Raw genomic sequence first — 115,343 nt, 5'->3', positions numbered from 1 at the left:
TGAGTATAAATGGTCAGAAAACGCCAATATTGGTTACTATGCGCAAGACCATGCTGACGAATTTGAAAAAGATCTGGATCTTTTCCAATGGATGGAACAGTGGCAACAGCCAGGCGATGATGAGCAAGTCGTACGCGGCTTCCTTGGCCGTATGCTGTTCTCTCAAAACGACATCAAAAAGTCAGTTAAGGTGATCTCAGGTGGTGAACAAGGCCGTATGCTATTTGGTAAAATCATGATGCATAAGCCAAATATCCTACTAATGGACGAACCAACGAACCACATGGATATGGAATCAATCGAGTCTCTCAACTTGGCACTTGAACAATACGAAGGCACGTTATTCTTCGTATCGCACGACCGCCAGTTTGTCTCATCACTTGCAACGCGCATTTGGGAAATTAAAGACGGTAAGATCACCGACTTCCATGGTACGTACGACGAATACCTCGCGAAGAAAGCGGCTGAAGCTGTATAAGATTAGACTGTAAAGGGCCAAATTGGCCCTTTGTATTTTCTCAAGCACATCGGATCTTTACCCCCTAATAAACCAGCACAAAAAATAGACAAACCCGCAATTTTACTGTTAGGATTGTTCTCGCAAAAATTGGAATAATAAAAGGGTCGGCTATGGAACGTTTACAGAATATGTATTCGATAATGTTGCTGTCTAAGCTGAAAGCAAGCTTTCCAGAATCGTGCGATATCAATCACCACACTTTTTCACTCCCGCATGTGGATCAACAACTACTCGAAGATGTTGTAACCACTCACCTCAATGAAGGGCTTATCCAAGCGGATGGCCGTGATCAGTATAGTTTAACGACAAAAGCGATTGCACTGTTTGGCGAAGACGAATAACGAAAACAATAACTTAATAACGAAGAAATAAGCGCACCGAAGTGCGCTTCCAAGTTATTAACCTGAGATCAGGTTAACTAGGGACTGTGATGCTATCGTTAGCATCTGCAACCAAAGTGATTTGGTTACCTATGAAATCTACGTCTAAATCCGAAAATACCAGCCAGCAACATAAGGCCGGCAAACATTGAACCGCCAGATGAATCAGAGTCAGTTGAAGGCTTATCAGGCACTTGATCAATCAAGGTATTTGCTTTTGGGCTTAAGCCCTGAGCTGATTTGGGGTCATCATCCAGCACAGTAACTGCGTTTATGGTCACAAAGTTAGCTGCCCCCGGCTCACTATTGCTATCTTTACACTGTTCATCAGTGAAGTTAACTAATGGCACATTACCACAACGAGGAATTTTTGCTATCGCTTCTAATATTTCCATGCCATCACCAGTCACTTGACCAAAAACTGTGAAGCCACCATTGTCAACGTCCAAATTTTTACTGTTGTCTACCAAATTAAAGAACCATTGGCTTGTCGCACTGTCAGGTCTATTTGCTACCTTTGCCATTGCAATAGTGCCTTTTACGTTAGACCACTCAGGTTCATTTTTTACAGCATCGTAAGTAGCGATGGCGTCAAGAGGCACGTCTCCTTCATATTTGAAGCCGCCGCCTTGCACAACAAAATCTGGAATAACGCGGTGAATAACCGTATCAGAATAACGCCCGTTATCTACGTATTTCAAAAAGTTTTCCACGGTTTTAGGCGTGCTTTCATCAAATAGATTGACCTGAAAGCTACCATGAGAAGTTTGAAATTCGACAATCGTTGCATTAGCAGCGAAGCTTCCCAACAAAGTTGAAGCGAGCAATAGAGAGTTTAGCTTGAACATACTTTTCCACTTGGTTATTTTAATTCTCTTTGCAAACTAGAATAAAAATTTATTTATAAGTCGGCTAGCAATTCATTGCCAGTGGTAACAATTAAGAACATTTGCAGACTTAGATTTACAAAAACTGGTTAGGAACCCACCACACATTGAGCAAGTTTTAGCCAAACAAACGAATTTCACCGCATAACTCCTCGGAGTAGACGGTTTATACATGCAACACTTCGTCATTTTTTATATGATGCGCCCGATTATAATTCTAAATCCAGGACAACAAGTATATGAGTAATTCCTCTGAAGCGACGATGGAGATGAATACCATCAGCGATGGGCGCTGGACCCAACACGACACCCATTGGGTGTTAAGTTTATTTGGCACTGCGGTCGGCGCAGGTATTTTATTCTTGCCAATTAACATTGGTATTGGTGGTTTTTGGCCACTACTAATCATGACCGTGCTTGCCTTCCCTATGACCTTTTTAGCACACCGAGGATTGGCCCGGTTCGTCCTTTCATCAAAGCAAAAAGATGCCGATTTTACGGATGTAGTAGAAGAGCACTTCGGCGCAGGTGCTGGCCGTTTAATTTCCTTACTTTACTTTTTCTCTATTTTTCCTATTTTGCTTATTTATGGTGTTGGCCTAACCAATACCGTCGACAGCTTTATCGTCAATCAACTTGGCTTTGAGTCACCGTCTCGTATTTTACTCTCTGGCGTGCTCGTTGCCGGGATGATTGCCATTATGCTAGGCGGCGAAAAGCTGCTACTGCGTGCTTTTGCTATTTTGGTTTACCCGCTGGTTGGGGTATTACTGTTTTTGTCACTCTATTTAGTGCCTAACTGGCAAATGCCAGTGGTAAGCACGCCTGATGTTGCGAGCTTAACCGAATTGCTTTGGCTATCCGTTCCTATCGTAGTATTTTCATTTAGCCATGCAGCCGCCATTTCTAGCTTTGCTAACGTGCAGCGTCGTCACTACAAAAGTGAGGCAGTTCAAAAATCAGAAGCGATTCTTCGTACGACTTCTATTATGTTGATAGTGTTTGTTTTGCTATTCGTATTCTCCTGCGTATTCTCTTTAACACCAGAGCAAATGGAAGAAGCAAAATCGGCGAACGTGTCTGTTTTATCCTATTTAGCTAACGTGTATAACAATCCATTTATTGAAATGCTTGGCCCTCTTGTGGCATTTATCGCGATTACTTCGTCTTTCCTAGGCCACTTCCTTGGTGCACGTGAAAGCTTTAACGGCCTTGCAACCAAGCAAACAAGCATGAGCTATAAGCTTGCTGACAAGCTAGGCGTGGTATTTATGTTTGTTGCTATTTGGGTATGCGCCGTATTAAACCCAAGTATTTTGGACATGATGGGGGCTATCTCAGGCCCGATTATTGCGATGATCTTGTTTATCATGCCAACCATTGCCGTGTTTAAAGTACCGGCACTACAAAAATACAAAAGCCACATTGGCACTTATTTTGTACTTTTAGTCGGCTTGCTGGCGGTTTCTGCATTACTCTATAACATGCTAGGCTAACCAAAAGGGAGGCATCGCCTCCCTTACCTCTCTTTTTCTTGTTGCTTATCTTCATGGCAGTTCAGACTAAATATAGTACTAGTTTTCAGAGTATTGAATGAACCACCATGACCAAAAAATGAGCTTTGACTTTGTTTATCTTCATGGCAGTTCAACCTATATTATGGTAGTTTTCAGTGTCTTAAATTGAATACTACAACCAAACGATGAATTTTGACTTTCCACCAGCAATTAACGAAGAAATCACAGCGCTAATCAATCAAGTGCATAACCTACCTGTGCACGAGCAAATGCTGTTGAGTGTGTTGGCGGTAGTCTATAAACCAGTTTCAGCAATCAAACTCAAACGCCTAGTTCAAGCACTCGTGGCAAAAGAGATCATCCCTGAAAATGACTTTGAACAAGGTGTAAGTCATAGCCAGATTATGAAATGGCGCTCAGACGGGTTGGTGACTTTTAACGAAGATGGAGTGCAAATAAACCTAAAGCTCGCGACCAGTTTAAGCCATCGAGTCATGGCTGATGGCCAGTTTTTAGCAATCCTTAACGCTGCTGAAGAGTTTATCCCTGTACTGAATGCTTATGAATGGGAGCGCCAATTTGCCGATGAACAGCGACTCATTCGAGACTTTTTATTTATCAATCAACTACCAAAAGCCCGCAATCATTTAGGACTGGCGAAAGACCCACAGGCGGTGTGTCATAAGACCAACCAAGTGTTATTACCACTGTATTTTTATCCTTTTTCAGTTGAAGGATTTTCGGCGCTTGCTGATGACTTGCAATATCAAGCTTTTGCAACTTTGCTCTATACCTTACTACAAAGTGGTCACAGCATTAGCTATGCAGTTGAAATACTCACACAGATTCAAGCCAAGACACAGAGCCCACTACTGACCTGTTTATTAGCAGAATATCAAATCTATACCCTGCAATTGGATAAGGCTCAGGCGTTGGTAGCCAATATCCAAACCGCTTATAGTGCACAAATTATGGCAAGCATTGCTTTTTTACAACAACACGACAACCTTATTGTTTGTTTTGAACAAGCACTAAAAGCAAAAGACAAAATCACCAAACGTAAAAAACAGTACCTAGGTAGAACACTGGGTTTGTTTCATAAGTTGGCGCTATTGCAGCAAGCCAATAGCCATGATGCCGCATTATTTGACACACTCTCTCAACAGCTTGAGTTTGAAAGCCAAGACAGCAAAGCGCTTTATAACAACTTCTTTGCCAATAACGTGTTGTTATACTGCGCAGAGAGTTTGTCGCAAAACAGCAGCTACAGCAGCGCCCATTTAAATTATTCAAGTCTGAAGAAATCTCATGTTTTTGACTATTACTTAGGTCGCTTACTCGACTGCTTTGCACACTTCTGGTGTAATCAAAGTTTAGATGCCAAAGCGCTTGCGAGTCTTGATGACTGCATCGCAACGTTTGAGTGCCTCTCTTTACCTCTGTTTACCGGGCTTGCAAAGCAGTTGATGCTAGCGCAGCACGGTGAGCAATATCCGCTTGCGTTTAATCCCGAGCTTAATGTTAGCCATCTCGTTGCCAAAAAGACGGCATGGGATCTGGCACTGGACAAGCTTATTGCGCTAAACCCGAACGCAAATACCAGCCAAGAAGTTGACGAACAATTTCGCCTGATTTGGCAAATTAGGCAAGGTCGCTTTGATATTGAGTTTTTAGCACGCGAGCAAAAACGGGGTAAAACAGGCTGGGGAAAAGGTAAGCCGATTTCCTGCAAACAACTGAAACAACACCCGGAACAATTTAGTTATATCAGCCAGTCTGATAAAAAGCTGATCGATGCCATCGCACCACAGTCAGGTTATGGCTACAATAGTCGTGCGGACTACGCCCTTGCGGGAATTCCCGCGTTAAAAGCCGCAGTCGGTGCCACCAACCTATACCATGAAGAAGACTTAAAACAAGCCATTACCATTGCCGAGAAATCTCCCGAGTTACACATCCGTCAACATGGCGACGATCTGCTACTCTCTATTCCAAATTTACCCAGCTATTTTGGTCAACCGCAAACCTACTCATTTATTCAGCAAGCTGAGCATCACTACGAGTTTATTGTGTTTAACCAATCACATATACAGGTCGCTGAGATTATTGGTGAATCCGGATTAACTGTGCCTGCCAGTGCAAAACAAAAAGTGCTGTCGAGTATTAAAGCCATCGCACCTTATCTCAATGTACAGTCTGATTTAGCTGATATAGATACTGGACTGGATAGTATCGAGGCGCAATCGGCGCTTGTTATTAACATTCAACCTTATCATCAAGGCCTCGATTTTCACTGTGTGGTCATGCCCTTTGGCGAAAAAGGGCCGATTTTTCATCCAGGACACGGTATTGCCACTGTCAGCGCCGAAATCGATGGTAAGCGCTTATCCACCACCCGAAACTTGTTACTTGAGCAGCAAAGATTAGATGAGTTAGATACGCACTGCCCGCTATTTTTGGAGATGACGGATAATCGCTTAAGTTTAGCTGAAATGGATGAAGCGCTAGAGGTGCTGCAAGAACTTGAGCTGGTGATTAATCAAGAGCCTTGCCCTATGGCGCTAAAACTCAGATGGCCTAAAGGCAAAAAGGTTAAGCTCAGTAGCAAGCTCGAAAGCCAACATTTGCAACTTGCCATGAGCAAGAAAAATGAATGGTTCGACATGACCGGCGAGCTACAAGTAAGTAATGACCAAGTTATCGAACTTAAACAGCTTCTGAAAATGGTTGCCACCAGCAATGGCCGCTTTATTGCGCTGGACGGTGAGCAAGTACTCGCCCTTTCAAGTGACTTAAAAGCGCAACTTGACCAGCTCAATAACGCAACCGAGGGCGGAAAGTTTCACCCGCTAGCCACACCTTTAATTACTGAAGCCACCACAGGAATGCGGATGAAAACCTTGCCGGCCTGGGAAGAGCAAAACGAAAAAATGCAGCAAGCCGTCGCATTGACTCCAACGCTTCCATCAACATTACAAGCCGAGCTGCGCGACTACCAGCAGGCGGGATTTGACTGGGCAATGCGACTGGCCCATTGGGGTGCAGGTGCGTGCCTTGCCGATGATATGGGATTGGGTAAAACCATCCAAGCGCTGGCGATGATATTGGCCCGTGCCAATGTCGGCCCGACGCTTGTCATCGCGCCAACGTCGGTCTGCTTCAACTGGCAACAAGAAATCCAAAAGTTTGCTCCAACCTTGTCGGTGAAACTCTTTTCTGACTATCCACATTCTGATGCCAGAGCTGAGATGCTGAGCAACTTGCAACCACTGGATTGTGTGATATTAAGTTATGGTCTACTACAGCGCGAAGTTGATATCTTAAAACCTATCGCTTTTGAAACTATTGTCGCCGATGAAGCCCAAGCACTAAAAAATCCTTTAGCAAAACGTACTCAAGCCGCGTGCGCGCTCAAAGGCAAGTTTAAGCTGATCACCACTGGGACCCCAATAGAAAATAACCTCACCGAGCTTTGGTCACTCTTTCGTTTTGTAAACCCTGGGTTGCTCGGTAACCTCAAACGCTTTAGCGAAAAGTTTTCCGCTCCCATTGAAAACGCCAATGAAGATAAGCTCGCAGCACACCGTGCCCGTAAAGGCCTCAAACACCTGATCCAGCCTTTTATTCTGCGCCGTATGAAGCATCAGGTATTAACCGAATTGCCACCACGCACTGAGATCAATGTACCAATTCAATTGAGCCAAGAAGAACAAACCTTTTACGAAGCGCTGCGCCAAAATGCCATTGACGAAATTTCACAGTCAACACAGCAAGACAGTGCCAATGAACAGCGCTTTAAAATGCTGGCAGCACTAACCCGCTTGCGCCAAGCCTGTTGTCATCCAAAACTGTTAATGGCAGAAAGTCAGATAACCAGCTCGAAATTAGCGGCATTGGATGAGCTTCTGACTGAGCTGCAAGAAAACAATCACAAGGCGCTTATATTCAGTCAGTTTGTAGGCCACTTGCAACTCATTAAAGCTCGCTTGGAAAAACGCGGGATCCAGTTTCAGTATTTAGATGGCAGCACGCCAAGCAAAGCTCGTCAGCAGGCCGTGAATGCCTTTCAAAAAGGTGAAGGCGAGGTATTTTTAATTAGCCTCAAAGCCGGCGGCTCAGGTTTGAACCTTACCGCTGCAGATTATGTTATTCACATGGATCCTTGGTGGAATCCTGCGGTTGAAGAGCAAGCGTCAGACCGCGCACATAGAATGGGACAAACACGCCCCGTTACTATTTATCGCTTAATTGCCAAAGGCACGATTGAAGAACAAATTGTCGAGCTCCATCACCATAAAAAAGACCTCGCGGATCAATTGCTCGCGAACACCGATAAAGTGATGAAGCTAGACGTAAACGATGTGCTATCCATGCTCAAGGAGACGCTGTAATACAAATCTCTGGCGCGCGATAAGGTAAATCTAACAGCGAAAAGTAGTTTTGACCTAAGGCGATCCGGCGAAAGGCATTGTCGTCAAGTTCGGCGAAAATTCGGCTATTGATATCGACTTCTTCTAAATAATCGAAAAAGCGTTTACTTTTACTGGCGACGAAATCACTGCCTGGCAAAAAGCGCTCAGCATGGGCATTAATAAATTCAACATACTGTGCCTGAATTTTCGGGTCGCTAAAATAATAGTCGTACAAAATCCGCCATGACAGATCGGCCTTTAAGTTTTTATATTGGGAGAATAACCGCTCCATGGTGTTTATGTGCAGCTCAGGGTCAATTTGGCTTAACTCTTTTGAGACTCCCATGTGCATCCAAATAATATCATTATCAGGATAGCGTTTTAACACTTCCTCAAGCAAAGGTAAGTATTTGAGTGGCGCGTTGTTATCGCCTAGGTCAGCGTGCAGAGCAAGCGGAATACGCTTTTCTTTTAGCACAGCCATAAATGGCTGCCACTTGGCGATAGTCTCTTTATCTACCGCTTGATGACCATTACCAAAATGCGCCGCTTTGACTAAATTCACTTCTCCCATCCAACGAAATAAGTCACCAAACTCGTCTTCGAGTAGTGCCATTTTTGGCAAAATAGTCTCTGGTTTATGCAAGTCAGCAAAGGTCATAGACAAGGTAATATGCACGTTATCTGCGCCATATTTAAGATAATTGCTCGCATTTTTAAAGTCATTTTGAATGCTGGGTGAAATCAACTGGCTGTAGCACCCACGCTCACCAAAGCAATCAGGCTTTCGCTCGTAGGTTTGACCAATGCCATAAACGTTGATAAACACCACTCCCACACGCTCTGCCCAAGTAACGAGCTTATCAAACGGGACCGCATCTCCCCGAAATGGCTGAAAATGGTGATGGGAATCAACGGCAAAATAACTAGATTGCGCCTTGCGGTCGTAGCACTGGGTATTATCTACACTAAAAGTTGCTAGCGTGCGTGTGCCAGTGGCCGACACACTTTGGCAACCAGCCAGTAAAACGGCACAACTCATGGCAATAACACTTTGTTTTACATTCATTTTTATTATCTACTGAGTCTCCTTTACCAAGGTACTTTACCACGGATAATATCCTTGTACATGACCCAGTCACCCATCAAGCTATACAGCGGATATTGAAATGTCGCAGGCTTATTTTTCTCAAAAAAGAAATGCCCTACCCAAGCAAAACCATAACCCGCGATTGGCAGCAGCCATAATAAAGACCAATGTGCAAAAACCAACGCAAAGAGCAAAATCAAGAGCACTAAGGTTGAGCCGATAAAATGCAAGCGACGGCAGGTTTTGTTTTTGTGCTCCGCGAGATAATAAGGGTAAAACGATGCAAAAGAATTGAACTCTTTGTTATTATTTTTGGTCATGAGAGTATGCGATTCGTTATTCGACTGTAATACTCAGCATAGTGCAAAGTATTTACGTTGAAAATAAAAAAGGAATGAGCGTGGCAACAGGCTCAAAAACAGTATGTTGAAACCCCTAATGATGATCACCGCTGCGATGCTGCTCCAAGCTTGCAACGACACCGCCCCAACCACCAAATCAGAGGCAACGATGAATACACAGAGTAACATTCAATGCAGTGTGAGTAAGGGTTCCGACTCAGGTATGACCTACCCCATTAATTTCACTTTTACCAACGCAGGCCATAATGATGAAAAGTTTCTAATTTGGCATACCCCTTTTGAAGGCTGGTGGAGCCAATTTTTAGAGGTAACACAAAATGGTAAGTCGCTTAATTATCAAGGACCCATGGCGAAACGACTCGCGCCCTCAGCCAATGAATTTATGACCCTAAATGCTGGGCAAAGTAAAAGCGTAGAATTAGATTTAGCACTGGCTTATGAGATAAACACCGCCCAGCCCATTACCATCACCTATCACAATCAGCTCAGTCATACCGATGCATTAAAAGCGTCATGCAGTGCGGTATTAGAATAAAACCGATATCAGCACCGTGTCTCGGCTCGTAGGTCGGCTTGTAGGTCGGCTTGTAGGTCGGCTTTTAAGCCGACAACTTAACCCAACAACCCACAACCCACAACCCACAACCCAACTAATCCACAACCAACTACAAAAACCCCAACCCCAACCCCAACATCAAGGTCTTGAAATTTGGATCACGACTCGACGGTTCTTACCGCGACCAATGGCGTTATCGTTGGTATCAATATGGCGTTTTTCGCCAAAGCCGTCAGTCATAATCTTATTCTCTTCAACCCCTAAGCTCGCCATATAGGATTTAATCGCCTCGGCACGTTTCTTTGACAATCTCAGGTTGGTATCACGGCCGCCGTAACTATCGCTATAGGCCGAAATATAAATTTGCTCAATTTTCGGGTCATTTTTAAGATATTCGCCGATCATATCCAAGCGTTTGCGTGACGACTTTGTCAGCTCGCTGGAATTTTTCTTGTAATTCATCACCGTAAAAGCGATGTCTTCAAAGCTGTATGGCAACAGGTTATCGCGACATTGTAAGAACGCCCAATATGCCTGTTTAAAGTTCACTGATGACAAAGAAACTGAAATTTTATCTACGTCGTTGTGCCAATCTTTATAATAAAAAGTGGGAAAGTAACCCTTTTCAAGCTCAGTCAGCAACTGCCACGCGACGTTATTTTCAAGTTCACCGTCAAATTTTTTCAGTAATTTCATTTGGCCGATGTTTCTTGCCGGTTTGCCGGCTCGCCAAAGCGGAGGCACCGATTCAAGTCCTGCAAAATCGTAACTTTCAGGACGTACCATCATATCTAGGTTAAAGGTTAAGTCTTTATTTTTACTGGCATTACTTGAAAATATAGCTTCACCGTAATACGGGACTTCATGATTAAGCGCACAACTCAAACGATTGTTTTGGTCAACATTCCAATGTGATGAATCAGCTTCGGCAGCGTATTGCCGCATTGCAGCCTCGCTATTAAAAGTAATGGCGCATAACGATATACCAACCCAACCTACTGATTTATATAACTTGATCACCCCACACCTCACAACATCAACCATTAATTTACACGCGCTCAGCACGCCGAAAACTAGAGCTTGTCTCTACCAATTCGCGCTATTTAGAGTTAAGCAATAAATGTACCATACTAAGCGCTCTCAAGCTGCTCGCTTCTTGTCGAGGTATCAGTATAATAGGCCGCTAAATTTCACAAACCAAGAAGATTATGTCTGATACCGAGCAAACGCTATTTTCAAAACGCTTTCGCGGCTTCTTTCCTGTAGTTATCGACGTGGAAACCGCTGGCTTTAATAAAGATACTGACGCCCTACTAGAAATTGCCGTTAGTATGTTAAAAATGGACGATGACGGGGTATTAAGCTTAGATCAGACAGTACACTTTCATGTTGCGCCTTTTGAAGGCGCAAATATTGAGCAAGCTGCGATTGACTTTAATGGCATTGATCCATTTTCACCACTCAGAGGCGCAGTTGCAGAAGATGAAGTGCTGAAAGAAATTTGCAAAGCCGTGCGTAAAGCCCAAAAAGCCGCGGGCTGTCAGCGCTCAGTTGTCGTCGCCCATAATGCCGCTTTTGATCACGGCTTTTTAAATGCAGCGATTGAGCGTAACAAGATAAAGCGTACGCCTTTTCACCCATTTGTCAGCTTTGATACCACATCACTTGCCGGGCTCGCTTTAGGGCAAACGGTGCTTGCAAAGGCATGTCGTGCTGCGGGTATCGAGTTCGATAACAGCCAAGCACACAGCGCACTTTACGACACAGAGCGCACCGCAGAGCTATTTTGCTACATAGTCAACAAGTGGCAAGCACTAGGTGGCTGGCCATTACCAGAGCCTGAAGCCGAGTCAGAATCTGAGTCAACAACCGAAACCGACACCGACACCGAATAATAAAAATGCCAGCAAATTCAGCTGGCATTTTTATAAGTGCTCGTTTTTACGCTATTTCTGCGGTTTTGGCAGTCGTAAACTGTTGCATGATCTTACCTTCATGCAATTTAACGAAATTAGGCGGGTAAATTCGCGAAAACAGCTTAGTGTCTTTCGCTATTTTTACTTCGGTTCCGGGGTGCATTAGCTCATTGACCGTGACTCGACTCAAGCGTGCTAATCGATGTATTTTTTGCTGTATTAAACCGATGTTACGCTGATTACGGCCATAATGTTTATTTATCTGCGCTTCGCTGTGCTGCAACTTGGCAAGATATGCATCTCGTTTTTGGGATTGCGGCGACGCCTGTGCTTTATTCATGGCTTGTTTAATATCGATGACTTTGGACGCCAGCACCTTTTCCAGCTCCACTAATTCGCGGTGCTTATCGTGCAAACTATCCCAGTCTTGGGCTAGTGAAATACGTGTTCTTGTGCCTGAAGGTGCCCCAAGTTCACCCGTTTCTATACGCATGGCATCCAATACATTTCCGCCAATCAGTTTGCCTCTAGGGGTTTCACCTTTACCTACTTTGATTAAACGCTTGGAAGCCAAGTCACAATGCAAAGCTTGACGTTCAATGAGAATATCTTGTTCGCTTTCAATTCGGCAGTACTGCGCATAGCCTAACGAAACACTGCGCTTTGCTTTAATTGAACATGAAAAAGGTTCACCTTCAGTGCGCTTACGGCCAATTGTGCCAAGCATTATCGTAACAGCGCTACCACTTTCAAGAATAGCCGACTCCACAAAGCCAATCACAGTAATATCGCCCGAAGCCTTAACACGCATTCCATCTTTAATATCACCGCTCACAATCACGCTGCCATCAAACTCAACATGCCCTGTCGTCACATCAATGTTTTCATAGCACAGCACATCGTCAACGCGCATACCTCGAGGAATGGCTACTGGCACACCTTTTGAATCGGCAATAAGCAGGTTTTTATCGTTGGGGTCGAGCTTGGTGCCTTCTGACACCTCAAGTGGTGCGTCTTTGCCTGGTTTTGGATCAATCACATCACCAAACACGGTATAACCCGGCTCGCCTTCTGTTGGCGGAACTTTTTTCATTAATGGGCTGCCCGGCTTTACGGTGATGATAGCACCTAAATTACGCATATCGACCTTACCGCCGCTCGATTCTTGTGGACTGAGTACTCTGTCCTGCGCTGTCATACACAGGCGCACAAACCGTGCGTCGTTGCCATCTTTGGCTCGTTGACCATGCGCAACAATCCCATTGTACGTGTGTCCGGGAGGGAGTTCTAACTGCTGACCGAGAAGATTATCGAGGGCTTTGCCACTGACGCCTTTTTTAATACCCGCTTGTTTTAATGCTTGTTTGGCCTTGTTCATACAAACCAGCTTACCACCACGGGCTGTGGTCACTCTCGCTTCAGCAAGCATGTTGCCTTCTTCAATACGCACAGAAATAGACGCGTCGATAGCGCGAGCCACAATCAGCGAGTCCTGCTCGGGCGCCTCACTTGCGGTAAATAATTGGCCGATATTGGCATGAATGATTTCAAAATCCGCATATGGCGACCCCTCTATCATCTCAACTAGCTGAGACGAGCTCGCCGGAAATCCGGATTCCACAGGATGAGAGAGTAAGTAGACATAGCCCTCATCCTCATCAAAACGAAATAATGACATTCATCAACCCTGAAAAGTATGCACGATCTTATTGTTATGTTGTTATTTTTAATGCAGCGAACTCATTTGAGCATAACTTCGCCAAATTGTTAAGCTTAACATCACCTGAACTGCTACAAATTATAAATGAATGTAAATCAATCTGTGCATTTAAAAGACAACTTATTATTTTCTTTAGATTTATCGGCTTTACAGTGCAAAACTTTAGACAAACGTTGGGATTTCACGCCAAATGGCAGCAAATTCATAACTAAGTATTACTCTGTTTTACACTTGCCGCTTTATAGCGGTAATTTCATCTTTCATGAAGGACATAACTTTTTAGGGACAGCCATGACAAAGCACGTACACCTTAGTTTTATCGACACTAACTTTATTAACACGCTTACGCCTGTACTCGACCACAATATCGACTCCGATGAAATACTCTATTTAATAGAATCTCAACAACAACAAAACCTTGAAGATATTAAAAGAGTGTTGGGGCCAAGAGGGGTAAAAGTACATCACGCCTTTATTCCCACCAGCCGAGATAGTGACACCTTAATCGACAGCTTCCACCAGCTCATTGATACCCTAATTAGTGAACAACCAGATACTCAATTTGTGTTTAATGCCAGTTGCGGTGACCGCCAACACTTACTTGCAATGTATGAGGTGATCCGCGCCTATCCAATAGAATGTTTTATCATTGAACCCGAACGCGACGAACTTCACTGGCTTGTACCAACAGAGCGAGTCAACACCATCCTTGCCGATAAATTAAAGATACGCGATTTTTTTAACCTCATCGACGGCGATATCACCGAAATTGCAAATGAGGGTATCGTTGATATTCGCTATCGTCAGCTCGGTGCCAAATGGGCAACCAGTCAAACAGATTTTAGCCATGCCCTCGCCCAGCTCAACTACCTCGCAGCCAGCAGCGAAGATAATGCACTTATTAGTGAGCCTTTGAGTCGCAGCCAAATGAACAGCCCAAGTTTACAAACACTCATTGACGATTTAGAAGATGCTAACATCGCCACCAGGCAAGACGACAAATTAAAGTTTGCTAATGAAGGCGCTCGCTTTTTTGCCAACGGTGGCTGGCTAGAAGAATATGTTTACGCCACCCTCCTCAGCCTAAAAAAAGAACTCACTATTTTACAAGATGTCGCCCAAGGCGTTGCGATTAAACGTCGCGTGGGGCAAGGCTATGTCAATAACGAGCTAGATATTGTGGCGCTCGCCAACAATAAGCTTCACCTCATTGAATGCAAAACCAAAAAGTTTAGTAAAGGGGAAGGCAACCAAGTGATTTATAAACTTGATTCCCTCAGCGAGCTATTTGGCGGCGTACAAGCAAGAGGCCTACTGGTGAGCTATCAAGGCATTAGAACTTCGGAAAGACTGCGCGCCAAAGCGCTAGAAATTGGCCTGATCTGCGAAGACGACCTTAGCCAACTTAAAGATAGACTACGCAACTGGTTGCGCGGAGCGTAAACACAAAAGGTAACAAACACACAAAAGCGGTAGCGAGTGCGCCGCTTTCTGTCGTCCATATCGAGATAATGAAAATGCCCACAATGGCTGGGAACCTTAATCTTGTTGAGCCACTTTTGGGCATAAACCTTGCTGAAGTTGTTATACATATTTCAGAAGGATTTGCTAAATGAAAGTTCAACACCAAGCAATGCTATATAATCAGGCTCAGGTGCGACGCGCGCAATCAATCGAAAATGAAGCGAAGGGAAGCGTTTTGCCAGCGTCAGAGGCAACAACTAGCCACATCAAAGAGGCACAATTCGACTTTACCCATATCACCATGAAAGAACTGGCTGTGGCATCTAAAGCACTATATGACGAAGGAATATTGGATTTAGGGCAACATGCTTCGCTTTCTTTACATTATTTTGCTGTTGAGCAAGGCCTAAATCGGGGGAGTGGAATCCCCTCTCCTGCCGATATTTCACGAGCCGAGAATGAAAAAATCGACGTTATCGCCATGCAAAAGGCCAACTTAAGAGAGGCACGCCAGAGTGGCCGTTCAGAGACAGAAATTCAATTTTCTGAAAAGCTGCTCAATACTTTAGAGAACTATCAATATGGTGGTAAAGGACGATTCTTTGCAAGTGCCTAGTCGCACAAATCAAAAGCCAACCCGTTATACATATAATCAACGCTTACGGTCTTGTTCAGCAATCGGCGAGTAATTAATCAAACACGCCTCTGCTTCGTTAAATCATCAGCAAATGGCATGATAAGCCATTGTAATGACATTAATCCTATGTATAATGCGAGACATAGTTAGTTGTTAGATGTATAAACACTAACAGTACTGAATTTATTCAGGGGCTGATTAGGATTCGACGGGATTCAAGAAGCCTAAGGTGCATGTCGAGGTGCGGCTGGCCTCGTAAAAAAGCCGTATTTAAAGTAATCGCAAACGACGATAACTACGCTCTAGCGGCATAATAGCCCGCTAGCACTCCTCCATGATATTCTTGTGGATCTGGTTCTGGAGTGTCACCCTACACAAGATCGCTACGGAAACCCTGGCCGGGGTTGAAGGGCTAAAACTAAGCGGCCTCGCCTTTACTTATCGTGTTCGTCCGAGATTTAAAGGTTAACCAAAAGACGATACTAAACATGTAGGACCGAAGGTCGACGCTTTCCGGACGGGGGTTCAAATCCCCCCAGCTCCACCAAATTTTAGCGTTTTAAAACAGCCAGTTAGAGCAACATGCTTTGACTGGCTTTTTTACGCCTGAAGCAAATTGTCCACATCGTGACCACATTTTTTGAAAATTCAAAAAGTGTTCCTATTCGCGGCCAGCATGAAGACGTAGACCCATTTAAGCCAAAAGAGACTGAAGCAATTTTAAATGCTTGCAGAAACTAGCCCGAACGCCATTTACTCAGTGTACTGTTTTACACAGGTATTAGGCCGTCAGAGGTAGCAGCACTGCAATGGATTTATGTTGACTTGATCAACGAAGAAATCAAAGTGTGTGAAGCTGTGATTTGGGAATCCACCAATAAAAAGGCCATTACCAAAGGTACTAAGACATCATCAGGTAATCTCGTTATTGAACCATGCAGCAGAAAACAGTTAACCTGTTCAGCACAACTGCGCAAAAATATTTGGATCCCCGTACTTAAGAAAAGCGGCCTTCGTTACCGCCACCCTTACCAAGCAAGACCCACTTTCGCCACCATGCTAATCAGTAAAGGACGCAACTTATGGTGGGCTGCTGACCAAATGGGACACGATGGACCCGAAATGCTCTTTAGGCATTATGGTAATTACATTAAAGAGCATGATTTGAAATTGACAGGAAAATGCCATTAACTAGCTTTCCATACTCAAGCTAATTAATGGAGGTAGCTGTAATAAATCTCTAATACTGTTTATGTTGGTCAAAAATTGTAAACTATTAAACACATCCCAATTATCAATAAATACATCAAAGCTACCACCTATTCCAGTTACAGCATCAACCCTTTTTCCAAGATCATGAAAACTCTCAGCGTCAGAGAAAACCTTTACAATGTCTTCGTAAGAAATATTAAATGCTCGATGAAGTTCTTGAGCAAACGGAAAGTGCATTATCTTAGATATTATTAGATTTTCCCGCTGCTTTTCTCTTTCCTTTTCAATAAGATCCTCTGCTGAATTTGGACTGACCTTAGAAACCACCTCTTCAAGGTACGTCTGTAATGAGTGATTAATTCCTGCTAGCTCTTCAACTTTCTCAGAGAGATTGTAATTGCCTATTGGAGCCTCTGCGCTTTATAAGCTCCCTAAATAAACCAGCCCACTGCTCTTTTAACCACAATTCGATATCCGTATGTTTTTCAAATTGGTGTAACGGATTGTTTCGGCGTTTCGATATTATTTCATCAAGAAATAAAAAGACATTAATTGAATCTACATGAGCATATTCAACCGTCACATTCTCTCTATTTTTCAAAAAGGTCTCGTATTCGGCAAACACAGCCTTTTCGACAAGAATAAAAGTCGGAATATCGTTAGAGCGTGCAGCTTCAAACTCTTTTTTAGTTACGCTTTCATATCGCTTATAAAATTCGTTTGTTTCGAGTCTCTTTTCTCCACTCACCTGTGAGCCGTAGCGGCCACCGACAATCAAAACAAAAATTTCTGATTCAGATGCAGAGCGATAACAAGACTCATCCAATGGAATATCTGGATCATACGCAATTCGCCCTTTATCTGATAAGATGGCTGTATATCCAAGATTTTCTATAAACCCCTCTAGTGAAGCCCTAATGTGCTTTAAATCATAATAGGTGGAACTAACAAAAACTTGAGGCTTAGCCATAATGTCCCTTTAAAACGTGGCAAACTGAACGGACTTACTTTATAAAAAAGAGCCTAATTTGTCACGGCAAATGCCCCGAAACAGAGTGAAACTCGTAATTATTAGTGAGATGATGTAATTACATCAATTCTCGCGTACTTTCAAATCTCCCCCAGCTCCACCAATAAATAAGCCTCCGCATTTGCGGGGGCTTTTTTGCAAATAAAATAGCGAATGAATTCCTATAAACAGCGGACACTAACTTTAGCTAAAAACCAATTATGCTACAGAGATATCGGAAGTACTTGCTAAGTTGCTCACTGCTCTTTCTACACCTTGAAAATAAAGTGTTATTTTGTTTGAGTTAACCTAGAATGCGAACTGCTCATTTTAGGCTCAAGGATTGCAAATAACGTGGATGAACATCAGGTACTAATTCTTACTTTGTATCAAGGAAGGTGGATTGATAAGACAAAAAATATCAAATCTCTTGAACCTTACCGTGGCGGCTTCAAAGTCGAGTTTGAAAATGGGACATATCGGTATGGTCACTCAAAAATAAAAGTGTTCCGCAACCCCGTCGAGGTAGATACCAGTGGAAGTGAGATTTTCGTTTATAACATGCCTCTGAGTGCGGGCACATATGAGGTTTTGAGGTTCTCTGAGCACTTTTGCATATTTGAAAATGGCAAGAAAAAGTATTACCCGATAGGAGCAGTTTCCTTCGTGAAAAATATCCTTCAGTCGCCCAATGCTTTGGGAATTGTTGATTACTATTCAAAGCTTGCAGAGCTTAAGCAAGAAGAAAAAGAATCTAAACACTTACATTATTACTATTCAAAAAAGCTTCGTTTGATCTCCGATGAATCAATAGCGGCAAGATTTATAGACAACTCCACACCAGCTACTATAGAGCACAATGAGACACTGATTTTTCCATTCGGCGTTAACCTCTCTCAACGCACAGCATTAAAGAGAGCTTTAAGTTCGCAACTGAGTTTAATCCAGGGGCCTCCAGGTACGGGCAAAACGCAGACTATTCTGAACCTGATAGCCAATTTAGTTATGCAAGGTAAGTCTGTAGCAGTCGCAGCAGGAAATAACTCCGCCGTAGCAAATGTTTTCGAGAAGCTAGAAAAGTCAAATCTTGGTTTTTTGGCAGCTACACTTGGGAGCAAGAAAAATGTCACGTCATTCTTTAGTAATCTGCCCAATAAGCCAGATATGTCTGACTGGCAATTATTGCCCTCTGAGCAAGCTTCTACAACACAATCATTAGTCAAGCTGGATATGCGGATAACACAGCTTTTAGAGAGCAAAAACCAGCTTGCAAAAGAGAAGTCGTACTTAGATAAGTTGGCATTAGAAAAGCGGTATTTCAATAAGAGTTTTGACACTACGCCTTTCGAGTTAGATAGGCTATCGATATTTCAAAGATGGCAGACTCCTGAAGTACTTAAATTTATGGCAGACTTTGAATACCACTCACAACTAGGATCTCTGACTTGGAAGACCAAACTAAAGTGGCTATTCAAGTATCGAATATACAAGTTTGAGGAGCTCAGTGAGTTTGACCTAAGTGTATTCAGGCGTCTTGTAAGTACCTTTTATCAAACGAAAATTGAAGAGACTGAACAGGTAATAAGGGTATTGCAACAGCAGCTTGATAGCGAGGGATTTGATACGCTGTTAGAAAGGCAAACTGACCTGTCCATGAAGTTATTCAAGTCTTTTGTCGCTGAAAAGTACTCAGATACAGAATTTAAAGAAACCAATGCTAGTAGTTACAATAAACGTGACTACCAAGATTTTGTGACCCAATTCCCTGTTACTTTGAGTACGACTGATTCATTAATGTCAAATAAGCCTGACGCCGTTTTGTTTGACGTCTTGATCGTCGATGAAGCCTCACAAGTGAATTTACTGTCAGGCTTTTTAGCTATGTGCTGTGCTAAGAACATGGTTGTTGTAGGTGATACAAAGCAGCTTCCTCATATCGCAAAAGAAAAGCGACAAGTTGATATTGAGCATTTGTATGGAGAAACATCACCATACAATTACAAACGAAACAGTTTGTTAGCAAGCCTGATTAAATTGTTTCCATTAAGCCCGACAACACTGCTTAAAGAGCACTATCGCTGTCATCCTAGAATTATCGAGTTTTGTAACCAAAAATTTTATAACGGTGAACTCATTGTTATGACTGATGGTATCACTGAACCATTTCAAATCGTCAAAACAGAAAAAGGAAACCATGCTGCACCTGTTTTAAACAGTAAAGGCTTAATAAACCAAAGAGAAATTGACGTTATAGAGCAAGAGGTTTTGCCCGTTGAGCTGGCACATACATCTTCAGAGAATATTGGCGTTATCACCCCCTACCGTCCGCAGGCTAACAAATGCAACGATCATTTTGGGCAAAGAGGCATAGATGCTGACACCGTTCACAAATTTCAAGGCCGTGAGAAAGACACTATCATTTTCAGCACTACCGCCAACAAAATAAATAAGCATATTGATCAACCTGAATTAATCAATGTCACTGTGTCGAGAGCAAAAAACCGACTGACCTTCGTTTCATCGCAGAGCCTTGTTAAAGAGAGTGGCACAAATATTGGTGACTTGATGCGTTACATCGAATATCAATCGGAATCACAAGTTATCTACGAAAGTTCTGTTGTTTCAATATTCGATTGCCTATACCGCGAGTACTCAGAAAAGCTCAACGCATTTATGACCCGTGTAAGGAGAAGCTCGGAGTTTTTATCCCAAGATTTAATGTCAGCATTGATAGACGAGTTACTCAATACGGGTGATTATTCGTGCTTAGCGTATAAAAAAGACTATCCGCTGTCTTTTTTGTTCAGCAAGTTCGAGCACTTTACAAACCGAGAGGCTGAGTTCATCCAGCACCCTTCCAGTCATGTCGACTTTATCGTCTACAACACCATGGACATGCTGCCAGTGTTAGCGATAGAAGTTGATGGATATACCTTTCACGACTTAAATCCGCTTCAGCTTGACAGAGACGCAATTAAAAACAGTATTTTTAACAAGACTCAGCTACCTCTGTTCAGGTTCTCGACCAAAGGCAGTTCAGAAAAAGACAGGCTGAAAGCGTTACTAGTCCCATGGAAAGCTCGAGCTAATTAAAAAGTAATCAGACATGTTAATTTAGCCTTTCCATTTTCGATGAATGGCAATAGAAGAAACCTATCTGCTGCAATTTGTGCTGATACAATTTATCTTATACATGTACTTTCTTGATACACAGTAAACTGCTTTTTACGAACTTCCTCGTATTCGCTCACAAGCAGTCGCTTGGCTTTTCGGAACTCATGAATAGCTCTCGTAAATTCTCCATATATGTTCTGATTCAAACCTTGCCGCTGATTAACTCCTTCATCCAAAATACAAAAGCCTCTTTCAATAACTTGAGCAACGCTAAGTGGTCGTAAAAGCAAATGATCTGGGATGTGCGTCGCTGGAATGCCTAGTTTTAAAACCTCACGCAAATCAAACACTGCATAATTCATTGTTATCGATATTGCATCAGTGAAAGAGATTATCGAACGCATGTACTCATCTAAATCTGAATCATTAAGTCGCTCTAAATACTTGTTAGAACCGGGAACAATAGAGAGCAAATTAGACAAATGAGTTCCGCCTTTCGCTTGCGCTATATTAGGGGGAAGTAGTAACGGCTCCTCAACGGTTTCCATAAATTTAGACATGTGATTTTCAAGTTTATCTGCTAGAGCTTTTAGCGCATACTGCCTACTTTGCTCTTCTAAAATTTCTCTTTGTAGTTTCAGATTATCGCTGTGAATAGCCTTTGTTTCACTCAGCTCACTACGGGTGAGTTCTAACTCTCTTGCTTGCAAACGGATGGAGTATACCAAGATAACAATCGTTAAAAATGACAATATCGGATTTAAAATACCGCCAAAATAGTCACCAAAAGCGCCAAATGTTCCCTGATCTTTTACACCGTCGTAAAAATTTAGAAAGTAGAATACAAATAATGTAGCGATTGCCGTAGGTGCAATTTTGGTCACGACAAAATCTATCTTCTGTAAAGTAGCGCGTTCATTTACTGTCGTTGAGTGTACTTTTTGTAGCATCTGTCAATCCTTTCATACAATAAGGCGGCTAGTATGCACTAGGCAGTTCTCCTTATTCAATCTCCTTAAAACGATCTATTCTGAGATATCACAAAATTATGTTTATGAAGACCAAAGGCAAAAAGAACCGTGCAGTGCAAATCACTCAAGCACTTTATGATGAAATACCCAAAAAATCAGGGCCACTATTTGCAGATTGTCGAAAGGCATTCGAACGAGCAGTAAATAATACAGACATTATTTTGCCAGCGGGACAGTGTAGCCATGTACTAAGACACACATTCGCCAGTCATTTTATGATGAATGGAGGGAATATATTGGTATTACAACAGATACTAGGCCATGCTAAGATTGAGCAAACCATGGTTTACTCTCACTTTAGTCCAAGCCATTTAGATGACGCAATAAGATTAACCCCCTTAAACTAGATACAAATTTCTACGCAGTACTAAAGGAAGACAATGAAGATAAATTACTTTACCTATCAATTAAATGATGAACAAACAGGAGAGTATCTCTATGCAAATGTTTATGATTTATTAAACGATTTTTGCGATGAGAACACAGATATTGCAGATAGAAGAAAAGAAAACACAGAAAATGGCAAGCAATTATTTTTAGCAGCTTCAGAAAAGGCTGGAGTATTTTATTTGCTGTGTCCTGCTCTAGTGAAAGATTTTAAATCAATATCTAAAAAAGATGGAAAAGTTAGTAATATCAGTGCCGTGTTGTCTGACCACTCATTAGAAAAAGTTAGCTATATCTATGTGAGCGATTCTGATAATTTTATTGGAATTACAAACCCTTTAGGAGGCGCTCGATATACAGATTTACAATACTACCTAAATAAATTGATAAAAGATCGAGTGATAGATAGACAATTAAAGTTAAAAATGGTGCCATTGCATAGCGAAATAACTAAGTCACAAGTAAAAAAACTGGTCCATATTTCTAAAGCCGATATAGAGATGAATGATAAGTCAGCTATCGCAAAATTTTTCGGAGCAAGTAAAGAAGATGCCTTCGAAGAGCTCGAAATCACTATCAGTTTTAAAAGAAAAAATGGAAAGAAAAATTCTATAAGTAACCTATTAAACCCAGTACTCAATACAATTGAAAATGATGAAGAAAAAAAGTTAGGGGCTATACACTTAAGAGGCAGGGTTAACAGCACTACGGAAAATATAAAAGATATCTACTTAGATCAAAGTAACATACTCTATGAGATGATTTACAATGATAGTCAAGTAGAGGAACAAATTGTGAAAAAATCATTCGGAAACCAAAATATTGTGGACTCACTAGAAAGGTTTCTTGATGAGTATGGAGATACCTTAGAACATGGCGAAATTTCAAAATGAATAATCTCTGGTACTAAACATGCAGTTAAGCAATAGTGACATAAGGACGCTTAGAGTTCTCTGTTGGTGTTTGGCTACCGGAATTCCGATACTTTTGACTGGTTTGATCTATATAACGGTTGGAAATAGTATTTTTGAAGTAAGCGAATCAAGATTAGTAGCTATAACAACAATCACCTCAACATATGGCTTTACAATGACAGGCTTCGTAGCTGCTATCGGAGCATATCTTTTATCTCTTGGGTCAAAAGTTTCTTTCAATTTTTGGAAGAATGGAGGTAACCTTAAGGTTTTTTTCCATCTTTATGCCGCTGCTCTGTTTCTTCTTTTCGCATGCTTCATATCGTCTTTACTGCTGCTAGCTGTTTTTAACAACGCTTTACTCTATGTAGCAATGTGGTCAGCGCTAATTACATCAATACTGTACTTGGCAGCTTTAGTTTTTGTAGCTATCAAACAAACACTGTAAACATTCACATTTCATCCACCTAGGCTAGATTCAAAAAGCTTTCAGGGGGTTACATAAGAATATAACTCACTGATTTTAATGCAAACTATTGATTTTAAGGAAGTATAAAACAGTCGACGCTTTCCGGACCGGGGTTCCCCAGCTCCACCAAATTTTAGCGTTTTAAAACAGCCAGTTAGAGCAATAAGCTCTGACTGGCTTTTTTTTCGGGGCAAACATCCACATTTCATCCTAAAAAGTGGCCACATTTATATAAAGCCCAAAATCCGCATATGTACTTTAGCTTTTAAGGCTACGGGACTGAGCCAGCCTCAATCTATAATTTATCCAAATAACAATTCATAATATGTCTTTCATGAGCCAATTTTGGCATAAATTCAGCGTTGTCACTTCACCGCAATCACTATCAATTCAATGCTATCTGGACTAACATATTGGTTAGATTTAAAGCGTAAGGAATATAGCGTGTCGTTAGCGAATGCTCACACAGTTCGCCAGAGCCGATTTTTGCCACTTGTTGCTGCACTACTCGTGTTAGTTGGCAGTATGCTTTATGGGCTGGTGTTATATGAGCAAGAAAAGGAGCATCATGCTGAAAAGGTAGCGGCGGCACTTGCCTCACGGCTTGACCATGTGACTGAGGGTGTGAACGAGCGTGTTACGCTGTATTGGTACGGTATTTTGGGGCTTCGCACTGCAATTTATGCGAATCAACAACACAGCTTTGACTATCAAGCGATGCAGCGTTATATCAGGTCGTTTGACTTCCAAGCGGAATATTCTGGGGCTCGTGGCGTGGGGATCATCAAATATGTCCCCGTCGATAACGTAAGCAGCTTTGTGCAACAAGCACAAGCTGAGCGTACTGACAGAACGTTCTCCATAAAAACGCTAAACCCACATAACACCAGCAAATTTGTTATCCAGTATATTGAGCCTGAAGTAAATAATGACCAAGCCGTCGGGTTGGACATTGGCTCTGAAGACAGTCGTCGAACAGCGGCGATAGAAGCTGCTACTGCCAATGAACCGAGACTTACCGCTCCAATTACCTTAGTACAAGCCGACAATAAAATTAAATATGGCTTTTTGATCCTCGCCCCAATTTATACCTCTATTGGTATGGCGGAAAATGAAGAAAATCGCTTAGAAAACTTAGTTGGTTGGACTTATTCCCCATTACTTATCGATGAGATCCTGTCGACCTTGCTGTCTTTTCGACAAGATGTCTCGATTCAAATTTCCGATGTAACCAATAACGATGAAAACACGCCATTTTATCAGGTGCTAAAAGAAGATGTTAAAGAGTTGGATAACTCAGTGGCTAAACAGGTCAACTTGTTTGGTCGCACTTGGGAAGTAAAAATTTGGCCAACTCCGCAGTTTATCCGTTCACTCAATCTCGTCTCTCCTAATACCATTTTACAGGTCGCGTTGCTGGTCTCTACGCTATTGGCAATCATCACTTATATTTTGCTTTTAAGCTTTACCCGTCAGCGTCTAGCTGAAAAGGAAAAGTTAGCCGCAGAAGAAGAAAAAGCACAGTCCCTTGCTAAACTGAACTCGTCATTAGAACAGGAAGTAAAAGCACGAACTAAAGAAATCGTAAAATACAGCCAACTTCATACCAGCATTGTTGAAGGTTCGGGTTATGCCATTGTTGCCACCGATCCTGACGGTATCATTACCCAGTTTAACCCTGCAGCCGAGCGTTTACTGGGGTACAAAAAAGATGAACTCATTGGTAAATCATCCCCTGCCATTTTCCATCTCGAGGAAGAGGTCGTAGCAAGAGCAAAAGCGTTAACGGAAGAGCTTGGCAGAGTCATTGAACCTGGATTTGAAGTCTTTGTCGCCAAAGCCAAGCAAGGTGTGGTAGATACTAGCCGATGGACTTACGTCACTAAGCAAAACCAATACGTGCAAATTAAGCTGAACGTAACGACATTAACCGACGAACGCGGCAATGTTGATGGCTTTTTAGGTATTGCATTAGATCTCACAGAGCAGCTTAAGCACGAACGAGAACTCTCGCACGCCAAAGAAGCTGCTGAGCAAGCAGCCAAAGCAAAAGCCGTCTTTTTGGCTAATATGAGTCATGAAATACGAACCCCCATGAACGGCTTATATGGCACATTACAACTCTTAAAGTCGGAGCCACTTAACAGCACCGCCACTAATCTGCTTGAGAAGGCCACCTACTCAGTTAAGGCGCTTAACACCATCATCAACGATATTTTGGATTTCTCTAAAATTGAAGCCGGTAGAATTGAGCTTGAAGAACGGCCATTTAATATTGAGGTGCTGGTTGAACATCTGCGCTCAGATTTTTTGGTATTGGCAAAAAACAAGGGATTAAAGCTTAAGATCCACGTTGAACTTGAGCATAAGTTTTGGCTTGGAGATGAAGTCAGAGTCAGGCAAGTGTTGCTTAACCTCTTGTCAAACTCCATTAAGTTTACTGAAACTGGCAGTATTATTACCCATATAAAACCGCTTCAAAATGATTCAGGTATGCTTATTACCGTAGCCGACACTGGCATTGGGATGACAGAAGCCACAATCAACAAACTCTTTTCACGATTTGAGCAGGCAGATAAGTCCACCACTAGAAAATTTGGTGGTACGGGACTTGGTCTTTCTATCACTCGCTCTCTAATTGACCTGATGGGCGGTACGATTAAAGTAGAGAGTACCGTTGGAAAAGGCAGTCTATTTAGCATCGAGTTGCCTATGCAAAAGTCTGAGATAACCTCAGAGCAACCAACAACCGACCAGCTGACCGCAGCTGACTTGAGCGGCACATCCATATTGCTGGCTGAGGATAACCCAGTAAATCAGCTAGTAGTGCGCTCTATGATCAGTAAAGCCAATGGTGATATTGCGATTGCGAATAATGGCAAAGAGTCTATTGAACAATTTGAGCTAAACAAACCCGACTTAATACTTATGGACATCCAAATGCCAGAGATGGATGGCGTTGAGGCTTGTAAACGTCTTAAGAGTAAAGATCCTAATATCCCCATCATCGCATTAACTGCAAATGCCTTTGCGGAAGACAAAGCCTTGTATGAGCGCGTCGGATTTGATGGTTATGTTGCCAAACCCATAGAGCAGCTTGAGCTTATCAATACCATCGCGACCGTACTCGCACATAGCCGAAATATGCAGTAATTTTTACAGATATGAGAACACTCTGCGGTTAGCGGTTACAAACTTAATCGTTTAACAAAGCTCGTGTGCCTTTTTTGATTTACTGATAAAATAATCACCTCTACTCATCTGCAAGGATCGATCACCATGAAATACGCTAGATCGTTTTTACTCAGTTTATTCATCGCGTTTTTAGCGTTCGAAGCGTCGGCCAAATGCGATAAAACTTTGCGTGTAGGAATGAACGAAACGCAGTGGCCTCCCTATATTTCTCGCAGCGGAGGTAATGTCTCTGGTATAGAAATTAATGCGCTAAATACCTTGTTTAACGATTCATCTTATTGCTTGAAATATGTATTTTATCCCACCTCATCAAGAATGCTAACGGAGCTAAAAACAGGCAAAGTAGATTTAGTGGTGGCCGCGACCAAAACCGCAACGAGAGCTAAGTTTGCGCACTTCACTACACCTTACCGCCAAGAAGTCATGGCATTATTCCAACATAAAGACAAACCAAAAATTGGCGGCGAAGTCGAGTCATTGATCCTTGCAGGAAACACATTTGCACTGAATGCTGGCAGCTACTACGGTATGGCCTTTGAAAAACTGATCCAAGACCTTTATAACGATCAGCTGGTTCACCTGCCCAATGCCGCTCGTCGCTTTAAAATGTTGAGTAAACAGCGAGTTGACTATGTTGTTGAAGATAAGCTCGCGGGCGAACACTTTATTCAAACCAAAGAGTATACCGATGTTATCTATTCAGGTATCGACGCGAATAAAACACCTGTTAGCTATATGCTTAGCAAAGTCAGTTTAACTACTGAAGATCTTGAAAACATCAATCGGCTAATTGACTTGCACCAAAGCGAACTCAGCAATTTGTTTTCTTTTCATCAAGTTCCCGCTCCCTATTCATAACTAAAGAGGCGACCTCTACATTGTTGCTTATCTTTGTATAATGCTGTTTATCGTAATTGATTTGGAACTATTTGTTACTGCCGACTACAGTTAATAGATGCGCCAAAATGTGGTTGGGGTTTGCTTGGTTCGGTTTTTACTCTTTGTAACTTGTACATTTTATTTTTGCCAACACGCGTTGGCGAAAGACTTTTCATATTTTGAAAGTAAGCTAGACGAGGCCAGCGACTATTTAACGGTTAACCCTGCACAATCACTGATTATTCTCGACGGTTTAGATCAATTGCAAGATGTACCTGTACCTTTATTTATTCAGTGGCACTTGCTGAGCGCTCGTGCCTCTGTACCAACAAATAAAGTAGATAGGCTCTATACCTCAATAAACGCGACCTTTTTGTATCCAGATGACATGTTTTTTAAAGCAAACCTCCCTACCATTTTAAGTGCACTTGGGATTTGGTTACGCCGACAGGAGTACCTTGATGACGCTGATATTAGCCTCAAGTGTGCCTACAAATATGCAGAAAATGACCGCCAGCGGCTTACGCTGACTAACAGTATGGCATTAGTTGCCCGCAACCAAGATGACTATCAAAAAGCGAGAACTTTGTATGCCAAGGCACGCAAATTGGCTGAGGAGTTAAAGCAAACCCCAGTCCTTGCAATGATCGAAAGCAACTTGGGTAGCCTCGCGCTTGATCAAGGCCGAATATTTGAAGCCGAGCAGTATTTTCGTCATGCCCTGCTGGGTTATCAAGCAGTTGATAAACGCTCGGGTCAAATCTCAGCGGGCATTAACTTGATGTTTGTCTTTCTTATTCAAAAGCAAATCGTCAACTACGAACGTTTACAAGGGCCCACATCTACCCTAACCACAGCCTTTCCAAACGAATCAAAACAAGCTTGGCTACAATGGCTTGAGGCGCGCTATAAGCAGCTCGAAGGGGACATGCCCAACCAAAACACTAAGCAAGCGTTACAACTGGCATATACCCAGTTAGAAAGCGATAAAGTAAAACTGCTAGTACATAGATATTTAGCAAAAGAGTTAGGCGTCGAAGTCACTGCCCCCCTCCCCATCACAGCTAAATCTTTTTCCAGTCCGTGGTTTGATAAAGTGAAACAGTGTAGTTGGTAAGCGAATACACTTGTTCCTAAACGCAAAAAAGCCGCTCAATGAGCGGCTTTTTCAAATTGGATTTGCTTATTCAGCAGCCTTAGACACCATAACCATCGCAGGGCGTAATAGACGGCCGTTTAAGGTATAACCTTTCTGCATCACAGCAAGCACTGTATTTGGTGATACATCATTGCTCGGCTGAATTGACATTGCCTGGTGTAACTCTGGGTTAAATGTTTCACCCTGTGGGTTTACCGCTTCAACACCAAATTTAGCAAGGGCATCGGCAAATGTCTTGATAGTCATATCAATACCTTCAAGCACAGGCTTTAGCGTTTCGTTTTCTTTGTCAGAAAACTCAATCGCACGCTCTAGGTTATCGATTACAGGTAGCAATTCGTTTGAGAACTTTTCTAGCGCAAATTTGTGTGCTTTTTCAACGTCCTGCGCTGCACGGCGACGAACATTTTCAAGCTCAGCGGCGGCGCGAACAACGCTATCTTTTTGTGAGTCGATAGTTTGCTTAGCAGTTTCTAGCTCAGCGTACAGACCAGCGATTTCTTCTTCTGGGCTCAACTCACCCGCACTTTCGGCCTGCTCTTCCTGAGTTTGTTGCTCTGCTTGTGCTTCTACAACTTCTGCTTCCGCTTGTGTTTGTTCAAGCTCTTGCTCTGGGGCTTTTGTCTGCTCAGACATGTGGTGATTCTCCGATTCTTTACAACTGCGGTAATTATGGGGATTGAAATGAGAGTTTCAACCCTTTATTGCGGCAATTTTTTGAATTCTGACAAGATGGCCTCGATCTTTGAATCCGCAGGGCAAATGACGCAAAAGCGACTTTGATATTCTCCTTTGGAGAAATACGGCACACTGAGCACCACTACGCGATGTAAACCGAGCATGCTTAGCTCTTCGCCAAGTAACACGGATACGCCGTCTTTAAACGCTAAGCGGTCTTCAACTTGGTCTAAAAATCCGACGCCAAGATTAATCTCTCTATCCAACTCCAAACGGTTATATAAGTAGCGCTCGCCGACAACAATTGCATTATCTGAGCCTAATTGCTGACTTAACTGCTTAGTCCACTGGGCCAAAATATGATGACAACTCGGCGGTGCACTGTGCGCCATGGCGCGCATTCGGTGCAACCCTTCAACTAAAGTTTGTTGACTGAATACGGTATTCATCCAAGCCGCAAACTGGTAACGCAACGCGTCGGAATCATCAACGGGTTTATCAATACAAATATTGTGCGACTGCCCCGCTCTGTCTAACAGCAGAACCAGCCAATTTTTACGATCAAAATCGAGCACTTCCACACGGAACATTTGTTTGCTGCTAACTTGTGGTAATCCCACGCAGCAACAGACCTGAAAGTTTTGGCTCAATAAATGTGCAAAAGAGACTATTGCGGATTGATCAGGTTGCCAATGAACAGCAACATCAGCCAGAGGAAAAAACTCCTGTAGCCAGAATTTTACACCTTGGTCGGTGGGCACGCGGCCAGCTGACGTGTGCGGCGAATACAATAAGCCTTGATTTTCAAGTCTTGCCATTGCATTGCGTACGGTTGCAGAACAAATAGCAAGGCCGTCCTGCTTTGCTATTTTGCTGGATGCAACAGGCTGTCCTTCACCATTACAATAATGGCGCATGACCGCACACAGAATTTGTTCATCTCTGGGATTTAGTTTCATAATTATTTTAATATGGGTGTCAATTGCCAGTTTCAAGCACTACGCTTTTAATATAATCTTGCAACAAAGATACCAAGGACAAATGACTGAATGACGACCACGTTTAACACCATCGGCTTAATTGGCAAACCCAACCACGAAGGCGCGGGGACGACCTTACAACGACTCTACACATTTTTGCAAGCATTAGGATATGAAGTACTCGTAGAAGATCGCGTTGCGGAGCAAATAAAGTCGTTAGACGAAGACGCTGTTGTCGAGTTAGTTGAACTAGGTAAACGTTGCGATCTTGCTATTGTTGTTGGTGGTGACGGTAACATGCTTGGCGCAGCAAGAGTACTGGCTCGTTTTGATGTCGCCGTTATCGGAGTTAACCGCGGTAACTTAGGCTTTTTGACAGATTTGAACCCCGAAGGCTTCGAAGCGCAGCTAGAAGCGGTGTTGAGCGGCCAATTTATTGAAGAGTCAAGATTTCTGTTGGAGGTGGCAGTATACCGACATCACCAACTTAAAAGCGCAAATTTAGCAATGAACGAAGCCGTATTACACGCTGATAAAGTTGCGCATATGATTGAATTTGAGGCTTTTATCGATGACGACTTTGTATTTTCTCAGCGCTCAGACGGTTTAATTGTCTCGACGCCAACGGGGTCAACCGCTTACTCGCTTTCGGGTGGTGGGCCTATTTTAACCCCCGAACTCGACGCTATTTCACTGGTGCCTATGTTTCCGCATACTTTATCTAGCAGGCCTCTGGTAGTGGACGCAGAAAAGGAAGTCAAACTCAAGTTAAGTCTAGAAAACACCGACAGCTTACAAGTAAGTTGTGACAGTCATGTTGTACTGGCAGTGCTACCTGGTGACGAAGTTATCATCAAAAAAGCGGAGAAAAGACTAAGATTGATCCATCCCAAATGCTACTCCTACTACAATGTTCTTAGACAGAAATTAAATTGGGGCAGTAGGCTTTACTAAGCACGCAAAGTTACGCAAAATAACCTTGGTTAAATTTTCTAATTTAGGTAAATAACAATAAAATGGCTTACGTTGTATTTTTCACATTGGCGCTGCTTATCACTATACTTTCAGTGTATTTAGTGATTGAAAATAATAGAAGAAAAGCCCGTGAAGCGGAAAAAAAAGCCTTTAACGATCGTTTAAAAGTGATTAGTAGCAACTTTAAACTTAAAGTTGCTGAATTCGTTGAAGCGAAGATTTTAAGGCCAAAATACGCACCGCAGATCAATGCAATTGTTGGCAACTTTTTTGTTGTTCAAGCGCACTCGGAAGAGAACTTGGCGCAACTGGAAAAAGTGTCTGAGTTATTTATCTATTCAGTGACAAACGAGCTCAATAAGTGTCGCTCAAATGGCAATATGGATTTGCTTGCTGAGCAATTACAATATTTTGTTGCTGAATTACCCACGGCGGGCATTGCCTATAATCGTGACTTCTATCGCGAGATGCTTCCAGCTCTCATTGCACGCATTCAAACACCTGATACACCAGCAATACAGCAAGATGAAGATGTGCTGGATTCGCAAGAGCTAGGTGATTCAGAGCCATCCAACCAACAAATGCAAGCAGCCTTAGTAAAAGAGCACGCCATCGGTTAATCTTGCTATTATTTTTAGTAAAATTTTTTGATTTGAGTTGCTAAACAATAAAATACTGTATAAATTAACAGTAATTCTCTGTTAGGGTGTACAGTATGCTTTTAGCTTTAAATGTTCAAAATTTTGCTATTGTTAGTGCGCTAAATATTGACTGGCATTGCGGCATGACCGCAATTACAGGTGAAACAGGCGCGGGTAAGTCCATTGCAATTGATGCGCTTTCTTTATGTCTCGGTGAGCGTGCTGATCCTTCTGCTATTCGTCCAGGCACCGACAAAGCGGATATCTCTGCTCAGTTTGATGTTTCAAATCTCCCTGCTGCCAAACGCTTTCTAACGGAGCATATGCTAGATAACGAAGAGAATGAATGTATCCTTCGTCGTGTTATTAGTAAAAGTGGGCGTAGTAAAAGCTACATCAATGGCTCCCCTGTTACTGCTGGCCAACAAAAGGAGCTTGGGCAACACCTTATTGCTATTCATGGGCAACACGCCCATCAGCTACTGCTAAAACCAGAATATCAACTGCACTTGCTTGATGCTTACGCAAACCACACGACTTTGTTACAAGCAGTTAAGGGCCAATATAATCACTACCATAAGCTGCAAAAAGAATATGCCGAACTACAAAAGTCACAACAGACACAAGCCGCAAAAAAACAACTTCTTGAGTACCAAGTAGCAGAGCTTGACGAGTTTGCCCTACAAGAAGGCGAATATGAAGATATTGAGACCGAACACTCGCGCCTAAGCCATAGCCAGACCATTTTAGAACAATGCCATCGTGAGCTTTCTCGCCTTTATGAAAATGACGAGCAGACTGTGCTATCGCAACTACAACAAAGTGCACAAGTGTTCTCTGAACTCACCAGTTTTGACAAAACTCTTGAGAATATTGCGCAAGTGCTTGAAGAAGCTGCAGTACAAGTGGAAGAAGCAAGTAGAGAGATCCGCAGTTATTCCGATTCAGTCGAACAAGATCCAATGAGACTACAAGAGCTAGAAGATAGACTCTCTCAAGCTCTGGATTTAGCTAGAAAGCATCAAGTTCAACCTGAATTGCTACATCAGCACCATCAAGCACTGCAACACGAGCTTGAGTCTATTAACTCTGATTCTGCACGATTGGATGCACTAGAAGAAGAAATTGCTGAAGCCATCAACGCCTACAATCAAGCGGCGCTTGGATTAAGTCAAAGCCGCCAGCAAGCCAGTGCATCTCTTAACGAGCGTATTTCTGCAAGTATGAAAGAGCTTGCGATGGGTGATGGTCAATTTGAGATCCAGTTAACGCCTAATCTTGGCGCAAAACCGAGCCCTTTTGGGTATGACCACATTGAATTTTACGTCTCGACTAACCCAGGACAACCTTTACAGCCTATGGGTAAAGTTGCCTCGGGTGGTGAGCTATCTCGGATAAGCTTAGCCATTCAAGTGATTATCGCAACACGTGTTACGACACCCACTTTGATTTTCGATGAAGTTGATGTGGGGATCTCAGGTCCAACTGCTGCAACCGTAGGTAAATTGCTACGCCAACTTGGTCAGTCCACGCAAGTTATTTGTGTTACTCACTTACCGCAAGTGGCATGCAGTGGTCACAATCAGTTCTTTGTCGCAAAACGGGTAGAACATGGCGAAACCTTTACCAAAATGACCCCAATGGCACAAAGCCAACGCATTGATGAAATAGCAAGGTTAATTGGTGGGGATAAAATAAGTGACACGACAAGAGCGAGTGCAAAGGAATTATTACAAGTGCAAAGTGCGTAAAACATTGAGTACCTGTCATCAGTCCTGACTGGCTATGTTTGTAGGCAACCTATAAACATAGCCTGTTAGCAAATACGAAAGGCAATTTTGTGTGATGTAACATGATTAACGGTAAACGTGGTTATGCCACTCTGTATGTAAAAACTCTGCCGTACATCCAGCCAAGGCGTTTTCAAGACTCAATGGTGACTCGCTTTGGGCTATCGCCTCTAAATAACTTTGCCTTTGAGATATTGCGGTTAAAATCGGTTCCGTACCAGAAATTGGATTACCATGAGAGAGCAGTAAAGTGAGACCGGCATACTTTTTTAATTTTTCTAGGGAATTAAAATGTGCTCGAGCTCCACTAATATGGACCGCAGGCAGAAGCGCCTCTCCCTCGTTTGATGTCATGATATCATCAGCTACATGAATATATTTATCGTTAATGATGGTGTATAAACCACATTCTACATGTCCAGTAATCAACTCAAATTTAAACTCGAACTCACCGAAATGTAGCACAGAGTTTTCATGCAGCTCATTAAGCCCCTCAAAATAGTGATGCTTCTCTTTAGCAGTATACTTATCTAATGTGTTTTTATAATGATGATTTCCAAACAGTTTTGGTCCTGCAAGCGCTGGCAACCCAGAGATATGATCCGGATGAAAGTGTGAAAATAAAACTTGTATTATGGTGATATCGAGACTGTTTAGATCTTCGCGAACAGCTTGTCCATGCGCTTCAAAGCCAGTATCAAGCAGCATGGCGGTATTGTTGTGAATAAATGCATAGATATTGTAGCCAACATGATCCCCAGCAAAAGGAGGAAATTGATAGAGATATAAATTCGTCGTTATTTTGATTTTGTGCATTCTTTATTTTTCATTCCTTTTTATTTTTCTTTTATCGAGCTTAATGCGAACGCCACAAGGACGCCACATTGAAACCCTGAAGCTTTGCCACCAAACTTTGAGCCAACTTTACCCAAAGCGGTTGCATGAATGCTACATTAAATCAGACCGTTTTACGTTTTATTTTTCAAGGTTGAATTGAATTGCTGCACGGATCAATGTACAAAAATGGGCTTCATTGATGGTGTCCTGCTGTTTAATATCAATCGCCCGTCTAGTGTTACCAGCAAACCCTGTATTGAATAACTGGTGCTCATCTTCAAACTTTGCGCCATATGCAAAGGTAAGTTTGACCTTATCTTTGTATACTTCGCCCGTGCAGATCATGCCAGCTTTTGACCATACGGGCACTCCTGTTGGGTTGCTTGGCTTACGCCATTTGATATCTTCCTCTACATCTTTATCAACACTTAGGATCAGACTTCTGATCTGCTGCAATACCGCCGCACGCCAATCGTTTACACTCGCTATCTTTGCAGTGACCGCATCAGCGCCTGAGTTTATCGTTTCATTCATGATCTTTCCTTAATATTATTGATAAATACATGTTAAGTGAAATTAAGTTAGCGGCTAACAAGGGTCTGTTGACCTTTGCTGTTTGATTTTTGTTCTTCAGAGTGCGTTTTGGTCGCGACGCTCGACTTGCCGCCTAGTAATCTAGGTAAAAGTTGAGCAACAATGAACAAAGCACACTCAGGTGAACCCAAAGGGCAGCGCTTGATTGGCATTTCTACTGTGTTCTCGCCTGACTCACATAGAACAACTATGCTACGCAGACTCTGCCTTGTATAAACACCAATCAAACTGCTGCAAAAACAAACTTAAAAGATAAACAGTCCCTACGCAAAATTCAAATAAAAAACCCCAGCTACAACGAATGTAGTTGGGGTTTGTGAACGACAAAAGCGTTAAACTTCTAAATAGTCCAAAATGCCTTCAGCGGCGTTGCGGCCTTCAAAAATCGCCGTTACCACTAAATCAGAACCTCGTACGGCGTCACCACCAGCAAAGATTTTCGGATTACTTGTTTGATGTGTAAATGCGCCTTTTTCTGGTGCAACAATACCGCCCCAGTGATTTATTGCGACATCGTATTGTGCTAACCAGTCAAGGTTGTGCGGCTTAAAACCAAATGCCATAATCACCGCATCGGCTTCTAGTGTATGCTCAGAGCCTTCCACGGTTTCAGCACTACGGCGACCATTTTTGTCGGGTTCACCTAATTGTGTTTTCACCATTTTAACGCCCGTGACTTTGCCTGAGCTGTCAATTTCAATACCAACCGGCTGTAAATTGAATCTAAATTCAACCCCTTCTTCTTTGGCATTTTTAACTTCTCGAACGGAACCTGGCATGTTTTCTTCATCACGACGATAAGCACAGATCACGGATTGCGCATTTTGTCTGACTGACGTTCTAACACAGTCCATCGCAGTGTCCCCGCCACCAAGTACCACCACGCGCTTACCCGCCATGTTCACATAGCTATGCTGACTTTCGTCATAGCCCATAACTCGGTTGGTGTTACCAATCAAAAATGGTAGCGCATCATAAACACCATCGGCATCTTCATTTTCAAGATTGCCTTTCATGCTTTGGTACGTCCCCACACCCAAGAATACGGCGTCGTATTGCGACAATAGCTCGTCCATTGAAACATCACGACCAACCTCGGTATTGAGATTAAACTCAACGCCCATTTCGGTGAAAATCTCGCGACGGTTTTCCATTACCGATTTTTCTAATTTGAATGACGGGATCCCAAAGGTCAGCAAACCGCCAATTTCAGGGTTGCGGTCATACACCACTGGACGCACGCCGTTTCGCACTAGAATATCCGCACAGCCAAGCCCCGCCGGGCCCGCACCTATGATTGCGACTTTCTTATCGGTCCAAGTAACGTAAGAAAGATCAGGCTTCCAGCCCTGTGCAAACGCCGTATCGGTAATATATTTTTCAATATTTCCTATAGTCACTGCACCAAACTCTTCGTTCAGCGTACACGACCCCTCACAAAGCCTATCTTGCGGACATACTCGCCCACACACTTCAGGCAAACTATTGGTACGGTGAGACAGTTCCGCTGCCTCAATGATTCTGCCCGTACGAATAAGTTTGAGCCATTGCGGAATATAGTTGTGAACTGGACACTTCCATTCACAGTACGGGTTACCACAATCTAAACAACGGTCGGACTGTGAATGAACTTGCTGCTCAGAAAAAGGCTCATAAATTTCAACAAAAGATTGCTTACGCGTAGAAATAGGCTTTTTGCGCGGATCTACACGTTGTACATCGATAAATTGGTAAACGTTCTCGCTCATTGCTCTCTCCTACTGCGCCTGAATTCTTAACTCAGCGCTACTACGCGCTCGGTGGCCAAGTAAACTGTTTAAATCGCTCGACTTTGGCTTTACCAATTTAAACATTGGCAAATACAACTCAAAGTTAGCTAAGATCTGCTCAGCTCGAGTTGAGCTCGTTAAATCTAGATGCTCTGCAATTAAACCGCGTAAATGTTCTTGGTGCGATGCAAGCGCTTTGAGGTCTACCAGCTCGACCAACTCAGGGTTGATCCGCTTATCAAAATCACTCTCTTCATCAAGTACATAGGCAAAACCACCGGTCATGCCTGCGCCAAAGTTAACGCCAACTTGACCAAGCACACACACTACGCCTCCCGTCATGTATTCGCAACCATTATCACCAAGCCCTTCAACAACCGCTTGTACACCCGAGTTACGCACAGCAAAGCGCTCCCCAGCTCGACCTGCCGCAAACAACTTGCCGCCGGTCGCGCCATATAAACAGGTGTTACCAATGATAGCCGCCTGATGAGAAGCAAAGCTTGAGCCGACAGGAGGACGCACGACTAGCTTTCCACCAGCCATCCCTTTACCAACATAATCGTTAGCATCACCGACTAATGTCATTTCAAGGCCACCTGCATTCCACACCCCAAAAGATTGCCCTGCTGTACCATGTAACTCAAGTGCGATTGGATCCGCTGCCATACCTTGGTTACCATGCTTGCTCGCGATATAACCAGACAACATTGCACCGATAGAGCGATCCGTATTGGATATACGGCTCACCAGCGAGATACCGGTCATTTCGTCGATTGCCGTCTTCGCTTTCGCAAGTAAGCTTTCGTTCAACGCACCACTGTAATGTGACGGATTAGTATGGGTGCAATACAGCGCTTCATTTGACGGATTGTTCGGCTTCGCTAGAAGCGGACTTAAGTCGAGCTTTTTCTGCTTCGCAGTATTACCTTCAATAGCTTCAAGTAAATCCGTTCTACCAATCAAATCGGTGAGTTTTGTGACTCCCAAAGCCGCCATCAGTTCACGAGCCTCTTGTGCAATAAACTTAAAGTAGTTCATCGCCATTTCTGGCAATCCATGATAATGCTTTTGACGCAACGTATCATCTTGTGTAGCAACACCTGTTGCACAGTTATTAAGGTGACAGATCCGCAGGTACTTACAGCCAAGCGCTACCATAGGGCCGGTACCAAAACCAAAGCTCTCAGCCCCCAAAATTGCTGCTTTAATAATGTCTAATCCGGTTTTTAAGCCGCCATCTGTTTGCAACCTAATGCGGTGGCGTAGACCATTTTCAACCAGCGCCTGTTGCGTTTCAGCAAGGCCAAGCTCCCAAGGGCTACCTGCATACTTTACCGATGTCAGCGGACTCGCCCCAGTCCCACCGTCATAACCGGCAATGGTAATGAGATCGGCATACGCTTTAGCAACACCAGTCGCAATCGTGCCGACACCTGGTTCTGAAACCAGTTTGACCGAGATCATCGCTTCAGGGTTGACCTGTTTGAGGTCAAAAATAAGCTGGGCTAAGTCTTCAATCGAATAAATATCGTGATGCGGCGGCGGCGAAATCAAAGTAACACCAGGAACCGAATAGCGTAACTTCGCGATATAAGGGGTGACTTTTTCACCTGGAAGCTGACCACCCTCGCCCGGCTTTGCCCCTTGCGCAACTTTGATTTGAATAACGTCAGCTGAACGTAAATAGTGTGGTGTCACACCGAATCGGCCAGAAGCAACTTGCTTAATACGCGAATTCTTTTCTGTACCAAAACGTAGCTTATCCTCACCACCCTCACCAGAGTTAGAGCAACCGCCGAGGCGATTCATCGCAATCGCTAACGCCTCATGTGCCTCCGGTGATAAAGCCCCGATACTCATTGCGGCTGAGTCAAAACGTTTGTATAGCTCAGTCGCAGGCTCAACGTCGTTGATGTCGATTGCTTGTTGCGCCGTATTAAGCTTAAGCATATCTCGCAAATTCGTAATTGGACGGTTATTTACCAGCTCCGCATATTTAACGTAGTCTTGATAGTTACCCGAACGAACTGCGGTCTGCAAAGTTTGCACGACATCAGGGTTATAAGCATGGTATTCACCACCATGCACATACTTTAATAATCCACCGTGTGATAGTAGTTTACGCTTGCTAAATGCCAATTTATTGAGTTGTTGTTGCTCCAAGGCAAAGTCGTCAAAACACGCACCTTTAATACGGTTTGCAACTCCTTTGAAGCACAGTTCAACAACCTCATCGGATAAACCGACGGCTTCAAACAACATCGAACAACGATAGGAAGCAATGGTGCTGATCCCCATCTTCGACATGATCTTGTATAAACCTTTGTTAATCGCGCCGCGATAAGACAGAGTCACCTCGCGGTAAGACTTTTTAATGATCTTCTTATCACACATTGCAACAAGGGTTTCGTAGGCTAGATAAGGATAAATCGCTGTTGCGCCAAAACCTAACAGAACAGCAAACTGGTGCGGATCTCTCACGCTACCTGTTTCAACCAAAATATTAGTATCGCAACGCTGGTTGCCATCCACCAGTCGCCTTTGTACTGCCCCCACGGCCATCGCCGCTGGGATAACTTGCTTGCCTGCAGCAATTTCTCGGTCACTGAGCACTAACATCACGCACCCGGAGCCTGCTTTTGCAACAGCCTCATCACAAATACGCTTGATTGCATCTTGCAAAGACTCTTCAATCTCGTAAATCAATGAAATTTTACACGCACAGTAATGGTCATCATCGGCGGTTAATAGCTGCTGCATATCAGAATAAGTCAGTACCGGCGAGGCAAACTGTAAACGTTTAGCATGACCTGTAGTTTCGTTGAAAACGTTTTGCTCGCGACCAATACAAGTCGCCAGTGACATTACATGATTTTCTCGTAACGGATCGATTGGCGGGTTCGTGACCTGAGCAAACTTCTGGCGGAAGTAGTCAAATATCGAACGGTGTCCTTCAGATAGCACTGCAAATGGCGTATCGTCACCCATTGAACCAGTTGCTTCTTGGCCATTTTCACCCATCACGCGAATAACTTGGTCGAGCTCTTCGTTGGTATAACCAAACTGTTTCTGATAGGTCAACAAGGTTTCATCGTCAAGATCGCGCTTGCCAGCCGCTTTTTCATCTAGTGCTTCAAATGGCGTTAAACGCTTAACGTTTTGCTCAAGCCAAGTTTTGTATGGATGTCTGGATTTCAAATCTTGATCGATTTCATCGGACTGCCAAATCTTGCCATGTAAGGTATCAACCACCAGTAATTCACCTGGACCCACGCGACCTTTTTCTATAACTTCATCTGGCGCGTAATCCCAAATGCCCACTTCCGAGGCAAGCGTAATAAAGCCGTCTTGCGTGATCACATAGCGGGCAGGACGAAGACCGTTACGGTCCAAATTACAGGCAGCAAAGCGTCCATCAGACATCACGATGCCAGCTGGGCCATCCCAAGGTTCCATATGCATGGAGTTAAAGTCATAGAATGCGCGTAAGTCTTCATCCATGGCACGATTTTTCTGCCATGCAGGTGGCACTAACATACGCATAGCGCGGAATAAGTCCATGCCACCAGCTAAAAATAGCTCTAGCATGTTATCTAAACTAGACGAGTCAGAACCCGTTTCATTGACAAACGGTGCCGCATTTTGTAAGTCTGGTAATAACGGCGACGCGAACTTGTAAGCACGCGCTCTCGCCCACTGACGGTTACCTTCAATAGTATTGATTTCACCATTGTGAGCTAAATAACGGAATGGCTGCGCCAACGGCCATCGAGGCTGTGTATTGGTTGAAAAGCGTTGATGGAATACACAAATCGCACTGGTCATCCGCATATCAGCAAGATCCGTATAAAAATTCGGTAGATCCGCTGGCATCATTAAGCCTTTGTAGATAGTCACTAAACCGGACAAACTACAAATATAAAACTGCTCATCTTGCTCTAAACGCTTTTCAATGCGTCGTCTTGCTATATATAGACGACGCTCTAAATCTTTAGGACGCCACCCTTCAGGAGCACCGACAAAAACCTGTTTAAACTGCGGTAATTGTGCTTTAGCGATAGGGCCAAGCATAGATGGATCGGTGGGTACTTCACGCCAACCAATGAGCGTCAGTGTTTCTTTTTCTAATTCTTCACTGATCACTTTCTCAGCCGCAGCTGCAAGCTCATGGTCCTGATTTAAAAATAGCATACCTACCGCATAGTTTTTGCCTACATGCCAATCGTTTTCAGCTGCGACGGCACGGAAAAAACTATCCGGTTTTTGTAATAACAGTCCGCAACCATCACCGGTTTTGCCATCTGCAGAAATACCACCTCGGTGCTGCATGCGGTCCAAACCTGTGATTGCTGTACGGATCAGTTTGTGACTTGGCTGACCGCTTACATGCGCAATCAAGCCAAATCCACAGTTATCTTTTTCTAATTTTGAGTCGTATAACATAGACTCCTCCCCTTGCTACAACGGCCAGCCCATGACGGTACGACGAAATGCTGGCAGATATTCAAAATTAGCCTTGATTGAAAGTAGAGTCAACACAAATATGAATACATATTCACAAACTTGAATATTTCTCATTGGTAAGACAAGTTAGCCAAAATCGTAATAAATTTGCCACTTTGAAAATAGTGAATATAAATTTGTAAAATGACACCGGTATCACATCAATAAAAATGCAACAAGACATAACCAATAGCAAACGTTTACGTAAACGTAAACCAAGGTAAAAGTGAATAATTATTCACTTTTTGGATTTTATAGAACTCAATACTGAAGCACGTTCTATTACACTGTTTATATAGGTATGCAAAACAGAGAGCGTTTTCAGCTTGACGCTAACGTCAACTTGAGTTGATAAAAATAAGTGAGTAGCTCTGAGTTAGATAAACGCGGATAGCGTTAATGAAAGTGTAAATATCTTAAATTCAATGAACTTGCAGGTTTTCAACCAAACATCAGACAAAAAGACTTGCTAAGAAAAGTAGGTAGGAAGATATTAGAAGATTTTTTAAAAAATAAAGCATGGCAGAGTATCGACTCTGCCATAAGCGGTTAGCTTATTCCGCTGCTGCTTCGTCTTTCTTATATTTAGCTGCTGTTTCAGCAATAAGAGGTTGAAGCTCACCCTTTTGGAACATCTCAATGATGATGTCACAACCACCGATTAACTCGCCTTCTACCCAAAGCTGAGGGAAAGTTGGCCAGTTCGCATAATGCGGTAGTTCAGCACGAATATCTGGATTTAATAAAATGTCAACATAAGCAAACTGCTCACCACACGCCATCAAAGCCTGAGATGCCTGCGAAGAGAAACCACAGTTAGGGAGTTTTGGCGACCCTTTCATATATAGGATGATTGGATTTTCTTCGATCTGCTGTTTAATCTTGTCAATAGTTTCCATTAGTTACCTCAAAATGACGTTTCGTCCAATGCTTATCAATATTTAGTTTAGCATCGGCGTTTTAGCTTGCTACTCACTTTAACAACACCTGTTGCATTCATAATACCAAGCTTTAAGCAGCGGTAGAATCTCGGGATACATGGCTAAAATAAGCATGACCGCCTGTCATGATGTTCTACACTTTGACTGCTATTCGGCATATGTTCACAAAGAATGTGTATTATAAGTCATTAAGTCACTGGCACGCATTGCTGTTTGCCAAAACTTGAGTAAAATAGTCAGGAATTATAGTATCACTATATAGGCCAATGGTATAGAAAAGTGGGCTGATGTTAGCTACCTTTCGTATGCGTTATTGGCAAATCAACCAAAAAATGGAGATTAATATGGCATTTGAACTACCGTCACTACCTTATGCACTAAATGCTCTTGAGCCGCACGTTTCTCAAGAGACGCTAGAATTCCACCACGGTAAGCACCACAACACATACGTTGTAAAGCTTAACGGTCTTATCGAAGGTACTGACTTTGAAGGTAAATCACTAGAAGAGATCGTATGTAGCTCTGAAGGTGGTGTTTTCAACAATGCTGCTCAAATCTGGAACCACACTTTCTACTGGCACAGCCTTGCGCCAAATGCAGGTGGCGAACCAACAGGTAAAGTTGCTGAACTAATTAATGCAAAATGGGGCTCATTCGCAGCATTCCAAGAAGCTTTCAACGACAAAGCAGTTAACAACTTTGGCTCAAGCTGGACTTGGTTAGTACAACTAGCTGACGGCTCTCTAGATATCGTTAACACTTCAAATGCAGCGACTCCGCTGACTGAAGAAGGTGTTACCCCTATCATCACAGTTGACCTGTGGGAACACGCTTACTACATCGATTACCGTAATGTTCGTCCTGATTACCTTAAAGGTTTCTGGGCACTTGTTAACTGGGATTTCGCTAACAGCAACCTAGCTTAACATCAACTATCAGTATTGATGCAACAATGGGGCGCAAAAGCGCCCTTTTTCATGCCTGTAACTCAACATTAATACATAAAAAATCTAGTTTTTTTTGGGTATTCTTCATATCACGACTAAGCTTTAAGTAACCTTTCCAAATCTGTGATCCGCAAACCACACCAAGTAGCTTATTGGAGGTCGTTATGACAATATTTGAACATTATCAGGCCAGATATGAAGCCGCGCAAGAAGAAGAGTACACCATCGCGGAATTTCTTGAAATTTGTAAAAATGACAAATCAGCCTATGCCAGCGCACCTGAGCGACTTCTGATGGCAATAGGCGAACCAGAAATGATCGATACGTCGAAAGATGCCAGACTTAGCAGGCTGTTTTCGAATAGAGTAATAGCTCGATACCCTGCCTTCAATGAGTTTTACGGTATGGAGGATGCCATTGAACAAATCGTATCGTATCTCAAACATGCCGCACAGGGGCTCGAAGAGTGCAAACAAGTACTCTATTTACTCGGCCCGGTAGGTGGTGGTAAATCGTCTATCGCAGAAAAGCTCAAGTATTTGATGCAAAAGGTGCCGGTTTATTCTTTAAAAGGCTCACCCGTTAATGACCACCCGCTTTGCTTGTTTAGCCCTCAAGAAGATGCCGACCTACTTGAAAAAGAGTACGGCATTCCTGGGCGCTATATTAAAACGATAATGTCTCCGTGGGCGACCAAACGCTTACATGAGTACAATGGAGATATTACACAATTTAAGGTCGTAAAACGTTACCCTTCCATTCTTGATCAAGTTGCTATCGCGAAAACAGAGCCAGGGGATGAGAACAACCAAGATATCTCAGCACTGGTGGGTAAAGTCGATATTCGTAAACTTGAGCATTTCGCTCAAAATGACCCTGATGCTTATGCGTATTCTGGCGCGCTATGTCTTGCGAACCAAGGTTTGATGGAATTTGTCGAGATGTTTAAAGCACCCATTAAGGTGCTACACCCGCTGCTAACTGCAACCCAAGAAGGCAATTACAATGGTACCGAGGGTATTTCCGCCCTACCATTTAGCGGCCTAATACTCGCTCACTCTAACGAGTCTGAATGGCAAACCTTTAAGAACAATAAAAACAACGAGGCATTTTTAGACCGTGTTTACATCGTCAAAGTGCCTTATTGTTTGCGCGTGTCTGAAGAAGTCAAAATTTACGAGAAGCTTATTGAAAATAGTGAGCTCAGAGAGGCTCCCTGTGCGCCTGGCACATTAGAAACTTTAGCGAAGTTTTCAGCCCTGTCTCGAATTAAGGAGCCAGAGAACTCCAGTATCTATTCAAAAATGCGGGTTTACGATGGTGAAAGCTTAAAAGACACAGATCCAAAAGCTAAATCCTATCAAGAATACAGAGATTATGCAGGCGTTGACGAAGGCATGAACGGCCTTTCAACTCGCTTTGCCTTTAAGATCCTCTCTCGTGTGTTTAACTTTGACCATAGTGAAGTCGCAGCAAACCCTGTTCATTTGTTCTATGTACTTGAGCAGCAAATTGAGCGCGAACAATTTAACGCTGAAGTACAAGAGCGCTACCTAAGCCATCTAAAAGGGTATCTAATCCCACAATATGTCGAATTTATCGGTAAAGAACTACAAACAGCTTACCTTGAGTCGTACTCTGAGTACGGCCAAAATATTTTCGACCGCTATGTTACCTATGCAGACTTTTGGATCCAAGATCAGGAATATCGTGACCCAGATACTGGTCAACTGTTTGATAGAGCCGCACTTAACGGCGAGCTGGAAAAGATTGAAAAGCCAGCCGGTATTTCCAATCCAAAAGATTTCCGTAACGAGATAGTCAACTTTGTTTTAAGAGCAAGAGCCCATCACAATGGTGACAATCCAGTATGGACCAGCTATGAAAAACTAAGAACGGTTATCGAGAAGAAAATGTTCTCTAATACCGAAGACTTACTCCCTGTAATTTCATTTAATGCAAAAACCTCTGCCGAAGATCAGAAGAAGCACGAGGACTTTGTCAATCGTATGGTTGATAAAGGCTATACCCAAAAACAAGTTCGCCTACTTTCAGAATGGTATTTAAGAGTTAGAAAGTCACAGTAACTTGTTAGTATGAAGAGGGTGTTATATGGCGCATTTTATTGACCGCCGTCTTAACGGCAAAAATAAGAGCACTCTGAACCGCCAACGTTTTATCCGCCGCTACAAGAAGCAGATAAAGAAAGCGGTTTCAGAGGCCATCAACAAACGTAGTGTGACTGATATCTCCAGTGGCGAAAGCATTTCTATCCCACAACGAGATATCAGCGAGCCCACTTTCCATCAGGGTAAAGGGGGAGACAGAGAGCTCATTCACCCAGGTAACGATCAATTTTCAACGGGCGATCGGATCCAGCGCCCTCCTTCTGGGCAAGGTGGTGGATCAGGTGATGGCGAGGCAAGTAACCAAGGTGAAGGGCAAGACGATTTTGTATTCTCTATTTCAAAAGACGAATACTTAGACCTATTGTTTGAAGACTTGGAGTTACCCAACTTACAACAAAGCCAGTTAGATAAATTAATGCAAATGAAAACGCATCGAGCTGGTTTTTGTAATGATGGTATGCCTAGCAACTTAGATATTGTACGCAGTTTAAAAGGCTCAATGGCACGCCGTATTGCGATGACCTCAAGTAAACGCCGAGAGTTAAGGGAGTTGGAAGAAGAGCTGGCGAATATGCTTGCTGAACCGGTTCCTCCTCAACAGAAAATCAATGATATAGAACTGCGGATCCAAGTGCTAAAAGAGCAAATAGCCGCGGTGCCTTTCATCGATAATTACGATTTACGCTTTCGTAATTACGAAAAGCGTCCACACCCCACCAGCAAAGCGGTTATGTTTTGCTTGATGGATGTGTCTGGCTCAATGGATCAAGCTACAAAAGACATGGCAAAACGTTTTTATATTTTGCTCTATCAGTTCTTAACCCGCACTTATAAAGATATTGAGGTAGTCTATATCCGCCACCATACCCAAGCAAAAGAAGTAGACGAGCAAGAGTTTTTCTACTCGCAAGAGACTGGTGGCACAATTGTCTCAAGTGCGCTGAAATTAATGGATGAAATCATTCAAGAGCGTTATGCCCAAGGCGATTGGAATATTTACGCCGCACAAGCCTCTGACGGTGATAACTGGGCAGATGATTCTCCACAATGCACCCAGATACTCTCTAACAAACTACTTAAAATTGTCCGCTACTATGCGTATATAGAGATAACGACCCGTGCACACCAAAGTCTGTGGCGGGAGTATCAAGGAGTAGCCAACTCATTTGACAACTTTGCTATGCAGCACATTCGAGGTGTAGAAGATATTTATCCTATCTTTAGAGAATTGTTCAAGAAGAACAAAAATAAGCAAAGTGCGGCATAATTTTTGGGAGGTTGCGCGATGACATATCAGCCAATTGACGATGGTCCAGATTGGACCTTTGATTTACTTGATACTTATCATCAGGAAATTGCTCGTGTAGCTGAGCATTACAGACTTGACACTTACCCAAATCAAATTGAGGTGATCACAGCTGAGCAGATGATGGATGCCTACTCAAGTGTGGGCATGCCAATTGGTTATGCACATTGGTCGTACGGTAAAAAATTTATCCAGACTGAGCAAACCTACAAACGAGGTCAAATGGGTCTTGCCTACGAGATTGTGATTAACTCTAATCCTTGTATTGCGTACTTAATGGAAGAAAATACCATGCCTATGCAGGCACTGGTAATGGCGCATGCGTGCTATGGTCATAATTCTTTCTTCAAGGGTAACTATCTATTTAAAACCTGGACAGACGCATCATCTATCATTGATTACTTGGTATTTGCTAAAAATTATGTCGCCAAATGTGAAGAAAAGTACGGTATTGATGAGGTAGAAAACCTGATTGACTCTTGTCATGCGTTAATGAATTACGGGGTTGATCGATATAAAAGGCCGCAACGGATCTCTATGTTTGAAGAGCAAAAACGGCAAAAAGAACGGGAAGATTATTTGCAGTCCCAAGTTAATGAATTATGGCGAACCATTCCTAAAGGTGAAGATGAAGAAACCGACAACCGTGCTCGTTTCCCATCGGAACCTCAGGAAAATATACTGTATTTCATCGAGAAAAATGCCCCATTGTTGGAGTCTTGGCAACGCGAGATTATTCGTATTGTGCGTAAAGTATCACAGTACTTCTACCCGCAAAGACAAACTCAAGTCATGAATGAAGGCTGGGCTACATTTTGGCATTACACTATTTTGAACCACTTATATGACGAGGGAAAACTAAGTGATTCCTTTATGTTGGAGTTTTTACAAAGCCATACCAATGTTGTGTATCAACCGCCATACAATAGTAAATTTTATTCAGGGATAAACCCCTATGCGCTCGGCTTTAATATGATGGTCGATATTCGCCGTATATGCGAAAACCCAACGGAAGAAGACAAACAGTGGTTCCCGGAATTTGCGGGGAGCAACTGGCTAGATACACTGCATTTTGCGATGCAAAATTTTAAAGACGAGAGCTTTATCAGCCAATTTTTATCTCCAAAACTCATGCGCGACTTTAAGCTTTTTACGATTGTCGACAAACAAAAATCTCCGCACTTAGAAGTTGGCCCTATTCACGACGAAATGGGTTATCAACAACTTCGCAGTGCCCTTTCAGCGCAGTACAACTTGAGTAACCATGAGCCTAATATTCAAGTTTATGACGTCGATGTACGGGGAGATCGTTCACTTACGCTAAGGTATGTACCGCAAGGCGGGATCCCACTTGCCGCTTCAAAGCAAGAAGTGATAAAGCACCTCTACCGCTTATGGGGATTTAAAGTGAAACTTGAACAAGTAGATGAAAATGGCAATATTGAGCAGATAGCTCAATGCCCTGAAGAGGAAAGTGAATCGTAGCCCTGTAAGTGTAAATTAGGAGTAGGCAAACAGCTTGGGCTGCTATGTTTGCCTAGGCTCCTTTCTCATGCTCAGAAGCCTTAAATTAGCTCCTGCCTCTATTTATAATGCCGCTGTGAGGTGTATTGTTAAACTCAATACAGCAAACCAGAACAATACAAACAGCAGATTCTCCGCTATTCAAAGTGCCGGTTACTTAAAAAAATTGAAGCTAAGTGGATAAATCCATACTTCCCCATTATTGGCTTTCATCGCAGCAATGATGGCAAATATAATATTAAGAATAGCTAACACAACGAACCCTAAAATACCAACCGCGACAAAAACTAAAATACCGCAAATTATGGAATAGATGATTAAGCTAATTAACCAGTTAATAGTGGCTTTTCCGTGTTGGTCGATTGTTTCGCTTTTATCCTTATTGGTTGCCCACATAACCACCGGTAATACAAGCCCTAGTCCCGGAGCAACAAAGCTCGCCAGTTGGCTCAAATGTAATAACATACAGTATGTATTTAGCGGCATCCCCCAGTATTCATCATTATCGTTCATTTTTCATTCCCTTTTATTGTTGTAAGTGATTACGCATTTCAAGCAAGTGTTTCATATTGACTGAAGTCCATGGAATTCTTCCTAATGAGTTAAAATCATTTAAGGAACTACTATTCACCTGCCTCATCTTAAAATAAATGGCTAAAGACCTCTAATGAAAACTCAACTCCCCACACCTCCATTAAAGCTAGATAAGCCATGATTTACAAGTCTTTTGATATCAAGAGCATGAGCGTAGACATAACAACTCTGGTTAACCGCTGTAGTTTAAAGACAAGGGTTATTCAATTTTCACCAAGTAAATAATGTCTATTCAGACTAAGACTTTACCAATTTTGGGTATAGATTTAAGATGAACCATGGGACTCCAATCCAGACGTAAAACCAATGGATCAATACAAAACCAAATTTGTTGTTGTTTATCTGATTGCCGCAATAATTACTGCTGCATGTCTTTTAATGAATGGACCGATGCGTCCAGGCTTGCCTCTTGATAACACGGTAATAATGCGTATGGAGTTTATTGCCAAAAACTTAGTATTGTGGCAGTGGTCTTGGATAGCTTGGATGTTCTCTGCACTAGGTCTGTTAGTATTTAGTGTTATTTTAGCAGATGAGCTCAAAGCAGACTTTAGAAAGCATGTTGGCCTGCTATTAGTCGCATTGGGTGTGGCCCCAGATCTAATTGCTGAAGTGATTTATGCCTTTGTTTTACCAAAAGTAGTTCACTTAGCCATGGGCGAATCTGTATTTTTACTGTTTGAGCATATTGCAACCCATCTAACCGGTTACTTAGGTAATGGCCTTTATAATTTAGGAGGGCTTACGTTAACCTGTCTAGCCATTAAGCAAGGTATATTTAAAACATGGGTGTCAGTCTTGGGGATCACCGCTTGGATTTTAGGTTTATTGCTGTCTGTATCTATCGCTGCTGGTCAACTTAAAGCTGCTGAGATATTTACTGCATCAAGCATGACTCTTAGTACACTTTGGATGATTATCTTTGCACATCAAGTTTTGAGGCCTAGATGGAATACGCAATCTTAAAATTAGTGCACATAGGCGCCTTGATTTTTTGGCTCGGCCCAGCTCTTGGTGCTTGGTTTGTGTTAAAAGCAATAGAAAATGAAAATATAGGACCGGTGACCGCTAAGGTGGGTCATGTATTCTTTCTCATGGTCACACTGGAACATGTGGCATTTATAGTTCTCTTATTAACAGGCTTTTCTATGGCTTTTTTAGCTGGATGGTTTACATCTCCATGGCTCCAACAAAAGCTACTGGTGGTCGGTCTCGTGATTATCCCATTAGAAATTGTCGATATTTTCTTGGGAAATTGGTTAGCAGCAAAGGCATCTAAAAGTGTCCACTTGGGCATTGCAAGCGCTCAGCAACGGCGTTGGTTAGCGCTCTATCACGGCTCTTTTACTAAACTTGCACTCTTAACCATACCGGCTTCAGTTGTTATTGTGATGTATTTAGCGGTAAGTAAGACGCCACTTTTACCACTTTAATTCGCAGAAATAACCGAACAATACGGCTGATTTGTCTAACAGACCGCTGTTCATTCCGCACTGATACTAAAAAGTTAGTGGGGTAAAAATTATAAAGTGGCAATATGAATAGACCCGCATCGCGCTAAAGTCACCATATAAAGATAAATTTACTCGCTGGCCATGTCTTCAGAGTATACAGTTACCCGATTTCTTCCGCCCTCTTTAGAAACATACAAAGCGCTGTCCGCGGCTTCAATCCATTGCTCATGTTTTTCAAAAGACTCTTCGTACACGGCAACACCAAGGCTAACCGTAATCTTTATTTGTTGTTCATCGTAGTAAATAGATGAGTTTTCTATTAACGAGCGCAGTCTTTCGGCGAAAGTGATTGCACCCTTTACGTCTGTGTCGAGCAAAGTCACTGCAAACTCTTCACCGCCGTAGCGGCCTGCAGTGTCCGTTTCGCGTAGTGTTTTGCGTAGTAAGTCAGAGATATGGCGGATTGCCTCATCTCCACCACTGTGACCGTATTCGTCATTGATACGCTTAAAGTGGTCAATATCAAACATAAGCAATGCACTTTGGCCTTGATTACGTTTCAAGCGTTTAAACTCTTGCTTTAGGCTTTCTTCCCAAAAGCCGCGATTATGCAACTGGGTTAAGCTGTCTGTTCGGCTAATTTTTTCTAATTGTTTATTCAACGACTCAAGCTCTAACTTGTTGATTGCTTCGTCGGTTACATCGTATATGATCACACAAATATGCCCTACATCCCCCGTCACTGTGGTCAATGGGATGAAAGTTGCATTCTGATACATATAATCCGCTTTGCCTGTGATAGGTCGATAATTTTTGAATCGGAAAATATACGGCTGCTGCTCCCAAATGGTAAACGACCGATTTTTTAGCACGAATACAGGCTCAGCTTTTGATCTAAACCATTGCTCATCAATACTTGGGAACAAATCAAAAATGTCTTTATCTTTAACCGCACTCGGTAACAAACCAGAATGATTTTCCATAAAACCATTCCATATACATACCTTGTAGTCGCGATCGAGTACCACCAAGCCAACATCTACGGTGTTAAACATATCCATTAACCAATGGATTTCATTCATATCAAAATCGGCTGCAGGCATAGTTAATCATCCAATAAATAGGCTACTTTGTATTTTAATGTTTTAAGTGAGTCTTCTGTGAATAACAGCATAAGGTCACAGTTAATGTTGTGATGCTCAATGCCATAGCTAATCTCTATAGCGAGCGTTCTTTGCCATCTCGCCTTGTTGGCTTTCACAAGCTCAGCAACATCACAATGTTGACCAAGCACCACGGGGTGGCCTTGACTGAAAGACATATCGAGCTGCTTAGATAGTCCCGTTAAAATTGCGCCAATCAAGATATTGCTAATATCCATTAAGAGCTCAAGCTCAACTTTGGTATTAAGATCGCCATGATAATTCATCAAAGACGCGATCTCTTTGAAACTAGAATCATTAAGCAGTAGCAGCGCTTCTCCGGAAACGCCGCCACCAATAAAACCTTGGCAAACGCCCGACGTAGTTGCGCTCGCATCAATCGCTTGCAGTGCCATATGCAGCTCGTTGACTTCGAGTACATTAACGTTTGGAATAGGTAATTCGACGAATACGTTTAGCAATCGCGCCAACAAATCCCCCGCCTGCCCCATAGCAACGTTTGTAAGCTCTTGATAGATATCACGGATCTCAGGGTCTAGCTGCTCACCAAGTTTATGAACCAAGCTTTCTCTGATTGCTTTGTCTTTTATTCCATGATGCTCAATAATTTCAGCAAGTTTAGCAGCGTCACAGGGCTTACGGATAAAATCAATAGCGCCGAGCTCTATCACTCGTTGGTGCGCATTAGGTTGAATGTCGCCAGAAACAACGACAGTAAGCACGGATAAATCTTGCTCGCTGATGGCTTGCAGTACTTCGTAGCCATCCATCTGCGGCATATTTAGATCAAGGAATAGAATCTCTGGAGAAAGTGCTTTGATTTGTTTAATACAGTCGAGTCCATTCTCTGCAAATTCTACTTTAATGTCCCAGTCGTCTGGCAATGAACGCGCCAGCTGCCGACGGGCAAGTTTTGAATCGTCACAAATTAGGACTAGTGTTGACATACAAGCTCTCTTTCTGTTTCCCATGCGTATCGGCACGATGTCGGGAAGTTTTAGTTATAATTATGAGATTAAAGCTTAAAATTGCGACATATGTTAATAAAATGACGCCATCTTGACAATCTAAATGTCACTTAAGCTTGGTTAGTTACTGTCAGTATAATACACTCAAATCAATTAAGTTAACTTCAAAAGGAATACTTTATGCTGAAAGCGTTAGTTTTAGCGAGTGGTCTGTTTAGTGCGATATCATTGGCTTATGATTTACCTGAAAACTCGGTAGATATGGGCAAGGTAAAAGCGCAAGGTAAAGCGGTGGTATTGCTTGGTAATGGTGTAAAGCAAGGTCAGGCTGCACCGGATTTTAAGGTTGCCGATGCTGACTTCAGCCCTGTTACCCTGAAAGACTTTGAAAGTCGTGCAATTTTAATTAGTGTCGTACCGAGCCTAGACACTGGTACTTGTAGCCTACAAACAAAACATTTTAATGAGAAAGTAGCAAGCCAATTTCCAGATGTTGCCATGTTGACGATTAGTGCGGACTTGCCGTTTGCGCAAAAGCGCTTTTGCAAAGCAGAAAATATCGACAAGGTTAAAACATTATCAGACGCCGTATGGCATTCTTTTGGTGAAAACTATGGTTTGTTGATTAAAGATATGGGCCTGCTCAGTCGCGCGATTTTTGTGCTAGATAAGGAACACAAACTTGTTTACAAGCAGCTGGTAGAAAATTTAGCAAAAGAGCCAAACTACGAAGAAGTCGTTGGCGCACTGAAGAGTCTATAGCCTCACCATATACTCTCATCAATAAACACAAAAAAGCCGGTCACTTAACAATGACCGGCTTTTTCAATTCGTTATACTAATTTATTACTTAATTAATTTTACTTTTGTAGATCTAGCATTAGCTTGTTAAGACGGCTTACAAAGCCCGCTGGATCTTTCAGGCTACCACGCTCTGCAAGCATTGCTTGGTCTAGTAGTACTTCTGCCCATTGTCCAAACTTGTCTTCGTCTTGTTCGTTATTCAAATGCTTAACCAATTGGTGCTCTGGGTTAAGTTCAAATACCGGCTTAGACTCAGGCACGGCTTGACCCACCTGCTCCATTAGCTTTTGCATTTGTGAGCTCATATCATGATCATCTGCGACCACACACGCTGGAGAATCTGTTAAGCGGTGCGTAAAGCGTACTTCTTTCACTTTATCGCCAAGTGCTGTTTTCACACGCTCAACTAGACCTTCAACTTCCTTCTCACTTTCTTCGTGTGCTTTCTTCGTTTCTTCATCATCCATATCACCCAAGTCAAGATCACCACGCGTGATTGACTGAAGTGGCTTCTCGTTGAATTCAGTGAGGTGGCTCATCATCCACTCATCAACGCGATCTGACAATAGTAAAACTTCAATACCTTTCTTACGGAAGATTTCAAGATGCGGAGAGCTCTTTGCTGCTTCAAAGCTATCAGCCACAACATAGTAAATCTTATCTTGGCCTTCTTTCATGCGCTCAATGTACTGCTCAAGCGATACGTTTTGCGTTTTCTCGTCAGTATGTGTAGAGCTAAAACGCAATAGTTTTGCAATAGCATCTTTGTTTGCGAAATCTTCAGCAGGACCTTCTTTGATCACATTACCAAACTCATTCCAGAATGCTTGGTAATCTTCTGGTTTGTTTTTGCCCATGCGCTCAAGCATTTTAAGTACACGAGATGTACAGCCTTTACGAATAGCTTGAGTGATCTTGTTGTCTTGTAGGATCTCACGAGATACGTTAAGCGGTAAATCGTTAGAATCTAGTAAGCCTTTAACAAAGCGCAGGTAGCTTGGCATAAACTGCTCGGCGTCATCCATGATGAACACGCGTTGTACATAAAGCTTAAGGCCAGCTTGACGCTCACGATTGTATAAATCGAAAGGTGCCTTTTTAGGGATATAAAGTAGGCTGGTGTATTCAGTTTTACCTTCTACTTTATTGTGTGCCCAAGTGAGTGGCTCTTCCCAATCATGACCAACATGCTTATAAAACTCTTTATATTCTTCGTCGCTGATCTCAGATTTATCGCGAGTCCAAAGTGCTGTGGCTTTGTTGATCGCTTCCCACTCGCCAGGTTGCGCTTCAATTTTCTCGCCATCTGGGCCCTCAGATTCAGGAACTGGGTCTTTATAAAGTTCAACAGGAATTGAAATGTGATCTGAGTATTTAGTCACAATACCGCGAAGGCGATAAGTTTCAAGGAACTCACTTTCTTCTTCACGAAGATGCAGTGTGATCTCTGTACCACGCTCTGCTTTTTCGATTTCAGCAATCGTGAAGTCGCCTTCACCTTGCGATTCCCATTCAACCGCTTCTGACTCACCCGCTTTACGCGTACGAACAGTTACTTTATCAGCAACAATGAATGCGGAATAGAAACCAACACCGAACTGACCAATCAGCTGTGAATCTTTCGCTTGGTCACCAGTTAGGTTTTTAAAGAAATCAGCTGTACCAGATTTTGCGATGGTACCTAATGAGCTGATCACTTCGTCACGCGTCATACCAATACCATTGTCAGAAATGGTGATGGTTTTTGCATCTTTGTTTACGCTTAAGCGGACACGTAGCTCTGCGTCACCTTCGTAAAGGTCACCATTTTGCAAAGCTAAATAACGTAGTTTGTCAGCCGCGTCTGAAGCGTTAGATACTAATTCGCGTAAAAAGATCTCTTTGTTTGAGTACAAAGAGTGGATCATTAGGTTTAATAATTGTTTGACTTCTGTTTGAAAGCCTAATGTTTCTTTTTGAGCTGCGGACATTGTTCTCTCCAATATAAGCAATTAATGCAGTGTTCTTTATCAATATGCTAGGTATATGGGGGAGGAGAAAAAACTTTCAAGAGACTGAACAAAATTTTTAACAAATCGCCCTATTTTTTAGATTCAATTGCTCAAAAAACAGGGCTTTTAGTAAGAAACGTTAAGATTAGAGCTTCTTGCGCCCGCTAAACGCATGCATTAACGTCATACCGTCTACCAGGTCAAGCTCACCGCCAACAGGCATGCCATGAGCAATACGCGACGCTTCAACTTGATATTTATGACATAACTCAGAAATATAGTGTGCCGTCGCCTCGCCTTCTACCGTTGGGTTTGTCGCTAAAATAACTTCGTTAATATTGCCAGCACTTAGCTTACGCTCAAGAACATCAAGGCCGATTTCATTAGGGCCAATTCCATCCAGAGGCGATAAATGCCCCATCAGCACAAAATACAAGCCATTAAATTGGCCCGTTTGCTCTATCGCCAAAACGTCCGTTGGTGATTCAACCACACAAAGCAGCCCTGTGTCTTGGCGCTTGATACTTTGACAAATATCACACACCTCAACCTCACTAAATGTTCGGCAGCTTGAGCAATGACCAATGGCTTGCATCGCATGCGTCAGGCTTTGTCCCAGCTGGCTGCCGCCCTCTCTGTCTCGCTCTAATAAATGAAAGGCAATACGCTGCGCAGACTTAGGTCCAATGCCAGGTAAACAACGCAGCGCTTCAATAAGCGCCGTTAAACTTGGTGATAATTGCATAAATTCGTTTCTTGTGGCCCATGCAGTGCAAAAAACACTGATAACAATGCCGAAATGATAAGGGATATTGTTGTTGATTTAAAGCTTGATCCTATTTCATACCCTTCTACTTATTTTACAGTTTGAAAATACATTCATCGCGAATTTCCCAACAATTCGACTCAAATGCTTGCAGCAAAAGCGTATTCACTCGACAATGGTTCCATTCCCGATAGTAAGTACAATAATACAACTGTCGGGCCCACTTCTCGAACCAAATAGAGACTACATAATGAAAAAAACGATAATAGCAAGTGCACTTACAGCCATCATGCTGACAGCTTGCTCTGAGCCACAAGTCACAACAAGTGAAACCAAACAAGCAGAAAATGCGGCAGTAGCAACAGGTAAAGCAGAACTAGGTAGTTTTGGTGTTGACCTCAGTGCACGCGATGAAAGTGTAAAACCAGGCGATGATTTCTTTATGTACGCCAGCGGCACTTGGTACAAAAACTACGAAATGCCAGCAGACAAAACACGTTTTGGTGCATTCTCTGCGCTTGCTGAACGCAGTGAAGAGCAAGTAAAAACCATTATAGAAGAGATTGCTAACGGTAAAAACCTAAACGCCGAAGAGCAGCTAATTGCCGATTTTTACAATGCTTATATGGATGTTGAAACCCTAAATAAGCTTGGCATTAAACCTATTCAACCACTACTTGCTGACATTGACGCCATTAACAACACTGACGGCCTCACCAAAGCATTTGGACAATCTTGGTTAACTGGCGTCAATGCGCCGATCGGCGGCGGTATGTGGTTTAACCGTCTAGACCCAAATAAATACGAAATGTCGATGGGTGCTGGTGGACTTGGACTACCAGATCGCTCTTACTATTTAGAAGAAGCTGAGCGTTTTGTTAAAACTCGCGAAGCATACGTTACGCATATTGCCGATATGCTTAAATTTGCGGGTAAAGACAAGCCGACTGAGCGCGCAGAGGCCATTCTTGCACTTGAAACTAAAATTGCTGAGGGCCACTGGCCACGTGAAAAGCGCAGAAATCGCGACCTGACATTAAATCAAGTCAAACGTGACGAGCTAGCAACACAGTACCCAGGCTTTAATTGGGATTTATATTTTGCTGAAACGGGCTACAAAGTGCCTCAGCTAAATATATCTCAGCCAGAGCCGATTAAAGCGATGATTGCGCTTATCAACTCTGAAGACTTGGCCGTTTGGAAAGACTACTTAACTTATCACGCTATTAGCGGCAATGCGTCGCTGCTGTCTGAAGATATCTTCAATACTAACTTTGAATTTTATGGTAAACATTTAAGTGGTCAGCAAGAGCCACGTGCTCGTTGGAAACGCGCGATCAGCGAAATGTCTGGCACTACTTCGCTTGGATTTGCAATTGGTAAAGTTTACGTTGCCCGTTATTTCCCTGAGTCTTCTAAAAAACAAATGTCAGAATTGGTTGAAAACCTACGCACCGCGCTTGGTGAAAGGATTGAAGGCTTAGACTGGATGGGTGAAGAAACAAAAGTAAATGCTCAGGCAAAACTTGCCGCATTTACTCCTAAGATTGGCTACCCTGATAAATGGCAATCATTTGATGGGTTAACCTTAACCCGCGATAACTTAATGACGAATGTGAAAAACCTTCGTGAGTTTTTCCGCAATGACAGCATCGCCAAAGAGCTTGAAAAAACCGACCGTAACCGCTGGGGTATGACACCGCAACGCGTTAACGCCTACTACAACAGCTCGTTTAATGAAATCGTTTTCCCTGCGGCAATTTTACAACCGCCATTCTTCGACCCAAATGCGGATCCTGCAGTAAACTACGGCGGTATTGGCGCGGTGATAGGCCACGAAATGGGCCACGGCTTTGACGACCAAGGCTCAAAATCCGATGCCAATGGTATTCAGCGTAACTGGTGGACCGATGCCGACCGCGCTGCTTTCGAAGAAAAAGCAGACAAACTCGCGGCACAATACAACAAATATGAGCCTATTGAAGGTAACTTCGTAAACGGTCGTAACAGCCTTGGCGAGAACATCGGTGACGTAGGCGGCCTTGCAATGGCTTATCATGCATATAAACTGAGCCTAAACGGCAAAGAAGCACCGGTGATTGATGGCTTGACTGGCGATCAACGTTTCTTCCTTGCTTGGGCACAAGTATGGAAAGAAAAGCGTACAGAGCAAAGCATGCTAAACCAGCTACGCGCAGGTACACACGCACCGGGGCAATTTAGAGCGCTTGCACCTCGCAACCATGATGCATGGTATAAAGCGTTTGACGTTAAACCGGGTGACAAACTGTACCTAGCACCTGAAGAGCGCGTGCGTATTTGGTAATAACTTAAATCCCAAAGCATGACCTGCCGTCACTGGTAGGTTATGCTACTTTAGCGCCGAGCAATACGCTTTTGCTTGGTTAAGTATGCCCCGCATAATCCGCTTAAAAACCCAAAAATATGGCTTGAACTACTCGTCTGCGCCGAAAAATCAAATAATGTCGCTAAAAAGCTAATATTGGCATAGTAAGTCAATACCAGCAGAGCTACAAAACTAACAATGCCAAGCACATCGCGATTGAATAGCGCAGCACCCAGCAGTAAGCCAAAGTAACCCATTACAATGCCTGATGCACCAATGTGATTTGCATGTCCAGCAAACAGCCACACCAACAGTCCTGTAGCAACCACAATAAAAAAAGTTGCTCGCTTAAACCTCGGTAATCGGGCTGCCAAATAGCCACTAATACTTAAGCCGAGCAAATTACTCAGCAAATGTCCCCAGCTACCATGTATAAAAGGCGCGGTTAATACACCACTCAAATGATGTACATTATGCGGTACAATCCCAAAACGGTAGACGGGTAAGCCAAAAATCCACCCCAACACCTGTACGAGACACATCACCGCCATCGCGTACAAAACCAACTTAAAATTGGGCGGAAAAACCAGTGCACGTTTACTCATCTTACTTCCATATACAGACAAAAATAGCGCCTTATTAAGCGCTATTTCGAATAGATTTGCAAACTCAGCCCACGTGAGCTTTACATACTTAGTGTTGTAGTTACGATCCGTCCACTTTCATAAGATTAAGACGCGACCTTTGGGAGAAATGAAATGTCCACATGGTATTTGCTCGGGTTTCCTTCTTCAATTAACACCGTTATCTCTTCTCGGTCTATGTGATTGGTTGGATCAAACCATATATTATCACTATTAAAAATATGCAATTGCGATGTTGATGGGTTTCTCCATTGTGCACAAATTTGGTAAGGGTTTTTGCCGTTAAACTCTATTCTACGGTTAACTTCAACACTCTGAAACTTAGCCACCACTGGTGTCCCTTTTTCCTTTAGATACTTCACTTTCTTATTTTTTGACGCGCCAAATAAGATAATTGAAAGTCCAATAAGGAAAAATACAGAGCCTATTCCAGCTAAGATCATAACCCCGCCCCAAAGCGAGAAAGTATCGTTAATTTCAGCTTTTTCGATTGAATCTTCTAGATAAACGACGCTTACAACCTCTCCTATTGAATATCTGTTAGGACCGCCCCCAGTAGAGGACACAAACTCCGCTATTTCGCCATTTTTGGTGCGGAATTTAACGAAAGGAGCATAGGTATCCGAGTCTTCAGACTGGGAACGAATAAGGTCTACCACTGTGCCTTCGGTAATGATTGCACGGTCTAGGAAGTCTTGGGTACTGTTGTACATAAAAAGCGATCCGATTAACAGTGCGGACCCAATCAGAGTGAAAATGTATTTAACTATCACGAGCAACTCCTTTTTGCTGGAATGATTTTATAAATTATATATGCGTAGTATGCATAACGCGTTGTTGGATCAGACTAAACTAGTTCGACCTAGAATGTAGACGTTATTTAAGCGGCGAGAGAAAATTAAGGCGAGCGACTTCACTTGCGTTGATTTACAAGCTATATCGTTACAGCTGCGCTCATTCCCTGACCTAACATCGTATCCTTTATGGCCTATTAGACCGTTTTTCATCATCTATTTCAACTTTCTTGATGCTCAGTTCGATCATACTCGTGAACTTCACTTCGATATCTGTAACTGATCCCGCCATGTTATGCAGCTCGCTAGTAAAATTATGCGGTCTCAAGATAACCCAAAACATTTAGGTTAAAGGGAGCCTGCTTAACACCTGTCACATAGTTCAGGGCTTACTTTTGCGGTCTAAATGTAGCTACTCAACATTGCTGTAATAGCGCGTAACTTAGTGTAATTACCACCTTGAAAAATTAACTATAAAATTACATTTAATTTCTGACTGTATGAGAGTGCTAGCCAGAACTTGTAGCTACTTAATAGCGTTATCTAGATAATTTTCAAAGGAAACTTTATGAAAAAGCGTAATATAATCCCATGTTTCGCAGCTGCCTTATTGATTTCGGCGTGCTCGAGTTCAACAAATAACAGCGATGATAAACCAAAAGACGAAGATGTTAGCGCTAAGGTCAGTCTTTTTTTCGGTGGCAATATTATCACTGTTGCTAGCAAAAAACCCTTCTCTTTAGGAGCAGATGAAAATCCCGCGGTGTTGGTCGAAAATGGTGTGATTACATTCGTCGGTTCAGTCGACGACGCAAAGGAGAAGCTAGCAACAATTAGAAACCATGCTCCAAAAACCAAGATATCTTACTTCAATTTAAATGGCAGAACCTTAATGCCAGGATTCATAGAACCTCATGCCCATTTACAATCAACGGCGCAAATGAGTGGAGTAAAGAATTTAATGCCTTGTCTGCCAGACAAATATCAAGAAAAGCTCTCTAAAGATTACGGCTGGATTTACTATCCGAATAAGAACGCTTCAAGTGCGAAAGATGGACAGGGGCACTGCTTTATATACCTAGATGAAGCAATAGCAAAAGTAACAACAAGTCCGCCATTTGTAATTGACCATGTTAATAAAGTTGGATGGTACATTGGAAATGGGCTTGATCCGTCACGAATGGTCCAAGAAGAGTATGCCAAGAGGCCGTTCGATCAGCGTATAAACGAAAATCGAGAATTTTTTGCATACCCAATGAAAGCTATTGACGAAATTGACAACCAAAAATTAAAAACGGCACAAAGTAACAAAGCTATATTTATGACTGACCAATCAGGGCATTTAGCGTACGCCAATATGTCTGCATTTGAGCAAGTGGGCTTGTGCAATACAGTGGTCAAAAAAGCACAGATAGACATGATTTCTCAAGCAAAAGTCGATGAGTTTGAAAAAGAGAACCCTGACTTTAAACTCCCCGTCGAGGATTACACATTGACTTGTGAAGGTACAGAACAAGACGTAAAAACCAGTCAGTTTATCGTGAAAACCTTATGCTTCAGCGATGGCGACTTAGATATAGTGAATAATGCTGAGTACAAAGAGATTGACTCGCAAAAGTGGCAGTACTCTGGCCTCATCAAAGAACCAAGTGCGTATATGCTGTTTATTAATTCCATTTTAAGAGCAAAAGGCACAAGTAGCAAAGACATTTCGGCACTCGTACACCATACACCAAATACGCCCCCTGCAACCAGCTGCCCGCTAGATACAGCGCAACCGGAGCTAGCTAAATATGATAAAGATGAAAATGAAGAGGTTTTGATGAAAATGAAGTACTTGCTCAATACTTCATCGCAACAGGGGGTAACCATGTTAGTAGACGGTGGTTCAACAACAGAAATGAAAGACGATTTCATCAATCTAGTTCTCATGGAGCAACTGCAACCGGCCGCAAGAGTTCGCTCTGTGTACGATTGGCGCAACTATCAAGACGAGGCAACAGCCGCTCGCGCTCAATGTGTGTATGATCCTAAAAACCCCAGTGAATGTGATTATATTCCTTTTGAAAGTAAAGCTTTTAACGGTATGTACTCAGCGCAAGGCATTAAGCTACTCTCAGATGGCTCTACCCAAGGCTGTAGCGCAAATTTAAGTACTGATTACTCTGAAGCAGGACTTTGTGACACGTTTGGCAAGGGTCATGTTGATTATACCAAAAACGAAATTGTCCAAAATCTCTCTAGATTTTTACCCACCTGTGACAGCAGCGTACATCAGCCTTGGTACTTTAATCTTCACGCAAATGGTGATCAAGCTATATCAGATTCACTTAATGCGCTAACTCAAATGGCAGGTGATGCAAAACGTCACACCTCAACATGTAAAGAGAAACAGGTCGCTCAGACGTTTACTGATCTAGCTCACACAATTATTCATTCCACAGTGAATGATATAGATGAAAGTACAAAAGAAAATAAAACAATTTATAAATACCTCAAAGCTCGCGAAACGTTTCCGAATTTGACACCCAGTCATTTAATCGCCCATGTGGCCTACTGGGGAGCATCAATGAGAAATGAATTAGGAGATCTACGAGGCAATAGGATCGACCCTATGGAAGAGGAGCTCGCCGCAGGGATCCCCTTCTCGTTACATAGCGATTTGAGTATCAGCCCGTTATTCCCACTATGGTTTATTGAACAAGCCATGACTCGCCACACTTGGGAATATCCATTCTTAGCATCCAGAGGAAAGTATTTAGGTACAAATACAGATGGAAAAAGTAACTTATCAATACAAGACGCCATAAAGGCCGTCACTATTGTTCCTGCAATGCAACATAACCTCTCCCATAAGCTAGGTTCAATTGAAGTTGGCAAAATAGCTGACTTGATAGTTTTAGATAAAAACTTAATGGATTTTCAAACCACACCTGAGAGCATCCACTCCATCAATGTGGAATGTGCATTTATAAATGGTGACGAGGTGACATGGGTCGATCTCGAAGATTTAGGCAAAGCTAAAAACCTTACAGACTACACGCCTAAAACCTTAGCTTCTAAATGTCGCAATAGCAGCACATTGAATTAAAAGGGCTTTACGCTGCAATTCAGTAATCAATAGGGTCGGCCTCACTGACCCTATTCAAAGATTGAGATCCGTAAATTTAAACAAAAAAAGCGCCAACTGGCGCTTTCTTATGGGATCCTAAATTAGAACGGCATTTTGAAGCCTGGGGGCATTTGCATGCCGCCGGTGACTTCTGACATGCGCTTTTGCGTTTCTTCACCTACGCGACGAACTGCATCGTTTACCGCAGCGGCTAGTAGGTCTTCGATCATGTCTTTATCGTCTTCCATTAGGCTTTCGTCGATTTCTACGCGACGTACGTTGTGGCTACCAAGCATAGTTACTTTAACTAAACCTGCGCCTGCTTCACCTGTTACTTCTAGGCTCTTGATCTCTTCTTGGGCTTTTTCCATGCGCTCTTGCATTTGCTGCGCCTGCTTCATGATGTTGCCCATTCCGCCTTTAAACATATTCTGCTCTCTTATACTTCAATTTGGTTTACTGTGATAAAAGATAAGGGCTAACGCCCTTAATTACAATGCCTGAACGCTATTTTCGTCAAGCATTGCGTCAAATTCTTGGACAAATGCGCTGACGAGTGGATCGTCTCGCATCGCCGCTTTAGCTTGGACAAGCCTATGCTCATCTAATTGTTGCTGTACCAAAAACGGCGTGTTGTTTACCGTGTCGATATAGTTAATCTCAAGCGTTATTGGCTGCTCGAATAATGCGCTTAGGCTTTCGGTTAGTTTCTCTCTCAACACTGCGGAGTCTAAGTGCTGTTGACTCGCGTCTACTTGCAATTGTACCTGCGCGCCTTGCTGCGTTATCACGCTGTGTAAAGCATACTGGCGAATTCGACCACCTAATTGCATCTTTTCAATCATGTTTGCCCAATCGTCGCTTTGGTGAGCAAACTTAATGTCACTTATTGGACTAACAAAGTTTTCCGGTGCAGGGATCTCCACTTGAATACTTTGTTCGTTATCATCTTGTTTTACCGGCGATAACTGCTCTAGCAATTCTGGCGCTAAATTTTCCGTAATAGGTTTATGGCGTTCTTGAAACGCTTCTTTCTTTTGCTTTTTTGGTGCCAAGCGAGGTGTTGCTGGCTGTGCGTGTTGCGGTTCAGGCTGATACTCAGGTGTGGTTACTGTCGTAGCTGGCGCTTGCTCTATTGGCATTGGCGCACTAGGCGCCTCAGACTTTTTTACCTCACCATTGGCTCCCACCAATCGACCCGCCCCAGAGATATTACGATTTTTTAAAATTCGTGCTATTGCTGACTGGGCTTGATTTTGCTGCTCGGTAACACTTGCTGTAGCAGCAGGTTCTGAAGCGCTTTGATTTTGCACCTCAGGTCGAGACCAATCCTCTTGGTTTTGTGATGCCATTTGCGCGTATGCAGCATCATCAACTGGCGCACTTTCATGATGATGTGCAGGAACTTGTTCTTGGAACCCCTGCTCTACCGCCTGTGACATGATGCTGTCGTATTGATTGGCCATCTCCGCCTCAGATGACACAGAGGCGACTGGTGCTTGGCTTTGCGCAGCAGGCGTTGGCGACACCGGCTCATACTGTGTTGTTTGTTGCGTGGTTGATGTCGTTGCTTCTGGTGCATATGTAGGTGTTGCTGTCGGCTGTACCTGAGGTGATGCCGCTACCGTAGCGTTATCTTCCGTTGGCTTTTTTAACAGCGCTCGTAAATCCCCTACTTTGCTTTGCTTTTCAGAAGTCTCCTGGCTCACAGGAGCGCTAGGCACTACACTATGACTTTCTTTTTCAAACGCCATTAAGCGCAGCATGACCATCTCAAACCCAAGTTTAGGCTCGGGTGCCCACTTTAGGTCTTTTTTGCCATTCAACAGCAGTTGATACAACAACTGGCCCTGTTGCGGTACTAATTGCTCTGCAAATAGCTTGATGTCGTTGTTATCAAAATTTGATAACCGCGCAGCACTAGGCACGAGTTGAGTGAGCTGAATAACATGCAATAGCGCAATTAAATCGTCCAGCACACTGACAAAATTACCGTTTTGTAGTGCTATTTTTTCAATCGCATTGAGTAAGGCTTCACCGTCGTGGCATAAAATTGCAGACAGCAAAATGACCGCATGAGCACTATCCATCAGTCCCAGCATAGATTGCACTGCAGGCACCGTTAAATTGCCATTTGTTTGTGCAATAGCCTGATCTGTCAAACTGAGTGCGTCACGCATACTGCCATCAGCGGCCTTCGCTAACGTTTGTAGCGCCACCGGATCAAAGGCAACTTGCTCTAGCGGCAGGATTTTCTCTAACTGTTCAACTATTTGCCCTTGTGTCATTGCGTTCAGATTGAACTGTAAACAACGGGACAGAATAGTCACAGGCAACTTCTGTGGATCAGTTGTGGCGAGCAAAAATTTTACATGCTCTGGCGGCTCTTCCAAGGTTTTCAAGAGCGCATTAAAACTGTGCTTCGACAGCATATGCACTTCATCGATGAGATAAACCTTGTAGCGACCACGAGTTGGTGCATATTGTACGTTGTCTAAGATTTCTCGCGTGTCTTCAACTTTTGTACGAGAAGCCGCATCAATTTCGATTAAATCGATAAACTTACCAGTTTCAATCTCAGTGCAGGCACTACACTGACCACAAGGCGTTGAAGTAACGCCTTGTTCGCAGTTAAGGCTTTTAGCAAAGATCCTAGCAATGGTTGTTTTGCCCACACCACGTGTTCCGGTGAATAAATAGGCATGGTGTAAACGCTTTTCATTAAGTGCGTTGACCAGAGCTTGTTTAACATGCTCCTGCCCCATTAATTCATGGAAGTTTTGCGGACGCCATTTTCGCGCCAGAACCTGATAGCTCATGCTTATTCGCCTTCGAACTCTACAAGTGAAAGGATTTTGATCCCAAGATCATTGATTTTCTTTTCACCACCAAGCTCAGGCAATGAAATAACAAACGCAGCATCAGTAGCTTCACCGCCTAAGCGCTTAACCAGTTTTGCTGTTGCTTCAATAGTACCACCTGTTGCAAGTAAATCATCAACAAGTAGCACTTTATCACCTGCTTCAATCGCATCTGAGTGTAATTCAAGCGTATCTTCACCATATTCAAGCTGGTAAGACTGGCTGATCACCTCACGCGGTAATTTACCCGGCTTTCTTACTGGAATAAAAGGAATACCTAACTCATACGCCAATGGTGCACCGAAGATAAAACCACGCGATTCAGTACCGATGATTTTAGTAAAGCCGCCATCTTTATAAGCCGCAACGAACGCATCAATTGTCGCCTTAAACGCAGCAGGATTTGCTAGAAGTGAAGTCACGTCACGGAACATGATCCCAGGTTTTGGGTAATTAGGAACCGTCGCGATACTATTTTTGATCAATGACATATTCTCTGTCGTCATAATTGCTTTGCTTTAAGTTTATTACAAAAGAGTGAGATTATAACAATTTTCTATCCGGTTGAAACCGACTGAATGACTTTGTGTGTCAGGATGGAGGAAAAGCGAACAATTTAGCGAGTATTTTATACCAATTAGCTTAATTAAGTGATCTATTTTGAGGCGAGAAAATCTTGTCGATAACACCGCTTCCGCATCCTGCTCACGCCAAGGTACCTACATCCATATAGGCAAGGCGAAAGTTTTGCGATTTAGTTGTTCTAAATGAGAAATTTTTAACGCAGTTAGCGTCAGATTTGCTCCTTCAAATTGAGCTAGTATTAAGACTAATTGGTATATATCTGTATACAATCGAAAAAGGCTGCATATAGCAGCCTCTAGGTAAATACATTCAGCTTGACTTATGCAAGCGCTGTTGCCCAGCCTAGAATCGCGTTTAAACAGCCAATTCCAGCGAATACAGCAACAAATGCAAGGAAATACTTTGCATTGAACGGATCTTTAAAGTCACCTTTAGACATAGATACTACCTTTAATTTTACAACTCGCGCCAACTGCCTAGCAGCAGAAAGCATTGACTAGCGCCCTAGTCCGAGTTTAAGCACGACAAAAACAGGCCGTATAATAGTCGATGTTGCCAATAGCTTAAAGGTTTTTTGTTTTGATAATGCCAAGATCCGCGAATTCAGCTAGTGTATGCTGAGCTCCTTGATGTAGTTGCTCAACAGTAAACTGAGGCACTTGCTGCGCGATAACATTCACAATGTCAGTGAGTTGCATACCATCATTGGCTTCAATCACCGACAACATTAAGGCCGTCATCGGATTTAGTGCGACAAACTGAACATCGTCCTCTTCGTCTCTATACAATGCAAAGCTAAACGTTTGCCCTGCTGTTTTAGTTGGCCTAAAGGTTTCACTGATCTGATGAACCGGATATTGATAATGTGCAACTCTGGCTGTACTTGCCAAGCTTATTTCAGCATCTTTAAGCGCTTGTGCTTCAATTGAAAGCTCATGCTCTGCCTCAACGGTCGTTGCCACATCTAGCTCTAACCATTCATAGTGAGCAAGCTCTAACAAGAACTCAGGATCAGCTTCAGTGGGCTCGTATTCTGTTTGTAAAAACTGCAAGAACTCTTTGCTAATCTCTAAAAAGTATGGCGAATGACAATCGTGCTTAACAAAAAATAGCCTAATTAACATCAACCAATCTTCATTGGTATACAAGCTTTTAAGTACAGGAAACGCACTGCTCACGAAGCCTTCGACATTATTAAAAAACAGCTCTTGATAGATTTTTAAGCGTCGCGCTTCTATGCCGTCAGGTGCCGGTTGGTTGTCTGGATCTCTGATATGCGCCATAAACTGCTGCTGAGTTTCTACAAAAGACATAGCTATACCTTCTCTAAGCGCTTGGCGCATCTGGCCTGTATTGCTGAAATTTGCCCCGTTTCTGCCAGTAACTCTGCCATGGGAGGAATATTAAAATCACGCTCTAGTAACGTCGGAAATACCCCATGCAGCTCATAGGCTTTCTCTAACAAGTCCCATACTGGTGAAGATACCTCAGCGCCGTGTGTATCAACGAGTAAGTCTTCGGCTTCCACATAATGGCCTGCGATATGGCCGTATGCAATACGCTCGCTTGGCATAGCCGCTAAGAATTGTTCGGCATCGTAGCCATGGTTAATAGCGTTGACATAGATGTTGTTAACATCGAGTAGCAAATCGCAATCGGCCTCGGCTAATATCCCAAGGGTAAACTCCAACTCCGACATTTCTTGTCCAGGAGCGGCATAGTAAGAGACATTTTCTACTGCAATCCGGCGTTCTAGGTGCTCTTGGACTGCTCGGATCCGCTTAGCGGTATGATGGATTGCTTCTTCAGTAAAAGGGATTGGCATCAGATCGTACATATGACCCTCTCCCGAACAATAACTCAGATGCTCACTATAGGTAGCGATATTATGCTGGTTAAAAAATGTTTTGAGTTGGGATAAAAATTCGCGATCAAGCGGTGCAGGTGAACCCAGCGATAACGACAAGCCATGACAGATAAAGGTATGTTGTTGCGTCAATGCTTGAAATTGCTTTGCAAGCTTACCGCCAAATTTTAGCCAGTTTTCTGGTGCAACCTCATAAAAATCTACTTGCTTTGGCGGCGCATTGAGCACGTCATCGACCATTTCACGGCGTAAACCAAGTCCTAAGTTGCCTAACTGCACTGCCATATTCCTCTCACTTTAGACATTATTTTGAACTAATCAGAAGCTCGCATCACAGAGGCTTTACTGTATGTATGGCTTCACTTTGGGATTACCCAATAGCGCCGCTTACCCTAACATAACTAGCTGCGCTATTGGGTCGAATACAATGGTATTCCTATTTAGTGGTTACCACCGCATTTACCTTCGCCGCACTTACCTTCTTTTTTGCCTTTGGCGTCGCCACCACATTTACCTTCGCCGCATTTGCCTTCTTTTTTGCCTTTGGCGTCGCCACCACATTTACCTTCGCCGCATTTGCCTTCTTTTTTGCCTTTGGCGTCGCCACCACATTTGCCTTCGCCGCACTTACCTTCTTTTTTGCCTTTGGCGTCGCCACCACATTTGCCTTCGCCGCACTTACCTTCTTTTTTGCCTTTGGCGTCGCCACCACATTTACCTTCGCCGCATTTGCCTTCTTTTTTGCCTTTGGCGTCGCCACCACATTTACCTTCGCCGCATTTTCCTTCTTTTTTGCCTTTGGCGTCGCCACCACATTTACCTTCGCCGCATTTTCCTTCTTTTTTGCCTTTGGCGTCGCCACCACATTTACCTTCGCCACATTTTCCTTCACCAGCGTCTAGTTGATAACCAGCGGTCATTGTTTCAAAACTAAATGGATTCGCATTTGCGTCTGTCGCGGTTAACCCCGCGGTACCCGCAACAACAGCGCTTAAAGTAAGGGCAATAGAGTTCTTTTTAACGGTATTCATAATGTTTGCTCTCTCAGAAATAGTAGATTCAATTAGTAGACCCAAACGTCTAAATATTTATTTCGCTAAACGTTTAAAAATTTTAGTTGCATTCGCTAAGTTGTGGTTTACATCCAGTTATAGTTCATCTGTTGTCTTTTTGCTATTTGTGGATAACTAGGGGCTGTTGATGACTTGCAGCAAACAATTAGCTAAAATGTCGCGCTTTTCGATGAGCCATTAGTGACTCAGTTTATTTTTGTTGTATCTGAAGGTTAACACATGAAGCTTGTTCTGGCGCCGATGGAAGGTGTAGTTGATTTTAAAATGCGCGAATTGCTCACAGATCTCGGCGGCTTTGATCTTTGTGTGACTGAATTTATTCGCGTTGTTGATCTCACCTTTCCACGCAGAGTATTCACTAGATACTGCCCTGAACTATTAAATGGTGGCTATACCAGAGCCGGAACACCGGTACGAGTACAGCTTCTAGGTCAGGTTCCCCATGCGCTTGCAGCGAATGCACGAAAGGCCATAAAGCTTGGCTCTCATGGTGTCGATTTGAACTTTGGTTGTCCTGCGAAAACCGTGAATAAAAGCCGCGGCGGCGCGGTTTTACTGAAGGAGCCTGAGCAAATCTATCAAATCATCAAAGCGGTTAGAGATGCGGTACCAGAAGAACATCAAGTAAGCGCCAAAATACGCCTTGGCTTTGACGATGATGCCAATAGCACTGAAATTGTCGATGCGGTCCAGCAAGGTGGTGCGTCAAGTTTGGCGATACATGCGCGTACCAAACGAGATGGCTACAAACCGCCAGCGTACTGGGAAAAGATCCCCCCTTTATTATCAAGGTTAACCATTCCTGTCGTTGCTAACGGTGAAATTTGGCAAGTTGAAGATGCGATACTCTGCCAAACACGTAGCCAATGCCAAGATTTGATGCTTGGTCGCGGTGCACTAGCCACCCCCGATCTGGCAGCAAAAATCAAAGCGCATGTTAACGGAACTCATTATACTCCGCTCACATGGGAAAACGTGGTCTACCATATCCTCCACTCTTCCATGCATCAAGATGAGAATATGAGTGAAAAGTACTTTTCAGCTAGAACAAAACAGTGGTTAAGTTATTTGAAACGTCAGTATAGCGGCGCACATGTTCTTTTTGATGAAATCAAAACGCTTAAAAGCAAAGATGACGTCATGAAGGTGTTGCAGAAATACGCAATGTCTCCAGACCTTGATTCAAATCATAACAGTGAAGTTTGACTGAAATGATAATGGGGCGTCGGATAGGAGAGCGCCCATGAATGAAAACACACATAACTACGAGCAAAGCTTACAAGCTGAACTCGCTACACTTAGAAGCGACTTTTTAGGAGAGCTAAAAGCTTCACCCAATGAGTTTACTCATAACCTTGCCAATACCTTAGAGCTCAACCCACCCAATAAATGGCTTGATATTGTAATGGAAAAAATAAATCCCGAGCAGTTTCCGCTCTATGATAGGTTGATGAAAGTCGAAGCGGCATTATGCCAAATGGAGATCGGTCAGTTTGGTTATTGCTGTGATTGCGAGCAGACAATAGAGTTTGAGTTGCTAGAACAAGATCCAGCAACTCAACGCTGTCGCAGTTGTAAGACTAAGGCTTTAAAAAATGGGGATATGCAGCAAAAATAGTCGCCGGAAAATAGACTATATTAGCAATCAATTGTTGTGCTTGTTGTTCATTCAGCGCTAGTTTTGAGTTGAGCGCAACAAATGCTTGCTTTTGTGACCACCCTTGATAATGAATTCCTAAATCTACTGCCATTAAAGTCACGATTAGCGCTTTATGCTGCTCTATTGCCTTTGTACACTTTGCTACTGTAGAAGGCACATTAATAAATCCATCACGCCAGTTGAGTCCACTAATTCTTTGGCAATTAGCTGGCAATAACTCTAGTATATAAGGCTGTTGAGTATTAGGCTTTGTATTGAGCACAATTGATTTACTCTTTTTCTCATCAATTTTTGATAACATTGCCAAAACTTTATTAGGCGACTCTTGAATAGCTCCGTAAAAATTTAGTTTTGATTGGTACCACTCTTTCCCATTAGGTAACTGATGTAGCCCAAGCATCGCCCTAGATTTATAATCATTTAAATAAGTCAGTAGCGTTGAACGTGATGGTGCGTCAATATTTGAATCTTCAAGTTGCTTTATTATGGCGTCCCGCTCAAACCGATTTAGGCGAATATTACTTTCATCGGCCTCTTTTAGTTTTGTTATTACAAAATTAAGCCACAGATCAAGTTCCTCAGCACTCACTCTACCTTCTACGTTTTTGAGTACAGGGATATGACTAGGCCAAGGTAAGTAACGCTCTGGATATCGCTCTTGAATTCTTAAGTAATCAAGCTCCTTATGCGCCATAACATCTGGTTCATTCAAACTACTTGATAATAAGGCGTGCCGTAACTGTAAATAGCCCTCTGTGAACGGTAAAACAGTAATATCATCCGTAGATGAATGACTTAAACTACTGTTAAGAGAAATTAAAGAAGTTCTGAGTTCCTGATAATTTACGACTGGCTTGTGCTCACTACAAGCGGATAGGAATATAAATGCGACCAAAGTAAGGCTGAACAATAAATGCTTTTTCATAATTTCACATTAAAACTTGAAATCAAAAAAGCCCCTTTCGGGGCTTTTTAATTAGAGGCTAACACCCCTACGTTGTGCTTTTTCTTTGATAAAGCTCGACCAGCTAATCGCAAATCTTCTAGTGCTAGGATCTTCCTTCGCCTTCAAAATTGCTGCATAAGCTTGTTTGAACTTATCTTGATAGTAGTAAGCTTCCGCAAGATCAGCATATGTACTGCCTTTCTTTTTGGTACCAAGCTCTAAAGCTTTATTTAGTCTAACTACTGCTGCACTGTACTGCAGATTTTGCAGTAAAAGGCCACCTGCTCTTCCATAAAGTTCTGCGTCATCGTCAAATTTAGCAGCTTCTTCATAGTATTTAGCAGCATCACTGATGTGTTTAGCTTGGTGGTAATAACTTGCAAGCGCTGTCACGTTTTGCTTTGTACGTTCGATTTTGCCATCTTTCATAGCCTTTTCGAACGTTTGAGCTGCACGCCAAGGATCTTCTGTCAAAGAGTATAAGCTTCCAAGAATCTTATAGTCATTCTCTTTTTCAAAGTAACCTTTGCTATACGCCACCTTCATTACAGTCATACCTTTACTGTAATCTTCGGTTTGCAAATAAAAGCCACCTAGTTGTGTCCAAGCTTTAGGGTCTTCAGGGAAAACACGTACTAACTCTTCACCAACCTCTACAGCCTTTTTGAATTGCTTCAATTCAAAGTAAGCTGCGACTTTCATCAGATAATATTGTTTATTTGGCTCTTCTACACCTGCGATAGCTTTATCAGCTGGAGCAATAACATTAGTATATTGCTTTAACTCATAATAAGCCTGCGCGATACGACCGTGCACTTTAGGGTCATTTTCACCCGTAAAGTCCATCCACGCTTCATAGGCTTTGATACCTTCTGAGTACTTTTCAGTACCTAGCAGAAGATCACCAAGCAACTTCATTAGATCGCCCTGATCTTTAAAGTTAAGCGCATCAGGAGCAATAGCTAAACGCGTATACTTAATCGCTTCGCCGTAGTTTTCCTTTTGAGCATAAAGCTGACCTAGGTAACGGTTAACCGTTGCTTTATCGAAATCATCTGAAGGGTCAAGCTCGCGAAGCATTGCAATCGCTTCATCGACTTTTTCTTCGTTATATAATTCGAACGCTTTGGCAACTTTTTTACCTACTCGCTCACCCATAATCTTAGTTTTTGCCGCTTTACGCTTCTCTATTTCTTCATAGTTAGGCGCAGCAGAAACTGACTCTGAGTAAATGCCACCAGTCAATGCAATTAGAAGAGCAAGAGCTGTAAATTTGGGTAAACTTTTCATGCCTGCCTCCTTAATTACCTTGGTTTAGTGTGAAATCAAGCTGGACTGTAATGCCAGGTTGCTTCTGTGGCTTACCATCAACAACTTTAGGACGATATTTCCACTTACGAAGTGCACGCTTCGCTTCACGGTCAAAGATACGCTTTGGTTCAGCATCGATAATTTCAACATCTTCGACTCCACCTAGCTCATTGATTGTGAAAGATAAACGTACCCAACCTTCTTTGCCATCACGAGCGGCTTGAGGTGGATATTTTGGCTCAATTCGAACGATAGGTGTTGCATCACCATCACGGCCAAACTCGCCAGGTCCAGATAAACCACCTGCAGTACCACCTAGGTCAATACTAGGCATGTTAAAACCGATGTTACCCGCAGAAGGATCAGCCGTGTCTGGCTGAGGCGGCTGCGGTTTTGGCGGCTGCTTAGGTGGTGGCGGCGGCGGAGGCGGGACACGCTTCCGCTGCTGCACCTTTGATTCAGGCGGATTCGACATAATCTCGACTACGATTTGTTCCTTTTGTACATCTGCCCTATCTGCTCCTCCGGAGATAAGATATGACATGAAAAAGAACAAGCCGAGAGTTACTGCCCCACCTGCTAGAAGTGAAAACAGAAGTCGAATCATTACTGATCTCCAGCTATTGAAATCTTCAGATTGTCGCCAGTCGCTTTAATTTGGTCCATAACCTGAACAACTACACCGTGCTTCGCGCCTTTGTCAGCTTGAATAATAACCACGTCAGTAGGTTGTTCAGCCATCAGACTTTCAAGGTTTGCACTTACACGTTCAACATCAACTTGACGCTTGTCCATCCAAATCTCACCGTTTTCACGGATTGCGATAAAGATGTTCGCATTCTTAGTCTTTTGTGCCTGTGCCGCTTTTGGCTTGTTAACTTCAATACCAGCTTCTTTTACAAAAGAAGTGGTTACAATGAAGAAGATAAGCATGATGAATACGATGTCTAGCATCGGCGTCATATCTACTGCTGCATCTTCCTCTTCACGAAAACGTTGTTTACGTGCCATAGTTCAATCTCTCTCTAGTGATGAGGCAAGCTATCAACTAGCTTTTCTTTAGCCATTTTTGCACGTGCTTCTAAACGCGTACTAAAGAAAACACCTGATAGTGCCGCAACCATTCCAGCCATTGTTGGTATCGTAGCCATTGAAATGCCTGAAGCCATTAATCGTGCGTTACCCGTACCTTGAGTAGCCATCGTTTCGAATACTGTGATCATACCTGTCACTGTACCTAAAAGACCGATTAATGGACACATTGCAACCAATGTTTTGATAATCAACATGCGCTCATCTAATTTTTCAGACGCTTCAGAAATCCAAGCATCGCGGATTCTGTGTGCGTACCAAGACGTAGTATCTTGGCGGGCGTCCCACTTAGCGACGATTTCCTTTTGCATTTTAGGAAATTCACCGAGTAGGAACCAATAGCGCTCAATCATTAAAACCCACATTAGAAAGAGTGCTATTGCGACCACGTATAATACATCGCCGCCTGTAGCAACAAAATCCCTGATAGATTCCCATATCTCCATCAGGACTAACATTAGGCTTTCTCCTTCTCCGCGTGAGTAGCAACAATACCTGCGCTTTGCTCATCTAGGATGTGTAGAACTGCTTTGCTACGACCATGTACAACAGCGTGAAGTAGAATTAAAGGTAGAGCTGCAATAAGACCAAGTGCTGTTGTTACTAGCGCTAGAGAGATGTTACCTGCCATGATTTTCGGATCACCAGTACCATGTAGTGTGATTGATTCGAATGTCATGATCATACCAACAACTGTACCTAGTAGACCTAGTAGTGGCGCGATAGCCGCAAGAATCTTGATGATATTTACACCCATCTCGATGCGTGGAGTTTCACGTAGAATAGCTTCATCAAGCTTAAGCTCTAGGTTTTCAACGTCTTGGTCTTTGTTATCATGGTAAACTTTCAAGATACGACCAAGTGGGTTATTTGTGTTAGGGTTATTAGCGTTTTTGATTTGTGCTTTCATCTTAGAGCTAACAATCGTTAGATCGATGAATCGAACTAGCGCAATTAACGCACCAACAGCAAGTAAGAGAGTGATGATGTAACCAACTTCTTGACCTTGATGCCAACGCTCTTCCGGAGTTGCGCGTTGAGTGTTAAGTCGTAGTAATGAACCACGAGTTGGGTCAACTGCAAACTTAACGTACTGATTAGCAGATGCACTGACTAGACGCTCAACCCCACCTAGCTCGCCGCTTGGTTGCTTACCAAGTGGAACGATTTGTTTGTTTTCAGCATCGTAAATAACATAGCCATCTTTAGTTACAAGGTTGAAGTTACCAACACGAGTTACTTCTTTAACGTTAATGTCACCATTTAACTCAGCAACTTCAGCTTCAAACTTAGTTACTTTCGCAGACTCAGTCATTTCAGTTTGGAAAGCAATCCAAAGATCTTCAAGTTCACGAGTAGTCGGAAGCTCTTTCGCTTCAGCTAGTGAACGAAGTACTTCAGCGCGTCCTGGTTTTTCAGCACTTACTAGTGAAGCTTCGATCGAACCAATAGCGTCTGCAGCTGAACGACGTACAACACCGAACATTTCACCAAGTGTACCTTTGGCATTTTCTAGCTCAACTTCTTTCTCAGCAAGCGTCACTTCGTTCTGTTTGAATTGTTCATTTAAACGCTCACCACGTGCTTTTTCTGCAGCAAGTTCACGCTTCGCTTTGTTCAACAATGCTTGTTTGTCAGCACGGTCACTTAAAAACTCTTGCTCGCGCTGTTTGTTGATCTTGCCTTCAGAGATACGGTTTTGTTTAACCTGCTCTAGGATTTTGTCTAAGGCTTCAGTGTTTGCGTGTGCATTTAGCGCGGCACCAGCAGAAACTGTTAACGCTGCAGCAATTGCAAAACCTTTAAATAGTTTCTTCATCATTAATTACTCCGCGCCAAAGATAGGTAGGTTTACAAGTTCAGGAGCCGCTTGCTTACGTGCAATACGGATCATGCTCTTAACTGGCTTAAGATATTCTTCGCCAAGTAGCTCCCATTGCTTAGAGTCGTTGTTCCAAACCCAAGCGTGTTTTTGGTCGAACGACTGGGCTACGTATGCGATACGGCCAAGACGTGCGAAGTCAACATTGATGTTTTTGCCATTTTGCTCAAGAGAACCTTGGCTCGCAACCATTGTTGTGCTGTAGTCAGTTTCAATAGTGTAAGCTTCAAGAACTTGACGGAACTTCTCAGAAGTCGTTACAGACGAGTTAGTCATGATGCCGCGAAGTTTCTCAACGCGCTCTAGACGTGTTTCTTGATTAAACGGAACGTCCGCTTTGATGAATTGCTCAAGCGTATCGATCATGCGATACATCAAAGGCACAACGTCCTGTTTTGTCTTGTCAATAGTACCAATCTGACGCTCAAGAGACTCAATACCTGCATTTTGATCTGCTACAAGACGTGCAACGTGATCGTTATACACTTTAAGCAGTTCTGCTTCTTCAACCAGACCACGGTATTCCGCGATCATTTCTTGAGACTGACCGTAAAGGTTATCAATCTTTTCTTGAGACTTTTTAGCAGCCGTTTGAGTTTGTTGACCTACTTTTTGTATGTCATTCAAAGGATCTGCAATCACATTGCTGCTTGCAAAAGCTGTCGCGCCTAAAAGCGCCGTAGCTACAAGACTCTTTCTGATTTTAACAGACATAGTTCCCAACCAATTAAGTAATGTTACTTTTATAATTTTCGCGCTCTCACCAACGTGAGAGCAACCCTGATATCATTTGACAGATATCAACTGTCCAATAATGCTAAATGCAACACGATGTGTCAACTTCACTGTGAAAACATTTTTTGTCAATAAATAAGTAATAATTATATACAAAACAAAAAATTAACATCAAAAACACAGCAAAAGATACACATCCTTTGTAAAACCAACCTTTTGCATACGCTGTTTACAATATTTTACATCAGATTTATTCCAATAAATTGAATAGATATTCCAAATAGAAATTATGAATAACCTATAAAAACAGCAATATAAGCTAGATTTTTCATTGCAAAGAACGCAAATTATTTCATCTTCTGCGAACTAACGCAAAATTTGTTTATCTATCCCAAATCGCTTGATCTATTTTTTCCTGTAGAATTTGAACGAATTCAGCGACGTGTAGACCATCCATTAAGGCATGGTGGACTTCAATACAAAATGGCATCGTACCATCTGCTTTATTGTATTTTCCGAACACAAATTTTGGGATGCCAAAGTCATCTCTACTGTGTCTCGCATGACCAAAACTGGAAAAAGATAACCATGGAAGTATAGATACATGAACGCAATTTGGCACCTGACTTTCCATTAAAAATTGCTCACTGACAAGCGGCCCATTTAGTTGTTCAGTTTTGCTATGAATATTGGCGCTAATAAAGCGGTTGAAATCACTTTCAGGTGCAAGCCTTACAAATCTGAAGGTTTCATCCCCTCGCAGAAACACACTGCTAATTTCTACAGCATCATATTCAATCACCTCTCCAGCCTCTATACGATAACGAATGGGGGTATAGCTTTGTAATGCCAGTTGTAGTGCGTATAGGCAACTAAGAGAAAACGGAACGGCACTACGTTTACTCATTTCGTAAACTCTTTCCATTTGTAAGCTGACAGTAACGGTGAAATAAGGTTGGGCAAAATCATTGAAGAACGAAAAGTGTTCTTGGCGAGGCCAAGTATCAAGAGGTATTTTCTTTTTCATACAAAAAAAGGGGCGTGTGCCCCTCTCTGGTAATTAAACGGCGCTGTTATTATAGACCGTTTTCAATAATCTCTTGAGCTAATTTATCAGCAATTATATGTGTTGAAACTTTCTCATCTTCAGAACGCTTAAAGATTTCGGTTAGCGTGTCGTAGATACCTTCTACGTGTTTAGTCGCTGCAGCCTCATCATAACCCTCAGGTTTTGTTTCATAGTAAACATTGATGATCCCACCAGCATTAATCACATAGTCTGGTGCATATAAAATGCCTTTTTCACGAATGATCTCACCATGACGAGACTCTGCAAGCTGGTTGTTTGCACACCCTGCAATGATCGTGGCTTTGATACGTGGAATAGTGTCGTCATTTACCGTAGCACCTAGTGCACACGGCGCATACACATCAACATCTAAATCATAGATTTCGTCGATACCAACAGCAGTCGCATTGAAATCATTAACCACTCGTTGCACTGACTCTTCGTTAATATCTGTAACAAATAGCTCTGCACCCGCTTCATGGAGATGCTTACATAGAGTGTAAGCAACTGCCCCCAAGCCCTGCACGGCAACTTTGATACCAGCCAAATCTTGGTGACCATACTTGTGTTGGTAAGCTGCTTTAATTCCAAGGAATGTGCCTAACGCAGTAAATGGAGAAGGGTTGCCGCTTTTACCTTCAAGACCCATTACGTAGTTTGTTTCTTTATGCATTACCATTACATCACCGGTGGTGATGTTTACGTCTTCAGCTGAGTAGTAACTGCCACCTAAACGGTCTAGGTGCTTACCAAACGCTCTGAATAGCGCTTCTGACTTGATAGTCTTAGCATCGCCAATAATGACAGATTTGCCACCACCAAACGGTAAACGTGCAACCGCATTCTTATATGTCATCCCTTTAGACAGACGCAGTACATCATATACTGCGTCTTCGTCAGAGGCATAATTCCATAGGCGACAGCCACCTACCGCAGGACCTAGTTTAGTGTTATGTACCGCGATAATCGCTTTAAGGCCTGATGCTTCGTCTGAACAGAATACGACTTGCTCATGGTTATCAAATTCAACTTGGTTAAATACAGCCACTTTCTTCTTCTCCAAAAATTATCTATCCCATACGGGTAAGCTCTTAGGTGTGACTTTGCGTTCAATACCACACCAAGGGCAAATAGCGCTGAAATTGGCAAGACTCTATCACTAACTCTAGCACCATTCCACAAATTGAGATGATATAAACCCAATTCAAAGCAAATACAAATATTTAATTCAAAACAAAAACAGATACAGGAAAAACAAACCAAAAATAAAAACATTAAAGGAATTTTAATTTAACTTATTGAATTTTTCTGAAGTTACTGTTTACGTAAACGGAAGGTAAATAGTCATTGTAAACATATCCATACAAGAAAGGAGGCGAATAGCCTCCTAAATAATACTTCGGCTGCTCAATTTAACACTGAAGCCGAATGTTTAAAGTGGAAAGTACCTATTGTACTCTCCATCAATGTATAGCTGATTAACTAAGTTTGCTATCTAACTCTTCAATTCGAGCTTTCCAAATTGCAGGGCCTTGAGTATGCGCATTTTCACCATTGCTATCAACGGCAACCGTCACCGGCATGTCTTCTACTTCAAATTCATAAATAGCTTCCATACCTAAGTCTTCAAACGCCACAACACGTGATTTCTTTATTGCCTTTGCCACTAAGTACGCAGCGCCACCAACAGCCATAAGGTACACGGCTTTATTTTGTTTGATTGACTCGACAGTTGCTGGACCGCGCTCGGCTTTACCGATCATGCCGATAAGACCGGTTTTCTCTAACATCAGATCAGTAAATTTATCCATACGTGTAGATGTGGTAGGACCTGCAGGACCCACGACTTCATCGCCAACAGCATCCACTGGACCCACGTAATAGATAAACTTATTAGTGAAATCGACACCTTCTGGCAAGCCTTGACCAGAATTCATCATTTCTTGCAGACGTTTATGCGCCGCATCTCGACCCGTTAAGATCTTGCCTGAAAGCAGGACAGTTTCACCCATTTTCCATTCTTGGATATCTGCTTTGGTCAAAGTATCTAGATTGACACGACGCGTATCTTCACCTACTTCCCAAGTCACTTCTGGCCAATCTTCGAGCTTTGGTGCTTTTAGATCTGCAGGACCTGAACCATCTAGTGTGAAATGTACGTGGCGTGTAGCGGCACAGTTAGGGATCATTACCACTGGCTTAGATGCTGCGTGTGTTGGTGCCGTTTTGATTTTAACGTCAACAACGGTTGTTAAACCACCAAGACCTTGTGCCCCAATACCAAGTTTGTTTGCACGTTCAAAAATTTCTAGACGCAGTTTTTCTTCTGCGGTTTCGGCACCGCGTTCCATCAGCTCATGGATATCAACTGGATCCATTAAAGACTCTTTTGCCAATACAGCCGCTTTTTCTGCTGTACCACCAATACCTATCCCTAGCATGCCCGGAGGACACCAACCAGCGCCCATTGTCGGTAATGTTTTTTCTACCCATTCTGCAACATCATCTGATGGATTTAGCATCACCATTTTAGTTTTGTTTTCAGAGCCGCCCCCCTTCGCTGCAATCATCACTTCAACTTCAGCACCAGGTACTAAATCAATGTGTACTACCGAAGGCGTATTGTCTTTGGTGTTTTTACGGCTACCAGCAGGATCGGCAACGATTGATGCACGTAGCGGATTATCTGGGTTCATATAGGCACGACGAGTTCCCTCATCTACCATTTGTTGTACCGTCAAGTCAGTTTTATCCCACTTAACGTCCATACCGACTTTAACAAAGCAGGTTACTATCCCAGTGTCTTGACACAGCGGGCGCTTACCTTCTGCTGACATGCGTGAGTTAATTAAGATCTGTGCAATTGCATCTTTCGCGGCCTTACTTTCTTCTTTTTCGTAGGCTTTTTCTAATGCTTGGACAAAATCAAGTGGGTGGTAAAATGAGATATATTGAAGCGCATCTTCAATGCTATCAATAAAGTCTTGCTGACGGATTGTACTCATGACGGTTCCTCAATTTTCGACGGTATTTTTTGGTATTGAAACTTTCGCTGGCAATTGTTGTTATTCAGCGTCAGAAAGTCAATTTCAATACCTTAAACTATGGAATAGCAGGTAACTATGATAACCTCCCCGCCCGTTTGGGGCTAGCTTTGCAGGTCAAGTAAATGATAAACGAGCGAATAAACTGTACGAAATTAGACATTAGGCATAATGCACTAGAATTATTTGAACACTTTGCAAACGGATCTCAGGCTATCCTGTTAGATTCAAGCGATTCCGATCACATCAATAGTCGCTACGATATCATTGCGATTGCACCAATTAATTTACTTGAAGCTAAAGACGGAAATGTATTTTTAGACGGCGAACTACAAAGTGAATCTATATTCACTGTGATGAAAGATAAGCTTGCCCAGTATAGTAATTGCAGTGCTCCCCATGATTTACCTTTTAATGGCGGTTGGCTTGGTTATTTTGGCTATGATCTCGGCCGTTATATTGAACACATTCCACATTGTGCAGAACATGATATTCGGCTCCCCGATGCCTGTGTTGGCTTGTATCCAGACGCGTTAATTTATGACAAAGTACTCAAAGCTTGGTTTTATGTGTCGCAACCTGATACACAAAGGCTAGAAATGTATTTGCAGCGGCTCAAAGACGCCTCAGCGTTCGAGCCATTTAGACTGACGTCACAATGGCAGTCAAACATGAGTAGAGCACAATACGAGCAAAATTTTGAGCGCATTCAATCTTATTTGCTAAGTGGCGACTGTTATCAAATAAACCTAGCACAGCGATTCAGTGCTAACTTTGAAGGAACTCCGTGGCTCGCGTATAAAAAGCTTCGAAACCACAACCAAGCGCCTTTCTCAGCATTTTTTAACTTAGGCAATAGTGCTATTGTTTCTGTGTCACCAGAGCGCTTCATCCAAGTTAAAAACAATATTGTAGAAACTAAGCCGATTAAAGGCACCTTGCCAAGATTACCAAATACTGACGCCGATAAAGCGCAAGCTGAAAAACTGAGGAACAGCAGCAAAGATCGAGCTGAGAATGTCATGATAGTTGACCTACTGCGTAACGACTTGGGTAAAGTGGCCAAGCCGGGTTCCGTTGCGGTTCCATCACTCTTTGCAATCGAAAGTTTTCCTGCGGTTCACCATCTAGTCAGTACGGTAACGTCTAAACTAGCCGAAGGTAAATGTGCAGTTGATCAACTCGAAGCCGCCTTCCCCGGTGGCTCCATAACAGGTGCACCTAAGATCCGCGCCATGGAGATCATCGAAGAGCTAGAGCCGCACAGACGCAGCGTTTATTGCGGCTCAATCGGCTACCTTAGCGCCTGTGGTAATATGGATACCTCTATCACTATCAGAACCCTAGTTTGTCATCAAAATAAGATACATTGCTGGGCAGGTGGTGGTATAGTCAGAGACTCTCAAGTACAGTTGGAATTTGAAGAGACTTACCACAAAGTGAATAAAATCCTCCCGGTATTAAATGAAGATTGATCAGGTTATATCGCAATTTATGTTGGCGCCCATCATGGCGCAAACACCAACCACACTGCATACTCTAAAGCAAAGTGCGGTGCTTATTCCTATTGTTGATGTAAACGCTCGAGCCCACCTGTTGTTTTGCAAACGCAGCAGCGAATTGCCGAGCCACCCGAGTCAAATTTGCTTTCCGGGCGGCAAAGTCGAACAACAAGATAGCAATATCATCAACACAGCACTGCGCGAAACCGAAGAAGAGATAGGTCTGACAATCTCTGAGTCTCAAGTACTGGGCATATTGCCGTTTATGCAAACGCTCACCGGCTATCAAATCACCCCCGTTGTTGCTTCTGTACAACAAAATGCGACTTGGGCGAATCAAAGCGACGAAGTGCAACATACTTTTACGGTGCCATTAAAGCAATTAAATGCAGCCAAGAATTGGCGAACTTTCCATTTTACCAATAAAGGCAAGCCAGTTTCACTCGACGGGTTTATGACACCGCATGGTTTACTGTGGGGCGCAACGGCAAAAATCGTCAAACAGTTCACCGCCCTATTTTAGCCCTTAACTGGTAAGACCTTTTTTAAAATCCCCTTCCACCTTGCTGATTAGAGACCTTTCTATCATGCTTACTGCAAAACTGGCATATACTTTTGCCGATTATGGGTTACTTCCCAAAGTAGACACGTTATGATGGCGTCCGTTTTAAAGGCAATGTGAGTAAAATTTATGATCAGTGCATTCGATATGTTTAGTATCGGTATTGGCCCTTCTTCCTCTCATACGGTGGGACCAATGCGTGCTTCTAGGTTATTCGTACAAGACCTTCAGGCACAAGGCATCGTTGATGATATCACTTCGGTGAAAGTGGAACTGTTCGGTTCTTTAGGCCAAACCGGTATTGGCCACGGCTCTGGCAAGGCTGTTATTTTAGGACTTGCGGGTTACGACCCTGAGACCATTGATGCAGATTTAGTACCAGAGATCTTAGAAACCATAGAAAATGAACAGGTTATCTATCTCGACAAGCAACATAAAGTAAAATTTCCTAAGCAAGGTGCGATTGTTTTTCACCGTCGCAAAACGCTGCCTAAGCACTCCAATGCAATGGAAATTAAAGCATATAAAGGCGAAGAGCTTGCTCATAGCCAAATTTACTACTCGATTGGCGGTGGCTTTATCGTTACCGATCAGAATTTTGAAGCTGAAAAGCAAGCAGCGCTAGATATCAGAACAGAAAACCCAGCACCTTACCCATTCAATTCAGCCGCCGAGCTACTGGAAATGTGTAAAGAGTCTGGGCTCAGTGTGTCTTCGTTAATGATGGCCAACGAGAAAACGCTACGTAAAGAATCTGAAATCAAAGAAACGCTATTCCACATTTGGCAGGTAATGAAAGCGTGTATTGAACGTGGTATGAAAACCGAAGGTATTTTACCGGGCGGTTTAAAGGTTCGTCGTCGCGCACCTAGCCTGTATTTAAAACTCAGTGTAGAAACACACCAAGATCCACTGCGCGCAATGGATTGGGTGGATTTGTTTGCCCTTGCAGTCAACGAAGAAAATGCAGCGGGCGGCCGCGTAGTGACCGCACCAACCAATGGTGCAGCCGGTATTCTTCCAGCGGTGTTAATGTACTATCACACTTTTATCAAAGAAGTGGATATAGAGATTGCCACACGTTACCTACTTACCGCAGCGGCGATTGGGATCTTATATAAAAAGAATGCCTCAATTTCTGGCGCCGAAGTTGGATGCCAAGGTGAAGTAGGTGTTGCGTGCTCAATGGCTGCTGGCGCTTTAACTGAAATAATGGGTGGTAACGTTATACACGTTGAAAACGCAGCCGAGATTGGTATGGAGCATAACCTAGGTCTAACCTGCGACCCTGTCGGTGGGCTTGTGCAAGTTCCGTGTATTGAGCGTAATGCAATGGGTTCTATTAAAGCCATCAACGCATCTCGCCTTGCTTTACGCGGTACGGGCGATCAAAAAGTGTCACTAGATAAAGTGATTAAAACGATGCTTGATACCGGTAACGATATGAAAACCAAGTATAAAGAAACCGCGCGCGGTGGATTGGCAGTAAATATTATTGAGTGCTAACTGACAATTGTCAGTTCACCTTATAGATGACTTAATGGCATCATGATGGCAAATCATGATGCCATTTTTTATGGTGTATACAGATTAAATTACTGATTTTAGTTTACTCTTTATAAGCATGAATAATTAACTTTAGACTAGAGTAAGCGGTAAAATAGCGCATAGTGGTTAAAACCTTTATATAGCTACTGCCGTTTACAACAATAGAGTTTTTACGGTGACAGCACTTAATCACCTTGCTAACGCAAAAGTATCTATTGTCATTTAGTAAAGGCAATATGTAGTAACCATGGAATAATTTCCACAAGATCCATGATAAATAAGCATTATCAGAAATTCAGGCTATTTACATCCATACGATAATAGATGGATAAAATACGACTAAGCTAAATATCAACATCAATTATCAACAAAAAGGGGTAAATTGATTATGTCCGGCACTACGATGGTTTTTTTAATTGTACTTATTAGCGTTGGTGGAGGCATACTTAGCGAAATGTATAAACGCCGTTTAGAATACAAAAAGTTAGATTCGCAAAGCCAAAAAGAACGAGACCAATTGCACGCAGAGCTTAATGCTTTGAAATCAAGAGTTGCCATTCTTGAGCAGATTGTTACTGACGAAGGTTATCAAGTTAAAAAGGATATTAACAGTTTATAATAGCCACCCACCAAAGATTACAAACAGGTTAAATCACCCTCTAACCTGTTTGTTTTTTCAACAGCCCCTACCCCTGTTTACATTTGTTTTCAAACAACCTAACTACATGAAAATATAAATAAAAAATATTTTTTGCTTACAAAATAGTTACAATAAAATAAATTATAAAATTGCTAACATAAATTTACTTGAGTACATTTGTTGCCGTAAAGATCACGAAGGTAAATAACATGAATAACAATAAATTCAAATATACTGCTTTATCTGCAGCGATAGTATTAGCGCTATCTGCTTGTGGTGGTAGTGATAACAATAAGAACAGCTCAGCTCAAGAAGTAGATCAAGCCCCTCAAGCCGGCGTTACTCAATTAGAGAATGTTAAGCATTGGCAAACAACTTCAGGTCCAATTCAAGCCTCAGATGCTGATGGTGATAACCTATCAATTGCAATATTTGATGGTGAAACTGAGATCATCCCAGAAGACAATGTTTATACTCTTTCACATGGTATTTTGACACTAAAAGGTATCAACGCGTTTGACTACCTGTCAGTGACAGGCGAAGCGGCAACAATTAACTTCACAGTAACAGCAAACAGTAAATCAGCTAGTGGTAGCATTGAGATCCCAGCAGCCATTACAGATCCCCTAGCCAGCCAACAATGGCACTTAAACAACACCGGTCAGAAAGCATATGCACTGAGTGACGAAATGAAACAAGGTCTCGTCGACTTATATGTAGGCCGTGGAATAATGACAGAAGAGGAAGCCCAACAATATTGGGATAAAGAATTCGAAGAAGCAGAAACAAACATCTTAGTCGCTGGCGAAGATATGAATGTAAAAAATGCATTCGCTCAAGGTGTTACTGGTCAAGGCGTTACTGCGGTAGTAGTAGACTCAGGACTTGAAATTCGACACGAAGATTTAGCACCTAATGTGCTTCCGAATCGATCATTAAACCTTTTAAACGACGCTTTGGATAAAACAGACCCAACAAGCAAGGCAACCAATGGCGACCATGGTACTAGCGTAGCTGGCCTTATCGCCTCAAAAGGTTGGAATGGCTTAGGCGGCCGAGGTGTTTCACCTGATACAGGCCTCATTGGAATGAACTTATTGGCAAGCGGCGAAAAAACGCCGAAGCAAGAGCTATTAGTTCATGGCTTTCCTGGTTCAGGTATCACTGTAAGCGAGTCTATTTCTGTGTTTAACCGCAGCTATGGTCTTACTTACCCAGTTCAATTTAGCTATTCAGAACTCGACGAAGCCATTGAGTCTTATCCAAACAGAAAGCTTCGCTCAGGTAAAGGAGCGACCAACGTAAAATCAAGCGGTAATAGCTTCGTGAGTGAAGACTTAGAAGGGTCATTTTGTGAAGATAATGGTGCAAATGACCTTGGGTTAACTTGTTACAACAGCAACAGTGAAAGTAGTCAAGGCCATCCATACTACTTTTCTATTGGCGCTGTTAACTCAAATGGTAAACACACAAGCTATTCAAGCGCTGGTTCTAACCTATTAGCTGCAGCCCCAGCTGGTGAATATGGCCGTTGGGCTCCAGCAATGGTTACAACCGACCCGATGACATGTTTGAGCGGTAGCTCAGGCTACACCGGCCGCACGATAGCTGGTTGGACTGCCGCTTATGGTGAAGAGTTTGCCGCAAGCCAGTATCCATTCGATTACCCTGGTCATCCTGAAAACCCTAATTGTAATTATCGTTCTTCTATGAACGGAACTTCTTCGGCGGCTCCAAATGCATCTGGTGTGATATCTTTAATCCTTTCAGCCAACAACGAACTAACTTGGAGGGATGTGAGACACATCATTGCATCGACTAGTACCAAGAATGATGCTGAAAATGCATCTGTAACTGTACCTGTAGGTGATAACGAATTCGTTGCACATGATGGTTGGGTTGAGAATGCGGCTGGTTATAGCCATAATAATCTTTACGGATTTGGACGTGTCGATGCTGGCGAGGCTGTGAAAATGGCTAAGTCTTACTCGAACAATTTAGGTGAAGAAGTAATTACTGATTGGACCGGCGCAGGCTCAGTAGTAGCAGAAGAATCACTTGAAATGCCAATTCCTGATAATAGCTTGGTTGGTGCGACATACAAAGTCACAATTGAAGATGATATCAAAGTTGAAGCAGCTCAGTTCAAACTAGACGTATTCAACGATGAATTCGGTATGGGAATAGAAAGCGGTGAAGATGTCCTTCAGTCTACTGCGGGCTCCGATTTAGCGATTGAAGTTATCTCTCCAAGTGGTACTAGAAGTGTTTTACTGTCATCTCGACAAGCGTTGATACGCCCAGCATATGACCTTAGTGGAGCCGGCTTCCAGAACGGCTATATCCTGAAAAATGGGGTATTTTTATCAAATAGCTTCTATGGCGAATCAGCCAAAGGGGAATGGACAATTCGCGTGCTAGACGTTTCTGACAAATCGTTTGCAACAGCTAGCACAGGCGATATTGTCTATAATGGTTACGTAAACAACTCTACACCATCAAAATTGATGGGTGCAGCTGTACGTATCTTTGGTCACCAGTCTGCTGAGTAATAGGAGTGTATATTATGAACAAGTTAAAAATCGCAGCACTAATTACGGGTTCACTATTCTTGACTCAAGCAGAAGCTAATGACAACTTGACTCCAAAAATGGAGAAGGTCAACAAAGTGGCAAGTTTTGAACAGCCTGACTTTGGCGCTTATAAAATCATGTCTGATCATGCATTAGTTCCTGCAGCAATTGCTGATCCCAATGCTGTTATTAGCAAAAAAGGTAATAAAGCTTTGGTTAAGTCAACTTCTGTCAGCAAGTTGTTCACTAAAGGTTCTTTAGTAAAAAATATTTTTAATGGTGAAATTGCTCCGGTATCTGGCAATATCAACCTTTTATTGAAAGACGGTGCGTCTGCAAGCGATTTAGCAAGTGAATTCGACGTTGCTGTTGAAAATACATATGACGGTGGCAGAATTGCCGTTGTTAGTGTAAATAGCAATCAAGATTTACTTGGTAAACTTGCCGAGCTGAAACAATCTGGAAAGGTAGTTGAGGCTAAAATTGAAGTGTTAGGTACTTTATACACATCTAGATAACTTCACTGTTAAATACAGACTTTCTAAAGCCTCATGTCGAATGGGGCTTTTTTTTGCACTCCGAAAGCCTAAAACACTGACGACATTACTTACTGATTGACCTCAAATTTGGCTAGATAAACGTGACCACCATATTTTGCATATCTCTTGCCTCCTCTTCTAGTTGGCTCATCCTGAAATCAATTTAATTTATTGAATTACATAAAGATCTAAACGACCCTACTATCCTAAAATTGCAGTTTTTTGAACCTGATAACCAAAACCATACACGCAAACATCATAAAAGCACCCGTTTCAAAGTGAGCTCATTGATATCTTGTCACTACGTCATGAACTCGTGAAGCCGCCCAAACTCATTGATTGATAGCGAATATAGGTTGAATTTACACAATACTATGTTGATAAAGGTGCTGACACAAAGCCTATCAACCTGCTCGCAGGTCTCGAATATCTTAAACAAATCTAAAAACTGTCTGACGAAAACACAGTAGCCATATGATGCGAAAATCCGTCTGGTAATACCTTTGTGGTGTGTAATTCTTTATCCAATAATGGAAAATATCACTGATAAGCGACCCTACAGCTGTTTTGTAGATAGGGCTCATCGAGGGTGCTTAGCTGCGTATTATGATGTATATATTGCTGGGCAAAAGCATGGAGTGACACCGAATATTAAGAGAAAGTGCAAGTAGAGCAATACAATAGAGCTAATCATCAGGCACATGAAACAGGATAGACACTTGGGTCTTAGCCGCTTAAAAAGAAAGCAAGATTATGGACTTAACGCAGTGCTTGCAGGTGTAGGCCAAAACTGCCGAAAAACCCTAGCCCGACTGCAGCTTTTTATACTTGGACTTTATATCAGTTATTGGCAGCACGAAGCGGCTTTGTAAAGTTAGACTATCGATAAAGGATAATGCTCAGTCTAGACTGATTTGGTTCGGCCAGTCCGAGCATCAAACGTCAATATTCAGCATGAAGTTAGCCAACTGACCCACAATATTTAAGCGAGTAAATATTGTGGGTTATTAGTGAACTCTGTTATCGAATGTTCTTTTAACCGACTAACCATTTCGCCATAAAGACGATAACAGGTAAGGTAACAAGCGTTCTTAAAATAAATATTAGGAATAGCTCCCACAAGTTCACCGGGATTTTGCTACCAAGCAATAATGCCCCAACCTCAGACATGTAAATTAACTGGGTAACACTCATTGCGGCAACGATAAACCTGGTGGTATCACTTTCAATAGAGCCTGCAGCAAGGATTGACGGAATAAACATATCAGCAAAGCCGACAACGATCGTCTGTGCTGCTTTTTCGGCTTCTGCCACATTGAGTAGCTCGAGGTAAGGAACGAAAGGTGTACCTAAATATTGAAATACAGGGGTGTATTCTGCGATGATCAGGGCAAAAGTACCAACTGCCATAACCACGGGAAGTACAGCAAATACCATATCTAACGCATTATGCAGGCCTTCTTCTAATGTACCTTTAAGCCCTGGTGCCGTTTTTGCCTTAGCAAGTGCAATATCCAAAGAATGACCTAATAGGCCTTTTCCTTCTGGTACCGCTTCTGAATCCTGATTGTGATCACTACCATCTACATAGATATCCTTTTTGAACCTTAGCGGTGGTAAGCGCGGCACTATGATCGCTGCAACAAAGCCAGCTGCACATACGGTGAGGTAAAAAGGAGCAAACAGGTGTTCGAGTTTAACTTGACCAATCACAACTAAACAGAAAGTAATGGAAACCGCAGAGAATGTGGTGCCGATGATAGCCGCTTCTCGTTGTGTATAGTGCTTATCCTCATATTGGCGAGCAGTCATCAAGATACCTACGCTACCGTCGCCAAGCCAAGAAGCAACACAGTTTACCGCGCTACGACCAGGCACACCGAATAGCGGGCGCATCACTTTGGTTAAGAGTGTACCAACCATCTCAAGTAGACCAAAGTTAAGTAGTAATGGCAGTAACAAGCCGGCAAGAATAAAGACAGAAAAGAGTACAGGTAACAAGTCATTTAGCACTAATGCTCCTGTGTTTTCTGAATGGATCGCTTCTGGACCAACACCATTGAAGGTAAGCACAATAAACACCATGCCGACTAGTCGGGTTATCAACCAAACCCAGCTAACGTCAAATAAGTGCTTTATTATGGTTATTTTTAATAGCGCTTGGGGTCTTAGGAGCTTTATCACCAAACTCATGATCCCGGTAATACATACTATTGCGACAATCATGTCTTTAATAAAGGGAGCGACTTGCGCTTGTAACCATTTCGCCATAACAGCGATTGGGATAGTCATTGCTTCCCCCACCGCCACTGGCGTCATAAATAAAAAGATACCAATCAATGACGGTACGATAAACGCAAACCACGTTTGTAAGGTGGAGCGTGGTGTCATAGTGCTCTCTGTCATTTTTTACTTCCACAAAAACAAAGAAAAGAGCCGAAGCTCTTTTCGTTTTTAAATTATTATATTTATTAGATTGTTAGGCCTTTTTGCCTAAGCAAAGTGATCAAGGCTTGATGCAGATTATTCATGGTGTTTGCATCAAGTACGTTACCTTCGCTATCCTTCCAGGTAATTGAAGTACGCGTATCCTGCGCTTGAGCGATCTTTATCGTGTAATCACCATTGTCAATTGGCAACACAACCGCTTCTTCACCCCAAATAGAGTCCCAAACGCTGCTTTCAGGCGCTTCATAACGGACCAAAACTTCCTGCTTTTCTCTATCAACACGAACAACCGTAAAGTTACTTCTTTCTAGGAAGTTTGAGAAGCGATCAAGCACCGCTTCTTGACCTTTTTCTGTCAGTAGCGCCGAATCACCATTCTTGTCAAACCCAAGTTCAAGTGCCAGTACACCTTGGCGCTTACGCATTTCAACTTGCAGTAGACGATATTGATAGTCAAATTCTGAAACGACTTCGTTCAGTGCCCGAACTTCGAGGTGATTTTTCTGAAGCGCAGTTAACTCACCATCGCCTTGATAATCTACTAATTCCGCTCGAATTGACGCCGTACGCTGATGTTCTTTTTGCTCGACAGTAAACTTAAACTTTTGCTTAGATGGTTCTGCCGCTTCTTCCCAAAACCAGCCGTCTTTTGGCTTGATCAGTGAATACCAAGATGTGGTCACCGAGCCTTGCGCCTTGTTATCGCTTTCAAGTCCGGCATTATGCATCGCCACAACGCCATCCACAGCACGCCAAATAAATGCCGGTAAATCTTCTATACCGTCATTCTTATCAAAAAAGATCCTTGCAGCTTCTTCGCCCTGCTCTACCCAACTACCTTGCGCAACTGTTAATACCTGTTGCGGTGCACGGTAACTTACCGGTTCAGCTGTATTTTCATATTGGCCGACTGGCATTGCAAATTCTGGGTCTCGATAAGGCTGAGCTAAGCCCTCAGGGGCTTTCACCGGTGCATTTGCACGATAATTTCTTTCATGATGTGCATCATTTGTAAAAATACTACAGCCGCTTAGACTAACGGCAATTCCAAGAACCAGTGATTTTGGGATCCAATACTGCACTCATTTACTCCTTAGCAAACCCTATTATTATTCGAATCAAAGTTATGATTTAGGATTGCCGAATTGGTTCACACAAAGTTGCCAAAAATTGACAATCTCTGAATTAATAACGCTATGCTATCAAATATTCCACGTACTATATCGGGAACACGTATCTCATAGCCAAAATTTTGCCTTATGTTACTTGTCATACATTAGAAAAACAAGCAACCATGCCGCGCAACCCTAATTCTATTTTTTATTACAACGCGCTAGCGCTAAAACTCAGATATGGTAGTATTTCGCGTTAACTATTAACCTTGAGCGCATTACGTGAAATCAGAGGTTCCAAAATGACCATGCATGCAAACCATCAACTTGTCTTAACCGCAATAGGAGAAGACAGATCTGGTATTGTTGGCGAATTGACACAGCTTGTGAGTGACTGCAACTGTAATATTATCGACAGTCGTATCGCAATATTGGGAAATGAATTTACCTTTATTATGTTGCTAGCCGGTGACATGGCGTCTATTAGTCGTGTAGAACATACCTTACCAGCAAAAGGGATGGAACTCGGTCTCTTAACCATGATGAAACGCACGTCGAGCCATCAGCAAGGCGAATACAGTGCAGGTTATACTTTGGAATATGAAGGACTAGATACTCCCGGTACACTCAGCAAAGTAACGCGCTATTTTGCAGCACAAGGAGTGAATATTTGTTCACTAAAGTCAGATACTTTTGAGCAAGAAGACGAGCTACATATGCGCTGCGAGCTTGAGTTTAATATTCCAGTGGATGTGGATATTGATAACTTTAAAGTTCAGTTCGAAGATCTTTCACACTCCTTAAACGTAGACTATATATTCAGACGCATTCGCTAAGGATTTACTATGAATACTTTGAAAGTTGGTGATAAAGCACCATTATTCTCACTGCAAAACCAAAACGACGAGACCGTTGAGCTTGCTACTTTATTAAAGTCACATCAAGTTTTAGTCTATTTTTATCCTAAAGCATTGACCCCAGGCTGTACCGTTCAGGCTGAAAATCTGCGTGACCACAAAGCTGAATTGGCTGAATTAAACACCGTAGCCGTTGGCATTAGTCCAGATCCTGTGAAAAAGTTAAAGAACTTTGAAAACAAAAAAGAACTCAACTTTGACTTACTCTCGGATGAAGACCACGCGGTAGCCGATGAGTTTGGTGTGTGGGGATTAAAGAAATTTATGGGTAAAGAATATGACGGCATTCATCGCCTATCTTTCTTAGTCGGTCAAGACGGCACCATCAAGCACGTGTTCAATAAGTTTAAAACCAAAGATCACCATGAAGTCGTGATTAACCACTTAAAAGAACAAGCTTAAAGTGACCCCTTAAACCGTATTTACGTATCTTTAAGAAATAAAAAACGGAGCTGAATGCTCCGTTTTTTATTCACTTCAACCGACTTTAATCAAGCGCTTTTTCTACTTTATCAAATAGCGTCGTGATCTCTTTACTTGGCTCCTTGGTCAGTAGGCTGACAGCAAAGATAGCGATTGTCGCGACAATAAACCCTGGAACAATTTCATATAATGTCGCGCTAAGCGGCTCACCATTATAAGTAAACGGACCATAGATCCATACCAACACAGTCACCGCACCAGATACCATACCAGCAAGCGCGCCAGCAAAGTTCATGCGAGACCAGAATAAGCTTATCAGCACCAGTGGGCCAAATGCCGCACCAAAACCAGCCCAAGCATTACTTACAAGATCTAGAATCGAGCTATCTCTGTCGTACGCAAGGTAAATGGCAGCAAGCGCTACAACTAGTACACTGATACGACCAACAAGCACAAGTTCTTTATCCGAAGCATTTTTGTTCAAGAATATCTTATAAAAGTCTTCAGTTAACGAGCTCGAACTCACTAACAACTGCGAAGAAATGGTACTCATAATTGCTGCAAGAATTGCTGCGAGTAAGAAACCAGCAATCAATGGGTGGAACAATAACTGAGATAAAATCAAGAAAATGGTCTCGGCATCATCCACAACAATCCCATGTTCATGTGCGTAAGCTGCACCAAACAAACCAGTGCCCACAGCACCGAGCGCTGCAACTATCATCCAGCTCATCCCTATGCGACGCGCTGTCGGCATGTCTTTCACACATCGAACAGACATAAAACGCACGATAATATGAGGTTGACCAAAGTAGCCAAGACCCCAAGACATTGCTGAAATAATACCTATTGCACCAGCCGAACCAACCCAAGTTAACATCGTTGGGTTTAACTCATTTAGTGTTTGAGATAGCGGATTATCGAGCAGTGAGAAGGTAACTAAAGGCACTAAAATCAAAGCGATAAACATAATACAACCTTGTACAAAGTCGGTCAGACTTACCGCTAAAAAGCCGCCAAACAAAGTATAAAGCACAACAACGCCGGTGGTGATGTATAAACCACTCTCATAGCTCATGCCAAACGAACTTTCAAACAGCTTACCACCAGCAACCACACCAGAAGAGGTATATAGGGTGAAGAAAACAATGATCACTAACGCTGAGACTATTCTTAACGCGTTTCCTTTATCTTCAAAACGATTTGCAAAATAGTCAGGAATGGTTATCGCATCATTTGCATACTCTGTGTAAACACGCAGGCGTGGTGCAACCAATAAATAGTTAAGCCAAGCACCAATCACAAGGCCTATTGCAATCCATGTACTGCTAAAACCATACAGGAACATGGCACCCGGCAGACCCATTAAGATCCAACCACTCATGTCGGATGCGCCCGCTGAAAGCGCCGCTACACTTGGTGGTAAGCTACGACCGCCCAACATGTAGCCTGACACATCACTGGTCGACTTTTTATATGCGTATAACCCAATTCCCAACATCGCAATAAAATACAGTGCGAGAGAGATTATCGTACCTATCTCCAAATTAGCCTCCTAATTGTTAGTTGGGCTCTTCTCCAAATGTGAGCTTTTTCTATCACTTAATTATTCGATTTCTAACTCACTTTGAATAAAAGCCAAAAACATAAAGAACCCACTATAACACGCACAAACCATACACCCAACCACCTGCGACCATTGATCAAAACTGTATTTTATTCGTACCTAATTCAACTGGTTAATTATCATTCAGCCTATGTTCCGTATTTACCCATATTCTGTAAACTCAATTTCCCAACGTGACCTGATTGCACTTTTACCTTATATTAAAGCCAATAGCATTTTGTTTGGACGGTAGTATCTATGTACTTTTACGCGGCTCGTCAGCCAATTTTTGATGTCCAAAGGGAATTGATTGGATACGAACTTTTATTTCGTGATGGCCTAAATAATGTATTTCCCGAAATTGATGGTGATGAAGCAACAAGTCGCTTGGTTGAAGGCAGCCAGTTTACCTTTGGTCTTGATGACCTCACAAATCAACGCCCTGCTTACATTAACTTCACCCTAGAGACACTGGCAAAAGGCTATGTGCAAATGTTGGCGCCAGAACAAGTCGTCGTCGAAATATTAGAAACGGTACAACCGGGGAAAAGACTCTTAGCGTGTGTAAAAGAGCTTAAAGAGCAAGGCTATACGCTTGCACTTGACGATTACCATCACCAAAATGTATGGCGCCATTTTTTTCCCTATATTGACCAGATAAAAGTCGATTTGTTGGCAACTAACCTAGAGCAAGTCCATGCCATTAAAACCGCAATACAGGATTTCCCTAACATTGATTTAGTGGCAGAAAAAGTAGAAACCTACGAGCAGTTTGAACTCGCCAAGTCGCTTGGATTCAAATATTTTCAAGGCTTCTTTTTTGCCAAACCCGAAATGGTCAAAACCAAAGCGTTGGCTCCTTCGGAATTAGCCATGGCTGAATTGCTTTATGAGACTTCAAGCGTTGAGCCCGACCTTGCTAGGATCACACAGGTCTTTGAACGTGATGTAAACCTAAGCTACAAACTTCTTCGTTATGCAAATAGTGCTGTATTTAAACGCCGAGCAGAAATATCAACGATTAAACAAGCCTTGGTTGTACTCGGTAGTGAAGAGCTTAAGCGTCTGATCTCATTATTATTTGCTTCACAGCTTAATACTGAAAAGCCCAAAGAACTACTTTCACTCTCTTTATTGCGCGCACACTTTATGGAAGCAATAGCAACCAAGGCCAATAAGATCTCTGATACTGGAAGTACATTTTTGGTTGGCATGATGTCACTGATGGACGCCATTCTCGATGACGATATGGCCAGTTTATTGACGAAATTACCCTTATCTCAAGAAATTAAATCAACCCTACTGAAAAAACCGAGTGCTTTTGGTATTTATCTGGACCTTGCTGAATCTATGGAAAAGGGTGACTGGGAGAGTGTTGAAACCATATCAAAATCTCTTGGCGTAACCAGCCAAAATATCGCCGAGCTATATCAAAAGTCGCAAGTTTGGAGTGACACTCAAATAAAAGCGATAGAGTAACCTGTCAAAGGATGCGACAATCTGTCGCATCCCGCTAAGCACCTGATAACGATAAAATAAGTGCACTAAAACAACTTCAAAGTGAACTTATGAAACGCACCCTACTCTCTCTTGCTATTGTTTCCTTATCTCCCATCACCCAGGCTGATGAAATTGAAAAAATTGTTGTTATTGCACCGATGCAAACACCAATTACGCTAACAACGGATACCAAAGCAGTACGCCAACCACTACCAGCACAAGATGGCGCGGATTTACTCTCTTCAATTGCGGGATTCTCACTCATTAAAAAAGGCGGCGCAAGTGCTGACCCTGTGTTTCGTGGCATGGCAGGCTCTAGAATTGCCATTATCGCCAATAATGGTCAAACGCTTGGTGGTTGCGGTAGCCGCATGGACCCGCCTACGGCATATATTACGCCACAATCCTACGACACCTTAAAAGTCATCAAAGGCCCACAAACTGTGTTGTATGGTCCAGGCAACAGTGCTGCGACTGTGGTGTTTGAACGTGAAAATGAACGCCTAGCTAAATCTGAAGTGATTGGCTTTACCAATGCGGTGCTTTCGAGCCAAGGCCGCCACAGTGTTAACAGCGATATCAAGGCTGGTAATGAACGCGGATACGCTCGGGTAGCAGCAAATTACAGTGATGCAGATGATTATGAAGATGGTAATGGCACCAAAGTTCACTCAGCGTATGAGCGCTGGAATATAGACACAGAGTTTGCCTATACCCCAAGCGATGACGCTTTTTACTCTATCACTTACGGGGTAAGCGATGGTGAAGTTGCCTATCCCGACCGCATGATGGATGGCAGCCTCTTCGACCGAGAAAATATTGGCCTGAATATCAAATTATCTTCCCTTTCATCTCTGATTGAAGAGTTAACATTCAACGCATACTATAACTACGTTGACCACATCATGGACAATCATAGCTTACGTCCTTTTGTTGCTAACATGATGATGAAAACCCCAACCTCCTCCAACCCTGACCGTAAAACTTATGGCGCAAAGCTTACGTTGACTTCAGAAATCAATGCCCAACATCCTTTTATTTACGGTGTCGATTATCAAGTAAATGAGCACCGCAATCGAGTCAGCCGAGATCAATTCAACAATCCGGTAGAAACGATGCCACGCCAAATAGATGCTGAATTTAGACAGCTCGGTGTATTTGCCGAGTTCGAATATCAATTGAGTCAAACTAGCCAATGGGTTAGCGGATTGCGCATTGATGATTGGCAAAGTGAAGATCATCGCACCATGATAAGCGCAATGATGTCGATGAAACCAAACCCAACCGCCCTACAAACAAGAGACGATACGTTATTCAGCGGATTTAGCCGCTATCAAGCACAATCTAAAAACAGTAGCTATTTTGTCGGCTTCGGCGTTACAGAGCGCTTTCCCGATTACTGGGAAGTAGTCGGTGGTAGCCGAGGAAGTGAAACGTCTATTTCTGCCTTTAATGTCGATACTGAAAAAACCGTGCAATTAGATGCTGGATTGGTAAAGCAGTTCAAAGACATTAACGTCAACTTCTCAGTGTTCTATAACCAAATTGACGACTATTTATTAATCGACAATATGTTTGAAAAGATGAATATGATGTCAAAAGTGACCAGAAATATTGACGCGGAAACCTTCGGTTTTGAGGGTGAAGTAATGTGGCAAGCGAGCAAAGCGCTGCAACTCACCGGTAGTATCAACTACGTAAAGGGTAATAACCTTACTGACAATCTCGCATTGGCTCAGCAACCGCCCCTACAACTGCGTATTGCAAGCAATTACCAATTAAGCGATAAGTGGCAACTAGGCGGATTGGTAAGATTAGTACGACATCAGCACAGAGTGGCGATTGGACAAGGGAATATTGCAGGGCAGGACGTCACTACGACGGCTGGGTTTGGCACGCTTTCACTCAATACCAATTATCAATATAGCGATACTTTACAGCTCACTGCGGGAATAGATAATGTACTCGATAAAACCTATGCCGAGCATTTAAGTCGTTCAGGGGCCGCAGTAAGTGGCTTTGACCAAATTGATCGAGTCAATGAGCCGGGACGGACGCTCTGGGCAAATCTTAACTGGCGCTTCTAACCGTATACTTAGATAACCAAAAGGTCGGCGATTGCCGACCTTATTTTTACAAGTTCTCTAAAAAGTTCTCGTCAAAATCATCCGGCTCTTCTTCCATTGGCGGGTTGCCATCGAATAGCTCGTACAATTGACGTTGATAATATACATCCTTTAAGAAAGTGTATGGATCAAGCGACTCATTTAGCAGCTTTTCTTGTGACATCAAAGCCGCTCTTGCTTCAACCGCACGCAGCGCGAACACTAATACTGTTTGCGGCGTAGTGAGTGCAACTTCTGGCAAGACAAAGTTATCGACTACATCACCCGTTAAGTTTCTCGCGGTCGTCGGTCCCATACCAGGGATCATAATATACGCACCATCGCCAACGCCCCACACACCAAGGGTTTGGCCAAAATCTTCGTCTTTAAGCTCAAGCCCAAGTGTTTTCGCAACATCAAACAAGCCAAAAATACCGACCGTAGAATTAACTAAAAAGCGAGCAACATTGATTGCCATATGATCAGGCTTACCCTGTAGTGCTGCGTTTACTGCATCGGTCGGTGCGGCGATGTTGGTGGTGAAATTAACCACACTACTGCGCACAGGAGCGGGAGTCACCGCAACATATCCTTTAGCAACTGGCCGTAAAATATAGGCATCCAACACATCCATATTGAAGTCATAGAGTGGGCGGTTAAGTGATTGAAATGGATCTCGTGGATCCTTTTTCTCTTCGGGTACTTGCGCACAACCAACAATGGTCAACGCAAGTAAGCCTGTGAGCACAGCTTTAAGCATTTATTTCCCTGTATTTGTTAAGACACGACTAATCTCGACATTGAGCTGATTTTCGCCTTGTTGAAGTTCAATTACGCTTGAAACACCCTCAAGTTCTCCTTCTGAAGGCATAACTGAACCATCATTAGAAACACGAGCAGTGACCGTAACTTGAGAAAATTTCGACAAGGTTAATTCAGGCATCATTGCCATACTATCATCTAGGTTTACCGTCATTGGCAAGTTAAAGTTTGTAATTTTGGCGACCGCCAATGGCATGGCTGGGCCTTCAGCCGCTTTTGCAAAAACGAACAAAGTACTGTCCTTTGGAATCTTGTTCTGTAACTCAGCTGAAATGGTTACAGTAGCGACAATACCAGCTTTTACAGCTACTGGATCATCTGTTTGTTGACCCAACTTTTGCTCGATTTCAGCAATCCGCCCTGCGATCATCTCATAACGCGGATCATCTTTGGTTAATTGTGACAACAAGACTTCAAAAGCGGCTTTTGACTCTTTCCAATCTTGACGTTCATAGGCAATTAACGCCAGCAAGCTAATCGCATCAATATTCGTTGGATCATTCTTGAGCACTTTTGACAACATTCTGGCCGCGCGATTCATACTTGGCTCTGAGCCCTCTATCAATAATGCTTGGCTATAATTCACCAGAACATTATTGTTATTAGGTTGCATCACGAGTGCTTTATCAAATGCCTGCATCGCCATCTCAAAGTCACTAAGTGACATTGCAACACGACCAAGTAACATCCATGCAACTGCATCGTCGCCAGCGGTTGCTAGTTTAGTTCTTAGCCCCAGCGCAAATGCTTGTAGCTCGTTGGCATTTAGCGGCTCTCCAGATTGCATTACTGCACGCTCACCATACTCAGGTAACTTTTCAACGGCTTCATGCCAGCTCGCTATTTGCCTGTGGCTACCCGTGTAGTAATAAAAGACACCTGTCACCAACACCATAAAAGCAATACCCGTCAGCGCCAACACACGGTTGTCACCACGACTCGTCAATGATTGTTCAGGCGATAACTCATTCAATAAGCGACGCTTGAGTTCAACCACAGATTCATTATAACTGTCTTTTTCGATACGCTGATTAGCAAGCTCTTCTTTTAACTCTTCCAAACGCTGATAGAAAATATCGATACGCTCGGCATTCGCATCATGATCAACCGTGACGCGCTTTTCCTTTTTAATAAACGGAAAAACCACAAAGAGACCGGCAAATATGCCTAGCAGAAGAAACAAAAACCACATTTGAGTTAAATCTGTCGAGAATTCGCTCACTGCTCACGCTCCTGACGTTGATATTGATTAATGAGCTCAGCTAGCTTTTGTTCGTCTGCGGCATTCCAATCTTGCTTTTTCGCAGCGCGTTTTTGACGAAATATAATAAAGCCGAAACCTAAAATAATGATTGCCACTGGCAGTACCCAAAGTACGATTGTTGCAGGCGTAACAGGTGGTTGATAATGAACGAAATAGCCATAGCGGTCGATCATATAATCAATGACCTCTTGCTTAGACTGACCTTCATTAACCAATGCGATGACTTTATCACGCAGATCTTTGGCAACGACGGCATCTGAATCTGCAATGTTTTGGTTCTGGCATTTAGGGCAACGTAGCTCATGTGTCAGCTCTCGGAAAGTCTGCTCACGTTCCGCTGTAGCAAAATTATATTTGTCTTCCGTTGCTTGCGCCGCTGCGGTAATCATCATTAAAAGCAAAACAATTAAATATTTCATTGCGCCAACTCCTGATAGATTGCCGCAAACTTAGTGCGCCACACGCGTTCATTGATGTCGCCAGTATGATGCAACAAAATCTTACCTTGCTTATCTACCAAAAAAGTCTCTGGCGCGCCTGAAACACCTAGATCCAGTGCTAATGTACGCTCCAAATCAAGAATGTTAAATTGGTATGGGTTACCAGCACGACTCAACATGTTATTGACATCTTGTCTTAGAGCATTGATATCAAACTGGTCGCCAAAATCAGGGTCATAAGCCTGCTCGTAATACAGACCTATTATTTTCACGCCGCGCTCTCTAAGCTCAGTTAAATAACCCAGCTCAGCGATACACGTTGGGCACCAAGTGCCCCATACGTTCATCAAGTAGACTTCACCCTTAAGCGAGTCGGCTGTCCAGGTTTTATCACTATCCATTAGATCGGGTAATGAAAACTCGGGCATAGTGTGTCCTAAACGGCCGGTCTGGATCTCTCTAGGATTACCAAATAGTCCTTGGTACAAAAACACACACAGGAAAATAAATATCAAAAAAGGCACTAAACCTAATAACTTGCGGTTCATGTTAAGCCTCCACTTGGGATGATTTTTTCACGCGGCTGCGGTAGCGTTTATCCGCAAGCACAATGAAGCCGGCAAAAGAGATAAGTAGCCCACCTAGCCACATCCAGCGTACGTATGGTTTGTGATAGATCCTAAGCGACCACGCGCCTGCAGAAAGCGGCTCGCCGAGTGCTAGATATAAATCACGGAAGAAACCATCATCAATAGCGGCTTCGGTCATAAACTGCATCCCTACATCATAACGGCGTTTTTCTGCATGCAGCTCGGTGACTTTTTTACCATTTTTGAATACCGTCACTACGCCAGCATGACCACCGTAGTTCGGGCCTCGAATTTCTTTTACGCCATCAAATCGATATTCGTACTCGTTTAGCATCGCCGTTTCACCGGGTTTCATGCTCACGGAGCGCTCAACTGAGTATGCTGAAGTTAACGTCACCGACGCGATAACAAAGGCAATACCAACGTGCCCGAGTACCATTGCCCAATAGCTCAATCCTAGCTTTTTAAAGCCGATCGCAACACTTGGGTGAACAGTCACTTTATTAAATAAGTCAGCAGCAGTAGCCACACTTATCCACACAGCCAACGCTGTCGCAACAAACGTAAGTGGTGCCACCACTTCGTAGCTCGAGTACAACCACGTCGCCGTGAGCACTAAACTCACCGCAATCAATACAGCCCATTTTTTCACTAGTGGCGGCATTTTATTTTGTTTCCAGCGCAGCATAGGTGCTAAACCCAGCAAAATCGCGAATGGCACGATTAATATCGCAAACATTTGGTTAAAGAAAGGTACGCCAATGGAAATAGAGCCTAAGCCCAACTCTTTGTGGATCATAGGCAATAACGTGCCTAACAATACAATCAAGGTCGCAACCACTAAGAAGATATTGTTGATCCACAGCGCCACTTCACGCGAAATGAATTGATAGCGCCCCTCACTATATACTTGAGCTACGCGCAGTGCGTAAAGCGCTAAGCTACCACCCACAACCACAGCCAAGAATGACAGGATATATAAACCACGGTCTGGATCGGTTGCAAACGCATGCACCGATACGATAATGCCTGAGCGAACGATAAAGGTACCAAGTAAACATAAACTAAACGCGGTGATAGCAAGTAGTACGGTCCAAGACTTAAACACACCACGCTTTTCTGTTACTGCGAGTGAATGCAATAAAGCCGTTGCAACAAGCCAAGGCATCAGTGAAGCGTTTTCCACCGGATCCCAGAACCACCAACCGCCCCAGCCAAGCTCTGAGTACGCCCACCAACTACCAATTGTAATGCCAAGAGTAAGAAAGCCCCATGCGGCCATTGTCCAAGGACGAGACCATTTAGCCCAAGTATTATCAAGTTTACCGGTTAAAAGCGCAGCAATTGCAAAAGAGAAAGACACTGATAAGCCAACATAACCCATATAAAGGAGTGGCGGGTGAATGATCATTCCAGGGTCTTGCAATAATGGATTTAAATCACGCCCTTCAACAGGGAAGTAAGGAAGCAAACGCTCAAACGGGCTCGACATCCACAGGGTATAGAGCATAAAGCCCGCACCTAAAAAGCCAAGTACGCCTAACACACGCGCTCGCAAAACCCACGGTAGCGACTTTGACATCACTGCAACCAGCATGGTCCACATGGATTGCATTACCAACCACAGTAAAATTGCGCCTTCGTGTCCACCCCACGTTGAGGTGATTTTATAATACCAAGGCAAAGTACTGCTCGAATGATGTGCCACATACGCAACCGTAAAGTCATCCATTAACGTGATGTAGATCAGTACCATAAATGAGAACACCACAAGAATACACTGACCAATGGCCAGTGAAGGAGCGGCTTTCATCAGCCTCAAATTACCCGTATAAGCCCCCCACAATGGGAAAATACACAGTAATAAGCTCAATGCCATCGCCAGAACTAAAGCGAAGTAACCTATTTCTGGGACCATCTTAGTTCTCGCTGTTTAAATTATATTTTGGCTTTTCGTGCTTAATGCCTTTCACGGCTTCCGCTACTTCTGATGGCATATACTCTTCATCATGCTTGGCAAGTACTTCAAACGCTTCAACTACATTAGACTCAACTAATGTCCCTTGTGCTACGATACCTTGGCCTTCACGGAATAGATCAGGAAGAATGCCTTTATAACGAATAGTAACCATAGGACCGGTGTCGATAAGTTTAAATGACACATCTAAGGACGTTTCATCACGCACCACTGAACCAGGCACAACCATACCGCCAATGCGCAGTTTCTGGCCAATTTGCGGTATTTCTTTTAACTCACCTTTACCTTCAACAAGCTCGCTCGGCGTGTAAAACAAATTAATATTTTCTTGTAGTGCGTAAAGCGTAAGCCCGACCGCTGCGCCAATACCAAAGATAACGGCAACAACGGTGAATAATCTCTTTTTGCGTCTAGGATTCATGCTTGCGACTCCTCTTTTGCTTTTTTAATGCGTGCTTCTCTTGCCATTTGCGCTTTAACTGCTTGCTTTAGCGCCTTACCATCCAAGATAGAGCCGACTAAAATACCAGCCAGTATTAATGCACATGAGCCGAATGAGAGCCAAACATAAAAGCCATAGCCACCCATGGCTAAAAATTCACTGAAGGATTCAAACTGCATGATTAACCCCTATTCACTAATTCGCGGACCCAAGGACGGTGTTGCTCGCTTCGTAAAATTTCATTTTTCAAACGAATTAGCGTAACCACGCCAAGCACACCAGCAAACGCCACTATGTTGATCAACAAAGGCCACAACATGGAAGGATCAATCGCTGACGTATCAAATTTGGTGATAGTTGACCCCTGATGCAGCGTATTCCACCACTCTACCGAGAAATGAATAATAGGCAGATTAACGACCCCGACAATGGCAAGAATACAGGCAGCTCTACCACCTGATTTTTTATCTTCAAAGGCGTGATATAGAGACAAAACACCAAAATACAAAAACAGTAGGATAAGCTCTGACGTCAATCTTGCATCCCAGACCCACCAAGCGCCCCACATAGGTTTACCCCAAGCAGCACCAGTGATTAACGCAATCGCGGTCATTGCCGCACCAATAGGTGCAATGGCGATAACCGCCAGTTCAGCATTACGAATTTGCCATACTAAGGCAACAATAGCCGCAATAGCCATAGACGAGTATGCGCCCATCGACCAGATAGCCGACGGCACATGAATAAAGATAATACGATAGCTGTCTTTTTGTTGGTAGTCGGCTGGCGCATAGGCTAACCCCCAAACCCATCCAACAATTAAGCCCACTACCGCAATCACGGCAAAGTAAGGAAGCAAGGTGTTACACAGTTGGTAAGCACGCTCCGCTTTGGCATAAGGATGTAACCACTTCCACATTTTAACTTACACTCACTCTTAAAGCTGACGATATGGCAATTGGTGCGGCAACAATTGCGACGGCAAGCATCGCACCAAGGATTGCAAGCTGACCACCATACGCTAAAGACATGCTACTGGTATCTATGGCGGACGTTGCAAAAATCAATACGGGGATATAAAGCGGAAGGACGAGTAAACTCATTAAAATGCCACCCTTTTGCAATGCAACGGTGAGTCCTGCGCCAATAGCCCCAATAAAACTTAATAACGGTGTACCTATCAGTAAGGTCAATACAGTCGCATTGAGAGACTGCGATTCGAGATTCATTAACAGCGCGAACAAGGGCGCAAGCACCACCATTGGCAAACCACTGACTGTCCAATGCGCTGCTACTTTTGCTAATACTGATAGCGATAAAGGATAAGGTGAAGCAATCAATTGCTCTAATGAGCCGTCGTTGTAATCGTCCCTAAATAATTTATCTAGACCTAACATAGTCGATAAAAGCGCCGCTACCCAAATAATACCCGGAGCCATTCTGGTAAGCAGCGCAGGTTCGGGCCCAATTGCTAACGGAAATAAGGTGATCACGATAAGGAAAAACAACAAAGGATTGACTATCTCAGCGCGCTGTCTAAAGGCCAAGGTCACATCTTTGGCATAAACCGATTTAAAAGCTAACCAATAAGAATGTTGAGTCTGCATTACAAACGGTACTCCAACGCCAAGGTTTGTAACTGTGCAAAATGTGCGGTGAGATCTTGGTGGGTCGTCAATAAAATGGCGCCCCCCTTGTCGAGATGAGACTGAAATTGGGTTTGCAACATGGCGACCCCTTTTTTATCCAGCGCAGTAAATGGTTCATCTAGCACCCAAAGCTTGGCTTGATTCAGCCACAAACGTACTAATGCAACACGGCGCTGTTGGCCTGCCGACAATGTCCGCACAGGTACATCTTCAAGCCCTATTAAACCGAGCTTGGCAAGTAGTGTATAGACTTCTTCTTCATCGGCCTGAGCGCCATGAACCATAAGCCAATGTTGGACATTTTCGTAGGCACTAAGTTGTTGATTGACACCTGTCTTATGACCAATAAATAATAAATCGGCAGCGAATGAATCATAATCATCGCGGATATCAGTGCTGTTGTAGCGGATCTGCCCTTCGTCCGCTCTGGCGAACCCAGCAATGATCCTCAACAAAGAGGTTTTTCCGGCACCATTTGGGCCTTCAATTTGCATGATCTGCCCCGCATGGAGAGTGAAACTTAATGAGTCAAACAAGCATCTATCTTGTTTGGTACAAGTGACGGCGTCTATCTCTAGCAAACTTGGGCTTCTCTTTACCTAAAATTGGGCGTTAGTCTAACATAATGGTATGGTAATACGAATAATCCGATGCGACCGATTAGCGAAAATTTGATTTAAAATAATGAATAAGCTGCCAATTACAACAAATACGACGACAGCATCTGTGATAAGCACAGATAATAGCGAAGTATCGAGATTAGACTTAGCCAAAAACCAACCGTTTGCAGCAAAGAATATCCAAATTAGTAACGATAAACTAAAAATGGATGTGGCAATTGATGGTCGATGGCAAACTATCCAACTAGCGCTTAAGCCTCCAACCCAGCCCAATCAGCTTCCAGAAGCACTGGTTAGTATTGATGAAACTGGCAAGGTGGTTACCTTTCAAACGCCCAAACTACAAGCACAAGTAACACTAACAAAACAGCTTTTTGATATTTTAACGACGCTAAAGACGCATACGCCAAGCCCAGTAATACAGTCTTCAGCAACCACGTTGCCAGACGCCACATTACACATCAAGGCACTTGATTTAAAAATACCGCTTCCGCAAGCCGTGGCACAATTGCTCGCAAGTGAAAACAAACTCATTGCGCATCTTAGTGCCCAACAAAGTAATGTTTCCTTGCAGGTCGTCAATCAATTTAAAGACTTGCTGTTTAGTACGGCTTTACCTAAGTCAATGATTGCAAAACTTATCTCTAGTCAACTTAGCAGTGTTGAGGTGAAGCCGCTGCCAAGTGGAGTAACACTTAACATTCATGATCGTTCAGTAACCTTATCGCCAATAAGCAGTAACTGGCCTGCAGCAACTACATGGCAAAAGGGCGAAGTAAAAACGGCTTTCAATGGAATTGATATCACAAAATCGACACAACAAGTAAAAGTAGAAACCATAAAGCCGCTTAGCGCTTTGCTACAACACGTAAGCGCAGTCAATAAAGATGCTCCTTCACCGCTTGAGTCACGCTTAGCATCAGTACATACGCTGGCGTATGACAAACCGCTACTTGAAGTCAATCTGCAACAAATTAAGTCAACGGTAGTAAAAGCGTTGCAAGTACTGATCGGAAGACCTTTTGGGAAGCCACTTACAAATCAGGTTGTTCAGCCCGCGAACTCCCCAGTCAAGAAAGGCAAAAATGATGTTTTGAGTCACTCAGTCTCAACTCTGCTTGCGCCAAGCGAGAAAGTAAGTGCTCACAATGAAAATAAATCAAGCACGCCACTGCAACAACTCTCAAACCAAATAAAACTTAATCTTACAGAGCTGATGGCAAAGCAACCATTACCATTGCAAAAAAGTCACACACCTTTGCAAAACGAAAAGTTAGCCAGCTCAATCGCTCGTTACTTACAACACCAGCTCGCAGAGACACCAAAATATCAGGCGCCCCCGGTCAATTTTGAGGTGAAACAAAAAGCCCTGTCCTTATTATTGGACACCCTCACAGGTAAACAATCGCTTAGCAATAAGCAAGTTGAACAGCTGACACAAGTCTTAGCGCGGCCGCTTTATCGTAAAGCGAGTTCTGCGCCTGTAGATTCTGCTAAAACGTTCCAGTTGCCATCTACACATTCACAACGCACGCAAGTAACCGCTACACCTTCTCAAGTACCGCAGCCTACCAGCAATCAAATTAAAGGGGTTATTGAAGCCCTGCTTACTCTGCCCATGGCTAAACCCGAACAAAAAGAAAACACACCAAACATGTTACGCCAAGCTTCTGCAACTATCGAAAAACTCGTAAAAGCAGATACATTCAAACAAACGCCTGAATTACAGAAATTAGTCAACCAAGCATTTACGCGCTTGCTTGATGACCGTTCAGTGAGCGCGCTTACCGTTAAAAACCAGTTAGAAAGCCAACTGGGCATGGCAACCTTTGCTAACACGCCAACAAGTTTAGCTCAATCGAGTTTTACACAAATGTTGGACCGTTTAATTGTGTCGTTATTAGGTAGCCAGGTGGCAAACCAAGCTCAGAGCAATGAGCAAGCAACGCAAAAAATACAAGCCTTGCTGGATACGCTACTACCACAGCTGAAGCTGCTCTCCCCCAAGCAAATAGCAGACACGCTTCAACAACCACAAGCAAAAGAGCTGTTAAACGAATTGGGGCAATTGCACAACCAATTACAACCGCAACAATCACCGACTACAGCGACCAACTCTGCGAAACAAGACAGCGAAGCACAGTTGATTGTAAACCTGCTCTTCCCCACTAAAGTAGGACAAGAGCAACAGCAAACACAATTACAAATAGGTGAATATAAAAAGTCGCCTAAACCTGGTATGCCAGAGAAGTCTGTGTGGTTTATTCGTCTTTGTTTTGATTTTGCAGAAAAAGGTCAGATCCATGCCCAAGCCGAGCTGATGGATAAAGCCCTAGAATGTGCATTAGTAGCCACCTCCAATCAGGTCAAGCAGCTCGCAGAGCCACACTTGGCAACACTCAGGCATAAGTTAGCATCTCATGGGCTGCAAGTCGCGGAGATAGGCCTTAGGGAAGAAGCCAGCTTTCAAGATAAATTCTTTAATGAACACGCAATTATCAACATTAAGGTGTAAAAGAGATGACACAAAAATCTGCTATCGGACTGTTATATGAAGCTGGAAGCGCACCTCAGGTCACCTTTAAAGGATATGGTGAGCTGGCAGAGGAAATTATTGCGCTGGCAAAAGAGAAAAACATCATGATCCATGAAGATGAATCATTAGCACAAACACTCAGTGCACTTGAGTTACACCAAGAGATCCCACGGGAACTCTACTATGTAATTGCTGAACTCATTGCTTTTTCTTACATTATGCGTGGTAAGTTTCCACCTGGCTGGGAAGGTTTTCGTGGCAAGCTAGATATTAAGGCATAGCCAAAATTTCCTACTTTCTAGGGCCTGTTGACCTTTGCTGTTTGATTTTTGTTCTCCTGAGTGTGTTTTGATCACGACGCTCGACTTGCCGCCTAGTAATCTAGGCAAAAGTTGAGCAACAAAGAACAAAGCGCACTCAGGGGAACCCAAAGGGCAGCGCTTGATTGGAATTTCTTCTGTGTTATCGCCTAACTTACATAGAATAACTATGCTACGCAGGCTCTGCCTTGTATAAATACCAATCAAACTGCTGCAAAAACAAACTTGAAAGGTCAACAGGCCCTAGACAATCATTTTGATTTGTTATGCAAAGACATGAGCAGCTCTGCCTCAGCTCTTGGCAACTCACACTCGCGCATCACCTCTTCAATATCAGCGCCAAGTTCCACCATTTTCACGGCGCGAGAATACATTTTTGCGTCGGGGTCATCATATTTCTGTGCTGCTTGCTGATTCGCAACATCATTTAATTCTTGCTCGGTAGCGACCACCCGCTTACCAATACTCATGATACTGGCGCGTAACTCCGCAACTTCGCTGCGTAATATTGCTATTTGTTGCTCAGAGCCTTGCAGTGAGCTCGAAAGTTGCGCGGTTTGACCCTGCGCATCTTGTAATTTTTTACCCAGCACAAAAACAAACCTCAAGCATACTAACGCAAGTATGCTTGAGGTTATTGATATGACGAGTAAAACGGTTTGTGCGTTTACTACTTCAGACATCTAGATATGACTCAGCTCATCCCATTCGTCATCACTTAATAGCTTATTAAGATCGACTAAGATCAATAGCTCGCCTTCTCGGTTTGATACGCCTTGGATAAACTTAGCGCTCTCTTCAGTGCCGATGTTTGGCGCGCTGTCAATTTCCGAGCTACGTAAGTAAACCACCTCAGCAACGCTATCGACTAAGATACCAATAACTTGCTTCTCGGCTTCGATTATTACAATTCTCGAATTATCCGTCACTTCTGCACTTTGCAGACCAAACCTAGCTCGTGTGTCTATAACCGTTACAACGTTACCACGTAGATTAATGATCCCGAGTACGTAGCTTGGCGCACCTGGGACTGGTGCAATTTCGGTATAACGTAATACTTCTTGCACTTGCATTACATTGATACCGTAAGTTTCCTCTTCAAGCTTGTAAGTAACCCATTGCAATACTTCATCATTACTATCAGCATTTTTGTCTGCAGAAAGTAGTCTATCTTGGCTCATGGTTTCACTCCATCAATATACTAGTTACTGCTCTCGACTATCGAGGCCTTGTTCTAGCAAACGGTTTAAATTCTCTACATCAATCAGCGCGCACATTTTCTCTTTAATCACCCCAGCCAACCAAGGCCGTTTACCATCTGCTGTGCGCCACTTTATGTCTTCAGGCTTGAGTGTTAAGTTGTTGACTAGTTTCTCTGCTAACAGTCCCCAGTTACTATCCCCAAGCGTAATCAAATACTGGTAATCCAGAGCATCTTCTAATTTTGGTGTTAACTTCTCAGGCATTACCCATCGCGCAGTATCAACAACATTAAGTTTTTCTTCACGATTTAGCATCACGCCTTTAAACCATTTAGGTTTACCAAAGAGTTGATTGACCTCACCCAGTTGGTGTATTCCCCCAAGTGATTTAAGCGGAACCGCCAGTGTTAAGCCTGCAACTTCAAAAAACAATGCCTGAAATTCACCTTCTTGATAGGCTTCCCTTGCAGAAACGGATTCTATCGTTGTCTGTTCTTTGATAATAGATGTATTTTCAGTGACTTCAAGATCTTGAGCTAATTTACTCGGTTGTTCTTCAATAACTTCACTCACCGACTCCTGAGGCTCTGTTGCAAGGACAGCTGGAAGGTCTGTATCTTCAAGTTCGGACTTCGGCTCTTTTACTTGTTCAAGTAGCTTTGCAACCGGTGATAATTCGCATTGCTCAATCTCTGGCTCCTCTTGTAATAGGGCGCCAAGATACTGCTTCATCACCTTTTCATTTGCAAATAAATGCTTACTCATTATGCTCTCTAGCTTAACTGCTTCAAATAGTCCAATAGTGCACGATAAGCGAACACGCCTCGTGATTTAGGACAAAATTGTACTGGGACTTGCTGTGCAAGACTCGCATCCCTAAATTTGGTATCTACGGGAACCACACCTGGCCAAACGGCCTCTTTGTATGTTGCTAGCAACGTTTTATACGCCTCCAACGACGCTTTGGTCCGTTTATCATACATAGTTGGAATGATAGTATATTGATACTGTTTCTGCTGTGAAGACTGCATCAGCTCCATCGTGCGCATCATTCTATCTAGTCCCTTCAACGCCAAAAATTCAGTTTGGACAGGCACTAAAATTCGCTCACTCGCTGCTAATGCGTTAACCATCAGTACCCCAAGCACTGGTGGACAGTCTAAAATAGCATAGTCATATTGATCCGCTATTTTTTCGAGCGATTTCTTTAAGATAAGCCCCATGCCCGTTTTATTACCCATACTACGATCAAGCGTAGCAATGGCCATAGTGGCAGGCAAAATATCAAGATTCTCTATGGTTGATGGACAAAGAGACTGTAAAATTTCTTCACTCGTCATGCTGCTGCCGCGTGCAAAAATATCATACACACTGACTTCTAACTCTTCAGAATCAATACCAAAGTAATATGTCAGTGAAGCATGTGGATCAGTATCAATAAGCAAAACTCGGTGACCCTGCTCAGCAAGAATGCCTCCTAAGCTCACCGTCGTCGTGGTTTTACCCACGCCACCTTTTTGATTTGCTACTGTCCAAATTTTCACTCTATATTCCTTCGCTTATCACTATTGATTTCATTCAATAGATACTATACCAACTCAATGTTATTCATTCTTTTTAGACGTTTGATATTTACAAGCTTCAAGCAAAGCAACCAAGTGATGACTTAGTCTATTGGTTACCCGCTTCTTTATTAATTCTCGCAGCAAAGTCTTGTAGGGCGATACTATCCGACGAAAGTCCAGCGCCAGCGACAGCTTGAGGCATACCATAAACAACACAAGTCGCTTCATCTTGCGCCCAAATAGTGGCCCCTACCTGTTTTAGCATACGAGCACCATCTCGGCCATCTGCGCCCATTCCCGTTAAGACAATCGCTAACGTGTCGCCACCATAAGCTTTTGCAACACTTGCAAATGTCACATCAACGCTGGGCTTATAGGTGATCCTTGGACTATCATCTTCGAACACTTTTAGTGTCTTACTACCACCGCGATTTTCAACCAGCATTTGCTTACCGCCAGGGGCTAAATAGGCCACCCCAGGCATTAATCTATCACCTTGCTCGGCTTCCTTAACCTTAATCTGGCATAAACTATTCAATCTTGCTGCAAACGCAGGTGTAAATGCGGCCGGCATATGCTGGATAAGTAAAATTGGATGAGGAAAGTTTGCAGGCAACTGAGTTAGTATTGTTTGCAGTGCAACGGGTCCACCTGTTGATGTACCAATTGCAACCAGTCCATATTTCTTACCCGATGCTCTAGCACCCGCAGCACTGGACGTACCACCAGATACAGGCCTCTGAAAACTTCTATCCGGTTGAGGGATCGTTGCTCGTCCTGTATCAGCGCGAGTTGCTCTAGACTCGACGCGCTTTGGCGGAGTCGCAATAGTAGGGCGAGTAAAACGGCTAACGCGACGGCGGCCAATTTCCTTTACCTTATTTTGTAACGACTTAATTGCTTCTTCGCTATTACGAGCGATGTCTTCAAACTTTTTAGGTAAAAAATCTACAGCGCCTGCATCCAGTGCATCTAACGTAGCACTAGCGCCTTCACGAGTTAACGAAGAAAACATTAAGATTGGGGTCGGAGTGGCCTGCATGATCTGCTTCACCGCACTGATCCCATCAAGCACAGGCATTTCCACGTCCATCGTAATTACGTCTGGACGCAATGAAGCGGCCTTTTCAACCGCCTCCTTGCCATTAACTGCGAAATCTATAACTTTGATTTCACTGTCTTTTTCTAAAATTTCACTGACTCGACGACGAAAAAAACTAGAATCGTCTACGACTAACACTTTAACTGCCATTGGCAACGCTCTTTAATTTGCTCTACAGCAGAGCAGCAAATGCCGCTCTAGAATTCGAACTACGCCTAATAAAATTAGGCGTAGTGTTTTAATAAGTTGGGGACATCAAGGATTAGCGCTATACCACCATCAGATGTGATGGTAGCACCGGCCATACCTGGTGTACCTTGTAATAACGCATCTAGTGGTTTGATTACGACTTCCTCTTGGCCTATCAGAGAATCAACCACAAAACCGACTTGTTTAGTGCCAATTTGCGCAATGACAACATGGCCTTCAGCCTTTCTCATGCCCCTGTTCGCACCTTTTACCAACCAATGTTCAAGATAAAATAACGGAATTGCTTTTTCTCTCACTATGATAGTCAACTGACCATCAACCACATTCGTTTTTGTCAAATCTAAATGGAAGATCTCGTTCACGCCGGCAAGTGGTAACGCAAACGTTTGCTCTCCGACTACTACCATCAAGGTAGGTAAAATAGCCAGTGTAAGCGGTACCTTAATCTCTAATACGGTACCAACACCCAATTCTGATTGGATATTTACCGAGCCATTTAATTGAGTGATCTTCGTTTTAACAACGTCCATCCCAACACCACGACCAGAAATGTCCGAAATTTGCTCTTTTGTTGAGAACCCTGGTGCGAAGATCAAATTATAGGCTTCAGTATCGGACAGTCGGCTTGCTTGATCGGAGTCAATAACGCCTTTATTTATAGCAATCTTTTTGAGCTTTTCAGGGTCCATACCGGCACCATCATCTCGAATCGTGAGAAGAATGTGATCTCCCTCTTGAGATGCTGACAATGTGACTGTACCCATTCTTGGTTTGCCCGACGCTTCGCGTACGTCAGGCATTTCAATGCCATGATCTACTGAGTTTCTCACTAAGTGGACCAATGGATCTGCAAGCGCTTCAACCAAATTTTTATCTAAATCCGTCTCTTCGCCCTGTAAAACTAGGTTGATTTCTTTTTTCAAGCTGCGAGCAAGGTCTCTCACTACTCGAGGAAAGCGACCAAATACCTTTTTGATTGGCTGCATCCGCGTTTTCATCACGGCGCCCTGCAAATCAGCAGTGACTACATCAAGGTTCGAAATAGCTTTACCCATGCTTTCGCTGTTGGTGTTATTCGCTAAGCTAACCAAACGGTTACGAACCAATACTAATTCGCCAACCATATTCATGATTTCATCAAGACGTTTAGTATCAACTCGGACCGTGGTCTCAGCTTGTGCCGCAGGTTTCTTCGCAGCGGCTGGTGTGGAAGCTTTTGCAGCCTCGGGCTCTTTTTGCGGTGCTGGTGCTGGAGTCGCAGGCTTAGCTTCAACTTTGGGCGCAGGCTTTGGTGCAGGTTTCGGCGCTGGCGCGGCTTTAACAGGCTCTGGTTGCGCAGGTTTAGTCTCTGAAACCTCTACTGGCGATTCATCGACCGCTTTAGGTGCACTGCCTTTACCATGAAGCTCGTCCAACAAAGCTTCAAACTCATCGTCGGTAATTTCTTCGTCGCCAGTAGACCCACTTGGGGCTGCTGGTGAGGTTGATTTAGCCTTAGGTTCACTCGCTTCTGAGGCAACAGCATCTTCTGCATTTGGTGCTCCACCGAATTTACCAACACCATGAAGTTCATCTAAGAGGTTATCGAATTCGTCATCGGTGATATCACCATCATCTGAGGTTGATACAGCTTCAGGTTTAGTTGCCGGAGCAACAGCAGGCGCATTACCCGAACCGTGTAATTCATCTAAAAGATTTTCAAATTCTTCTTCTGTTATCTCATCGATGCTGGAGCCGCTATCATCGCCTGAACCAACATCGGCGTCGAATAAAATATCATCAGCACTTAAATCTGGCACCACAGGTTCTGGCTCAGAAGTAGGTTCGTCAATCACTTCACTGACTTCGTCTTCAGATGCAGGCTGGCTAAGTTTGTGGAGTGTTTCAAGCAACACAGGGTCGGCCGCTTCTGGTTCCTC

The 115,343-nt window shown here is 43.0% G+C and carries 99 protein-coding genes, 1 other RNA gene and 1 pseudogene (2 of these 101 running past the window's edge); 44 read left to right on the top strand and 57 right to left on the bottom strand.

Annotation, left to right across the window (positions count from 1 at the left end):
* Together CTT31_RS06550 and CTT31_RS06545 are read left to right on the top strand one after the other, a co-directional pair.
* Positions 1 to 478, top strand: partial view of an ABC-F family ATPase gene (locus CTT31_RS06550; protein ID WP_010375453.1) — the 3' portion only. The gene continues 1,118 nt to the left of window position 1, outside the view; only the last 478 of its 1,596 coding nucleotides appear in the window; its start codon lies beyond the left edge, outside the window; it ends in the stop codon at positions 476 to 478.
* Between the two features lie 152 nt (positions 479 to 630).
* Complete coding sequence (locus CTT31_RS06545; protein WP_039492375.1) at positions 631 to 861, top strand: hypothetical protein; 231 nt, start codon at positions 631 to 633, stop codon at positions 859 to 861.
* Between the two features lie 125 nt (positions 862 to 986).
* Here CTT31_RS06545 and CTT31_RS06540 read toward each other — a convergent pair whose 3' ends face one another.
* On the bottom strand, positions 987 to 1,748 hold the full coding sequence (locus tag CTT31_RS06540) for a peptidylprolyl isomerase (RefSeq protein WP_039492377.1): 762 nt from the start codon (positions 1,746 to 1,748) through the stop codon (positions 987 to 989).
* Positions 1,749 to 2,026: 278 nt separating this feature from the next.
* On the opposite strand from CTT31_RS06540, the gene CTT31_RS06535 reads away from it, so the two are divergent.
* Both CTT31_RS06535 and CTT31_RS06530 read left to right on the top strand, forming a co-directional pair.
* On the top strand, positions 2,027 to 3,283 hold the full coding sequence (locus CTT31_RS06535; RefSeq protein WP_069019808.1) for an aromatic amino acid transport family protein: 1,257 nt from the start codon (positions 2,027 to 2,029) through the stop codon (positions 3,281 to 3,283).
* 206 nt (positions 3,284 to 3,489) lie between these two features.
* A complete protein-coding gene (locus CTT31_RS06530) occupies positions 3,490 to 7,695 on the top strand; it encodes a DEAD/DEAH box helicase (protein ID WP_260492218.1) in 4,206 nt (1,401 codons plus the stop codon).
* Here CTT31_RS06530 and CTT31_RS06525 read toward each other — a convergent pair.
* Positions 7,679 to 8,785 carry an amidohydrolase gene (locus tag CTT31_RS06525; protein ID WP_260492217.1) on the bottom strand — a complete coding sequence of 369 codons (1,107 nt, stop codon included), beginning with the start codon at positions 8,783 to 8,785 and terminating at the stop codon, positions 7,679 to 7,681. The genes CTT31_RS06530 and CTT31_RS06525 overlap by 17 nt on opposite strands.
* 23 nt (positions 8,786 to 8,808) lie before the next feature.
* A complete protein-coding gene (locus CTT31_RS06520) occupies positions 8,809 to 9,126 on the bottom strand; it encodes an Mpo1-like protein (RefSeq protein ID WP_010606470.1) in 318 nt (105 codons plus the stop codon).
* Between the two features lie 103 nt (positions 9,127 to 9,229).
* Between CTT31_RS06520 and CTT31_RS06515 the strand changes: the two genes are divergently transcribed.
* Complete coding sequence (locus CTT31_RS06515) at positions 9,230 to 9,703, top strand: DUF5067 domain-containing protein (protein ID WP_260492216.1); 474 nt, start codon at positions 9,230 to 9,232, stop codon at positions 9,701 to 9,703.
* A gap of 159 nt (positions 9,704 to 9,862) precedes the next feature.
* Here CTT31_RS06515 and CTT31_RS06510 read toward each other — a convergent pair whose 3' ends face one another.
* The gene (locus CTT31_RS06510) at positions 9,863 to 10,768 is read right to left on the bottom strand and encodes a flagellar protein MotY (RefSeq protein WP_260492215.1); all 906 of its coding nucleotides are present in this window, start codon (positions 10,766 to 10,768) and stop codon (positions 9,863 to 9,865) included.
* Positions 10,769 to 10,932: 164 nt separating this feature from the next.
* On the opposite strand from CTT31_RS06510, the gene rnt reads away from it, so the two are divergent.
* Entirely contained in the window at positions 10,933 to 11,619 is a 687-nt protein-coding gene (gene rnt, locus CTT31_RS06505; RefSeq protein ID WP_260492214.1) for a ribonuclease T, read from the top strand.
* Between the two features lie 46 nt (positions 11,620 to 11,665).
* Here rnt and CTT31_RS06500 read toward each other — a convergent pair whose 3' ends face one another.
* Complete coding sequence (locus tag CTT31_RS06500) at positions 11,666 to 13,318, bottom strand: DUF342 domain-containing protein (protein WP_045989126.1); 1,653 nt, start codon at positions 13,316 to 13,318, stop codon at positions 11,666 to 11,668.
* Positions 13,319 to 13,651: 333 nt separating this feature from the next.
* Between CTT31_RS06500 and CTT31_RS06495 the strand changes: the two genes are divergently transcribed.
* From CTT31_RS06495 to CTT31_RS06480, 4 genes and pseudogenes are all read left to right on the top strand, one after another.
* Entirely contained in the window at positions 13,652 to 14,803 is a 1,152-nt protein-coding gene (locus CTT31_RS06495; protein WP_260492213.1) for a Card1-like endonuclease domain-containing protein, read from the top strand.
* A gap of 169 nt (positions 14,804 to 14,972) precedes the next feature.
* Positions 14,973 to 15,440 carry a hypothetical protein gene (locus tag CTT31_RS06490; RefSeq protein WP_260492212.1) on the top strand — a complete coding sequence of 156 codons (468 nt, stop codon included), beginning with the start codon at positions 14,973 to 14,975 and terminating at the stop codon, positions 15,438 to 15,440.
* Positions 15,441 to 15,651: 211 nt separating this feature from the next.
* Positions 15,652 to 16,008, top strand: a transfer-messenger RNA (tmRNA) gene (ssrA, locus tag CTT31_RS06485).
* 212 nt (positions 16,009 to 16,220) lie between these two features.
* Positions 16,221 to 16,652, top strand: a pseudogene (locus tag CTT31_RS06480) (site-specific integrase); the annotation flags it as partial.
* Here the strand turns inward: CTT31_RS06480 and CTT31_RS06475 are convergent.
* Together CTT31_RS06475 and CTT31_RS06470 are read right to left on the bottom strand one after the other, a co-directional pair.
* On the bottom strand, positions 16,653 to 17,000 hold the full coding sequence (locus tag CTT31_RS06475; protein ID WP_260492211.1) for a hypothetical protein: 348 nt from the start codon (positions 16,998 to 17,000) through the stop codon (positions 16,653 to 16,655).
* A gap of 55 nt (positions 17,001 to 17,055) precedes the next feature.
* The gene (locus CTT31_RS06470; protein WP_260492210.1) at positions 17,056 to 17,643 is read right to left on the bottom strand and encodes a DUF4062 domain-containing protein; all 588 of its coding nucleotides are present in this window, start codon (positions 17,641 to 17,643) and stop codon (positions 17,056 to 17,058) included.
* A gap of 393 nt (positions 17,644 to 18,036) precedes the next feature.
* Here CTT31_RS06470 and CTT31_RS06465 point away from each other — a divergent pair, with 393 nt between their 5' ends.
* On the top strand, positions 18,037 to 20,775 hold the full coding sequence (locus CTT31_RS06465; RefSeq protein WP_260492209.1) for an AAA domain-containing protein: 2,739 nt from the start codon (positions 18,037 to 18,039) through the stop codon (positions 20,773 to 20,775).
* A gap of 89 nt (positions 20,776 to 20,864) precedes the next feature.
* Here CTT31_RS06465 and CTT31_RS06460 read toward each other — a convergent pair whose 3' ends face one another.
* Positions 20,865 to 21,746, bottom strand: a complete 882-nt coding sequence (locus CTT31_RS06460; protein WP_260492208.1) for a hypothetical protein — start codon at positions 21,744 to 21,746, stop codon at positions 20,865 to 20,867.
* A 104-nt stretch (positions 21,747 to 21,850) separates the two neighbouring features.
* On the opposite strand from CTT31_RS06460, the gene CTT31_RS06455 reads away from it, so the two are divergent.
* The 6 genes from CTT31_RS06455 (at position 21,851) to CTT31_RS06430 (ending at position 28,788) form a co-directional block, all read left to right on the top strand.
* Positions 21,851 to 22,174 carry a tyrosine-type recombinase/integrase gene (locus CTT31_RS06455; RefSeq protein WP_260492207.1) on the top strand — a complete coding sequence of 108 codons (324 nt, stop codon included), beginning with the start codon at positions 21,851 to 21,853 and terminating at the stop codon, positions 22,172 to 22,174.
* A gap of 33 nt (positions 22,175 to 22,207) precedes the next feature.
* The gene (locus tag CTT31_RS06450) at positions 22,208 to 23,107 is read left to right on the top strand and encodes a hypothetical protein (RefSeq protein WP_260492206.1); all 900 of its coding nucleotides are present in this window, start codon (positions 22,208 to 22,210) and stop codon (positions 23,105 to 23,107) included.
* A 19-nt stretch (positions 23,108 to 23,126) separates the two neighbouring features.
* Positions 23,127 to 23,576, top strand: coding sequence for a hypothetical protein (locus tag CTT31_RS06445; RefSeq protein ID WP_260492205.1), 450 nt, complete (start codon positions 23,127 to 23,129; stop codon positions 23,574 to 23,576).
* Between the two features lie 465 nt (positions 23,577 to 24,041).
* Positions 24,042 to 26,750, top strand: coding sequence for a CHASE domain-containing protein (locus CTT31_RS06440; protein WP_260492204.1), 2,709 nt, complete (start codon positions 24,042 to 24,044; stop codon positions 26,748 to 26,750).
* A 126-nt stretch (positions 26,751 to 26,876) separates the two neighbouring features.
* The gene (locus tag CTT31_RS06435) at positions 26,877 to 27,650 is read left to right on the top strand and encodes a substrate-binding periplasmic protein (protein WP_260492203.1); all 774 of its coding nucleotides are present in this window, start codon (positions 26,877 to 26,879) and stop codon (positions 27,648 to 27,650) included.
* Positions 27,651 to 27,747: 97 nt separating this feature from the next.
* Entirely contained in the window at positions 27,748 to 28,788 is a 1,041-nt protein-coding gene (locus CTT31_RS06430) for a tetratricopeptide repeat protein (protein ID WP_260492202.1), read from the top strand.
* A 66-nt stretch (positions 28,789 to 28,854) separates the two neighbouring features.
* On the opposite strand, the gene grpE is transcribed toward CTT31_RS06430, so the two are convergent.
* Positions 28,855 to 29,466 (bottom strand): nucleotide exchange factor GrpE, encoded by a 612-nt coding sequence (gene grpE, locus CTT31_RS06425; protein ID WP_130126567.1) that lies wholly within the window; start codon positions 29,464 to 29,466, stop codon positions 28,855 to 28,857.
* Between the two features lie 65 nt (positions 29,467 to 29,531).
* Positions 29,532 to 30,467, bottom strand: a complete 936-nt coding sequence (locus CTT31_RS06420) for an HrcA family transcriptional regulator (protein WP_171039494.1) — start codon at positions 30,465 to 30,467, stop codon at positions 29,532 to 29,534.
* A 90-nt stretch (positions 30,468 to 30,557) separates the two neighbouring features.
* Between CTT31_RS06420 and nadK the strand changes: the two genes are divergently transcribed.
* The 3 genes from nadK (at position 30,558) to recN (ending at position 33,855) form a co-directional block, all read left to right on the top strand.
* Positions 30,558 to 31,442 (top strand): NAD(+) kinase, encoded by an 885-nt coding sequence (gene nadK / locus CTT31_RS06415; protein WP_017217984.1) that lies wholly within the window; start codon positions 30,558 to 30,560, stop codon positions 31,440 to 31,442.
* Between the two features lie 62 nt (positions 31,443 to 31,504).
* Entirely contained in the window at positions 31,505 to 32,083 is a 579-nt protein-coding gene (locus tag CTT31_RS06410; RefSeq protein WP_039492440.1) for a hypothetical protein, read from the top strand.
* Between the two features lie 95 nt (positions 32,084 to 32,178).
* The gene (gene recN / locus CTT31_RS06405; RefSeq protein ID WP_260492201.1) at positions 32,179 to 33,855 is read left to right on the top strand and encodes a DNA repair protein RecN; all 1,677 of its coding nucleotides are present in this window, start codon (positions 32,179 to 32,181) and stop codon (positions 33,853 to 33,855) included.
* A gap of 105 nt (positions 33,856 to 33,960) precedes the next feature.
* On the opposite strand, the gene CTT31_RS06400 is transcribed toward recN, so the two are convergent.
* The 5 genes from CTT31_RS06400 to CTT31_RS06380 form a co-directional block, all read right to left on the bottom strand.
* The gene (locus CTT31_RS06400) at positions 33,961 to 34,710 is read right to left on the bottom strand and encodes an MBL fold metallo-hydrolase (protein WP_260492200.1); all 750 of its coding nucleotides are present in this window, start codon (positions 34,708 to 34,710) and stop codon (positions 33,961 to 33,963) included.
* Between the two features lie 159 nt (positions 34,711 to 34,869).
* On the bottom strand, positions 34,870 to 35,265 hold the full coding sequence (locus CTT31_RS06395; RefSeq protein WP_045990550.1) for a DUF1801 domain-containing protein: 396 nt from the start codon (positions 35,263 to 35,265) through the stop codon (positions 34,870 to 34,872).
* Positions 35,266 to 35,657: 392 nt separating this feature from the next.
* The gene (locus tag CTT31_RS06390; RefSeq protein ID WP_211859583.1) at positions 35,658 to 37,073 is read right to left on the bottom strand and encodes an FAD-dependent oxidoreductase; all 1,416 of its coding nucleotides are present in this window, start codon (positions 37,071 to 37,073) and stop codon (positions 35,658 to 35,660) included.
* 9 nt (positions 37,074 to 37,082) lie between these two features.
* The gene (gene gltB / locus CTT31_RS06385) at positions 37,083 to 41,540 is read right to left on the bottom strand and encodes a glutamate synthase large subunit (RefSeq protein ID WP_260492199.1); all 4,458 of its coding nucleotides are present in this window, start codon (positions 41,538 to 41,540) and stop codon (positions 37,083 to 37,085) included.
* 614 nt (positions 41,541 to 42,154) lie between these two features.
* Positions 42,155 to 42,499: a Grx4 family monothiol glutaredoxin gene (locus CTT31_RS06380; protein WP_010375406.1), complete on the bottom strand. Its 345-nt coding sequence runs from the start codon at positions 42,497 to 42,499 to the stop codon at positions 42,155 to 42,157.
* A 386-nt stretch (positions 42,500 to 42,885) separates the two neighbouring features.
* Between CTT31_RS06380 and CTT31_RS06375 the strand changes: the two genes are divergently transcribed.
* From CTT31_RS06375 to CTT31_RS06360, 4 genes are all read left to right on the top strand, one after another.
* Complete coding sequence (locus CTT31_RS06375) at positions 42,886 to 43,467, top strand: Fe-Mn family superoxide dismutase (protein WP_010375405.1); 582 nt, start codon at positions 42,886 to 42,888, stop codon at positions 43,465 to 43,467.
* A 185-nt stretch (positions 43,468 to 43,652) separates the two neighbouring features.
* A complete protein-coding gene (locus CTT31_RS06370; protein WP_211859581.1) occupies positions 43,653 to 45,575 on the top strand; it encodes a PrkA family serine protein kinase in 1,923 nt (640 codons plus the stop codon).
* A gap of 25 nt (positions 45,576 to 45,600) precedes the next feature.
* Positions 45,601 to 46,884 (top strand): YeaH/YhbH family protein, encoded by a 1,284-nt coding sequence (locus CTT31_RS06365; protein WP_211859580.1) that lies wholly within the window; start codon positions 45,601 to 45,603, stop codon positions 46,882 to 46,884.
* An 18-nt stretch (positions 46,885 to 46,902) separates the two neighbouring features.
* The gene (locus tag CTT31_RS06360; RefSeq protein ID WP_010606429.1) at positions 46,903 to 48,408 is read left to right on the top strand and encodes a SpoVR family protein; all 1,506 of its coding nucleotides are present in this window, start codon (positions 46,903 to 46,905) and stop codon (positions 48,406 to 48,408) included.
* A 192-nt stretch (positions 48,409 to 48,600) separates the two neighbouring features.
* Here the strand turns inward: CTT31_RS06360 and CTT31_RS06355 are convergent, their stop codons facing one another.
* A complete protein-coding gene (locus tag CTT31_RS06355) occupies positions 48,601 to 48,960 on the bottom strand; it encodes a DUF4870 domain-containing protein (RefSeq protein WP_039492452.1) in 360 nt (119 codons plus the stop codon).
* A gap of 387 nt (positions 48,961 to 49,347) precedes the next feature.
* Here CTT31_RS06355 and CTT31_RS06350 point away from each other — a divergent pair, with 387 nt between their 5' ends.
* The gene (locus CTT31_RS06350) at positions 49,348 to 50,007 is read left to right on the top strand and encodes a hypothetical protein (RefSeq protein ID WP_260492198.1); all 660 of its coding nucleotides are present in this window, start codon (positions 49,348 to 49,350) and stop codon (positions 50,005 to 50,007) included.
* Entirely contained in the window at positions 49,989 to 50,474 is a 486-nt protein-coding gene (locus CTT31_RS06345; protein WP_260492197.1) for a DUF2269 domain-containing protein, read from the top strand. The genes CTT31_RS06350 and CTT31_RS06345 overlap by 19 nt, the downstream gene beginning before the upstream one ends.
* A 149-nt stretch (positions 50,475 to 50,623) precedes the next feature.
* Here CTT31_RS06345 and CTT31_RS06340 read toward each other — a convergent pair whose 3' ends face one another.
* Positions 50,624 to 51,598: a sensor domain-containing diguanylate cyclase gene (locus CTT31_RS06340; protein WP_010375394.1), complete on the bottom strand. Its 975-nt coding sequence runs from the start codon at positions 51,596 to 51,598 to the stop codon at positions 50,624 to 50,626.
* Between the two features lie 2 nt (positions 51,599 to 51,600).
* The gene (locus CTT31_RS06335; RefSeq protein WP_010375391.1) at positions 51,601 to 52,605 is read right to left on the bottom strand and encodes a response regulator; all 1,005 of its coding nucleotides are present in this window, start codon (positions 52,603 to 52,605) and stop codon (positions 51,601 to 51,603) included.
* A 201-nt stretch (positions 52,606 to 52,806) separates the two neighbouring features.
* On the opposite strand from CTT31_RS06335, the gene tpx reads away from it, so the two are divergent.
* Positions 52,807 to 53,388: a thiol peroxidase gene (gene tpx, locus CTT31_RS06330; RefSeq protein WP_260492196.1), complete on the top strand. Its 582-nt coding sequence runs from the start codon at positions 52,807 to 52,809 to the stop codon at positions 53,386 to 53,388.
* Positions 53,389 to 53,486: 98 nt separating this feature from the next.
* Here the strand turns inward: tpx and htpG are convergent, their stop codons facing one another.
* Together htpG and recR are read right to left on the bottom strand one after the other, a co-directional pair.
* A complete protein-coding gene (gene htpG / locus CTT31_RS06325; RefSeq protein ID WP_017217996.1) occupies positions 53,487 to 55,400 on the bottom strand; it encodes a molecular chaperone HtpG in 1,914 nt (637 codons plus the stop codon).
* A gap of 166 nt (positions 55,401 to 55,566) precedes the next feature.
* Complete coding sequence (recR, locus tag CTT31_RS06320; protein WP_010606421.1) at positions 55,567 to 56,166, bottom strand: recombination mediator RecR; 600 nt, start codon at positions 56,164 to 56,166, stop codon at positions 55,567 to 55,569.
* A 271-nt stretch (positions 56,167 to 56,437) separates the two neighbouring features.
* Between recR and CTT31_RS06315 the strand changes: the two genes are divergently transcribed.
* A complete protein-coding gene (locus CTT31_RS06315) occupies positions 56,438 to 58,513 on the top strand; it encodes a M13 family metallopeptidase (protein ID WP_260492195.1) in 2,076 nt (691 codons plus the stop codon).
* Between the two features lie 50 nt (positions 58,514 to 58,563).
* Here the strand turns inward: CTT31_RS06315 and CTT31_RS06310 are convergent, their stop codons facing one another.
* Both CTT31_RS06310 and CTT31_RS06305 read right to left on the bottom strand, forming a co-directional pair.
* On the bottom strand, positions 58,564 to 59,139 hold the full coding sequence (locus tag CTT31_RS06310; RefSeq protein ID WP_260492194.1) for a rhomboid family intramembrane serine protease: 576 nt from the start codon (positions 59,137 to 59,139) through the stop codon (positions 58,564 to 58,566).
* 125 nt (positions 59,140 to 59,264) lie between these two features.
* Positions 59,265 to 59,891, bottom strand: coding sequence for a DUF3592 domain-containing protein (locus CTT31_RS06305; RefSeq protein WP_236596596.1), 627 nt, complete (start codon positions 59,889 to 59,891; stop codon positions 59,265 to 59,267).
* A 649-nt stretch (positions 59,892 to 60,540) separates the two neighbouring features.
* On the opposite strand from CTT31_RS06305, the gene CTT31_RS06300 reads away from it, so the two are divergent.
* Positions 60,541 to 63,063, top strand: coding sequence for an amidohydrolase family protein (locus tag CTT31_RS06300; RefSeq protein ID WP_260492193.1), 2,523 nt, complete (start codon positions 60,541 to 60,543; stop codon positions 63,061 to 63,063).
* Between the two features lie 122 nt (positions 63,064 to 63,185).
* On the opposite strand, the gene CTT31_RS06295 is transcribed toward CTT31_RS06300, so the two are convergent.
* The 6 genes from CTT31_RS06295 to CTT31_RS06270 form a co-directional block, all read right to left on the bottom strand.
* On the bottom strand, positions 63,186 to 63,512 hold the full coding sequence (locus CTT31_RS06295; protein ID WP_010368987.1) for a YbaB/EbfC family nucleoid-associated protein: 327 nt from the start codon (positions 63,510 to 63,512) through the stop codon (positions 63,186 to 63,188).
* A 63-nt stretch (positions 63,513 to 63,575) separates the two neighbouring features.
* On the bottom strand, positions 63,576 to 65,903 hold the full coding sequence (gene dnaX / locus CTT31_RS06290; protein WP_211859573.1) for a DNA polymerase III subunit gamma/tau: 2,328 nt from the start codon (positions 65,901 to 65,903) through the stop codon (positions 63,576 to 63,578).
* Between the two features lie 2 nt (positions 65,904 to 65,905).
* Positions 65,906 to 66,451 carry an adenine phosphoribosyltransferase gene (gene apt, locus CTT31_RS06285; protein ID WP_010368992.1) on the bottom strand — a complete coding sequence of 182 codons (546 nt, stop codon included), beginning with the start codon at positions 66,449 to 66,451 and terminating at the stop codon, positions 65,906 to 65,908.
* A gap of 642 nt (positions 66,452 to 67,093) precedes the next feature.
* Complete coding sequence (locus tag CTT31_RS06280) at positions 67,094 to 67,843, bottom strand: HvfC family RiPP maturation protein (protein WP_260492192.1); 750 nt, start codon at positions 67,841 to 67,843, stop codon at positions 67,094 to 67,096.
* A gap of 2 nt (positions 67,844 to 67,845) precedes the next feature.
* Complete coding sequence (locus CTT31_RS06275; protein WP_211859571.1) at positions 67,846 to 68,682, bottom strand: HvfB family MNIO-type RiPP peptide maturase; 837 nt, start codon at positions 68,680 to 68,682, stop codon at positions 67,846 to 67,848.
* 155 nt (positions 68,683 to 68,837) lie between these two features.
* The gene (locus CTT31_RS06270) at positions 68,838 to 69,428 is read right to left on the bottom strand and encodes an HvfA family oxazolone/thioamide-modified RiPP metallophore (protein ID WP_010369002.1); all 591 of its coding nucleotides are present in this window, start codon (positions 69,426 to 69,428) and stop codon (positions 68,838 to 68,840) included.
* Positions 69,429 to 69,689: 261 nt separating this feature from the next.
* On the opposite strand from CTT31_RS06270, the gene CTT31_RS06265 reads away from it, so the two are divergent.
* Positions 69,690 to 70,676, top strand: a complete 987-nt coding sequence (locus CTT31_RS06265; protein ID WP_069018790.1) for a tRNA-dihydrouridine synthase — start codon at positions 69,690 to 69,692, stop codon at positions 70,674 to 70,676.
* A 37-nt stretch (positions 70,677 to 70,713) separates the two neighbouring features.
* On the top strand, positions 70,714 to 71,088 hold the full coding sequence (locus CTT31_RS06260) for a TraR/DksA family transcriptional regulator (RefSeq protein WP_260492191.1): 375 nt from the start codon (positions 70,714 to 70,716) through the stop codon (positions 71,086 to 71,088).
* Here the strand turns inward: CTT31_RS06260 and CTT31_RS06255 are convergent.
* The 10 genes from CTT31_RS06255 to CTT31_RS06210 form a co-directional block, all read right to left on the bottom strand.
* A complete protein-coding gene (locus tag CTT31_RS06255) occupies positions 71,051 to 72,055 on the bottom strand; it encodes a hypothetical protein (RefSeq protein WP_260492190.1) in 1,005 nt (334 codons plus the stop codon). The genes CTT31_RS06260 and CTT31_RS06255 overlap by 38 nt on opposite strands.
* 51 nt (positions 72,056 to 72,106) lie before the next feature.
* Positions 72,107 to 73,366, bottom strand: a complete 1,260-nt coding sequence (locus CTT31_RS06250) for a tetratricopeptide repeat protein (RefSeq protein WP_017218010.1) — start codon at positions 73,364 to 73,366, stop codon at positions 72,107 to 72,109.
* A gap of 10 nt (positions 73,367 to 73,376) precedes the next feature.
* Positions 73,377 to 73,994 (bottom strand): energy transducer TonB, encoded by a 618-nt coding sequence (locus tag CTT31_RS06245; RefSeq protein WP_010369012.1) that lies wholly within the window; start codon positions 73,992 to 73,994, stop codon positions 73,377 to 73,379.
* Positions 73,994 to 74,398, bottom strand: a complete 405-nt coding sequence (locus CTT31_RS06240; protein WP_045961628.1) for an ExbD/TolR family protein — start codon at positions 74,396 to 74,398, stop codon at positions 73,994 to 73,996. The genes CTT31_RS06245 and CTT31_RS06240 overlap by 1 nt, the downstream gene beginning before the upstream one ends.
* 14 nt (positions 74,399 to 74,412) lie before the next feature.
* Positions 74,413 to 74,937, bottom strand: coding sequence for a MotA/TolQ/ExbB proton channel family protein (locus CTT31_RS06235; protein WP_039492467.1), 525 nt, complete (start codon positions 74,935 to 74,937; stop codon positions 74,413 to 74,415).
* Complete coding sequence (locus CTT31_RS06230; protein ID WP_039492663.1) at positions 74,937 to 76,298, bottom strand: MotA/TolQ/ExbB proton channel family protein; 1,362 nt, start codon at positions 76,296 to 76,298, stop codon at positions 74,937 to 74,939. The genes CTT31_RS06235 and CTT31_RS06230 overlap by 1 nt, the downstream gene beginning before the upstream one ends.
* A 6-nt stretch (positions 76,299 to 76,304) precedes the next feature.
* Entirely contained in the window at positions 76,305 to 77,075 is a 771-nt protein-coding gene (locus CTT31_RS06225; protein WP_039492469.1) for a DUF3450 domain-containing protein, read from the bottom strand.
* 403 nt (positions 77,076 to 77,478) lie between these two features.
* A complete protein-coding gene (locus CTT31_RS06220; RefSeq protein ID WP_260492189.1) occupies positions 77,479 to 78,123 on the bottom strand; it encodes a CatA-like O-acetyltransferase in 645 nt (214 codons plus the stop codon).
* A 49-nt stretch (positions 78,124 to 78,172) separates the two neighbouring features.
* On the bottom strand, positions 78,173 to 79,213 hold the full coding sequence (locus tag CTT31_RS06215) for a Leu/Phe/Val dehydrogenase (protein WP_010369022.1): 1,041 nt from the start codon (positions 79,211 to 79,213) through the stop codon (positions 78,173 to 78,175).
* A 430-nt stretch (positions 79,214 to 79,643) separates the two neighbouring features.
* Positions 79,644 to 81,170: a fumarate hydratase gene (locus tag CTT31_RS06210; protein ID WP_010606398.1), complete on the bottom strand. Its 1,527-nt coding sequence runs from the start codon at positions 81,168 to 81,170 to the stop codon at positions 79,644 to 79,646.
* 164 nt (positions 81,171 to 81,334) lie between these two features.
* Between CTT31_RS06210 and pabB the strand changes: the two genes are divergently transcribed.
* The 7 genes from pabB (at position 81,335) to CTT31_RS06175 (ending at position 89,445) form a co-directional block, all read left to right on the top strand.
* Positions 81,335 to 82,684 carry an aminodeoxychorismate synthase component I gene (gene pabB, locus CTT31_RS06205; protein WP_211859567.1) on the top strand — a complete coding sequence of 450 codons (1,350 nt, stop codon included), beginning with the start codon at positions 81,335 to 81,337 and terminating at the stop codon, positions 82,682 to 82,684.
* Positions 82,674 to 83,234, top strand: a complete 561-nt coding sequence (locus CTT31_RS06200; protein WP_260492188.1) for a CoA pyrophosphatase — start codon at positions 82,674 to 82,676, stop codon at positions 83,232 to 83,234. Before pabB ends, CTT31_RS06200 begins: the two co-directional genes overlap by 11 nt.
* Before the next feature lie 168 nt (positions 83,235 to 83,402).
* The gene (locus CTT31_RS06195) at positions 83,403 to 84,779 is read left to right on the top strand and encodes an L-serine ammonia-lyase (RefSeq protein WP_010369030.1); all 1,377 of its coding nucleotides are present in this window, start codon (positions 83,403 to 83,405) and stop codon (positions 84,777 to 84,779) included.
* Positions 84,780 to 85,209: 430 nt separating this feature from the next.
* Positions 85,210 to 85,440: a hypothetical protein gene (locus CTT31_RS06190; protein ID WP_017218017.1), complete on the top strand. Its 231-nt coding sequence runs from the start codon at positions 85,210 to 85,212 to the stop codon at positions 85,438 to 85,440.
* A gap of 230 nt (positions 85,441 to 85,670) precedes the next feature.
* Positions 85,671 to 88,013, top strand: coding sequence for a S8 family serine peptidase (locus CTT31_RS06185; RefSeq protein WP_260492187.1), 2,343 nt, complete (start codon positions 85,671 to 85,673; stop codon positions 88,011 to 88,013).
* A 14-nt stretch (positions 88,014 to 88,027) separates the two neighbouring features.
* Complete coding sequence (locus CTT31_RS06180; RefSeq protein ID WP_039492476.1) at positions 88,028 to 88,552, top strand: hypothetical protein; 525 nt, start codon at positions 88,028 to 88,030, stop codon at positions 88,550 to 88,552.
* 722 nt (positions 88,553 to 89,274) lie between these two features.
* On the top strand, positions 89,275 to 89,445 hold the full coding sequence (locus tag CTT31_RS06175) for a hypothetical protein (protein ID WP_239982397.1): 171 nt from the start codon (positions 89,275 to 89,277) through the stop codon (positions 89,443 to 89,445).
* 163 nt (positions 89,446 to 89,608) lie between these two features.
* On the opposite strand, the gene CTT31_RS06170 is transcribed toward CTT31_RS06175, so the two are convergent.
* Positions 89,609 to 90,979 carry a YjiH family protein gene (locus CTT31_RS06170; protein WP_260492186.1) on the bottom strand — a complete coding sequence of 457 codons (1,371 nt, stop codon included), beginning with the start codon at positions 90,977 to 90,979 and terminating at the stop codon, positions 89,609 to 89,611.
* A gap of 65 nt (positions 90,980 to 91,044) precedes the next feature.
* Positions 91,045 to 92,103, bottom strand: coding sequence for an outer membrane protein assembly factor BamC (gene bamC / locus CTT31_RS06165; RefSeq protein ID WP_039492478.1), 1,059 nt, complete (start codon positions 92,101 to 92,103; stop codon positions 91,045 to 91,047).
* A gap of 332 nt (positions 92,104 to 92,435) precedes the next feature.
* Here bamC and CTT31_RS06160 point away from each other — a divergent pair, with 332 nt between their 5' ends.
* Positions 92,436 to 92,969 carry a glycine cleavage system transcriptional repressor gene (locus CTT31_RS06160; RefSeq protein ID WP_010369065.1) on the top strand — a complete coding sequence of 178 codons (534 nt, stop codon included), beginning with the start codon at positions 92,436 to 92,438 and terminating at the stop codon, positions 92,967 to 92,969.
* A gap of 9 nt (positions 92,970 to 92,978) precedes the next feature.
* Positions 92,979 to 93,452, top strand: coding sequence for a thioredoxin-dependent thiol peroxidase (gene bcp / locus CTT31_RS06155; protein WP_130126580.1), 474 nt, complete (start codon positions 92,979 to 92,981; stop codon positions 93,450 to 93,452).
* 85 nt (positions 93,453 to 93,537) lie between these two features.
* Here bcp and putP read toward each other — a convergent pair whose 3' ends face one another.
* Positions 93,538 to 95,019, bottom strand: a complete 1,482-nt coding sequence (gene putP / locus CTT31_RS06150; protein WP_211859563.1) for a sodium/proline symporter PutP — start codon at positions 95,017 to 95,019, stop codon at positions 93,538 to 93,540.
* 318 nt (positions 95,020 to 95,337) lie between these two features.
* Between putP and CTT31_RS06145 the strand changes: the two genes are divergently transcribed.
* Positions 95,338 to 96,558 carry an EAL and HDOD domain-containing protein gene (locus CTT31_RS06145; RefSeq protein ID WP_211859562.1) on the top strand — a complete coding sequence of 407 codons (1,221 nt, stop codon included), beginning with the start codon at positions 95,338 to 95,340 and terminating at the stop codon, positions 96,556 to 96,558.
* Positions 96,559 to 96,647: 89 nt separating this feature from the next.
* On the top strand, positions 96,648 to 98,666 hold the full coding sequence (locus CTT31_RS06140) for a TonB-dependent copper receptor (protein ID WP_260492185.1): 2,019 nt from the start codon (positions 96,648 to 96,650) through the stop codon (positions 98,664 to 98,666).
* A gap of 46 nt (positions 98,667 to 98,712) precedes the next feature.
* Here CTT31_RS06140 and CTT31_RS06135 read toward each other — a convergent pair whose 3' ends face one another.
* The 10 genes from CTT31_RS06135 to ccmA are packed head-to-tail and all read right to left on the bottom strand — an operon-like array spanning position 98,713 to position 106,450.
* Entirely contained in the window at positions 98,713 to 99,444 is a 732-nt protein-coding gene (locus tag CTT31_RS06135) for an MlaA family lipoprotein (protein ID WP_260492184.1), read from the bottom strand.
* Positions 99,445 to 100,698: a c-type cytochrome biogenesis protein CcmI gene (gene ccmI, locus CTT31_RS06130; protein ID WP_463201862.1), complete on the bottom strand. Its 1,254-nt coding sequence runs from the start codon at positions 100,696 to 100,698 to the stop codon at positions 99,445 to 99,447.
* A 26-nt stretch (positions 100,699 to 100,724) separates the two neighbouring features.
* Positions 100,725 to 101,189, bottom strand: coding sequence for a cytochrome c-type biogenesis protein (locus CTT31_RS06125; RefSeq protein WP_260492182.1), 465 nt, complete (start codon positions 101,187 to 101,189; stop codon positions 100,725 to 100,727).
* Entirely contained in the window at positions 101,186 to 101,758 is a 573-nt protein-coding gene (locus tag CTT31_RS06120) for a redoxin family protein (RefSeq protein ID WP_069018771.1), read from the bottom strand. The genes CTT31_RS06125 and CTT31_RS06120 overlap by 4 nt, the downstream gene beginning before the upstream one ends.
* 1 nt (position 101,759) lies before the next feature.
* Complete coding sequence (locus tag CTT31_RS06115; protein WP_260492181.1) at positions 101,760 to 103,718, bottom strand: heme lyase CcmF/NrfE family subunit; 1,959 nt, start codon at positions 103,716 to 103,718, stop codon at positions 101,760 to 101,762.
* Between the two features lies 1 nt (position 103,719).
* The gene (ccmE, locus tag CTT31_RS06110) at positions 103,720 to 104,199 is read right to left on the bottom strand and encodes a cytochrome c maturation protein CcmE (RefSeq protein WP_010369083.1); all 480 of its coding nucleotides are present in this window, start codon (positions 104,197 to 104,199) and stop codon (positions 103,720 to 103,722) included.
* Positions 104,196 to 104,399, bottom strand: a complete 204-nt coding sequence (ccmD, locus tag CTT31_RS06105; protein ID WP_039492491.1) for a heme exporter protein CcmD — start codon at positions 104,397 to 104,399, stop codon at positions 104,196 to 104,198. Before ccmD ends, ccmE begins: the two co-directional genes overlap by 4 nt.
* 2 nt (positions 104,400 to 104,401) lie before the next feature.
* Positions 104,402 to 105,139, bottom strand: a complete 738-nt coding sequence (locus tag CTT31_RS06100; RefSeq protein ID WP_010369087.1) for a heme ABC transporter permease — start codon at positions 105,137 to 105,139, stop codon at positions 104,402 to 104,404.
* Position 105,140: 1 nt separating this feature from the next.
* Positions 105,141 to 105,827: a heme exporter protein CcmB gene (gene ccmB, locus CTT31_RS06095; protein ID WP_010606377.1), complete on the bottom strand. Its 687-nt coding sequence runs from the start codon at positions 105,825 to 105,827 to the stop codon at positions 105,141 to 105,143.
* On the bottom strand, positions 105,827 to 106,450 hold the full coding sequence (ccmA, locus tag CTT31_RS06090; protein ID WP_081489968.1) for a cytochrome c biogenesis heme-transporting ATPase CcmA: 624 nt from the start codon (positions 106,448 to 106,450) through the stop codon (positions 105,827 to 105,829). The genes ccmB and ccmA overlap by 1 nt, the downstream gene beginning before the upstream one ends.
* A 103-nt stretch (positions 106,451 to 106,553) precedes the next feature.
* On the opposite strand from ccmA, the gene fliK reads away from it, so the two are divergent.
* Together fliK and CTT31_RS06080 are read left to right on the top strand one after the other, a co-directional pair.
* A complete protein-coding gene (fliK, locus tag CTT31_RS06085) occupies positions 106,554 to 109,004 on the top strand; it encodes a flagellar hook-length control protein FliK (RefSeq protein WP_260492180.1) in 2,451 nt (816 codons plus the stop codon).
* A 5-nt stretch (positions 109,005 to 109,009) separates the two neighbouring features.
* Positions 109,010 to 109,306: an EscU/YscU/HrcU family type III secretion system export apparatus switch protein gene (locus CTT31_RS06080; RefSeq protein ID WP_010369096.1), complete on the top strand. Its 297-nt coding sequence runs from the start codon at positions 109,010 to 109,012 to the stop codon at positions 109,304 to 109,306.
* A gap of 290 nt (positions 109,307 to 109,596) precedes the next feature.
* Here CTT31_RS06080 and CTT31_RS06075 read toward each other — a convergent pair whose 3' ends face one another.
* The 6 genes from CTT31_RS06075 to CTT31_RS06050 all read right to left on the bottom strand — a co-directional run.
* A complete protein-coding gene (locus CTT31_RS06075) occupies positions 109,597 to 110,028 on the bottom strand; it encodes a DUF2802 domain-containing protein (protein ID WP_010369097.1) in 432 nt (143 codons plus the stop codon).
* Positions 110,029 to 110,526: a chemotaxis protein CheW gene (locus CTT31_RS06070; protein WP_010369098.1), complete on the bottom strand. Its 498-nt coding sequence runs from the start codon at positions 110,524 to 110,526 to the stop codon at positions 110,029 to 110,031.
* 24 nt (positions 110,527 to 110,550) lie between these two features.
* Positions 110,551 to 111,312: a chemotaxis protein CheW gene (locus CTT31_RS06065; RefSeq protein ID WP_211859554.1), complete on the bottom strand. Its 762-nt coding sequence runs from the start codon at positions 111,310 to 111,312 to the stop codon at positions 110,551 to 110,553.
* 8 nt (positions 111,313 to 111,320) lie between these two features.
* Positions 111,321 to 112,091 (bottom strand): ParA family protein, encoded by a 771-nt coding sequence (locus CTT31_RS06060; protein ID WP_010369100.1) that lies wholly within the window; start codon positions 112,089 to 112,091, stop codon positions 111,321 to 111,323.
* A 127-nt stretch (positions 112,092 to 112,218) separates the two neighbouring features.
* Positions 112,219 to 113,364 (bottom strand): protein-glutamate methylesterase/protein-glutamine glutaminase, encoded by a 1,146-nt coding sequence (locus tag CTT31_RS06055; RefSeq protein WP_010369101.1) that lies wholly within the window; start codon positions 113,362 to 113,364, stop codon positions 112,219 to 112,221.
* A gap of 74 nt (positions 113,365 to 113,438) precedes the next feature.
* Positions 113,439 to 115,343: the 3' portion of a chemotaxis protein CheA gene (locus CTT31_RS06050; protein ID WP_260492179.1), read on the bottom strand. 327 nt of this gene lie beyond the right edge of the window; 1,905 of the gene's 2,232 nt are visible here — the last part of the coding sequence; its start codon lies off the right edge, out of view — the gene reads right to left on this strand; the stop codon is at positions 113,439 to 113,441.

The sequence above is a fragment of the Pseudoalteromonas maricaloris genome, from assembly GCF_024746855.1.
Lineage (GTDB): Bacteria > Pseudomonadota > Gammaproteobacteria > Enterobacterales > Alteromonadaceae > Pseudoalteromonas > Pseudoalteromonas maricaloris.
Note: the sequence above shows the minus strand (reverse complement) of the source record. Positions and strands in the feature narration are given on the sequence as shown.

What these genes read in the sequence shown, in the direction of transcription:
- CTT31_RS06500 (WP_045989126.1), bottom strand. Translation starts at nt 13,318, where the DNA reads ATGTCATTATTTCGTTTTGATGAGGATGAGGGCTATGTCTACTTACTC.
- CTT31_RS06055 (WP_010369101.1), bottom strand. Translation starts at nt 113,364, where the DNA reads ATGGCAGTTAAAGTGTTAGTCGTAGACGATTCTAGTTTTTTTCGTCGT.
- CTT31_RS06545 (WP_039492375.1), top strand. Translation starts at nt 631, where the DNA reads ATGGAACGTTTACAGAATATGTATTCGATAATGTTGCTGTCTAAGCTG.
- CTT31_RS06530 (WP_260492218.1), top strand. Translation starts at nt 3,490, where the DNA reads ATGAATTTTGACTTTCCACCAGCAATTAACGAAGAAATCACAGCGCTA.
- CTT31_RS06190 (WP_017218017.1), top strand. Translation starts at nt 85,210, where the DNA reads ATGTCCGGCACTACGATGGTTTTTTTAATTGTACTTATTAGCGTTGGT.
- CTT31_RS06300 (WP_260492193.1), top strand. Translation starts at nt 60,541, where the DNA reads ATGAAAAAGCGTAATATAATCCCATGTTTCGCAGCTGCCTTATTGATT.
- CTT31_RS06275 (WP_211859571.1), bottom strand. Translation starts at nt 68,682, where the DNA reads ATGGCAGTGCAGTTAGGCAACTTAGGACTTGGTTTACGCCGTGAAATG.
- CTT31_RS06395 (WP_045990550.1), bottom strand. Translation starts at nt 35,265, where the DNA reads ATGAATGAAACGATAAACTCAGGCGCTGATGCGGTCACTGCAAAGATA.
- CTT31_RS06225 (WP_039492469.1), bottom strand. Translation starts at nt 77,075, where the DNA reads ATGTCTGTTAAAATCAGAAAGAGTCTTGTAGCTACGGCGCTTTTAGGC.
- fliK (WP_260492180.1), top strand. Translation starts at nt 106,554, where the DNA reads ATGAATAAGCTGCCAATTACAACAAATACGACGACAGCATCTGTGATA.
- CTT31_RS06210 (WP_010606398.1), bottom strand. Translation starts at nt 81,170, where the DNA reads ATGAGTACAATCCGTCAGCAAGACTTTATTGATAGCATTGAAGATGCG.
- CTT31_RS06450 (WP_260492206.1), top strand. Translation starts at nt 22,208, where the DNA reads ATGAAGATAAATTACTTTACCTATCAATTAAATGATGAACAAACAGGA.
- grpE (WP_130126567.1), bottom strand. Translation starts at nt 29,466, where the DNA reads ATGTCTGAGCAGACAAAAGCCCCAGAGCAAGAGCTTGAACAAACACAA.
- CTT31_RS06065 (WP_211859554.1), bottom strand. Translation starts at nt 111,312, where the DNA reads ATGAGTAAGCATTTATTTGCAAATGAAAAGGTGATGAAGCAGTATCTT.
- CTT31_RS06470 (WP_260492210.1), bottom strand. Translation starts at nt 17,643, where the DNA reads ATGGCTAAGCCTCAAGTTTTTGTTAGTTCCACCTATTATGATTTAAAG.
- recR (WP_010606421.1), bottom strand. Translation starts at nt 56,166, where the DNA reads ATGCAATTATCACCAAGTTTAACGGCGCTTATTGAAGCGCTGCGTTGT.
- CTT31_RS06180 (WP_039492476.1), top strand. Translation starts at nt 88,028, where the DNA reads ATGAACAAGTTAAAAATCGCAGCACTAATTACGGGTTCACTATTCTTG.
- CTT31_RS06310 (WP_260492194.1), bottom strand. Translation starts at nt 59,139, where the DNA reads ATGAGTAAACGTGCACTGGTTTTTCCGCCCAATTTTAAGTTGGTTTTG.
- CTT31_RS06245 (WP_010369012.1), bottom strand. Translation starts at nt 73,994, where the DNA reads ATGATTCGACTTCTGTTTTCACTTCTAGCAGGTGGGGCAGTAACTCTC.
- CTT31_RS06315 (WP_260492195.1), top strand. Translation starts at nt 56,438, where the DNA reads ATGAAAAAAACGATAATAGCAAGTGCACTTACAGCCATCATGCTGACA.
- ccmE (WP_010369083.1), bottom strand. Translation starts at nt 104,199, where the DNA reads ATGAATCCTAGACGCAAAAAGAGATTATTCACCGTTGTTGCCGTTATC.
- CTT31_RS06240 (WP_045961628.1), bottom strand. Translation starts at nt 74,398, where the DNA reads ATGGCACGTAAACAACGTTTTCGTGAAGAGGAAGATGCAGCAGTAGAT.
- CTT31_RS06175 (WP_239982397.1), top strand. Translation starts at nt 89,275, where the DNA reads ATGAAACAGGATAGACACTTGGGTCTTAGCCGCTTAAAAAGAAAGCAA.
- nadK (WP_017217984.1), top strand. Translation starts at nt 30,558, where the DNA reads ATGACGACCACGTTTAACACCATCGGCTTAATTGGCAAACCCAACCAC.
- pabB (WP_211859567.1), top strand. Translation starts at nt 81,335, where the DNA reads ATGATAAACGAGCGAATAAACTGTACGAAATTAGACATTAGGCATAAT.
- CTT31_RS06160 (WP_010369065.1), top strand. Translation starts at nt 92,436, where the DNA reads ATGACCATGCATGCAAACCATCAACTTGTCTTAACCGCAATAGGAGAA.
- CTT31_RS06455 (WP_260492207.1), top strand. Translation starts at nt 21,851, where the DNA reads ATGAAGACCAAAGGCAAAAAGAACCGTGCAGTGCAAATCACTCAAGCA.
- CTT31_RS06295 (WP_010368987.1), bottom strand. Translation starts at nt 63,512, where the DNA reads ATGTTTAAAGGCGGAATGGGCAACATCATGAAGCAGGCGCAGCAAATG.
- CTT31_RS06135 (WP_260492184.1), bottom strand. Translation starts at nt 99,444, where the DNA reads ATGCTTAAAGCTGTGCTCACAGGCTTACTTGCGTTGACCATTGTTGGT.
- CTT31_RS06335 (WP_010375391.1), bottom strand. Translation starts at nt 52,605, where the DNA reads ATGTCAACACTAGTCCTAATTTGTGACGATTCAAAACTTGCCCGTCGG.
- CTT31_RS06280 (WP_260492192.1), bottom strand. Translation starts at nt 67,843, where the DNA reads ATGTCTTTTGTAGAAACTCAGCAGCAGTTTATGGCGCATATCAGAGAT.
- ccmI (WP_463201862.1), bottom strand. Translation starts at nt 100,698, where the DNA reads ATGTGGTTTTTGTTTCTTCTGCTAGGCATATTTGCCGGTCTCTTTGTG.
- CTT31_RS06075 (WP_010369097.1), bottom strand. Translation starts at nt 110,028, where the DNA reads ATGTCTGAAGTAGTAAACGCACAAACCGTTTTACTCGTCATATCAATA.
- CTT31_RS06375 (WP_010375405.1), top strand. Translation starts at nt 42,886, where the DNA reads ATGGCATTTGAACTACCGTCACTACCTTATGCACTAAATGCTCTTGAG.
- dnaX (WP_211859573.1), bottom strand. Translation starts at nt 65,903, where the DNA reads ATGAGCTATCAGGTTCTGGCGCGAAAATGGCGTCCGCAAAACTTCCAT.
- CTT31_RS06445 (WP_260492205.1), top strand. Translation starts at nt 23,127, where the DNA reads ATGCAGTTAAGCAATAGTGACATAAGGACGCTTAGAGTTCTCTGTTGG.
- ccmB (WP_010606377.1), bottom strand. Translation starts at nt 105,827, where the DNA reads ATGCAGACTCAACATTCTTATTGGTTAGCTTTTAAATCGGTTTATGCC.
- CTT31_RS06410 (WP_039492440.1), top strand. Translation starts at nt 31,505, where the DNA reads ATGGCTTACGTTGTATTTTTCACATTGGCGCTGCTTATCACTATACTT.
- CTT31_RS06365 (WP_211859580.1), top strand. Translation starts at nt 45,601, where the DNA reads ATGGCGCATTTTATTGACCGCCGTCTTAACGGCAAAAATAAGAGCACT.
- CTT31_RS06195 (WP_010369030.1), top strand. Translation starts at nt 83,403, where the DNA reads ATGATCAGTGCATTCGATATGTTTAGTATCGGTATTGGCCCTTCTTCC.
- CTT31_RS06200 (WP_260492188.1), top strand. Translation starts at nt 82,674, where the DNA reads ATGAAGATTGATCAGGTTATATCGCAATTTATGTTGGCGCCCATCATG.
- htpG (WP_017217996.1), bottom strand. Translation starts at nt 55,400, where the DNA reads ATGTCCGCAGCTCAAAAAGAAACATTAGGCTTTCAAACAGAAGTCAAA.
- CTT31_RS06400 (WP_260492200.1), bottom strand. Translation starts at nt 34,710, where the DNA reads ATGCACAAAATCAAAATAACGACGAATTTATATCTCTATCAATTTCCT.
- CTT31_RS06525 (WP_260492217.1), bottom strand. Translation starts at nt 8,785, where the DNA reads ATGAATGTAAAACAAAGTGTTATTGCCATGAGTTGTGCCGTTTTACTG.
- CTT31_RS06145 (WP_211859562.1), top strand. Translation starts at nt 95,338, where the DNA reads ATGTACTTTTACGCGGCTCGTCAGCCAATTTTTGATGTCCAAAGGGAA.
- CTT31_RS06535 (WP_069019808.1), top strand. Translation starts at nt 2,027, where the DNA reads ATGAGTAATTCCTCTGAAGCGACGATGGAGATGAATACCATCAGCGAT.
- CTT31_RS06340 (WP_010375394.1), bottom strand. Translation starts at nt 51,598, where the DNA reads ATGCCTGCAGCCGATTTTGATATGAATGAAATCCATTGGTTAATGGAT.
- CTT31_RS06490 (WP_260492212.1), top strand. Translation starts at nt 14,973, where the DNA reads ATGAAAGTTCAACACCAAGCAATGCTATATAATCAGGCTCAGGTGCGA.
- CTT31_RS06100 (WP_010369087.1), bottom strand. Translation starts at nt 105,139, where the DNA reads ATGTGGAAGTGGTTACATCCTTATGCCAAAGCGGAGCGTGCTTACCAA.
- CTT31_RS06510 (WP_260492215.1), bottom strand. Translation starts at nt 10,768, where the DNA reads ATGGTTGATGTTGTGAGGTGTGGGGTGATCAAGTTATATAAATCAGTA.
- CTT31_RS06420 (WP_171039494.1), bottom strand. Translation starts at nt 30,467, where the DNA reads ATGAAACTAAATCCCAGAGATGAACAAATTCTGTGTGCGGTCATGCGC.
- CTT31_RS06305 (WP_236596596.1), bottom strand. Translation starts at nt 59,891, where the DNA reads ATGTACAACAGTACCCAAGACTTCCTAGACCGTGCAATCATTACCGAA.
- CTT31_RS06250 (WP_017218010.1), bottom strand. Translation starts at nt 73,366, where the DNA reads ATGAAAAGTTTACCCAAATTTACAGCTCTTGCTCTTCTAATTGCATTG.
- CTT31_RS06220 (WP_260492189.1), bottom strand. Translation starts at nt 78,123, where the DNA reads ATGAAAAAGAAAATACCTCTTGATACTTGGCCTCGCCAAGAACACTTT.
- rnt (WP_260492214.1), top strand. Translation starts at nt 10,933, where the DNA reads ATGTCTGATACCGAGCAAACGCTATTTTCAAAACGCTTTCGCGGCTTC.
- CTT31_RS06235 (WP_039492467.1), bottom strand. Translation starts at nt 74,937, where the DNA reads ATGTTAGTCCTGATGGAGATATGGGAATCTATCAGGGATTTTGTTGCT.
- CTT31_RS06270 (WP_010369002.1), bottom strand. Translation starts at nt 69,428, where the DNA reads ATGAATACCGTTAAAAAGAACTCTATTGCCCTTACTTTAAGCGCTGTT.
- apt (WP_010368992.1), bottom strand. Translation starts at nt 66,451, where the DNA reads ATGACGACAGAGAATATGTCATTGATCAAAAATAGTATCGCGACGGTT.
- gltB (WP_260492199.1), bottom strand. Translation starts at nt 41,540, where the DNA reads ATGTTATACGACTCAAAATTAGAAAAAGATAACTGTGGATTTGGCTTG.
- CTT31_RS06255 (WP_260492190.1), bottom strand. Translation starts at nt 72,055, where the DNA reads ATGAAAAAGCATTTATTGTTCAGCCTTACTTTGGTCGCATTTATATTC.
- CTT31_RS06540 (WP_039492377.1), bottom strand. Translation starts at nt 1,748, where the DNA reads ATGTTCAAGCTAAACTCTCTATTGCTCGCTTCAACTTTGTTGGGAAGC.
- ccmD (WP_039492491.1), bottom strand. Translation starts at nt 104,399, where the DNA reads ATGCAGTTTGAATCCTTCAGTGAATTTTTAGCCATGGGTGGCTATGGC.
- tpx (WP_260492196.1), top strand. Translation starts at nt 52,807, where the DNA reads ATGCTGAAAGCGTTAGTTTTAGCGAGTGGTCTGTTTAGTGCGATATCA.
- CTT31_RS06230 (WP_039492663.1), bottom strand. Translation starts at nt 76,298, where the DNA reads ATGAAGAAACTATTTAAAGGTTTTGCAATTGCTGCAGCGTTAACAGTT.
- CTT31_RS06360 (WP_010606429.1), top strand. Translation starts at nt 46,903, where the DNA reads ATGACATATCAGCCAATTGACGATGGTCCAGATTGGACCTTTGATTTA.
- CTT31_RS06345 (WP_260492197.1), top strand. Translation starts at nt 49,989, where the DNA reads ATGGAATACGCAATCTTAAAATTAGTGCACATAGGCGCCTTGATTTTT.
- CTT31_RS06170 (WP_260492186.1), bottom strand. Translation starts at nt 90,979, where the DNA reads ATGACAGAGAGCACTATGACACCACGCTCCACCTTACAAACGTGGTTT.
- CTT31_RS06355 (WP_039492452.1), bottom strand. Translation starts at nt 48,960, where the DNA reads ATGAACGATAATGATGAATACTGGGGGATGCCGCTAAATACATACTGT.
- bcp (WP_130126580.1), top strand. Translation starts at nt 92,979, where the DNA reads ATGAATACTTTGAAAGTTGGTGATAAAGCACCATTATTCTCACTGCAA.
- CTT31_RS06120 (WP_069018771.1), bottom strand. Translation starts at nt 101,758, where the DNA reads ATGAACCGCAAGTTATTAGGTTTAGTGCCTTTTTTGATATTTATTTTC.
- CTT31_RS06515 (WP_260492216.1), top strand. Translation starts at nt 9,230, where the DNA reads ATGTTGAAACCCCTAATGATGATCACCGCTGCGATGCTGCTCCAAGCT.
- CTT31_RS06460 (WP_260492208.1), bottom strand. Translation starts at nt 21,746, where the DNA reads ATGCTACAAAAAGTACACTCAACGACAGTAAATGAACGCGCTACTTTA.
- CTT31_RS06495 (WP_260492213.1), top strand. Translation starts at nt 13,652, where the DNA reads ATGACAAAGCACGTACACCTTAGTTTTATCGACACTAACTTTATTAAC.
- CTT31_RS06185 (WP_260492187.1), top strand. Translation starts at nt 85,671, where the DNA reads ATGAATAACAATAAATTCAAATATACTGCTTTATCTGCAGCGATAGTA.
- CTT31_RS06520 (WP_010606470.1), bottom strand. Translation starts at nt 9,126, where the DNA reads ATGACCAAAAATAATAACAAAGAGTTCAATTCTTTTGCATCGTTTTAC.
- CTT31_RS06265 (WP_069018790.1), top strand. Translation starts at nt 69,690, where the DNA reads ATGAAGCTTGTTCTGGCGCCGATGGAAGGTGTAGTTGATTTTAAAATG.
- CTT31_RS06350 (WP_260492198.1), top strand. Translation starts at nt 49,348, where the DNA reads ATGGATCAATACAAAACCAAATTTGTTGTTGTTTATCTGATTGCCGCA.
- CTT31_RS06390 (WP_211859583.1), bottom strand. Translation starts at nt 37,073, where the DNA reads ATGAGCGAGAACGTTTACCAATTTATCGATGTACAACGTGTAGATCCG.
- recN (WP_260492201.1), top strand. Translation starts at nt 32,179, where the DNA reads ATGCTTTTAGCTTTAAATGTTCAAAATTTTGCTATTGTTAGTGCGCTA.
- CTT31_RS06260 (WP_260492191.1), top strand. Translation starts at nt 70,714, where the DNA reads ATGAATGAAAACACACATAACTACGAGCAAAGCTTACAAGCTGAACTC.
- CTT31_RS06370 (WP_211859581.1), top strand. Translation starts at nt 43,653, where the DNA reads ATGACAATATTTGAACATTATCAGGCCAGATATGAAGCCGCGCAAGAA.
- CTT31_RS06140 (WP_260492185.1), top strand. Translation starts at nt 96,648, where the DNA reads ATGAAACGCACCCTACTCTCTCTTGCTATTGTTTCCTTATCTCCCATC.
- CTT31_RS06380 (WP_010375406.1), bottom strand. Translation starts at nt 42,499, where the DNA reads ATGGAAACTATTGACAAGATTAAACAGCAGATCGAAGAAAATCCAATC.
- CTT31_RS06430 (WP_260492202.1), top strand. Translation starts at nt 27,748, where the DNA reads ATGCGCCAAAATGTGGTTGGGGTTTGCTTGGTTCGGTTTTTACTCTTT.
- CTT31_RS06070 (WP_010369098.1), bottom strand. Translation starts at nt 110,526, where the DNA reads ATGAGCCAAGATAGACTACTTTCTGCAGACAAAAATGCTGATAGTAAT.
- CTT31_RS06115 (WP_260492181.1), bottom strand. Translation starts at nt 103,718, where the DNA reads ATGGTCCCAGAAATAGGTTACTTCGCTTTAGTTCTGGCGATGGCATTG.
- CTT31_RS06125 (WP_260492182.1), bottom strand. Translation starts at nt 101,189, where the DNA reads ATGAAATATTTAATTGTTTTGCTTTTAATGATGATTACCGCAGCGGCG.
- CTT31_RS06435 (WP_260492203.1), top strand. Translation starts at nt 26,877, where the DNA reads ATGAAATACGCTAGATCGTTTTTACTCAGTTTATTCATCGCGTTTTTA.
- CTT31_RS06080 (WP_010369096.1), top strand. Translation starts at nt 109,010, where the DNA reads ATGACACAAAAATCTGCTATCGGACTGTTATATGAAGCTGGAAGCGCA.